Annotated in this window: 104 protein-coding genes, 1 other RNA gene, 1 pseudogene and 1 riboswitch (1 of these 107 only partly in view); of the genes and pseudogenes, 67 read left to right on the top strand and 39 right to left on the bottom strand. The window is 59.9% G+C overall.

Annotation, left to right across the window (positions count from 1 at the left end; translation table 11 throughout):
* Positions 1-540: 540 nt before the first annotated feature.
* Complete coding sequence (locus tag MHY08_RS01330; protein ID WP_239234855.1) at positions 541-1,548, bottom strand: SURF1 family protein; 1,008 nt, start codon at positions 1,546-1,548, stop codon at positions 541-543.
* 10 nt (positions 1,549-1,558) lie between these two features.
* Positions 1,559-2,050 (bottom strand): low molecular weight protein-tyrosine-phosphatase, encoded by a 492-nt coding sequence (locus MHY08_RS01325; RefSeq protein WP_239234853.1) that lies wholly within the window; start codon positions 2,048-2,050, stop codon positions 1,559-1,561.
* A gap of 95 nt (positions 2,051-2,145) precedes the next feature.
* Between MHY08_RS01325 and MHY08_RS01320 the strand changes: the two genes are divergently transcribed.
* From MHY08_RS01320 to MHY08_RS01300, 5 genes are all read left to right on the top strand, one after another.
* The gene (locus tag MHY08_RS01320; protein ID WP_204611351.1) at positions 2,146-3,285 is read left to right on the top strand and encodes a Nif3-like dinuclear metal center hexameric protein; all 1,140 of its coding nucleotides are present in this window, start codon (positions 2,146-2,148) and stop codon (positions 3,283-3,285) included.
* Positions 3,286-4,002: a zinc ribbon domain-containing protein gene (locus MHY08_RS01315; RefSeq protein ID WP_005324390.1), complete on the top strand. Its 717-nt coding sequence runs from the start codon at positions 3,286-3,288 to the stop codon at positions 4,000-4,002.
* The gene (locus tag MHY08_RS01310) at positions 4,002-5,132 is read left to right on the top strand and encodes a bifunctional RNase H/acid phosphatase (protein ID WP_204611353.1); all 1,131 of its coding nucleotides are present in this window, start codon (positions 4,002-4,004) and stop codon (positions 5,130-5,132) included. Before MHY08_RS01315 ends, MHY08_RS01310 begins: the two co-directional genes overlap by 1 nt.
* A 15-nt stretch (positions 5,133-5,147) precedes the next feature.
* Positions 5,148-5,595: RNase P RNA component class A (rnpB, locus tag MHY08_RS01305), an RNA gene on the top strand.
* Between the two features lie 25 nt (positions 5,596-5,620).
* Entirely contained in the window at positions 5,621-7,015 is a 1,395-nt protein-coding gene (locus MHY08_RS01300) for an RNB domain-containing ribonuclease (RefSeq protein WP_204611354.1), read from the top strand.
* 12 nt (positions 7,016-7,027) lie between these two features.
* Here MHY08_RS01300 and MHY08_RS01295 read toward each other — a convergent pair whose 3' ends face one another.
* Positions 7,028-8,302: a galactokinase family protein gene (locus tag MHY08_RS01295; RefSeq protein WP_239234851.1), complete on the bottom strand. Its 1,275-nt coding sequence runs from the start codon at positions 8,300-8,302 to the stop codon at positions 7,028-7,030.
* Between the two features lie 259 nt (positions 8,303-8,561).
* Here MHY08_RS01295 and MHY08_RS01290 point away from each other — a divergent pair, with 259 nt between their 5' ends.
* A complete protein-coding gene (locus MHY08_RS01290; RefSeq protein WP_049361312.1) occupies positions 8,562-8,750 on the top strand; it encodes a hypothetical protein in 189 nt (62 codons plus the stop codon).
* Between the two features lie 59 nt (positions 8,751-8,809).
* Here MHY08_RS01290 and MHY08_RS01285 read toward each other — a convergent pair whose 3' ends face one another.
* Both MHY08_RS01285 and MHY08_RS01280 read right to left on the bottom strand, forming a co-directional pair.
* Positions 8,810-10,546, bottom strand: a complete 1,737-nt coding sequence (locus MHY08_RS01285) for a CYTH and CHAD domain-containing protein (protein ID WP_239234849.1) — start codon at positions 10,544-10,546, stop codon at positions 8,810-8,812.
* 135 nt (positions 10,547-10,681) lie between these two features.
* Positions 10,682-11,740: a DUF2786 domain-containing protein gene (locus tag MHY08_RS01280; protein WP_239234847.1), complete on the bottom strand. Its 1,059-nt coding sequence runs from the start codon at positions 11,738-11,740 to the stop codon at positions 10,682-10,684.
* A gap of 192 nt (positions 11,741-11,932) precedes the next feature.
* On the opposite strand from MHY08_RS01280, the gene MHY08_RS01275 reads away from it, so the two are divergent.
* The 6 genes from MHY08_RS01275 (at position 11,933) to MHY08_RS01250 (ending at position 18,333) form a co-directional block, all read left to right on the top strand.
* Positions 11,933-13,270, top strand: a complete 1,338-nt coding sequence (locus MHY08_RS01275; protein ID WP_005324400.1) for a glutamine synthetase family protein — start codon at positions 11,933-11,935, stop codon at positions 13,268-13,270.
* A gap of 7 nt (positions 13,271-13,277) precedes the next feature.
* Positions 13,278-16,349, top strand: a complete 3,072-nt coding sequence (locus MHY08_RS01270; RefSeq protein WP_239234845.1) for a bifunctional [glutamine synthetase] adenylyltransferase/[glutamine synthetase]-adenylyl-L-tyrosine phosphorylase — start codon at positions 13,278-13,280, stop codon at positions 16,347-16,349.
* Between the two features lie 97 nt (positions 16,350-16,446).
* On the top strand, positions 16,447-16,791 hold the full coding sequence (locus MHY08_RS01265; protein WP_204611362.1) for a hypothetical protein: 345 nt from the start codon (positions 16,447-16,449) through the stop codon (positions 16,789-16,791).
* A 10-nt stretch (positions 16,792-16,801) separates the two neighbouring features.
* Positions 16,802-17,251 carry a hypothetical protein gene (locus MHY08_RS01260; protein WP_239228274.1) on the top strand — a complete coding sequence of 150 codons (450 nt, stop codon included), beginning with the start codon at positions 16,802-16,804 and terminating at the stop codon, positions 17,249-17,251.
* A 145-nt stretch (positions 17,252-17,396) separates the two neighbouring features.
* Complete coding sequence (locus tag MHY08_RS01255; protein ID WP_204611364.1) at positions 17,397-17,615, top strand: hypothetical protein; 219 nt, start codon at positions 17,397-17,399, stop codon at positions 17,613-17,615.
* 10 nt (positions 17,616-17,625) lie between these two features.
* Positions 17,626-18,333 carry an AAA family ATPase gene (locus MHY08_RS01250; RefSeq protein ID WP_239234843.1) on the top strand — a complete coding sequence of 236 codons (708 nt, stop codon included), beginning with the start codon at positions 17,626-17,628 and terminating at the stop codon, positions 18,331-18,333.
* Positions 18,334-18,347: 14 nt separating this feature from the next.
* Here MHY08_RS01250 and MHY08_RS01245 read toward each other — a convergent pair whose 3' ends face one another.
* Entirely contained in the window at positions 18,348-19,655 is a 1,308-nt protein-coding gene (locus tag MHY08_RS01245; protein WP_239234841.1) for a nitrate/nitrite transporter, read from the bottom strand.
* A gap of 39 nt (positions 19,656-19,694) precedes the next feature.
* Between MHY08_RS01245 and thrC the strand changes: the two genes are divergently transcribed.
* From thrC to MHY08_RS01225, 4 genes are read left to right on the top strand one after another with little or no spacing between them, the layout of a single operon-like run.
* Positions 19,695-21,137, top strand: coding sequence for a threonine synthase (thrC, locus tag MHY08_RS01240; RefSeq protein WP_239234839.1), 1,443 nt, complete (start codon positions 19,695-19,697; stop codon positions 21,135-21,137).
* Positions 21,138-21,140: 3 nt separating this feature from the next.
* Positions 21,141-21,287, top strand: a complete 147-nt coding sequence (locus MHY08_RS01235; protein WP_204608261.1) for a hypothetical protein — start codon at positions 21,141-21,143, stop codon at positions 21,285-21,287.
* Positions 21,265-22,098 carry a trypsin-like serine protease gene (locus MHY08_RS01230; RefSeq protein WP_204608263.1) on the top strand — a complete coding sequence of 278 codons (834 nt, stop codon included), beginning with the start codon at positions 21,265-21,267 and terminating at the stop codon, positions 22,096-22,098. Before MHY08_RS01235 ends, MHY08_RS01230 begins: the two co-directional genes overlap by 23 nt.
* Positions 22,099-22,127: 29 nt before the next feature.
* Positions 22,128-22,673: an NUDIX domain-containing protein gene (locus tag MHY08_RS01225; protein WP_005324414.1), complete on the top strand. Its 546-nt coding sequence runs from the start codon at positions 22,128-22,130 to the stop codon at positions 22,671-22,673.
* A 2-nt stretch (positions 22,674-22,675) separates the two neighbouring features.
* Here MHY08_RS01225 and MHY08_RS01220 read toward each other — a convergent pair whose 3' ends face one another.
* The 5 genes from MHY08_RS01220 to glnA form a co-directional block, all read right to left on the bottom strand.
* Positions 22,676-23,050 carry a hypothetical protein gene (locus MHY08_RS01220; protein WP_239234837.1) on the bottom strand — a complete coding sequence of 125 codons (375 nt, stop codon included), beginning with the start codon at positions 23,048-23,050 and terminating at the stop codon, positions 22,676-22,678.
* Complete coding sequence (locus MHY08_RS01215; protein WP_204608270.1) at positions 23,050-23,259, bottom strand: hypothetical protein; 210 nt, start codon at positions 23,257-23,259, stop codon at positions 23,050-23,052. The genes MHY08_RS01220 and MHY08_RS01215 overlap by 1 nt, the downstream gene beginning before the upstream one ends.
* An 18-nt stretch (positions 23,260-23,277) precedes the next feature.
* Positions 23,278-24,249, bottom strand: coding sequence for a TDT family transporter (locus tag MHY08_RS01210; RefSeq protein ID WP_301714113.1), 972 nt, complete (start codon positions 24,247-24,249; stop codon positions 23,278-23,280).
* Positions 24,250-24,421: 172 nt separating this feature from the next.
* Positions 24,422-25,327: an Abi family protein gene (locus MHY08_RS01205; RefSeq protein ID WP_239234835.1), complete on the bottom strand. Its 906-nt coding sequence runs from the start codon at positions 25,325-25,327 to the stop codon at positions 24,422-24,424.
* Positions 25,328-25,664: 337 nt separating this feature from the next.
* On the bottom strand, positions 25,665-27,098 hold the full coding sequence (gene glnA / locus MHY08_RS01200) for a type I glutamate--ammonia ligase (protein WP_239234833.1): 1,434 nt from the start codon (positions 27,096-27,098) through the stop codon (positions 25,665-25,667).
* Positions 27,099-27,216: 118 nt separating this feature from the next.
* Here glnA and MHY08_RS01195 point away from each other — a divergent pair, with 118 nt between their 5' ends.
* On the top strand, positions 27,217-27,690 hold the full coding sequence (locus tag MHY08_RS01195) for an RDD family protein (protein WP_049377713.1): 474 nt from the start codon (positions 27,217-27,219) through the stop codon (positions 27,688-27,690).
* A gap of 314 nt (positions 27,691-28,004) precedes the next feature.
* Here MHY08_RS01195 and MHY08_RS01190 read toward each other — a convergent pair whose 3' ends face one another.
* The 7 genes from MHY08_RS01190 to sucB form a co-directional block, all read right to left on the bottom strand.
* Positions 28,005-28,790 (bottom strand): DUF4191 domain-containing protein, encoded by a 786-nt coding sequence (locus MHY08_RS01190; protein WP_239234831.1) that lies wholly within the window; start codon positions 28,788-28,790, stop codon positions 28,005-28,007.
* An 81-nt stretch (positions 28,791-28,871) separates the two neighbouring features.
* Positions 28,872-29,936, bottom strand: coding sequence for a lipoyl synthase (lipA, locus tag MHY08_RS01185; protein WP_005327094.1), 1,065 nt, complete (start codon positions 29,934-29,936; stop codon positions 28,872-28,874).
* Between the two features lie 127 nt (positions 29,937-30,063).
* The gene (lipB, locus tag MHY08_RS01180; protein WP_239234829.1) at positions 30,064-30,867 is read right to left on the bottom strand and encodes a lipoyl(octanoyl) transferase LipB; all 804 of its coding nucleotides are present in this window, start codon (positions 30,865-30,867) and stop codon (positions 30,064-30,066) included.
* An 80-nt stretch (positions 30,868-30,947) separates the two neighbouring features.
* The gene (gcvH, locus tag MHY08_RS01175; protein ID WP_239228204.1) at positions 30,948-31,340 is read right to left on the bottom strand and encodes a glycine cleavage system protein GcvH; all 393 of its coding nucleotides are present in this window, start codon (positions 31,338-31,340) and stop codon (positions 30,948-30,950) included.
* A gap of 36 nt (positions 31,341-31,376) precedes the next feature.
* The gene (gene gcvT, locus MHY08_RS01170; RefSeq protein ID WP_239234827.1) at positions 31,377-32,489 is read right to left on the bottom strand and encodes a glycine cleavage system aminomethyltransferase GcvT; all 1,113 of its coding nucleotides are present in this window, start codon (positions 32,487-32,489) and stop codon (positions 31,377-31,379) included.
* Between the two features lie 2 nt (positions 32,490-32,491).
* Positions 32,492-35,335, bottom strand: coding sequence for an aminomethyl-transferring glycine dehydrogenase (gcvP, locus tag MHY08_RS01165; protein WP_239234825.1), 2,844 nt, complete (start codon positions 35,333-35,335; stop codon positions 32,492-32,494).
* A gap of 293 nt (positions 35,336-35,628) precedes the next feature.
* Complete coding sequence (gene sucB, locus MHY08_RS01160; protein ID WP_239234822.1) at positions 35,629-37,665, bottom strand: 2-oxoglutarate dehydrogenase, E2 component, dihydrolipoamide succinyltransferase; 2,037 nt, start codon at positions 37,663-37,665, stop codon at positions 35,629-35,631.
* Positions 37,666-37,790: 125 nt separating this feature from the next.
* Between sucB and MHY08_RS01155 the strand changes: the two genes are divergently transcribed.
* The gene (locus tag MHY08_RS01155) at positions 37,791-38,201 is read left to right on the top strand and encodes an oxidoreductase (RefSeq protein WP_239234820.1); all 411 of its coding nucleotides are present in this window, start codon (positions 37,791-37,793) and stop codon (positions 38,199-38,201) included.
* Here MHY08_RS01155 and thiC read toward each other — a convergent pair.
* The 3 genes from thiC to MHY08_RS01140 form a co-directional block, all read right to left on the bottom strand.
* The gene (gene thiC / locus MHY08_RS01150; RefSeq protein WP_239228199.1) at positions 38,193-39,974 is read right to left on the bottom strand and encodes a phosphomethylpyrimidine synthase ThiC; all 1,782 of its coding nucleotides are present in this window, start codon (positions 39,972-39,974) and stop codon (positions 38,193-38,195) included. The two genes, MHY08_RS01155 and thiC, sit on opposite strands and share 9 nt — an antisense overlap.
* Positions 39,973-40,083, bottom strand: a riboswitch (TPP riboswitch). It overlaps the preceding gene by 2 nt.
* A gap of 316 nt (positions 40,084-40,399) precedes the next feature.
* Entirely contained in the window at positions 40,400-40,936 is a 537-nt protein-coding gene (locus MHY08_RS01145) for an isochorismatase family protein (protein ID WP_204608295.1), read from the bottom strand.
* Between the two features lie 38 nt (positions 40,937-40,974).
* Positions 40,975-42,462: a leucyl aminopeptidase gene (locus tag MHY08_RS01140; protein WP_239228198.1), complete on the bottom strand. Its 1,488-nt coding sequence runs from the start codon at positions 42,460-42,462 to the stop codon at positions 40,975-40,977.
* 103 nt (positions 42,463-42,565) lie between these two features.
* Here MHY08_RS01140 and MHY08_RS01135 point away from each other — a divergent pair, with 103 nt between their 5' ends.
* Positions 42,566-43,663, top strand: coding sequence for a branched-chain amino acid aminotransferase (locus tag MHY08_RS01135; RefSeq protein ID WP_239228197.1), 1,098 nt, complete (start codon positions 42,566-42,568; stop codon positions 43,661-43,663).
* A gap of 7 nt (positions 43,664-43,670) precedes the next feature.
* Here the strand turns inward: MHY08_RS01135 and MHY08_RS01130 are convergent, their stop codons facing one another.
* A complete protein-coding gene (locus MHY08_RS01130; protein ID WP_239234818.1) occupies positions 43,671-44,465 on the bottom strand; it encodes a nicotinate-nucleotide--dimethylbenzimidazole phosphoribosyltransferase in 795 nt (264 codons plus the stop codon).
* A gap of 11 nt (positions 44,466-44,476) precedes the next feature.
* The gene (locus MHY08_RS01125; protein ID WP_239234816.1) at positions 44,477-45,169 is read right to left on the bottom strand and encodes a DUF3043 domain-containing protein; all 693 of its coding nucleotides are present in this window, start codon (positions 45,167-45,169) and stop codon (positions 44,477-44,479) included.
* A 141-nt stretch (positions 45,170-45,310) separates the two neighbouring features.
* Here MHY08_RS01125 and MHY08_RS01120 point away from each other — a divergent pair, with 141 nt between their 5' ends.
* Positions 45,311-45,655 (top strand): iron-sulfur cluster assembly accessory protein, encoded by a 345-nt coding sequence (locus MHY08_RS01120; RefSeq protein WP_005324455.1) that lies wholly within the window; start codon positions 45,311-45,313, stop codon positions 45,653-45,655.
* A 66-nt stretch (positions 45,656-45,721) separates the two neighbouring features.
* Here the strand turns inward: MHY08_RS01120 and asnB are convergent, their stop codons facing one another.
* Positions 45,722-47,644 carry an asparagine synthase (glutamine-hydrolyzing) gene (asnB, locus tag MHY08_RS01115; protein ID WP_239234814.1) on the bottom strand — a complete coding sequence of 641 codons (1,923 nt, stop codon included), beginning with the start codon at positions 47,642-47,644 and terminating at the stop codon, positions 45,722-45,724.
* Positions 47,645-48,034: 390 nt separating this feature from the next.
* On the opposite strand from asnB, the gene MHY08_RS01110 reads away from it, so the two are divergent.
* The 12 genes from MHY08_RS01110 to MHY08_RS01055 all read left to right on the top strand — a co-directional run bounded on the left by MHY08_RS01110 (position 48,035) and on the right by MHY08_RS01055 (position 61,236).
* Positions 48,035-49,108: a cytochrome c oxidase subunit II gene (locus tag MHY08_RS01110; RefSeq protein WP_005324460.1), complete on the top strand. Its 1,074-nt coding sequence runs from the start codon at positions 48,035-48,037 to the stop codon at positions 49,106-49,108.
* Between the two features lie 19 nt (positions 49,109-49,127).
* A complete protein-coding gene (locus MHY08_RS01105; protein WP_005328946.1) occupies positions 49,128-49,559 on the top strand; it encodes a cytochrome c oxidase subunit 4 in 432 nt (143 codons plus the stop codon).
* Positions 49,560-50,131: 572 nt separating this feature from the next.
* A complete protein-coding gene (locus MHY08_RS01100; RefSeq protein WP_179386734.1) occupies positions 50,132-50,716 on the top strand; it encodes a heme-copper oxidase subunit III in 585 nt (194 codons plus the stop codon).
* A 53-nt stretch (positions 50,717-50,769) separates the two neighbouring features.
* The gene (locus MHY08_RS01095; protein WP_005324465.1) at positions 50,770-51,657 is read left to right on the top strand and encodes a c-type cytochrome; all 888 of its coding nucleotides are present in this window, start codon (positions 50,770-50,772) and stop codon (positions 51,655-51,657) included.
* Positions 51,654-52,874: a ubiquinol-cytochrome c reductase iron-sulfur subunit gene (locus MHY08_RS01090; RefSeq protein WP_239234812.1), complete on the top strand. Its 1,221-nt coding sequence runs from the start codon at positions 51,654-51,656 to the stop codon at positions 52,872-52,874. Before MHY08_RS01095 ends, MHY08_RS01090 begins: the two co-directional genes overlap by 4 nt.
* Positions 52,874-54,496: a cytochrome bc complex cytochrome b subunit gene (locus MHY08_RS01085; protein ID WP_239234810.1), complete on the top strand. Its 1,623-nt coding sequence runs from the start codon at positions 52,874-52,876 to the stop codon at positions 54,494-54,496. The genes MHY08_RS01090 and MHY08_RS01085 overlap by 1 nt, the downstream gene beginning before the upstream one ends.
* A gap of 956 nt (positions 54,497-55,452) precedes the next feature.
* A complete protein-coding gene (locus MHY08_RS01080) occupies positions 55,453-56,082 on the top strand; it encodes a C40 family peptidase (RefSeq protein WP_204608313.1) in 630 nt (209 codons plus the stop codon).
* A 114-nt stretch (positions 56,083-56,196) separates the two neighbouring features.
* Positions 56,197-57,240 carry an NlpC/P60 family protein gene (locus tag MHY08_RS01075; protein ID WP_239234808.1) on the top strand — a complete coding sequence of 348 codons (1,044 nt, stop codon included), beginning with the start codon at positions 56,197-56,199 and terminating at the stop codon, positions 57,238-57,240.
* On the top strand, positions 57,241-58,344 hold the full coding sequence (locus MHY08_RS01070; RefSeq protein WP_239193592.1) for a glycosyltransferase family 4 protein: 1,104 nt from the start codon (positions 57,241-57,243) through the stop codon (positions 58,342-58,344).
* 38 nt (positions 58,345-58,382) lie between these two features.
* Positions 58,383-59,315, top strand: coding sequence for an ROK family protein (locus MHY08_RS01065; protein ID WP_005324472.1), 933 nt, complete (start codon positions 58,383-58,385; stop codon positions 59,313-59,315).
* A 23-nt stretch (positions 59,316-59,338) separates the two neighbouring features.
* Entirely contained in the window at positions 59,339-60,079 is a 741-nt protein-coding gene (locus tag MHY08_RS01060; protein WP_239234806.1) for a 1-acyl-sn-glycerol-3-phosphate acyltransferase, read from the top strand.
* A 65-nt stretch (positions 60,080-60,144) separates the two neighbouring features.
* The gene (locus tag MHY08_RS01055; protein WP_367620233.1) at positions 60,145-61,236 is read left to right on the top strand and encodes a hypothetical protein; all 1,092 of its coding nucleotides are present in this window, start codon (positions 60,145-60,147) and stop codon (positions 61,234-61,236) included.
* A 326-nt stretch (positions 61,237-61,562) separates the two neighbouring features.
* Here MHY08_RS01055 and MHY08_RS01050 read toward each other — a convergent pair whose 3' ends face one another.
* Positions 61,563-62,324 (bottom strand): glycosyltransferase 87 family protein, encoded by a 762-nt coding sequence (locus tag MHY08_RS01050; RefSeq protein ID WP_239234802.1) that lies wholly within the window; start codon positions 62,322-62,324, stop codon positions 61,563-61,565.
* Between the two features lie 74 nt (positions 62,325-62,398).
* Here MHY08_RS01050 and MHY08_RS01045 point away from each other — a divergent pair, with 74 nt between their 5' ends.
* Positions 62,399-62,908 carry a polyadenylate-specific 3'-exoribonuclease AS gene (locus MHY08_RS01045; RefSeq protein ID WP_239228289.1) on the top strand — a complete coding sequence of 170 codons (510 nt, stop codon included), beginning with the start codon at positions 62,399-62,401 and terminating at the stop codon, positions 62,906-62,908.
* A gap of 44 nt (positions 62,909-62,952) precedes the next feature.
* On the top strand, positions 62,953-64,341 hold the full coding sequence (locus tag MHY08_RS01040) for a class II 3-deoxy-7-phosphoheptulonate synthase (RefSeq protein ID WP_239228186.1): 1,389 nt from the start codon (positions 62,953-62,955) through the stop codon (positions 64,339-64,341).
* On the opposite strand, the gene MHY08_RS01035 is transcribed toward MHY08_RS01040, so the two are convergent.
* A complete protein-coding gene (locus MHY08_RS01035; protein ID WP_367620232.1) occupies positions 64,338-65,597 on the bottom strand; it encodes a protein kinase in 1,260 nt (419 codons plus the stop codon). The two genes, MHY08_RS01040 and MHY08_RS01035, sit on opposite strands and share 4 nt — an antisense overlap.
* Here MHY08_RS01035 and MHY08_RS11720 point away from each other — a divergent pair.
* Together MHY08_RS11720 and MHY08_RS01030 are read left to right on the top strand one after the other, a co-directional pair.
* A complete protein-coding gene (locus MHY08_RS11720) occupies positions 65,538-65,663 on the top strand; it encodes a hypothetical protein (protein ID WP_367620242.1) in 126 nt (41 codons plus the stop codon). The two genes, MHY08_RS01035 and MHY08_RS11720, sit on opposite strands and share 60 nt — an antisense overlap.
* Before the next feature lie 37 nt (positions 65,664-65,700).
* On the top strand, positions 65,701-66,105 hold the full coding sequence (locus MHY08_RS01030; protein WP_239228184.1) for an Rv2175c family DNA-binding protein: 405 nt from the start codon (positions 65,701-65,703) through the stop codon (positions 66,103-66,105).
* Here MHY08_RS01030 and MHY08_RS01025 read toward each other — a convergent pair.
* Genes MHY08_RS01025 through MHY08_RS01015 form a run of 3 tightly spaced genes read right to left on the bottom strand, consistent with a single transcriptional unit; the run spans position 66,074 to position 69,257 of the window.
* Entirely contained in the window at positions 66,074-67,564 is a 1,491-nt protein-coding gene (locus MHY08_RS01025) for an alpha-(1->6)-mannopyranosyltransferase A (RefSeq protein WP_239228183.1), read from the bottom strand. The genes MHY08_RS01030 and MHY08_RS01025 overlap by 32 nt on opposite strands.
* 8 nt (positions 67,565-67,572) lie before the next feature.
* On the bottom strand, positions 67,573-68,652 hold the full coding sequence (locus tag MHY08_RS01020) for a polyprenyl synthetase family protein (RefSeq protein ID WP_239228288.1): 1,080 nt from the start codon (positions 68,650-68,652) through the stop codon (positions 67,573-67,575).
* A gap of 50 nt (positions 68,653-68,702) precedes the next feature.
* A complete protein-coding gene (locus MHY08_RS01015; protein WP_239228182.1) occupies positions 68,703-69,257 on the bottom strand; it encodes a GNAT family N-acetyltransferase in 555 nt (184 codons plus the stop codon).
* A gap of 230 nt (positions 69,258-69,487) precedes the next feature.
* Between MHY08_RS01015 and MHY08_RS01010 the strand changes: the two genes are divergently transcribed.
* The 21 genes from MHY08_RS01010 to MHY08_RS00910 all read left to right on the top strand — a co-directional run bounded on the left by MHY08_RS01010 (position 69,488) and on the right by MHY08_RS00910 (position 91,425).
* The gene (locus tag MHY08_RS01010) at positions 69,488-69,919 is read left to right on the top strand and encodes an SAV_6107 family HEPN domain-containing protein (RefSeq protein ID WP_239228181.1); all 432 of its coding nucleotides are present in this window, start codon (positions 69,488-69,490) and stop codon (positions 69,917-69,919) included.
* A 109-nt stretch (positions 69,920-70,028) separates the two neighbouring features.
* Positions 70,029-70,427, top strand: coding sequence for a DUF3040 domain-containing protein (locus tag MHY08_RS01005; RefSeq protein WP_239228180.1), 399 nt, complete (start codon positions 70,029-70,031; stop codon positions 70,425-70,427).
* 447 nt (positions 70,428-70,874) lie between these two features.
* Entirely contained in the window at positions 70,875-71,309 is a 435-nt protein-coding gene (gene mraZ / locus MHY08_RS01000; RefSeq protein WP_005324499.1) for a division/cell wall cluster transcriptional repressor MraZ, read from the top strand.
* Positions 71,310-71,467: 158 nt separating this feature from the next.
* Complete coding sequence (gene rsmH, locus MHY08_RS00995; protein WP_239234800.1) at positions 71,468-72,508, top strand: 16S rRNA (cytosine(1402)-N(4))-methyltransferase RsmH; 1,041 nt, start codon at positions 71,468-71,470, stop codon at positions 72,506-72,508.
* Positions 72,505-73,308, top strand: coding sequence for a hypothetical protein (locus MHY08_RS00990; protein WP_239234797.1), 804 nt, complete (start codon positions 72,505-72,507; stop codon positions 73,306-73,308). The genes rsmH and MHY08_RS00990 overlap by 4 nt, the downstream gene beginning before the upstream one ends.
* 195 nt (positions 73,309-73,503) lie before the next feature.
* On the top strand, positions 73,504-75,375 hold the full coding sequence (locus tag MHY08_RS00985) for a peptidoglycan D,D-transpeptidase FtsI family protein (protein WP_370658777.1): 1,872 nt from the start codon (positions 73,504-73,506) through the stop codon (positions 75,373-75,375).
* 9 nt (positions 75,376-75,384) lie between these two features.
* Entirely contained in the window at positions 75,385-76,920 is a 1,536-nt protein-coding gene (locus MHY08_RS00980; RefSeq protein ID WP_239234795.1) for a UDP-N-acetylmuramoyl-L-alanyl-D-glutamate--2,6-diaminopimelate ligase, read from the top strand.
* Positions 76,921-76,922: 2 nt separating this feature from the next.
* Positions 76,923-78,452, top strand: coding sequence for a UDP-N-acetylmuramoyl-tripeptide--D-alanyl-D-alanine ligase (gene murF / locus MHY08_RS00975; protein WP_005328922.1), 1,530 nt, complete (start codon positions 76,923-76,925; stop codon positions 78,450-78,452).
* A gap of 30 nt (positions 78,453-78,482) precedes the next feature.
* Entirely contained in the window at positions 78,483-79,589 is a 1,107-nt protein-coding gene (mraY, locus tag MHY08_RS00970) for a phospho-N-acetylmuramoyl-pentapeptide-transferase (protein ID WP_239228176.1), read from the top strand.
* Positions 79,590-79,631: 42 nt separating this feature from the next.
* Positions 79,632-81,023 (top strand): UDP-N-acetylmuramoyl-L-alanine--D-glutamate ligase, encoded by a 1,392-nt coding sequence (murD, locus tag MHY08_RS00965; RefSeq protein WP_239228175.1) that lies wholly within the window; start codon positions 79,632-79,634, stop codon positions 81,021-81,023.
* A gap of 29 nt (positions 81,024-81,052) precedes the next feature.
* A complete protein-coding gene (locus MHY08_RS00960) occupies positions 81,053-82,453 on the top strand; it encodes an FtsW/RodA/SpoVE family cell cycle protein (RefSeq protein WP_204608355.1) in 1,401 nt (466 codons plus the stop codon).
* A gap of 23 nt (positions 82,454-82,476) precedes the next feature.
* Positions 82,477-83,577: an undecaprenyldiphospho-muramoylpentapeptide beta-N-acetylglucosaminyltransferase gene (gene murG, locus MHY08_RS00955; RefSeq protein WP_239234793.1), complete on the top strand. Its 1,101-nt coding sequence runs from the start codon at positions 82,477-82,479 to the stop codon at positions 83,575-83,577.
* Positions 83,578-85,041, top strand: a complete 1,464-nt coding sequence (gene murC / locus MHY08_RS00950) for a UDP-N-acetylmuramate--L-alanine ligase (RefSeq protein ID WP_239234791.1) — start codon at positions 83,578-83,580, stop codon at positions 85,039-85,041. It abuts the gene before it with no gap.
* Positions 85,041-85,712 carry a cell division protein FtsQ/DivIB gene (locus MHY08_RS00945; RefSeq protein WP_204608361.1) on the top strand — a complete coding sequence of 224 codons (672 nt, stop codon included), beginning with the start codon at positions 85,041-85,043 and terminating at the stop codon, positions 85,710-85,712. Before murC ends, MHY08_RS00945 begins: the two co-directional genes overlap by 1 nt.
* Before the next feature lie 312 nt (positions 85,713-86,024).
* A complete protein-coding gene (gene ftsZ, locus MHY08_RS00940; RefSeq protein WP_204608363.1) occupies positions 86,025-87,344 on the top strand; it encodes a cell division protein FtsZ in 1,320 nt (439 codons plus the stop codon).
* A gap of 24 nt (positions 87,345-87,368) precedes the next feature.
* The gene (gene pgeF, locus MHY08_RS00935) at positions 87,369-88,100 is read left to right on the top strand and encodes a peptidoglycan editing factor PgeF (RefSeq protein ID WP_239234789.1); all 732 of its coding nucleotides are present in this window, start codon (positions 87,369-87,371) and stop codon (positions 88,098-88,100) included.
* Entirely contained in the window at positions 88,100-88,798 is a 699-nt protein-coding gene (locus MHY08_RS00930) for a YggS family pyridoxal phosphate-dependent enzyme (protein ID WP_204608367.1), read from the top strand. The genes pgeF and MHY08_RS00930 overlap by 1 nt, the downstream gene beginning before the upstream one ends.
* A gap of 104 nt (positions 88,799-88,902) precedes the next feature.
* Positions 88,903-89,355: a cell division protein SepF gene (locus MHY08_RS00925; protein ID WP_239228171.1), complete on the top strand. Its 453-nt coding sequence runs from the start codon at positions 88,903-88,905 to the stop codon at positions 89,353-89,355.
* Positions 89,356-89,431: 76 nt separating this feature from the next.
* Entirely contained in the window at positions 89,432-89,725 is a 294-nt protein-coding gene (locus tag MHY08_RS00920; RefSeq protein ID WP_005324523.1) for a YggT family protein, read from the top strand.
* A 203-nt stretch (positions 89,726-89,928) separates the two neighbouring features.
* Positions 89,929-91,104 (top strand): DivIVA domain-containing protein, encoded by a 1,176-nt coding sequence (locus MHY08_RS00915; RefSeq protein WP_239234786.1) that lies wholly within the window; start codon positions 89,929-89,931, stop codon positions 91,102-91,104.
* Positions 91,105-91,203: 99 nt separating this feature from the next.
* Positions 91,204-91,425 (top strand): zinc-binding dehydrogenase, encoded by a 222-nt coding sequence (locus MHY08_RS00910; protein ID WP_200435444.1) that lies wholly within the window; start codon positions 91,204-91,206, stop codon positions 91,423-91,425.
* 75 nt (positions 91,426-91,500) lie between these two features.
* Here MHY08_RS00910 and MHY08_RS00905 read toward each other — a convergent pair whose 3' ends face one another.
* The gene (locus MHY08_RS00905) at positions 91,501-92,502 is read right to left on the bottom strand and encodes an HNH endonuclease signature motif containing protein (RefSeq protein WP_239234784.1); all 1,002 of its coding nucleotides are present in this window, start codon (positions 92,500-92,502) and stop codon (positions 91,501-91,503) included.
* Between the two features lie 288 nt (positions 92,503-92,790).
* Here MHY08_RS00905 and ileS point away from each other — a divergent pair, with 288 nt between their 5' ends.
* Entirely contained in the window at positions 92,791-95,961 is a 3,171-nt protein-coding gene (gene ileS, locus MHY08_RS00900; protein ID WP_239234781.1) for an isoleucine--tRNA ligase, read from the top strand.
* 71 nt (positions 95,962-96,032) lie between these two features.
* Here the strand turns inward: ileS and MHY08_RS00895 are convergent, their stop codons facing one another.
* The 6 genes from MHY08_RS00895 to MHY08_RS00870 form a co-directional block, all read right to left on the bottom strand.
* Complete coding sequence (locus tag MHY08_RS00895) at positions 96,033-97,265, bottom strand: MFS transporter (protein WP_239193225.1); 1,233 nt, start codon at positions 97,263-97,265, stop codon at positions 96,033-96,035.
* On the bottom strand, positions 97,262-97,906 hold the full coding sequence (locus MHY08_RS00890; protein WP_204608377.1) for a GntR family transcriptional regulator: 645 nt from the start codon (positions 97,904-97,906) through the stop codon (positions 97,262-97,264). Before MHY08_RS00890 ends, MHY08_RS00895 begins: the two co-directional genes overlap by 4 nt.
* A gap of 65 nt (positions 97,907-97,971) precedes the next feature.
* Complete coding sequence (locus MHY08_RS00885; RefSeq protein WP_239234779.1) at positions 97,972-98,595, bottom strand: metallophosphoesterase; 624 nt, start codon at positions 98,593-98,595, stop codon at positions 97,972-97,974.
* Positions 98,585-100,249, bottom strand: coding sequence for an iron ABC transporter permease (locus MHY08_RS00880; protein WP_239234777.1), 1,665 nt, complete (start codon positions 100,247-100,249; stop codon positions 98,585-98,587). The genes MHY08_RS00885 and MHY08_RS00880 overlap by 11 nt, the downstream gene beginning before the upstream one ends.
* A 3-nt stretch (positions 100,250-100,252) precedes the next feature.
* Positions 100,253-101,314 (bottom strand): ABC transporter substrate-binding protein, encoded by a 1,062-nt coding sequence (locus MHY08_RS00875; RefSeq protein ID WP_150851776.1) that lies wholly within the window; start codon positions 101,312-101,314, stop codon positions 100,253-100,255.
* A 9-nt stretch (positions 101,315-101,323) separates the two neighbouring features.
* Entirely contained in the window at positions 101,324-102,304 is a 981-nt protein-coding gene (locus tag MHY08_RS00870; protein ID WP_239234775.1) for an ABC transporter ATP-binding protein, read from the bottom strand.
* 158 nt (positions 102,305-102,462) lie between these two features.
* On the opposite strand from MHY08_RS00870, the gene MHY08_RS00865 reads away from it, so the two are divergent.
* Complete coding sequence (locus MHY08_RS00865) at positions 102,463-103,851, top strand: DNA polymerase IV (RefSeq protein ID WP_239234773.1); 1,389 nt, start codon at positions 102,463-102,465, stop codon at positions 103,849-103,851.
* Here the strand turns inward: MHY08_RS00865 and MHY08_RS00860 are convergent.
* Positions 103,848-104,741, bottom strand: a complete 894-nt coding sequence (locus MHY08_RS00860; RefSeq protein WP_239234771.1) for an asparaginase — start codon at positions 104,739-104,741, stop codon at positions 103,848-103,850. The genes MHY08_RS00865 and MHY08_RS00860 overlap by 4 nt on opposite strands.
* A gap of 108 nt (positions 104,742-104,849) precedes the next feature.
* Here MHY08_RS00860 and MHY08_RS00855 point away from each other — a divergent pair, with 108 nt between their 5' ends.
* Positions 104,850-105,500 (top strand): hypothetical protein, encoded by a 651-nt coding sequence (locus MHY08_RS00855; protein WP_049377625.1) that lies wholly within the window; start codon positions 104,850-104,852, stop codon positions 105,498-105,500.
* Here the strand turns inward: MHY08_RS00855 and MHY08_RS00850 are convergent, their stop codons facing one another.
* On the bottom strand, positions 105,501-106,442 hold the full coding sequence (locus tag MHY08_RS00850; RefSeq protein WP_005324555.1) for a hypothetical protein: 942 nt from the start codon (positions 106,440-106,442) through the stop codon (positions 105,501-105,503).
* Between the two features lie 41 nt (positions 106,443-106,483).
* Here MHY08_RS00850 and lspA point away from each other — a divergent pair, with 41 nt between their 5' ends.
* The 5 genes from lspA to MHY08_RS00825 are packed head-to-tail and all read left to right on the top strand — an operon-like array spanning position 106,484 to position 109,804.
* Complete coding sequence (gene lspA / locus MHY08_RS00845; protein WP_370658403.1) at positions 106,484-106,975, top strand: signal peptidase II; 492 nt, start codon at positions 106,484-106,486, stop codon at positions 106,973-106,975.
* Positions 106,968-107,894, top strand: coding sequence for an RluA family pseudouridine synthase (locus MHY08_RS00840; RefSeq protein WP_239234769.1), 927 nt, complete (start codon positions 106,968-106,970; stop codon positions 107,892-107,894). Before lspA ends, MHY08_RS00840 begins: the two co-directional genes overlap by 8 nt.
* The gene (locus MHY08_RS00835; RefSeq protein WP_239234767.1) at positions 107,891-108,427 is read left to right on the top strand and encodes a hypothetical protein; all 537 of its coding nucleotides are present in this window, start codon (positions 107,891-107,893) and stop codon (positions 108,425-108,427) included. Before MHY08_RS00840 ends, MHY08_RS00835 begins: the two co-directional genes overlap by 4 nt.
* 60 nt (positions 108,428-108,487) lie before the next feature.
* Positions 108,488-109,525 carry an HNH endonuclease signature motif containing protein gene (locus MHY08_RS00830; RefSeq protein WP_239234765.1) on the top strand — a complete coding sequence of 346 codons (1,038 nt, stop codon included), beginning with the start codon at positions 108,488-108,490 and terminating at the stop codon, positions 109,523-109,525.
* Positions 109,526-109,534: 9 nt separating this feature from the next.
* Entirely contained in the window at positions 109,535-109,804 is a 270-nt protein-coding gene (locus MHY08_RS00825) for a permease (protein ID WP_204608396.1), read from the top strand.
* On the opposite strand, the pseudogene rarD reads toward MHY08_RS00825, so the two are convergent.
* Positions 109,791-110,640: pseudogene (gene rarD, locus MHY08_RS00820) on the bottom strand (EamA family transporter RarD). The gene MHY08_RS00825 and the pseudogene rarD overlap by 14 nt on opposite strands.
* 45 nt (positions 110,641-110,685) lie before the next feature.
* On the opposite strand from rarD, the gene dnaE reads away from it, so the two are divergent.
* Positions 110,686-114,258 carry a DNA polymerase III subunit alpha gene (dnaE, locus tag MHY08_RS00815; protein WP_239193211.1) on the top strand — a complete coding sequence of 1,191 codons (3,573 nt, stop codon included), beginning with the start codon at positions 110,686-110,688 and terminating at the stop codon, positions 114,256-114,258.
* A gap of 72 nt (positions 114,259-114,330) precedes the next feature.
* On the top strand, positions 114,331-114,768 hold the beginning of the coding sequence (locus MHY08_RS00810; RefSeq protein ID WP_239193209.1) for a cobalamin-independent methionine synthase II family protein. 753 nt of this gene lie beyond the right edge of the window; only the first 438 of its 1,191 coding nucleotides appear in the window; it begins with the start codon at positions 114,331-114,333; the stop codon falls past the right edge of the window.

Raw genomic sequence — 114,768 nt, 5'->3', positions numbered from 1 at the left:
TAAACGAGTCTCAAGAACAGCCGGCAGACTCATGGAAGGAGCCCGAGTATCCGGCTGGAAACAAGCCATCAACCAAATGGCCGTGGCCTACCCCGACCGCTTCGACAAATACCTATAAACCCAGCCCCACACACAAACAACTTGACACGCTCGGATGATTTTTACTCATCCCCTCATCGTGAACCTAGGTGCCTAGCACACCGGCATGCCTTTGGCGGTATTTCATGGTCGAAGCTGGAATATACCTTTGGATAAGTGAAATAGTACTAATAACAGCACGCCAGACCAGCTAGCCGTACAACCTCACCAACACATCCTGTCGTTTAGGCCTAAACGACAGCTTGTGTTGTTTTGCGGCGTGTCGAGTTAAACGACATTTTGTGTTGGTGGGCTTAGGCGGCTGGCAGCGTTAAGGAGTTAAAGCCTCGATAGCCAACTTGTGGCCACGTTATGCCCCAAGAGGGGAGGGCATAACGCATTAACGTGGCTGATTCGGGGCCTGGGCGGATGTTCAAGAAATAGCCTAGGCAGGCAGAGGCCCTAGTAGCGCTCGCGGCGGCGCTTGTTCAGCTTGGCGTAGTGATCCGGCTTGGAGTCGCCGTAGCGCGAGCGATTGCGGCGGCTGGCGGCATGCGAGGAGGACGCGGCGGGAACGGCTGGGGCGGTATCGGTGGCGTCGTCAGCGGCCGCGTGGGCGTCGTGCCGGGAGGTCGCAGGGGACGGGGCTTCTACTGGCGCGGAGTCTGCAGCGGAGGCATCCTCGGGCTCGGATGGGGTTGAGGCATCGGCATCGAGAGCGGCGAGGGCCTCTTCTTCCTCGCGCAGGCGGCGGCGCTCCCGGATTTCGGACCATACGAAGTAGCCCAAGCCCAGCGGGGCCATGATGCCGAAGGCAATCCATTGGTAGCCGTAGGAGAGGTGGTTGCCGCGGTCGAGCTGCGGGATCGGCATGGGGTTGAGCACGCCGGGCTGGTCGGCGGAGAGTTGGATGTAGTCGTGGGCCAAGGGGGCGTCGATAAGCGAGGCAATCTGCTTCGTATGGATGGAGTAGACCTGCTGGTAGCCCTCTTGCTTAATGGGTGCGGACTGGTGTTCGGCCTCATCGGCGCGGATCATGCCGGTGAGAGTGGTCTCGCCCGAGGGAGCATCAGGGATATCCGGCACGGCGTTGGCCTCGCCGGCCTTGACCCAGCCGCGGTTAACTAGGATGGTCAGGCCGGAATCGGTGCGAAAGGGAACCAGGGATTGGTAGGACGGACCGGAATCGACAGGGCGCAGGCGCAGTAGCACCTCATCCTGCGGCAGGTAATGGCCGTGCAGGGTGGCGCGGGACCACTCATCGTCCTTGATGGCGCCGTTGCCATCCACGAGGGCTTCCACCGGCTGGGGGTCAGCCTCATAGGCGTGGGTGATGAGCTCGTTGCGTTCCACAATGTCATCGTCCTTGCCCAGCTGCCATGGGGCGAGGACGGTAAAAGCAAGGTAGGAAAATGCCACGACGAAAAGTAGCAGTAGAACCCAACCCGGCTTAAGGAACGTCTTTAGCATGGGGCCTAGTTTAGTCGCGGTTAGCGCGAATCCAATCCAGCAGGCCAGGCACGGCGGCCTCGATATTCTTGCGCGTGGTTTCAAAATCCGCTGCGGAACCGTAATAGGGGTCTGCCACGTCCGCGTCCTCCGGGGAGTTGGGGTCGAAGCTGCGCATCAGGCGAATCTTGTCCGGGTTGATGCCGTGCTCAATGAGGGCCGCGCGGTGGCCCTTGTCCATAGCAATGAAGAGATCAGCGTCCATGTGCTCGGTGCCCAGCTTGGCCGCGCGGTGGGAACCGCCATCGTGGCCGCCGCGGCGCAGCTCAGCAACCGCGCGCTGGTCCGCTCCTTGGCCTACATGCCAGCCGCCGAGGCCGCACGAATCCACGGTGGCAACGAGGTCAAGCATGTCCTTTTCCATTTCATCGCGCACGATGATCTCTGCCATGGGGGAGCGGCAGATATTTCCGGTGCAAACAAAAACGAGGTAAAGGCCGGAGCGGGTATCGGTCTCGGTCATGCGGAAAACCCCTTCGCGCGAATAGTACTGTGGTGCGGAAGATAGGATATAGCAGTAGTAACTATTCCATGAAACGAGCATAAAGGAGCACCTCCATGTCCGCTGTGAGCGTGGGCGATGTCCGCCGCGTACTCGATGAGGCCTACCCGCCGCACCTGGCGGAAAAGTGGGATGCCGTGGGGCTTATCTGCGGCGATCCGGCCGCGGAGGTAAAGCGGGTGGCCTTCGCTTTGGACTGCACCCAAGCGGTGGCCGAGCGCGCGGTGGAGCTCGGCGCGGACATGCTCGTGGTCCACCACCCGTTGCTTTTGCGCGGGGTGGAATCCGTAGCGGCCGATACGCCCAAGGGCAAGGTCGTACACACGCTGGTCAGCAATGGCGTTGCGCTCTTTGCGGCCCACACCAACGCGGATAAGGCGCGGCCGGGCGTCAACGACAAGCTCGCGGAGCTGGTAGGCATCAATCCCGGCCGGCCCATCGTGCCGGAGCCCCAGGGCGTGGATAAGTGGGGCGTGCACGTGCCGGTAGCCGCGGCCGAGGAGGTAAAGCGGGCGCTTTTCGACGCCGGCGCGGGCCACATCGGCGCCTACTCTCACTGCTCCTTCGATATCGCCGGCACGGGCCAATTCCAGCCGGAGGAGGGCGCTGACCCCACCGAGGGTGAGATCGGTGCGCTGCACCGCGGCGAGGAAATCCGCGTCGAGTTCGTCGCCCCGGCCGCACTTCGCTCCTCTTTGCTGAAGGCCCTGCACACCGCCCACCCTTATGAGGTGCCGGCCTATGACATCACGGAAACGGCCGGCCACCAGGACCTGGACAACGCGCTCGGCCTGGGCCGTGTGGGAGAGCTGCCGCAGGAGATGACCCTGCGCGAGTTCACCCAGCAGGTGGCTAATGCCTTGCCGGAGACCGCCTGGGGCATCCGCGCCGCCGGCGATCCGGACCAGAAGGTGCGCACGGTGGCCGTGTCTTCCGGTTCGGGAGATTCTTTCCTCTCCGCGGCCGCGAAGCTAGGCGTGGACGTGTACGTCACCTCGGATCTGCGCCACCACCCGGTGGATGAGCACCTGCGCGCCGGCGGCCCCGCCGTTATCGATACCGCCCACTGGGCCAGCGAATTTCCGTGGACCGCCCAAGCGCGCGATATCGTAGAGGATGCTTTAGAACTGGATACGGAAATTATTAGCCTGCGCACCGACCCGTGGACTATCTCTGCGCACCCAAAGGAGTCATAAGTGAAACTATCGCAAGAACTACAGCCGGTACTGCTGGAGCTGGCCAACCTGGAACGCTCGCAGGGCCATGGCGCTGAGAAGGAAATCCCGGAACAAGCCGAGTATGACAAGGCCAAGGAAGAGCACAAGCGCCTGCTAGATGCCTCCGGTTCTGCGCAGATGGCTGTCGACGACATGGAGACCGAAATCCTGCGCATCCAGGCCGATGAACGCAAGCTACGCCAGCGCGAGCGCGATGATAAGCGCCAGCTCGGCGCCGCAGTAGACCCAGAAACCCGCAAGGATCTGGAGCACGATCTCTATGCCGCCAAGTCCCGCATCGCTGACCTCATGAGCGAGCTGCAGGAGGCGCATAACGAGGTGCACGCGCTGCGGTCCAATCTGGACGTCCACGGCGCGCGCGTTTCTGATTCCGAGCGCAAGCTGGAAAAGCTGCGCCGCGCAGCCGAGGCGGCTAAGGAAGCGGCCGCCAATCAAGAGGATCCGGCCGTGCGCATCGGCGAGCTGCGCGATCAGCTGCCCGCTGGAGTGCTCAGCGAGTACGATACCCAGCGCGAGGAAAATGGCGTAGGTGCCGCCCAGTTCAAGGCCAACCGCGCCTGCGGCGGCTGCTTCATCGTCTTGCCGCCGGCCGAGCAAAACGCTGTGCGCAATGCCCCGGCCGATGAGCTGCCGCAGTGCGGCGATTGCGGCTCCTACCTGGTGCGCCTGGTCTAATGAAGGTCATCATCTACGCCGATGGCGGGTCCCGCGGCAACCCCGGGGTAGCCGGTTCCGGCACCGTTATCTATGACGGCAGTGGGCAGCGCATCCTGCGCGAAATTGTCTACGTGGTAGGCACCAAGTCCACTAATAACGTCGCTGAGTACAACGGCCTGCTGCGCGGCCTTGAAGCCGCCACCGAGATGGGCGCTACCGAGGTGGAATTCCACATGGATTCCAAGTTGGTGGTGGAACAAATCAACGGCCGCTGGAAGATCAAGCACCCTGACATGCAGAAGCTGGCCCTGCGCGCCCGCGAATACATCAACGGCTTTTCCTCTTTCAGCCTGGACTGGGTGCCCCGCGCCAAGAATAAGGTGGCAGACGCCCTGTCCAATGACGCCATGGATGCCGCGGCCGCCGGCCACCCAGAAGGCATCGTGGCCGGTGAAGAAGACGCCGAGCCAGCTCCGGCCGGGGAGCAAGACACCACCGCGCCGCACCCCACCGATTGGCTGGGGGACCGTGGACCTACCACCCGCTTTATCCTGCTTCGCCACGGGCAGACGGAGATGTCGGCCGCCAAGCAATACTCCGGCCGCGCCAATCCGGGCCTTACCGAGCTTGGCCAAAAGCAGGCGCTCGCCGCCGCCCAGGCGCTTGCCGACGCCGACTTTGACGCCATCGTCTGCTCACCCCTGCGCCGCTGCCAAGAGACCGCGGCGGCCGTGGCCAACGGCCGTGATATCGAGGTAGAGACCGTCGACGGCCTCATTGAGGTGGACTTCGGTGCGTGGGAAGGCAAGACCGCCGCCGAGGCCCACCAGCGCGATCCGGAACTTCACGAGGAGTGGCTGCACGATGCGAGCGTCGCCTGTCCGGGCGGCGAATCGCTGCAGGCGGTCAACCGCCGCGTGCGCACCACCCGCAAGGAGCTCCAAGAGCGCTTCGCAGGCAAGACCGTGCTGGTGGTGAGCCACGTCAACCCGATTAAGTCCTTCATCCGCCAAGCACTCGATGCCGGCCCAGCCACCTTTGGGCATCTCTTCCTCGACCTGGCTGCCATTTCGCAGGTGGAGTTCTGGGAAGGCGGCTCTATGGTGCACGGATTTAACGATGTGGGCCACCTGGCAGGCCTGCGCTAGAATAAGGAACGCGAATGAGCCGGCCGGGTGATCGCGTCGCTTCATACGGGCAGCCACGTGCTGCCGCGTGGGCGCCGAGGAAAGTCCGGACTCCACAGAGCACGGTGGTTGCTAACGGCAACCCGGGGAAACCCGCGGGCAAGTGCAACAGAAAGTAGACCGCCTCGTGCCTCCACTTGGTTTCGGCCAAGTTGGAGCCACAAGGTAAGGGTGAAACGGTGCGTTAAGAGCGCACCAGCACCGTCAGCGATGGCGGTGGCTGGGTAAACCCCACCGGGAGCAAGGCATCACGGCCCCGCCACGTTGCGGGGCCCGATCAGGCGTTTTAAGGCTGCTCGCTCGAGCCTGAAGGTAGCTGCTGGAACCAACTGGCAACGGTTGGTCTAGATGGATGTTCACCGCGCGGTGCTTCCCAGGGAGTGCCGCGATGAGACAGAATCCGGCTTATAGGCCGACTCATTCGCCCTACTACGTTTATGGTGGTGGGCATGAAGCTCTACGCCGCCCCGCTCGATTTCCGCGCCATTGCCACAGAATTTTCGGTAGCCACCGATTTTCCGGCCGCGGTCACTGCCCAGGCCGCCCGCGCGCAGGACCGATACGCCGACTCGCGCCGCGACGCCCGCGAAATTCCCTTCGTGACCCTGGATCCCGCCGGCTCCATGGACTTGGATCAGGCAGTCTACATCGAAGAACGCGAGGGCGGATACCGCGTCTTTTATGCCATCGCGGACGTTGCTGCTTTCATCGAGCCCGGCAGCGAGTTAGAGCGCGAATCCTTCCGCCGCGGCCAGACCATCTATCTTCCCGATGAACCCGCGCGCCTGCACCCGCCAGAGCTTTCCGAGGACCGAGCCTCGCTGTTGCCTGGCACCGATAAGCCGGCCGTGTTGTGGACCTTTGACTTGGATGGCAACGGCGAGGTGGAGTCCTTCCACGTCGAGCGCGCGCTCATTTATTCCCAGGCACGCCTGGATTATGAAGGCGCGCACGCGGACCTCGCGGCCGGCAACCTCCACCCATCCATCGCGCTGCTGCCGGTGGTCGGCCGGCTGCGCCAGGAATCTTCCCTGCGCCGCGAGGCCATTTCCTTGCGCCTGCCCTCCCAGCGCGTGGTGGAAAATGACGACGGTACCTTTGAGCTCATCATCGAGCCGCGCTATGAGGTCATGGACTATAACTCCGAAATTTCCCTGTTGGCCGGCATGTGCGCTGGGCGCCTCATGCAGGAAGCTGGTGTGGGCTTCTTGCGCACCCTGCCCGCGGCCGAGCCGGAGCATGAGCGCCAATTTCGCGCCGAGGCTCAGGCCCTAGGCTTTACGCTTGGCGACGCCCCCATTCCCCAATTCCTCCTCACCGTCGACGCCGATTCCCCGCGCGGCATGGCCGTCATGCGCGAAGCCCAAAGCCTTTTGCGCGGAGCCGACTATGCCTGGCTAGGCGAGCAAGAGGCGCAGGTGCACGCCGGTATTGGTGGCTACTATGCCCACGTTACCGCGCCGCTGCGGCGTCTTTCCGATAGGTTCGCCACGGAGGTATGCCTTGCCCTGTGCGGCGGTTATGAGGTTCCCGAGTGGGTAACAGGCAGCGCTACGGAGGTCATCGGGGCGATGCGTTCGACCTCGCAGCTCGCCTCCCAAGTGGATAAGGCCTGCCTGAACCTGACGGAGGCGACTGTGCTGCGACCTTGGCTCGGGACTAATTTTCCGGCCACCGTGGTCCGCGGGGACCCGAAGCGGGACAAGGCACGGATTTTCGTACCGGAGCCACCCGTCTTCGCCCAATGCGTGGGCGCACCGGAAACCGGCAGTGAAACCACTGTCTCACTGGTGACGGCGGATACCGATTCGCGCGAGGTTCTCTTTGCCTGGCCGGCCGACTAGCCGGCAGGGCTCCTAGCCTTCGCCGCGGGCGGCCTCGCCTGGCTGCAGCTCGACGACGAGCAGTCCGTCTTCAGCCAAGTCAGCTGCAAAATTGTGCGCGCTTTTCGCCGGAACATAAGCGATGACCGCGTTCGAGGTGCCGGCATGCGCCGATCGACCCGCAACGGCACCGCGAACCGTGACCAGCTCGGCGAGTTTTTCTGCCGAATCCAAGCCGTAGATATTTGCCAAAGAAGACTGTGACTGCAACAGGATAGGGAAGAGCTCCGCGCCGCGGTGCGAGCGCAGGCAGCGCGCAAACTTTTCTACGCGCTCAGTTTCTTCCTCATAAAAGGCCATCCACTCCGTGGCGGCGCTGATGCTCGGGCGGCCTTCCTCGCCGTAGACCTTGTGCACGGCCTTGAGCCAGTCGAGGACGCGCTGTTGGGCGTCGGGAAGCAGGCGCAGTGAATCGGTGCCAAAGGAATGGCAGGCATCATCAATAAAGCGCTGCCGCTGACGGATATCGGCGATAGCCTTTTCCTCCTGCGCGGAAAAATCTTCCGGCACCGCCACTGCGAAGGCAGCTATCTCGCGGCCTACAAGGTGCGGGGCGTGGGTGACAGAACCATCGGCGTAATCCATGATGCATACGCCCTCACCCGTGCTGCGCAGGGCTGCGCTGTGGCGGGCACGCAAAGGCGGCCGCGCACCAAAGGTAGTAACGGCCTGGGTGCATACATCCGCAACCCGGGCCCTTAGCGGTGCATCCAGGTCCGCATCGGCCCCCATGAGGGCCAGTGCTACAGCGACATCCGCGGCGGCATCTGCACCCAAACCCGCACTTTCCGGAATATCGGAGGCGATGGTGATATCCGCGCCGGCTGTCTCACGAGAGAGCAACTGGCGGTTAATCATCGTGTGGACGATGCCACCCACGCGAGCAGCCAGGCCTCCCTCCGGTGCCGGTGGAATGATTGGCTGTCCCTCTGCATCCGTGGTGGGTTGTTGCGCTGTTGCCAGCTCTGCGAGCGCTTGCAGGCTGATGGAATCATGGGCAGGCTCACCTTCTGCCGGGTGGAAATGTACGGCCACCACGCCGTCGGTGCGCGGGCTTACTGCAGCAGCGGTACGTAGCTTGTCCACGCACATGGCAACAATGCCGCCGAAGTGGTCAATGTGTTCACCAATAAGGGACCACGTTGCCGGTGCGCTAGCGGTATGCGTTGGAGCGCTGCCCGTGAACTCGGTATGTGCTTGGGCGGCGCGCTCGGCTACAAGCTCTGCAGGCGTTGACCACAGTGGCATGGGTGCTAAAGCTCCTTTTCCAGGTTCTGGGACCAGTAGTCTTCGTTGCTACTCGCACGCGGCGGTGCGCTTAAAGCAACGAACGCCCGCCACCTTTTGGTGCAGCGGCGGGGGATACGGCATGGAATCGTATAAAAGAAATGTGCTGCCCCACATTCTAGCGGGCATCCCTTAGACGGCGTGGGTAGTGTGGACACAAACCATACCAGCGGCAGTGCTCAGCCAGTGCCGCTGGCGCTACGACTGAGAGGATAGTTTTATGAGCGATGCAGACCAGAAGTGGTTCTTCGATCCGGCCACCAAGGAAGTCAGCCAAGGCAAAACCTCTGGCTGGGAAAATCGGATGGGCCCGTATGACACCCGTGAAGAAGCAGAAAACGCTATCGAGATTGCCCACGCACGCAACGATGCGGCAGATGCCGCAGACAAAGAGGATGACTGGAAGTAAATAACCTCCAGCCATCTTTTTCTACGCCGTGTTTCCCAGTAACTGTCTGGGAAGCGCGGCTACTTTAGTTTCTTACGCAGCGGCTTAAACGCCGCCTTGATGTCCTTGAAAGACTCGGCGTAATCATCTAGCGCCTTTAGCCCGATGGTGCGCTCGCGCTGATAGAGCAGACCGTAGCCAAAGGTATTTTCCCCACGATGGCGAGCGGACTCTGCCAGCTCGAGCAGCTTATCGCGCGAAGTCACCGAATCCTGGAAGTCACCGAGCACCGACTGCATCTGCTTGCAGGCCTTGTAGAGGCGCTTGGTTTTGAGGTTGGTGGCAGAACCAGCTGCTTCAGCTGCATAGCGCAGCTTCTTTGCTGCCTTGCGCATATCGTGGAAATAATCCTCACGCTCGTGCAGGGACAATTCCTGGTTATCCCAGTTCTCCACGGCCTTCTTATGGCGCTTAACCAGCTTTTTATAGGCCTTTTCAAGGTGCTGCGCCATCACGGTATCCATGTCGGCGGACTTGTCCTTGGACTTCTTTTTCTCCGGCTTGTGCTCGGACTTGTCCGCAGCAGGCGCGCTATCCTCGCTGGATTCGGTAGGGGTAGCGGCGTCCTCTTCCGCAGAGGACTGTTCCTCCGTCGCCTCCGCCTCGCTTGCTGCCGGAACGGACTCCTGCTGCTTATCGGCCGTTGGTGGGTCTGCGAGCAGGCGGTCAAGGGACTCTAGCAGTTCGAGGTAACGCTCGGAATCAAGGGCAGCGATAACGCGACGGTGCGCGCGGCGGTAGGCGGTGCCCATATCTTGTGCAATGTGCTCGCGGGTGGAGTCATCCAAGGTGTCAGAATCTTCGGATTCCAGCAGCTTCTGCCAGCGCTCTTCCACAACTTCCGCATCGCGAGCAACGCCCAAGATGCCGGCGAGCTCCTTGAGCTCGGCTTCAATTTTTTCGATTTCTGGGCCGACCACAATGCCGTGGAAGGTCTGAAGGTGGCTGCGCAGCTCGCGGGTAGCTACACGCATCTGATGCACCGAATCCCACTCATCGCGGCGCACACGTGGATCATAATCAACCAGCTTGTCGCGGTTAGCTTGCAGCGCGGTGATCACGGCGGCGGCAGGGGAGTCTGGATCCACATCCGGTGATACCAGGGCTGGAGGCAGCGGGGCGTTGGCATAAGAATCACCCAAGGCCGATTTCAGCTTGGATGGGGAAGAAGATACGCGAGCGCCGGCACCGATGAGAAGAGAGGTAGCACGGCGAATGAACTGCGTTCCTTCCTCGGTACCAGGTAGCTCACCCGCGAGCTCTACTTCCCACTCGCGCCACGACTGCTGCTGGCCACCAGGAAGGAAGGAAAAGGCGGTGACGTGGTCATCGCAGAATTCTGCTACCGGCTTATTCTCGGTATCCGCTAGGACCATCTCGGTGCGCTTGTTGTCTACCTGAGCAATTGGGGCGAGCTCATTGTGGCGGACAATGGAGCGGACCTGGTGGAGAAGCTCCTCAGGTACTTCGTAGCGGCCATCGACAGGCTCTCCCAATTCTGCGTGGATTTCGGTGCGGCCAGCCTCGCTAGGGATCTTGATATGCCAGCCATCATCATTGCCACCGGTGCGACGGCGGAGGGTGATCTTTGCGTGGGTGAGGCGGAGGTCTTCGGTGTCGTAGTAGATGGCAGAAAGCGCGTGGTGGCGCGTGTCTGCAACGTGGTCAACTCCCTCAAGGCGGGTCAGTTCAGGGAGCTGAGTGGACTCGGCTACGGAGAATTTCGCTTCAACTTCGAGAAAAGACTGTGTAGACATTCACGTACCTTTTACTTTCTAGACCTAATCAATCTCATCGGTGATCTTACCTGTAATGACCTCGTTGTGGTGCCATTATTCGCCCCCGTTCTCTAGCAGGGAACGGGAGCGAAGATGCGTATTGAACAGGGGAAATTACCGTGTAATTTCTGGAACTGAACCGAGCCCTGAGGTGTCTCCTCCTAAGTGAGATTTATCGGCAGCGGCAATGCCATCGTTGATGCCGTGCAGACTGTTCATTGATAGTGACATCTCTGTGAGATTGGGGAAGAGACGGTTGCGGGTATCGATGGCGTGATCGGTGCGTGCTTGCAATGCGGGAAGAGTTTGGGTGGCTACAGCCTCTGCATGGTGTGAGCAATACTGAGACTCACGCAGGTTTTCAGCAATTCCGTCCTCATTGGCTTGGGTGAGCAATTCACCGATGCGGGCTGCATAAGACAGACGGAAGCTGCGGCGATAAGCGGCAGTGGAATTGGTTGCGCGGGCGATTTCCGCTCCATCGCCGTTACGCATAAACCAGTCGCATTGACGGTTGAGGGAGGCAAAAAGGTCGGCGCAATGGGCGGCATCGGCAGGAGCGCCAATCACACAGGCTAGACCTTTGTCATGGATGAGGAGCGTGGTGCATCCATTGGCGTCGGAGATGGTGCTGAGCAGGGAAGCCTGGTGCTTGATGTAGGGCGGGTGTATGTGCACGCGATGAGAAATGAGATCGGGGAGCTCGGATGTAAGCAGATCTTCGATGCGATACTTCTGTTGCAGGGACTGCGCTTTAGAAATAAGAACCTCGGCCTCATCTTCAAAACTGGTGGACTCAGCCTTGCGTAGAAGGCCTAGGACCTTTGCACGAATTTTGCGTTGTTTATCGCTAAGGCCGTCTTCTCGCAAGGATTCGCCAGAGGCCAAAAGTTCAGTATCGCGCAACCTAGGCAGATGAATTAGCTCTTTAATAATGGCGCGCAGCTTATCGCGCGGAATGAAATTTTCTTCCGGCGGTGCCATTTGTAGCCAAGCCTTGCGTAAGGCAGGGGAGGTAATCCGTGCCGGCGCATGGGGGCTAGCACGGTAGATAATGGGATAGGCGTGTGGGCCTAAGACATGCTCTAAATCCGCCGGTGCCCAACCGTGTTGCGCGGCGGTGATGAGGCGTTCGATTACGTGAGCAGAAAGGTCATCGCAGTGTGAGGTCATAAAACTTAGTCCTTTAACAGGTGTACGTGTGTTCGCTTGCTTCTTCAGCAAAGCATGCGCACCAATTGGCACGTGAAGGAAAAGCCCCCGCTAGATACCCCCTAGATACTCTTGCGACCTGCGCATTTCGCCCTGGAAAAACTGTCGCATGAACTGCACATCCCTCGGGGGAGAGCCGGTAAGGTCTAAAGCATGAATAGCCAACACGAATTTGTCTTGCGCACCGTTGAGGAACGCGATATCCGCTTTATCCGCCTGTGGTTTACGGATATTCTGGGCGCCCTCAAATCCGTGGTCATGAGCCCGTCCGAGCTGGAATCGGCCTTTGAAGAAGGTGTTGGCTTTGATGGTTCTTCCGTAGAGGGCTTTTCTCGTATCTCTGAGTCTGACACCATCGCCCTGCCAGATCCCTCCACCTTCCAGATTCTGCCCTTTGATATGGATGAGCCGGACCTGCAATCGGCCCGCATGTTTTGCGATATCGCACAGCCAGACGGCCAACCCTCCATGGTGGACCCGCGCCATATCCTGCGCCGCCAGGTCACCGAGGCCGCTAACGATGGGTTTACCTGCATGGCCTCACCAGAAATCGAGTTCTATCTCCTCGAGCGCGGCCGCGAACTCACCGACTTGGTGCCCACGGACAATGGCGGTTACTTCGACCAAGCAACGCACGATACCGCCCCGCTTTTCCGCAGGAAGGCAATGCTAGCGCTGGAATCGCTGGGAATTGCCACGGAGTTTAGCCACCACGAAACCGCGCCGGGCCAGCAAGAAATTGATCTGCGCCATGCGGACGTGCTCACCATGGCCGATAACATCATGACCTTCCGGCACGTGATCAAGCAGGTGGCCACCAACTCCAACGTGCGCGCCACCTTCATGCCTAAGCCCTTCGAACATTTACCGGGCTCTGGCATGCACACCCACTTGAGCCTTTTTGAAGGCCAATCCAATGCCTTCCACGATCCGGATGATGAATTCTCTTTGTCCCAGACCGGCCGCCAGTTCATCGCCGGCATCCTGGAGCACTCCACGGAGATGTCCGCGATTGTGAATCAGTGGACCAATTCTTATAAGCGCTTGATGTTCGGCAACGAGGCGCCGGGCGCAGCCACCTGGGGAGTATCGAATCGCTCCGCGCTGGTGCGCGTTCCCACCTACCGGCTTACCAAGGAAGAATCGCGCCGGGTAGAAATCCGCTCCATTGATGCCTCGATGAACCCCTACCTGGGCTATGCGGTGCTATTGGCAGCAGGCCTGCGAGGCATCCGCGAAGGCTACGAGCTCGATGATCCGGCCGAGGACGATGTCCACCAGCTCACTCGTCGCGAGCGCCGCGCGATGGGATATAAGGATCTACCCACCAGCCTGGATCAGGCCTTGCGAGAATTTGAAAAATCCGAGTTCATGGCAGAAGTCCTGGGCGAGCACGTCTTTGAGTTCTTCCTGCGCTCCAAGTGGGATGAGTGGCATCACTATCAGAGCCAAATCACCACCTTTGAACTGCGCAATAACCTGAACTTCTAGGAGAAAAATGCGTCCTGCTGCTGTGCCTTCACCGGCCACACTAGGCCTTACCCGCCCGCATGCTGCGCAGGATATTGAGCAGCTGGGGTGGAAGAATCCGGAATCGGTGGATCTGTTGTGGACCCTCGCTGCCGTGGGCGACCCTGACCTGGCGCTCAATAACCTGATCCGCATCTATGAACAAGCCCCTGAGCTCGATGATGCCGTGCGTTCCAATGAAACCTTGCGCGTGCGCCTCTTCGCACTACTGGGGGCGTCGACCGCCTTTGGCGATCATCTCGCGGCGCACCCTGAACTGTGGCGAGAATTAGAAAAACCCCTTCCGCAGTCCGAAGAGATGCTGCAAAGCTTGCTCGGTGCCGTCGATGCCCAGCCTGCAGACTTTGCTCACGACGTGGACCGGCCCGATCCGGCGCGCGAGGACTTGAGCGCGGCGGGCACCTACCGCGCCGGCGAGGGGGAGCATAAGCAGGCGCTGCGCACGACCTACCGCACTTTGATGATGCGCATTGCCGCCTGCGATGTGGCGGGTACCTTCCATTCCCGCAAGGGCCAGACCAGGCAGCAGCCGGAGGTAGGATTCCGCCAGATTGCGGCGCTGACCACCGCGCTTGCCGACGCCGCCTTAACCGCCTCCCTTGCCTGCGCCGTGCGCACCATCTACGGCGATGAACCCTTGGACGCCCAGCTGGCAGTCATGGCGATGGGCAAGTGTGGCGCAGGCGAGCTGAACTATATCTCCGATGTGGACGTCATCTTCGTCGGCAGCGAGGCAACCCCTAGGGCCACGCGGCTAGCGGCGGAGTTTAATCGCATTGGATCCACCACCTTTTTCGAGGTGGATGCGAACCTGCGCCCCGAGGGAAAGTCGGGCGCATTGGTGCGCACTTTGGAATCACACGTGGCTTACTACAAGCGTTGGGCGGAGACGTGGGAATTCCAGGCGCTCCTTAAAGCGCGTGCTATGACGGGCTACCTCCCACTAGGCCAGGACTATTTGGACCAGATTCGCCCGATGGTGTGGACGGCGTCGCAGCGCGAGTCTTTTGTTGAGGATGTACAGGCGATGCGCCGCCGGGTGCTGGCCAATGTTCCCGCAGAGCTCAAGCACCGCGAGCTGAAGCTAGGCGTGGGCGGCCTACGCGATATCGAATTTGCGGTCCAGCTTTTGCAATTGGTCCATGGTCGCTCTGATGAGACGCTGCGCGCGCTTTCCACGGTGGAGGCGTTGGAGGCGCTGATTTCAGCGGGGTACGTCGGCCGCGAGGACGGCACCCAGCTCATTGAAGCCTATGAGTTTCTGCGCCTGCTTGAGCACCGCCTGCAATTGGAGCGCTTCCGCCGCACGCACACGCTGCCGGAAAAGGACGATGAAGAGGGGATGAAGTGGCTGGCGCGCATCGCCGGCTTTTATCCGCAGGGCACCAAGTCGGCGGCCGAGCGCATGCTGTCGCACCTGCGCCGGATTCGACTGCGGATCTCCGAGCTGCACTCGCGCCTGTTCTACCGGCCGCTGCTTAATTCCGTGGTCACCATGTCCGCCGATGAGCTCAAGCTTTCGCCGGAGGCCGCCAAGCTGCAGTTGGCCGCGTTGGGCTATAACCACCCCGACCGTGCATTTGAGCACCTGACCTCCTTGGCGGCGGGAACCTCGCGCAAGGCACGCATCCAAGCGATTTTGCTGCCAACCTTGATGGAATGGCTGGCTGATACCGCAGACCCCGATATGGGCCTGTTGAACTATCGCAAGCTCTCGGAGGCCGCGAACGATAGGTCGTGGTTCTTGCGCATGTTGCGCGATGAAGGAATTGTGGGCCAGCGGCTCATGCACATTCTGGGTACCTCGCCGTTTACCTCTGATCTGATCATTAGCGCGCCGGATTCGGTCAAGCAGCTTTCCGACGGCGCCACTGGCCCCAAACTGCTAGAAACCAAGCCCGAACAGGTTTCCAAGGCGCTGGTCAATTCCAGCAAGCGCCACGCCGACCCGGATAAAGCGGTGGCGGTGGCGCGCTCGTTGCGCCGGGTGGAGCTGGCCCGCATCGCCAGTGCGGATTTGCTGGGCTTCATGCCGGTCAAGCAGGTATGTCATGAGCTATCCACAATTTGGGATGCCGTCCTTGAGGCTGCACTTCGCGCCGAGGTGCGCGCGTGGCGCCTTGCCAACGAAGACGCAGAGCCGCCAGCGCGCATCGCCGTTATCGGCATGGGCCGCTTGGGAGGCATGGAGCTGGGCTTTGGCTCAGACGCGGATGTGCTCGTCGTAGCAGAACCCAGCGAACCGGCCGATGACTCTGGTGCGGAAGGGGAGGCCGTGAAGTGGGCCATCGGGATCGTCGATAAGCTTCGGCGCCGCCTGTCTAAGCCTTCGGGCGACCCGCCGCTGGACGTCGATTTGGGCCTGCGCCCAGAGGGCCGCTCTGGTGCGGTGGCACGCACCATCTCCTCCTATGAGCGCTACTACCGTGAGTGGGGCGAGTCTTGGGAGCTGCAGGCTTTGTTGCGCGCGGCCTTCGTGGCTGGCGATAGGGAAGTAGGCGAGCGATTTATGTCCATGGTCGATAGCTTCCGCTACCCAGAAGGCGGCGCCAGCGCATCGACCATTCGCGATATCCGGCGGATGAAGGCGCGCGTGGACAATGAGCGCCTGCCGCGCGGTGCGGACCGCAATACGCATACCAAGCTGGGGCGCGGTGCGCTCTCAGATATTGAATGGACTGTGCAGCTACTGACCATGATGCACGCTCACGAGTATGCCCAGCTGCACGATCCGTCCACGCTGCGTGTGCTCGATGCCTTAGAGGAAAACGCAATCCTGTCTGCCGAGCAGGTCTCGGACCTGCGCGAGGCCTGGCTTATGGCTACCGACGCCCGCAATGCATTGGTGCTTGTGCGCGGCAAGCGCGTGGACCAGTTGCCCGGGCCCGGCCCGCAGCTGGCCCAGGTAGCCGGTGCCGCTGGCTGGCCGCCGGAGGAGAACCAAGAGTTTCTAGAAAACTATTTGAAACTTACCCGCCATGCCCGGAAGGTTGTAGATGAGGTCTTTTGGGGCGAGGAGGAATCCTTCGAGCATTCTTAGAGTTAGCCTTGAAAGTCCCCGTTGTGCGCACCACGGCCTTACTTTTTGCACTTTTGGACTCTAAAGTGGGATGGGAATAAGAAAGGACTGGCTAGTTATGTCTTTTAAGCTGCAACTCGATGTGGACAACGCCACGGTAGGCGAATTATCCGCGCTGCTTTCTGCAGCGCGTGCTGCGGGCGTGCGCGACGGTGACGTCCTCCACCTTGACGGCACCACATTGACCATCGAGGTCTCCACGCCTCGGGAGGAAAAGCCAGTGCCGCCGCGCCCAGAATCAGCACCGCACAATTCTCGCCAGGCCCCTCGCTCGTGGGGGCGCGCCGACCGCATAGGGGAGGCCACCATCCGCTCCATCATCGACGCCCTCAATGATCGCGGCGAGAACCCTCGCGGCAATGACTACGGTTCCTTCGGCGATAGCGCTGGTTACCATGGCTAAAATCAGCGGAGTGTATCGACATAAGCTCATCTACCTGTGGGCCTTTGTAGCCGTGGCCGTCATCGTGGCCATCGCTGTCGGGGTGTGGGCCACCAATCACGATAATCCCCCCAAGGGGACGAAGACAGTGGGCGAGGCCGTGGCCGGTGGCGTGGTCCAAGAAGACATGCCCGCACAGGTCAATGGTGACATCAAGGCCGATGATTCCACCGACGCCAACCGCGTGACCTCCCTGGCGAAGGCGCTGGGCATCCCGCTCAATTCCGTCCCGCGGGATATTACCCAGACGGAAAACGGAAAATCCGATGTGCGCGTCTACCTCGAGCGCGAGCTCAACAGTGCGGTGGAGTCTGGTGACATCAGCGAATCCGATGAAAAGGCAGTCCTCGTAGCATTTGAGCGAGGCCTTGTGATGCCGGCCAGCGATGGCATCGTGGCCGAGAGCTATCCAGCAAACTAGCCCTTTATTTCCTCGCGAACTGGGCGCGAAAATTCAGGCAACCCGCAGCTAGGCGGCATGGCCTTGGCAGTAACTCTTCCTAAGGTAAAACATCACAAATTGGTAACGGGCAAGGTGCTCGGGGCCAAAGCCTCTGGAGGAGACTATGACTTTCAAGACCACGCTGTCGACCGCGGTGGGAGTACTCGCCGCCATTGCCATCCCCATCACCGGCGGGGTAGGGGTGGCTTATGCCGTCAATACCGTGCCGGCCGATAACATCGCTCAATCAGTTCCGGCCGACGATTTGGGAGACCACCTGAAAAACTTTGGCGCGGCGGCAGCGCAAGAAGACGCGCTGCGCGTACTCGATGAACTGAATTAACCTAGGGCCCATGCTGGTTGATGCTCTAAGCCTGAAGTTCAAGCCCGATGACTACCGCGCCGAGCTGCCTGTCTTCGACTACTTAGTTGATTTGGGCAGCTTCAAGCTGCGGAGTCCAGTAACCGTCTTCGTAGGTGAAAACGGCATTGGCAAATCGAGCTTGCTCGCTGGCGTGGCTAGTGATTTGGGCTGTTCACCTGCGGGCGGCCGCATGGATGACCCAGATGAAATCGTTCCTCGCAGCCCCATTCGCTGCGATACAGAGGAAGTGATCCAGCGTGCCTATTTCCTGCGCGCCGAAAAGCACGAGTACTTGATTGGACGTGGGGATTCAGCGGCCGAACGTGGTGGTCGTTCGACTCTTTCTCAGAACGTGGATTTGTCCCGCCGCTCGCACGGGCAATCCGTCTTCGACCTGCTCTATGAGCACATCAATGGCCAAGGCGTGTACATCCTTGATGAGCCAGAATCAGGGTTGTCCGTTATCCGGCAACTGGCCCTCGTAGGGGAAATTGCCCAAGCGGTTGACCGCGGCGCACAGGTCATTATTGCCACGCACTCGCCGATTCTTCTAGCTTGCCCTGGTGCGGACATTGTGGAGCTCAACGATACTGGCTTTGAACGCATCGCCTTCGACGAAGCGGAAGCCGTGGCGGCTACCCGGGAGCTTTTGGCGGACCCTGAGGGAACCGTTCGCTTTATCCTCAACCCGGAGTAAATACCCGACGGTTTCTAGGAAACCTCCACGATGGTGACAGAAGGCCCGTCTTCGCCCGCGCGACGGCGAAGGAAGTGGGTAATGACCACACCAACCATGCCAACTACCCAAACGGCTAGCACCGCAGCCGCGGCGGCAGTGAAATCTGGCATGGAGTATTCAGGGGCGTCCGAGGAGTGGTCCAACACCATGCCGAAAAGCTGCGCGCCCAACATGCCAGAGGTAAAACCGCCCATATTTCCCAAGCCCGTAGCTGTGGCCACCACAGAGCGGTCCATGCGCTCACGCACGATATCGAAGCCGTAGTTAGCCGTCGGTGTGCACAGCGCGGTAATAAAGGACACCACCAAAATCGCGACCAGACCGCTGTCGGTGCCAAAGGTAAAGAAAATCAGCCAGGTCAGTGCGTGAGCCGCGACAAACCCGAGGCTAAGCCACGGGCGGACATGCTGCGCACGGGAGGAAATCTTGCCGTGCAAGGGGCCAACGAAGACCAAAAATACCGCCAGCAAGGTGAGCACCAGGCTGGACTTGGCCTTGGACATCTCCATGCCCTGGGTCATCATAGGCATGCCCCACAGCATGACAAAGACGATGAGCGGGAGCATGCCGATGTAGTGGATGAAGTAGGCCTGCCAGGCCACCGGGGAGCGGAATACCGTTTTCAAGCGGGCCGGGATGCTGGTGGCCTGCGAGTTGGGTGGTTCCTTCTCCGTGGGAATAATCCCCAACTTCTCTGGTGAGTCTGCCACCGCCACGATGGCGGCGATGGCTACCAGGATGCCCACCGCGCCAAGGGTAACGAAGGCAGCGGTCCATCCGGCCGCACCCAGCAACCACAGGAAGGGCACCGCGGAAATGAACTGACCCATCTGCCCTAACGACGACGTCACCTGGGTGAACATGGGGGTGCGGTGCAGTGGGAACCAATAGGGCAGGATGCGCATCACGGAGAGAAAGGCCGTGGCATCGCCTGCGCCGATGAGCACGCGCGCGGCAATGGCTACGCCATAGCTGGTGGTAAATCCCAGGATGACCTGGCCAATGCCCATAATGACGGCGCCGACCACGAGGAGTAAGCGCGGGCCGAATTTATCAATCAAGATGCCGGTGGGGATTTGGGCTAGGGCATACACGCCTAGCTGCACAGAGGTAAAGACTGCGATACGGCCGGCATCGACATCGAAGCGCTCAATGGCATCTAAACCGGCCACACCAAAAGAGGTACGGCCGGTAATCGCTACGAGGTAGACCGCCATGGCGGCTACCCAAATGCTTAAAGCCTGAGTGGTAATGACTTCTCTGGGATTCGGCTGCGACATGGCTGATACCTTACGCCTTAACTACTAAGATTCTTTTGTGTGAAGTACATTTCGACCCGCGATACCGCCCGTCAGCCCGCATCTTTTACAGATATTCTCCTCGGCGGGCTTGCCCCCGATGGCGGTTTATACCTGCCTGAGAGCTACCCACAGTTAGATTCCGGCACTTTAAATTCATGGCGCAGGCTCCTAGCAGACAAAGGCTACGCGGCACTCGCGGCCGAGGTACTTAAGCTTTTCATTGACGATATTCCGGCGCAAGACATCGAGGACATCGCCGCGCGCGCCTACACCAGCCCCAAGTTCGCGGACCCGGAAATTGTCCCCGTCACAGAATTAGGCGAGGGCCTTTTCATCGGCCATCTATCTGAGGGACCTACCGCGGCTTTTAAGGACATGGCCATGCAGCTTTTGGGGGAGCTCTTTGAATACGAGCTCGCCCGCCGCGGCGAGACCCTCAATATTTTGGGCGCCACCTCAGGCGATACAGGGTCCTCTGCAGAGTATGCGATGCGCGGGCGCCACGGCATTCGCGTCTTTATGCTCACCCCGGCCGGCCGCATGACGGCCTTCCAGCAGGCACAGATGTTTGGATTGGATGACCCGAATATCTTCAACATCGCCCTAGACGGTGTCTTTGATGATTGCCAGGACGTGGTCAAGGCTGTATCTGGCGATGCCGACTTCAAGGCCGCCTACCGCATTGGCGCGGTCAATTCCATTAACTGGGCACGGCTGATGGCCCAGGTGGTCTACTACATCTCCTGCTGGCTCAAGGTCACCGAAACCGCCGATCAGAAAGTTTCCTTTAGCGTTCCCACCGGTAACTTTGGCGATATCTGTGCCGGCCACATCGCTCGCCAGATGGGCCTTCCCATTGATCGCCTCATCGTGGCAACCAATGAAAATGATGTGCTGGATGAGTTCTTCCGCACCGGAAACTACCGGCCGCGTCCAGCCGCAGAGACCATGGCAACCTCTTCGCCGTCCATGGATATCTCACGCGCCTCGAATTTTGAGCGCTTTGCGTTCGACTTGCTCGGCCGCGATGCAGCCGAAACCGCGGAACTATTCGGCACCAAGGTGAAAGAGGGCGGCTTTAGCCTCGACCACGACAAGATTGCTGCTGCCCGCGAGGACTATGGTTTCCTGTCCGGTTCCTCCAGCCATGCCGATCGCCTAGCCACCATCAAGGACGTACACGAGCGCTTTGATTACCTGGCGGATCCGCACACGGCCGACGGCATCAAGGTGGCTCGTGGCGCACAGCGCGAGGGGGTAAAGACTCCAATCGTGTGTCTGGAGACCGCGCTGCCGGTGAAGTTTGCCGAGACGATCACGGAAGCCATCGGCTCTGCCCCTGAGCCGCCCGAGCGCTTTGCCGGCATCCTCGATACTGAGCGGCACGTCAAGGACTTGCCTAATGATGCCGCGGAGGTCAAGGATTACATCACCACGTCGATTCAGAAAACGGAGGTTTAGACCATGGCCCTAGAAAATTTTGCCGGCCCGGAACACTACACCGAGTTTGATCCGGAAAAGTTCATCCGCGATCTCAAAGCCCAGGCGGAGATGGATGCGGAAGAAGAGAACAAGGACAACGCCGGGGATGCGGACGCGGAGAGCAACTAGCGTCTTTGTAGCGTGCACGGCCGCGTTCCTTGCGGCCTGCAGCCCGGTGCGGGGTGGGGAAGAGCCAAGTTTCTCCGCCCTGTCTTATAAAAACCTCATTCCCAATGAGTCTTACTCCCCGGCCGCGGCGCCGCTCGCGCCGGGCACCGCCTTGGATCTCTCCGGCGATGAACCGCGGCCGGGTGCCTACTTCAACTACCAGTCTTGTACCGCGGCATGGTCATTTACGCTTGCCGACGCCCGAACGATCGCCGTTACCGCTTCCCATTGTGGCAAACCAGGTGATAAGGTCTGGGCCGGCACCGCCGACGGCGACTTCAGCTACCCCGCTGAACCTATCGGCGAGGTCATCTACTCTGACTTTTATGCCGACGACAGCCACGACCTCGACGTGGCCTTTATTGAGATCACCGGCAGCGCTGAGTACTACGTCCCCGGGGCGGTGGACAATAGCGTCGCCACCTCCCTGGCTCACCTGCCGCATCAGGTGTGCAAGCTTGGCCGCGTGACCGATGAGACGTGCGGCACGCTTTCCCATGATGCAGAGATGGCGCAGCTGAACTCGGAGGGACTCCAGCGTGATTCGCTCGCCGCTAGGGCGCGCGTATGCAGCACCAATGGCGACTCCGGTGGTCCGGTGTATGGCGAAGTAGAAGGAAAACAAACCATCGTGGGCGTGGTTTCCGGAACGACGCAACACCTCGAAGAAGGCCACACCTGCCAAACCACGTCAACGGACATGGAGCTGTCTTTCACGCTGGCCACCGATATTCAGCTTCTAGCGAAAGAGGTCTTGGGGCCCATGGCCTAAGTGCGCCGCACTGGTCTACGCTAGGTGGCATGCCGACTCCAGATTTTATTGTTCAGCTGCGCGAAAAGATTGGACACGATCAGATCTTTGTGCCAGCCTGCAGCGCCATCATCATCCGCGATGTGCCGGCAGACGCCGCGCTGTGGGAAGTCCCCTCCGTGCTGCTAGTAAAGCGTTCCGATAACGGTACGTGGACCCCGGTGGAAGGAATCTGTGAGCCAGGCGAGGAGATCACCACCACCGCGCTGCGAGAAGTCAAAGAGGAAGTCGGTCTCGATGCCAAGGTGGAAGCGCTATTGGGCGTGGGGCAGTCCGGGCCAGTGACCTACCCCAACGGTGATGAGTGCACCTTTATGGGAACCGCGCTGCGCGTATCAGTAGCCGATGGCGCAGAGCCGGTCATTAGCGATGAAGAAAATACCGAGGCAGGGTGGTTCTCCGTGGCAAAGCTCCCCGATAGCGTCTCCCGCCGCCACCGCCTCATGATTGCCGACGCCGTAGCGCAGATGAAGCATCCCCGCGGCTTTGCCCCACGCATGGGCTGGATGAAGCGCAGCGAACGACCGGGACTGTAGGGTTAGTCTTCTGCGGCGTCGGCAAGCAGCCCGCTCAATTGCTGCGGATTCTGGGCGGCGATGAGTTCTTGTGCAATGCCATCGCGCGCATCGGCAATGTCGTCTTTGCTGCCGCAGGAAATCACGGTATCGCTGATAGTAAGCAAGAGCTTGCCGCGCCGGGCTAGGTCATAAAAGAGCGGGTAGTCTTCTTCGTCCCAGCGCCAGGCAGTGGCGTAGAAGTCCCGCGCGCCTGTGCCAAGCCACGACGTCTCCAAGAGCAGGTGGCCGCGGCGCAGGAAGATTCCGTCTCGCTGCAGGCCAGCGAGTACGTCCCTCACCGCAGGCAGGTTCGCGCGATCCCAAGCGATGAAGGTGATAGGGGAGCTATTATGCATCAGCGGCGCCGGCGACGATTACCATCTGCGCGGCCGCCGGAATAGGCGCGCACGGAATTCTCGCCGCCCTCGGGACCCAAGTCATCGATGCCCCAGGAATCTTCCGCATAGATTGCGTATTCCCTGCTCCAGTGCTCGCGCCGCGGTCGCTCCTCACGCCTGCGGCGGCGTGTGCGGCGCTTTCCTCGTTCGAAGCTGGCGTCTCGCATAGTGGCTGCGCCTCCTTGCTACCTTTTGGGCCCAGTCTTAATGAGTGGCTCTTCAGGGCCGGTTTCCTTCCTTCCCTCCCACACCCAGCTAAGGAAGCGGGTGGAGCACAGCATCCAGTGGGCGGTGAGGAGGACGGGGATGGTGAGCGCAATGGCGTCGATAAGCTCGGAGCCATTGACCAATGCCAGCTGGTGGCCGCCCATGCTTACGGTTCCCGGCGGGAACGTGCAAGACCACCACGCCGGGGAGTACGGAACCCACCGCGCCACATTGGGATAGAAGGTAAACATCGCGTAGATGGACAGCGGAATGGCGATAATAAGCGCCGTTACGCCGTAATAAATGGACACCGGGCCGGGGAAGAGAATCTGCATTGCCGTGGTGGACTGGCCCACCACGCCTAACGGGACCCAGGCGGTGGCTGATTTCGCGCCGGTGAAATCCACCTTGCCGTGCCAAGCGGCCCAATACACGCGGGCGAAGGTGGGCACCGCCGTCACCAGGGACATGAAGAAAAATACCGTACCCATCACGTGGTAGAGCGGGCCGTAATCATTAGCCAGCCAACCGGAAACGGAAGCCGAAATCATAGGGCCGACCAGCGGCAGGCCCCAGGTGAACTTCGGTTCGCCATCAAAGCGCGTGAGCTGGATAGCCCACGTAATAACCGTAACCGGGCCACCGATCCAAAAGCCCACGAGACGGAAGGTAGGGATATCCGTCAGGCCCGAAAGCGCGGCACCGAGCGCCAAGATTCCGATGAAAAACATCGACCACTCCGCCATAGTGGTGCGCTCAAAGCTAGGGTGGCGGTAGCGCAAGAAACCCGCGGTGAGAACGACAAAGATGACGCACGCGATGGCGGCAAAAATGCCGGCCAGAATCATCAATCCTTCTTCCACGAGCAGGCGCGAAACGATGGAGGTGCCCATGAGGCTGCCTCCCCACGCGGGGCCAGGGGCTGGGAGTTGGCGGAATCTATCAGTCACACCCACATGTTAATTTCTTTCGGTCGGGTTATCAGAATTTTGCTGTCGTTTTTGCTGGTGAGAACTCTCGCTAAGCGTGCATATAGGGGCGGGGGTCAATCCCACGTGAATGTGTGTCCGGGGTCGCAAGAAAAGGGCTGGAATACCATTGCGTGTTCATACAACGAGGAGGCTATGAATGATGAGGATTCGCTATACCTTGGTGGAAATCCGGATTTCGTTCGACCAGCTTCATATACTCATCCAAAAATCCAACCCGCGAATTCGTAAGGAAGAGAAAGTTATCAAGGGCTACAATTACTGCTAGTAGCGAGTTCTCGCCGTAATTTTGACCTAAAACTTTCTCAGCACGCCGCTTCGTAGCATTGGATACTGCAGGTTGGTCCAAAACGAAACTATTCCATAACCGAGCTGAGTGAGCACACTTATTTCTCACGAAAGTAAAAGAGCGCAATTGGCGCGCTAAATATTGTTTCTTTACGCCAAGAATGGAACAAGTCTTTGCGTAAACTTGGTTGTTGTCGTTTCGGAAGCTAATTGCTTTCGACAACGTACCAAAGGACAGTGCCTCGACTGCCACCCAAATTGGCACATCGTAAACCCACCTTTCAGTATCGGACCCTGAGTCCTTTTGGTATTTGTGGAGGTATGGTTCCTTAGACCGCTTGAGCTCACTGATAATTAGATCGCGAGTGGGCCTCATAGACGGATTTGGTGGGCGCCGGTACGCAGTGGGCTGAAGATACTTCTCATAAGGAGAATGGATTTCACCTTCGCTGAGAGCAAAGGCTGTCCTGGCAGCAAGCTCTGCTTCTTGGAGCCCGCGGAGAAGAAGAGAACGAAGTTCGATGTCCAACCGGTAGATTTTAACTATTTCATCCCACTGGGTGCCAGGAAAGAATTTGGCTTCGTCACCGGCTATGTCTTCTTGGAAGTACCGCATGTAGCCCGAAAAGCGGTAATAATTTTGGCGCTCAAGGAAATCTTTAGCAGATTTTTCGGAAGGAAGGATTAACCCACGGCGTTGAATTAAACTAACTTGTTCTTCAATGCTAAGGAACTTCTTCCTGCGGTTCATTGCTTCAGAATAGCAAAGCCCCCCTCTCATATTGAGCTGTTCCTATGGGAAGCTTGGAGGGGGTATCGATTGACTAAAGTATAGCTCAAAATGCGCAATTTTAGTAATCATTTGCGCAAAATTTTGTTCACGGCCCACGCATTTGGGAAACGCTTCGGTAGTCAATTAACAAGGAGTGGCCACCGCTAAGAATCAAGGGCGCTTGTCAATAGTCGGTGTAAAACCTCTGAATCCAAAGTGCACATAGATCTGCAAAGCCCCCAATCGGCACTCAGCAATTTGGGAGCCTAGGAAGGCGGAAAGCTGGTGGCGAGAGGGGGCGTCGGCAAGCGTAGCTCTAGCAGTCGTAGTACATCTCAAATTCCTGCGGGGTAGGACGCAGGCGAACAGGGTTAATCTCGTTCTCGTACTTGTAGTTGATGTAGGTCTCGATGAGATCCTCGGTGAAGACATCGCCTTCGGTGAGGAAGTCCATGTCCTCCTGCAGGGCCTTGAGGGAAGCCTCGAGGGAGGTCGGTGCCTGCGGGATGGATTCAGCCTCTGCGGGCGGCAGCTCGTAGAGGTCTTTATCAACTGGAGCGTGCGGCTCAATGCGGTTCTTTACGCCGTCGATGCCGGCCATCATCATGGCGGCAAAGCCCAAGTAAGGGTTGCCGGATGGATCCGGTGCGCGGAACTCGATGCGCTTGGCCTTCGGGTTGGAACCGGTAATCGGGATACGGATAGCGGCCGAGCGGTTGCGCTGGGAGTACACCAGGTTAATCGGGGCCTCGAAGCCCGGCACCAGGCGGTGGTAGGAGTTCAGCGTCGGGTTGGTGAACGCGAGAACGGCACCAGCGTGGTGGAGGATGCCGCCGATGTAGTAGCGGGCGATATCGGAAAGCCCTGCGTAGCCAGCCTCGTCGTGGAAGAGAGGCTTGCCGTCCTTCCACAGGGACATGTGGGCGTGCATACCGGAACCATTATCGCCGGCCAGCGGCTTGGGCATGAAAGTTGCGGTCTTGCCCCACTGTGCCGCAGTCTGCTTAATCACGTATTTGAAAGTCTGGATGTCATCGCCCGCGTGCAACATGGAGTTGAAGCGGTAGTTGATCTCATTCTGGCCGGCGCCGACCTCGTGGTGGAAGCGCTCGATTTGGAAGCCAACCTTTTGCAGGTTCTCTACCATGGCATCGCGCACCTCACCGTGCTTGTCATACGGCGCGGTGGGGAAGTAGCCGCCCTTCATGCGCGTCTTGTAGCCGGTGTTCGGGGTGCCGTCGAAGTTGGTTTCCTTATCGCGGTTCCACCAACCTTCATCGGTATCGACCTCATAGAAACCGTGGTGGGCATCGGTGGCGTAGCGTACGGAGTCAAAGAGGTAGAACTCGGCCTCAGCGCCAAAGTTGCAGGTATCGGCAATGCCGGTGGACTGCAGGTACTCTTCCGCCTTGCGCGCGATGTTGCGCGGGTCGCGGGAGAAAGGTTCAAAGGTAAATGGGTCGTGGACGAAGAATTTGATATTCAGGGTCTTGGTCGTGCGGAACGGATCGATATGCGCGGTGGCCGGATCCGGCAGCAGGGTCATATCGGACTCATCGATGGTGGTGAATCCGCGGATAGAGGAGCCGTCGAAGGCAAGGCCATTTTCGGCATCTTCTACGGTGAACTCATCTGCTGGGATGGAAAAGTGGTGCTCGGTGCCTGGGACGTCCGTAAAGCGGATATCGACGAACTTTACGTCCTCGTCCTTAATGAATTGGACGATGTCCTGCACTGTCTCGAAAGACACGTTTGTCTCCTCGTTGTTGACCGGTGAATTGTCTCTCTATAGCCTACTAGGTTCCCACCGTTGGCATCGCGATTCCCCTCGTTTCACATCTCACTTTGTGCCCGCTAGATTGGTGAGCATGGCAGATAAGCGTACGTGGCTCGACGGGCCGAATATTCCGGGCGAATACGATGACATGGAAGGCCCCGGCCGCTGGCCAGGTGAAAAGCTCGGCCTTCCGGAGTCCGGGCCGGGGTCACTGGCCCCGGTTGGCCGCCGCGCCGGCGCCGTGGCCATTGACTGGATCGTGTGCATGCTCATTGCCAACCTGATCCACATGTTCACCACGGAACTTGGGGGCGTGGCTTTCTTGGGCTACGCCCTGTGGGTCATCATGGGCATCGTGTGTGGTTGGCTCTTTGCCCGCACCCCCGGCATGCTGCTGTTGGGTATGGGCGTGGCGCGACTCGATGTCCCCGGTGCCCGCGTGGGCCTTTGGCGCGCGGCGCTGCGCACAGTGCTCACCGGTGTGCTGTTCCCAGCGGCCATGGTTGATGCGGATGGACGCGGAATGCATGACCGCGCCACCGGCACGATCGTTATTCGCTCTTAAGTTTTTCCGCTGCGCTCCCATAAGGACTGCTCTTTGTTAAGATACAGCTTTTAGATGTGGTCGATTTAGCGGCAGGAGAAGGGGCACGACTATGCGGATAAAGGTCTTAGCCATAATTGGGGTGGTCTTAATAGCAATCTCCGTCGGCGTTGGCTGGCCTTATTGGATTACGCAGGGCTTAGCTATTGTGGTCTTAGCGCTGCTTGTTACGGCCAGAATGGAAAAATAGTCTCGGCTGTTAAACACCACGGGTTTGGGATATAAAAAGTCCCTGCGGCACCATGCACGGTGCAGCAGGGATTAGCTTTAGGCGCTTATTTATTCTTCTTGCGCTGCTGGGCGCGGCGCATGCGGCGGTTCATGCCGGCCATGTTCTGCGCCTGGTGGGGCATCGGGCCCTTGGGCATACCCGGGGTGGTACCCGGCATGGAGTCCATGGCCTCGATGCGGCGGATGTTGTCGTAGGTTTGGTTCTTATTGAAGTTGCGCGGCAGCTTCATGACCTTATTGCGCAGCTTGGATACGGGAACCTCGTCCTCGCCGTTGCCTACGAAAATCTCGTAGACGGGAACGCCGCCGGCGATCTTGTCTACACGCTTCTTAAGCTGGTTCAAGGTGGGGCGTACGCGGTTCTTATTGCCCTCGCAAACGAAGATGACGCCGGCATTGCCGATGACGCGGTGGATAAGATCCTGCTGGCGGGTAGCGGCCACACCGGTCTTTACGGACCACACGATGCCCACGGTATTGCGCAGCTGCTGCTCCAGCGCCCAGCCGGCAGCGCCGGGCTGGTCTTCTACGCGCTTGTACATATCGCGCTCAAGGCGGCGGGTGAAGAGGAACATAGCGAGCAGCGCGCCGATGCCCAAACCGAGGATGAGCATGAACCACTCGCCGCTAAAAAGCATGCCAATGAGGAAGAAGAGCAAGCCCATGCCCAGGAAGGCACCCAGCATGATGGGGATAAGCGCCTTATCCTGCTTGCGCTGCATATTGAATGCTTGCCACATTTGGGACCAGGTTTGCTTACGCTGCTGGCGCTTGGCCGCGCGTTCTTGCTTCTTTGCAGCCTTTAGTGCTGCCTTGTCATCTTTCGCCATGGCTCCTACTTTAAAGGTCAACGGGCATAAATGTTAAAACGGCCCACGCGAAAAGCGCAGGCCGTTATGAAAACGTTCGGTTTAGCGGATGGTGGCCGCCGCCGAATTCGCATTAGCCGGGGTCTTGGCCATGCGGGTGGTCACTGGAGTCTCTTCCGAGGGGCCGTACTTCTCCAGCAGGGTGGAGGCCTCTTGGGCGGTGGCACCCTGGGAGGTCTCGGCCAGGTGCTTGAGGTTTTCCGGCAGCTCAAAGCCGCGCTTTTCCATGGCCTGCACGTAGAGGCGGCCGGCGCGGTAGGACGAGCGCACCAGCGGGCCGGACATGACGCCGCCGAAGCCGAGCTCCTTGGCCAGCTTGGAGTGGGCGACGAATTCCTCTGGGCGCACCCAGCGCTCAATTGGGTGGAAGCGCGGGCCGGGGCGCAGGTACTGGGTGATGGTGATGATATCGCAGCCAGCAGAGCGCAGGTCACGCAATGCTTCCTCGACCTCATCCTCGGTCTCGCCCATGCCCAAAATCAGGTTGGACTTGGTAATCAGGCCATAGTCGTGGGCCTGGCGGATAACGTCCAGGGAGCGCTCGTAGCGGAAGGCCGGGCGGATGCGCTTAAAGATGCGCGGCACGGTTTCCAGGTTGTGGGCGAAGACCTCTGGCTTGGCCTCAAAGACCTCTTCCAAAAGGTCCGGCTTGCCGGAGAAATCCGGGGTGAGGTTTTCCACGCCGGTATGGGGGTTAAGCTCGTGAATCTTGCGCACGACCTCGGCATAGAGCCAGGCGCCCTCATCCGGAAGATCGTCGCGGGTAACGCCGGTAATGGTGGTGTAGTTAAGGTCCATTTCCCGGATATTTTCGGCCACGCGGCGCGGTTCGTCGCGGTCGAGTTCTTCCGGCTTGCCGGTGGCAATATCGCAGAAGTCGCAGCGGCGGGTGCACTTATCGCCACCGATAAGGAACGTAGCCTCGCGGGATTCCCAGCACTCGTGGATATTCGGGCAGCCTGCCTCTTGGCACACGGTGTGCAGGGAAGCGCCGGCCACGCGGGACTTCATGTCCTCGTAGCCCGGGCCGGTGCGGACCTGGTTGCGAATCCAGCGTGGCTTTTGTTCGATGGGTGACTCCGCATTCTTCTTTTCAATGCGGAGCATCTTGCGTCCTTCAGGCTTTACAGTCACAAAAACTCACTTTATCGGTTGATGGTGGTGATGGCTAATAGCTCTTCTAGGTATATGTCGCCGCAGTCACATCCTATTCCGCGCCAGCCCCGAACGAGGGCTACTGCTGCGCTTGCCGACGCCTCTCCCGTGCCCTTTCATTAGCCAGCTTCGTGGGATCCGGGGCTGAGCCGAAGGTGTGGTCGGCAACGATGAGGCGGCCCGAGAGGGCGTCGTCCAGCGCTTGCAACAGCGGTTGGGTGGCATCCTCGAGGCTGACTGGGTGGCCCAGTTCTAGGGACAGGGTGGTCACGTCGGCGTCATCGATGCCACAGGCCACGATGTGGTCGTAGTACTCCAGCGTATTGCAGCAATTGAGCGCTAAGCCGTGCATGGTCACCCCGCGGGTAATGCGGATGCCCAGGGCGGCAATCTTGCGGTCGCGCTTCGGGGCAGCCGGATCCTTGGCCTGGGTGGTGGAGGGGACCCAAACCCCCGAGCGGCCGTCGATGCGCCCAGCGGTGGTCACCCCCATCTGGCGAACCGTCTGGATGGTGGCTTCCTCCAAGCGGCGGACATAGTCGACGACGTCGACAGGCTCAGCCAGCTTAATAATGGGGTAGATGACCAACTGGCCCTCGCCGTGCCAGGTGATGCGCCCGCCGCGGTCCACGGTGATAACGGGCAGGCCGTTATCGGGCATATCCTCTGGCTGGGTGCGCTTGCCGGCGGTATAGATATTGGGGTGCTCAACCACGAGCACCACGTCGCCTTGCTCGCCCTTGGCGCGGGCGGCCGCTAACTCGGCCTGGTAATCCCACGCCTCCTGGTAGTCCATCCGGCCCAAGAAACGGACCTCTAGTGGCTTATCGGAGGCGCGGATGGAGCGCTCGGCGGGGAAGAAGGGATCGCGTGGTGCAGTCATAGCCTCAAAGTTTCCTCTGGTGCGGTGGGCAAAGCAAAGCGGGAGGATGCGCGTGGCACACCCTCCCGCGTGGGACTGAATTAGTCCAGGCCGTTAGCGGATGCGTAGGCGGCGGCATCCATGAGCTCGCCGGCCTCATCTACCTCGACCTCGAAGAGCCAGCCCTCACCGAACGGGTCGTTGTTGATGACGGCGTAGTCATCGTGTACGGCCTCGTTGACAGCCTTGACGGTGCCGGTGACAGGGGAGTAGAGGTCAGAGACGGACTTGGTGGATTCCACCTCGCCACAGGACTCGCCGGCGGTGACGGTATCGCCCACCTCCGGTAGCTCAGCAAAGACAACCTCGCCCAAGCGATCGGCAGCGATGGAGGTAATGCCGATGCGCACGGTAGCGCCAGCGACGGCGTCAGCGGTGGCGTTGACCCACTCGTGGTCTTCGGAGTAGGAGAAATCTTGTGGAAGGGTAGCCATGGTGGTGTAGTCCTTTCGGGCTGGTTGAGATGATGTTTACTTATCGCGCTTGTAGAACGGCAACGCGGTTACTTCAAAAGGATAGCGCTTGCCGCGGATCTCTACTTCGACTTCGGCGCCGGGCTCGAGTTCGGCGCTGGTTTCCAGCAGCGCGATGGCAACTGGGTGTCCCAGGGTGGGGGAAGGCTGGCCGGAGGTGACGGTTCCGACCTTCTTGTCTCCCACGAATACTTCGGCGCCGGCGCGCGCGGCGCGGCGCTGCGTGGAGGTGAGGCCGGTGATCGCCACCTGCGGGCCGTCGGCGGCGCGCTGGCGGATGACCTCGGAGCCGACGAAATCGGCTTCCTTCTTGGCAAAGGCACGCGCCATGCCCGCCTCTACCGGGGTGATATCGCGAGAGAGCTCGTTGCCGTAGAGCGGCATGCCGGCCTCGAGGCGCAGGGAATCGCGGGCGGCAAGGCCGCACGGCTTGAGGTCGTATTCCTCACCGGCCTTGAGCAGTTCTTCCCACAGCTGCGGGGCATCGGAGTTATACACGATGAGCTCGAAGCCATCCTCACCGGTGTAGCCGGTGCGCGCGATAATGGCGAAGGTGCGCGCTACCTTGCCCATGGTGGCGGCGTAGTAGCCGAGGTTATATACCTCGTCCTGCTTATTGTCTTCTACCAGCGGTACGAGGATTTCTGCGGCCTTAGGGCCCTGGACGGCGATCATGGCGACGTCCTGGGACTCGTTCTTCAGAGTCACATCGAAGCCCTCGGCGCGCTTATTGAGCTCGTCCCACACGGTATCGGCGTTGCCGGCATTCGGGACGACGAGGAATTTGTCCTCTTCAAAGCGGTAGGTAATCAGGTCATCGATGATGCCGCCGTCCTCAGCGGTAATCATGGAGTACTTGGCCTTGCCCACCTTGAGGGGCTCAAAATTGGAGATGAAGGCATAGGACAAGAACTTGCTGGCGTCCGAGCCGTTGACCCAGATTTCGCCCATGTGGGAAAGATCAAAGAGGCCAGCGGTGCTGCGCACCGCGCGGTGCTCATCCAGCTCGTTCTGGTACTTCAAGGGCATGTTCCACGGGCCGAAGGCCGTGAAAGTGGCGCCGAGCTTGTCGTGCTCGGCATGAAGCGGGGAGGTGAGTAGTTCGGTCATGGTTACTCCTCAGAATCGTCGATGTCGAAAGCTTCTGGTGGTGGGCAGCTGCAGACTAGGTTGCGGTCGCCGTAGGCCTCGTCGATGCGGCGCACCGGCGGGAAGTACTTGTAGCTGTGGCGCAGGGATTTCACGGGCCACGCTGCCTTTTCGCGGCTGAAGGCGAATTCCCACGTATCGGAGCCGATGGACTCCGCGGTAAATGGTGCGTGGTGAATAACGGAGCCTTCGTAGGAAACCTCGCCGTCGATAATTTCTTGGATCTCGGCGCGAATGGTGCGCATGGCCTCAATGAAGCGGTCCAGCTCGCCCAGGTCTTCCGACTCGGTGGGCTCGACCATGAGGGTTCCGGCCACCGGGAAGGCGAGGGTCGGGGCATGGAAACCAAAGTCCACGAGGCGCTTGGCTACGTCGGCTGCGGTGACCCCGGAGGCGTCGGTAAGCGCGCGCAGATCCAGGATGCATTCGTGCGCAACCAAGCCAGCGTTGCCGGTGTAGAGCACAGGGAAGGAATCTTCCAAGGACTTGGCCAGGTAGTTCGCGCCCAAAATCGCGTGGGCGGAGGCCTGGGCCAGTCCCTGTGCCCCGGTCATAGCTAGGTACGCCCAGGAAATCGGCAGCACACCCGCCGAGCCGTACTTGGTATTGGTAATTGGCACGCCCTGACCTACCGGGGTAGCGGTGGTGGCATCCAGCTGCGGATCCGCGGCGTTGGTGGGCAGGAAGGGGATGAGGTGCTCGGCCACTGCGACCGGACCCACGCCCGGGCCGCCACCGCCATGCGGAATGGTAAAGGTCTTGTGCAGGTTGAGGTGGGAAACATCGCCGCCGAACTGGCCTGGGCGGGCCCAGCCGGTCAGCGCGTTCATATTCGCACCGTCGATGTAGACCTGGCCGCCCACCGCGTGGACCTTATCGCATACGTCGCGGACCTCGGGGTCAAAGACACCGTGGGTGGACGGGTAGGTCACCATGATGCCGGCGATGTGGTTGCCGTGCTTGGCAATCTTCTCATCCAAATCCGCCAGGTCAATAGAGCCATCCTCGGCGGTCTTGACCACAACAACGCGCAGGTTAGCCAGCGTTGCCGAAGCCGCATTGGTACCGTGCGCGGAAGCTGGGATGAGCACTACATCGCGCTCGTTATCGCCATTGGCTACGTGGTAGCGGCGGATGGCCAAAAGACCCGCCAGCTCGCCCTGGGAGCCGGCATTGGGCTGGATGGAGACCTTGGCATAACCAGTGACCTCGGCCAGCCAGCCCTCAATCTCTTCTACCAAGGCGCGCCAACCGGCGGTCGTTTCCTCTGGTGCGTAGGGGTGGATGCCTGCAAACTCCGGCCAGGAAATCGGCTCCATGGCGGCGGTGGGGTTGAGCTTCATGGTGCAGGAGCCCAGCGGAATCATGGTGCGGTCGAGCGCCAAGTCCTTATCGGCCAGCTTGCGCAGGTAGCGCAGCATCTGGGTCTCGGAATGGATGCGGTTGAAGATCTCGTGCTGGAGTGGCTCCTCGCCACGCTGCAGGTTCTCCGGCAGGGCAAAGTCGGCCTCAGCAGCTTTGGCGCCGAAGGCCTGGGCGAGCTTGGCGACGTCCTCCTTGGTCGCCGACTCACCAAAGGACACCGATACCTTGTCCTCGCCGATGGTGCGCACGAGGTAGCCCTCCTTTTGGAGGTCAGTCTTGATGGTGGCGGCGTCTACGCCGGCGACGGTCACGGTATCGAAGAAGTCCTCGGACACGAGTTGCTTTCCGGCATCCTTGACGGCCTGCGCAAAGGAGGAAGCGAGCGCGTGGACGCGCTGGGCAATGGCCGTGAGGCCTTGCGGACCGTGGTAGACGGCATACATGGAGGCGACATTGGCTAGCAGTGCCTGCGCAGTACAGATATTGGAGGTGGCGCGTTCGCGGCGAATGTGCTGCTCGCGGGTCTGCAGTGCCAAGCGGTAAGCGGGGCGACCATCCGCGTCCTTGGACACGCCCACGATGCGGCCAGGCATCTGGCGCTTGAGCTTTTCTGTGACCGCCATGTAGGCAGCGTGCGGGCCGCCGAAGAAGAGCGGAACGCCAAAGCGCTGGGAAGAACCGAGCACAATATCGGCGCCCAGCGAGCCAGGTGCCTCCAGCAGGAGCAGCGAAAGCGGGTCGGTGGCCACGGTGGCCAGAGCGCCGCGGGTGTGCAGCTCCTCGATGATGGTGGAGGGGTCAAAGATGTCGCCCTCGGTACCGGTGTAGGCGATTACTGCGCCGATGAGGTCCTCGCCCACGAGGCCTTCGCGCAGGTCTACGATTTCTACCTCGAGGTCAATCGCGCGGGCACGCTCTGCGGCGACGGTAAGCACCTGCGGGTGCAGGCGAGAATCTAGCACCACGCGGCGCCCCTTCTTGACCGCGCGGGACATAAGTCCCACGGCTTCCGCAGTGGCAGAGGCCTCATCCAGCAAGGATGCATTCGCGATGGGCAGACCGGTCAGAGACTCAATCATGGTCTGGAAGTTCAGTAGCGCTTCAAGACGACCCTGGGAGATTTCCGGCTGATACGGGGTGTAGGCGGTGTACCATCCCGCATCCTCCAACAAACCGCGGCGGATGACCGCGGGGGTGAGGGTGTCAGAAAAGCCTTGTCCATAGAAGGACTTCAGCACGGTGTTCTGGTTGGCGTACTCCCGCAAGGTAGCCTGCGCCTCATCTTCCGAGAGTGCCTCAGGAAGCTGAGGTAGTTCTGCGGCGCGGATCTTCGACGGAATGGCGGCATCGACCAGCGCGTCCACGCTGTCGTAGCCTACCTTCGCAAGCATGGTGGCCTGCTCCGCAGAATCCGGCCCTAGGTGGCGGGAGATGAATTCCATGTCAGTGAGACTCCTTAATAGGGGGACAGTGGCTGTAACCGCCCCAATTATATGTTTAACAATGGGTGAGCCGATCCCGCTTTGGAAATTTTTATGCAGCGCGTCACTGTATAGAACTGCACCCAGTGCGCTCACCATGGGCTTAGGGGCAAGTCTCCCCCAACACCTCGAATAAAAAGGGATGGATTAGTCCGGCGTTTTCGGATCCGTCACCCCCACTTGGCACCCCAGATATAGCTAAAGCCTCTTAGCCCCGCAGTGGGGCTAAGAGGCTTTAAGTGGCGATAGAACCTTTAGACTTCGAGGTCTGCCTGGAAGTCAGCGGTCTGCAGGCGGTCCTTGATGGTGGTGATGAAGCGGCCTGCGTCCGCACCGTCAACTACCTGGTGATCGTAGGTGAATGGCAGGTAGCACATCTGGCGGATGGCGATGGCGTCCTGGCCGTTCTCGTTGACAACGACTGGGCGCTTTTCGATAGCCGCGGTGCCCAGGATGCCGGCCTGTGGCGGAACCAAGATCGGGGTATCGAGCATGGCGCCCTCGGAACCGATGTTGGTCACGGTGAAGGTAGCACCGGTGAGATCGTTCGGCTTCAGCTTGTTATTGCGGGCCTTATCGGCCAGCTCTGCAATCTGCTGAGCGATCTGCGGCAGGGTCATATCCTGTGCCTTGTGGATGACCGGGGTGAGCAGGCCCTTCGGGGTGTCAACGGCGATAGCGATGTTGACGTCCGAGTGGTAGGTCATCTCCTTGGTCTCTGGGTTATAAGACGCATTGACGTTCGGGTGGGAGACCAGAGCCTCGGCGGTAGCCTTCACGATGAATGGCAGGAAGGACAGGTTGGCACCGTGCTTGTCGATGAACGCCTGCTTGTTCTTCTTGCGCATATCCCAGATAGCAGTCATGTCGACTTCCTGGACGTGGGTAAGCTGCGCGGAAATCTGCAGCGCCTCGACCATCTTGGCGGCGGTGATTTCGCGGATGCGGTTGACCTTCTGGGTGGTGCCGATGAGCTCCTGCTTGGCCGGATCCACGGACTTGGTGGACCAACGCGCGCGAGGGGAGTTATCGGACTGTGCGCCAGACTTGGCAGGTGCATCGCCTTCTCCAGCAGCGGCGAGCACGTCCTGCTTGCGGATACGGCCGCCGACGCCGGTGCCCTCAACGGTGTTGAGGTCTACGCCGTGCTTTTCAGCCAGCTTGCGTACCAGTGGGGTGACATAAGGAACGTTATCGCCATTGTTGACCTTGGCAGAGGTGTTCAGGGAGGAATCCTGCTTGGACTCCTTCTTTTCCTCAGCCTTCGGTTCTGGCTTCTTGTCTTCCTTTTCTTCGGCCTTGGGCTCTTCCTTCTTTTCTTCCTGTGGCTCTGGCTTGGCCTCGGAGGAGGATGCGGTGGCGTTTTCGTCGCCGATGCGGGCGATGACTTCGCCGACCTCGATGGTGTCGTCCTCGTCGGCGAGGATTTCTACCAGGGTGCCTGCTACTGGGGAAGGAATTTCAGTATCGACCTTGTCGGTGGAGACCTCGAGCAGCGGTTCGTCTACCTCGACGGTATCGCCAACGGACTTCAGCCACTGGGTGATGGTGCCCTCGGTGACGGATTCGCCGAGTTCTGGCATTTCCACGTCGGCTGCGTCGCCGGAGCCGCCGTTGGAGGAGTCAGCCTTCGGCTCTTCCTTCTTTTCTTCTGCTTCTTCCTCGCCCTTATCAGCGGAGGAGTCGTTGGATGCGGAGCCTGCCTCATCCTCGTCACCGATGATGGCGATGATCTCGCCAACCTCGATGGTGTCATCCTCGTCAGCCTTAATTTCAATAATGGTGCCGGCTACGGGGGAGGGGATTTCGGTATCGACCTTATCGGTGGAGACCTCGAGCAATGGTTCGTCTACCTCGACGGTATCGCCAACGGACTTCAGCCACTGGGTGATGGTGCCCTCGGTGACGGATTCGCCGAGTTCTGGCATTTCCACGTCGGCTGCGTCGCCGGAGCCGCCGTTGGAGGAGTCAGCCTTCGGCTCTTCCTTCTTTTCTTCTGCTTCTTCCTCGCCCTTATCAGCGGAGGAGTCGTTGGATGCGGAGCCTGCCTCATCCTCGTCACCGATGATGGCGATGACTTCGCCAACCTCGATGGTGTCATCCTCGTCAGCCTTAATTTCAATAATGGTGCCGGCTACGGGGGAGGGGATTTCAGTATCGACCTTATCGGTGGAGACCTCGAGCAATGGTTCGTCGACCTCGACGGTATCGCCGACGGACTTGAGCCACTGCGTGATGGTGCCTTCGGTTACGGATTCGCCCAGCTCGGGCATCTCAACGGAGTTCGCCATGAGTTATAAGACTCCTCGAAAGTTGGAAGTGTTCTATCGCTACCCGACAATCTTACAGCGTGATGCTCACCCTCGTGCAGATGTGGGGTTAGTAACTACCCTCCTTCCGGGTAAGCTAGGCAATTATGTTCAACCCTTTCCGCCGCAATAAGTCCAGATCGTCGCTGCGACCACCCCGCGGACCGGGGGAGACCGTCCGCCCGGAAGACGCGCAGGATCTGCAACAGTGGGCCGCCGGAAAGGCTTTTATAGAAGCCTTTGTGGAGCCGGAAACGGTAGTCAATGAGATGTCCGTTGTTGTTGTGGATGAAAACGGCGAGTTCATTCGCCGTCGTATCGGCGGGCCAAAGGGCATCGATGCGGTGGCCAAACTATTGAGCTGCGATATTTATGATGTAGAAGAAACCGGCTATCCGCAGCGCATGCGCGATCGCATGGAAAGGCAGCGCATCTTGCGCAAAAGGGACGAGCAAAGGCAACGCCGCGCCCGATTTGAGCGCGGCGAAAATCCCGATACAGGGCGAGAGCTAAGCTAGGTCAGCATCCTCGCGTAAATAAATTTGAGACCCGTTGCGGCGGAATTCGGCGGATTTTTCCTGCATACCTTCCTCTGGTGCTGAGCCGTGGGCTGCCGCGCGGACCTGGTCGCCCAGCGTCGGCATGCCCAGCTCGGCCATTTGCCCGCCGAACATCTCGCGGATGTCTTGGCTAATGCGCATGGAGCAGAACTTCGGCCCACACATGGAACAAAAGTGTGCGGTCTTTGCTGGCTCAGCAGGCAACGTTTCATCGTGATAGGCCTGCGCGGTCTCTGGGTCGAGGGAGAGCGCAAATTGGTCATTCCAGCGAAATTCAAAGCGGGCCTTGCTCATGGCATCGTCCCAAGCGCGGGCGCCTGGATGTCCCTTGGCAACGTCCGCTGAGTGCGCCGCAATCTTATAAGTAATGACGCCAGTTTTTACATCATCGCGGTTGGGCAGTCCCAAGTGCTCCTTCGGCGTGACATAGCACAACATGGCTGTACCACCCATTGCGATATGGGCGGCACCGATGGCGGAAGTGATGTGATCATAGCCAGGGGCGATATCGGTAACTAGAGGGCCGAGGGTATAGAAGGGGGCATCTGAAGCCCAGTCCTGTTCGAGTTCGTTGTTTTCTTGAATCATGTTGAGCGGCACGTGTCCGGGGCCTTCCACCATGACTTGGACGTCATACTCCCAGGCGCGGCGTGTAAGCTCGCCGATAGTCTTTAGCTCTGCAAATTGGGCGGCGTCGTTGGCATCGGCAAGGCTGCCGGGGCGCAGGCCGTCGCCAAGCGAAAATGCAACATCGTATTGAGCGAAAATCTCGCACAGCTCATCGAAGTGCTCGTACAGAAATGACTCTTTGTGGTGAGCAAGGCACCATCCCGCCATGATGGAGCCACCGCGGCTGACAATGCCGGTCACGCGATTGCTTGCTAGCGGTACATACGCCAAGAGCACACCGGCGTGAATGGTCATATAGTCCACACCCTGTTCGCATTGCTCGATGACGGTATCGCGGAAGATTTCCCAGGTCAGATCCTCTGCCACGCCATTTACCTTTTCCAATGCTTGGTAAATAGGCACGGTGCCAATGGGAACTGGGGAATTGCGCAGAATCCACTCGCGGGTGGTGTGGATATCGTCACCAGTGGAAAGATCCATTACGGTGTCCGCGCCCCACTGGGTAGCCCAGCGCAGTTTGGACACTTCTTCCTCGATGGAGGAGGTAACCGCGGAGTTACCAATATTGGCGTTGATTTTGGTGAGAAATTTTCGCCCAATGATCATGGGCTCAGACTCGGGGTGGTTGACATTATTAGGGATAATGGCGCGGCCGCGAGCTACCTCAGCGCGAACGAATTCTGGATCGCAATGCTCACGTAGTGCTACGAATTCCATTTCGCGGGTGATGATTCCTTGGCGGGCGTAGTGCATTTGAGTTACGCGGCGCCCGGGCTGAGCCTTAAGCGGCGGGCGCTTAGAGCCTTTCCACTCTTGGGAAGACGCCCCGCGGCGCTGTGCGGCACGTCCATCGTCAGCCAGCTCGCGGCCGCGACCGGCGTACTCTTTGGTATCTCCGCGCTCGCTAATCCACTCGCTGCGCAGGGCCGGTAGCCCCACTTCAGGTGCGCATTCTGGCCCACGCGTGCGGTAGACGCGGAAGGGCTCATTGGGGCCTTGTGGGGAATCATCCAGTTGGATTTCGGTCTCTGGAACTTCTAGACCGTCGTGGTGAATGGGGGAATAGGAATGCTTAGGGTGGTTTTCTGGGGCAGCCGTCATGGCAAGCGCTCCTCTCTTCCTTCGTAGGTATTAACCAAACAGGTTCGAACGGTCTATGCGCAGCTTTAGCGCACTCTCAGCCCGTGCTCGGGCACCCGTGGGGACGCAGATCACCCTATAACAATCGTCTCGCGTAGCGCAGAGCTTTCGCCATTTGGGTGGAGACACATTTGTCGAGGTGAGGTAGTAGGAGCCTTGGTGGCACAATTCAACAGGAAACTTTCAGGTACTTGACACCCGGATCCAATATCGGCATTCCATACTTAATTCATGCGTTTGAGAGAGCGCATGCGAGAGAGATAGAGAGAACCCCTCCCGTTTCCAGAGGGCGGCTGCTTTAGCTGATACATGGAAACACTTTGTAGAGAGACGCCTACGGCCCTCGGACCAGATTCGGTTCGAGGGCCGTAGGCGTTGTCGTGCGCTTAGCAGATGGTGGCACCGGCAGCGGCCAATTCCTGCAACGCGGTCTCGCCACGGGCATCATCAACGGGGGAGCAGTACTCACGCAGTACGCGGACGGTGAACCCTTCTCTCAAGGCGTCGGCGGCCGTGGCGCGCACGCAGTGATCGGTGGCAATGCCCACGATATCCACGGCGTCTATGTGGCGCTCGCGCAACCAGTCAGCGAGCAAGGTACCGTTCGCAGCGCCCTCGAATCCGGAATAGGCCGCGGTGTATTCACCTTTGCGGAAGTAGGCTTGCGCCGGCCCGATGGCCTCATGCATGGCCGCCCCGTGGGAGTCGGCTACGCAGTGCACTGGCCAAGAATCGACAAAATCCGGGTCCTTAGAAAAGTGAGAACCCGGATCGATGTGCCAATCCTGCGTGGCTACGACGGTTTCGTAGTCCTGTTGCAGGGAGGCGATTTTTGCAGCGACCTCATTGCCCCGCTCGGTGCCTAAGGCGCCGCCGGGGCAGAAGTCATGTTGTACGTCAACGATGATTAAAGCAGGCTTCATGCCTCTAGGATTCTAAACGCAACAAGCCTGTTGTGGTGCTACTTTAATTCAGCAATCTCGCGCAGGGCGGCAACCACCGTGCGGGTGGGCACGCCGGTGCCCATCTTCGGGGTGTATCCATAAGGGCCCGTGGTGTTGAAGGAAGGGCCAGCCACATCGATATGGGCCCATTCGATTCCCTCGCCCACGAAGTGCTGGAGGTAGGTGCCGGCGTATTCCATGCCGCCCTCACGCTTGGCGTTGATATTGCGGATATCGGCGCTGGCGGACTTCACGGATTCCTCGTGTTCCTCTAGCAAAGGCATGGCCCATGCCTTTTCGCCCACCTCGCGGCCAATCTCGGCCATGCGATCGCGGAATTCTTCCGAGCCCATCACGCCGGCGGTGCGCTCACCCAGGGCGACCATCTGGGCGCCGGTCAAGGTCGCGGTTTCGATGAGGTAATCGGGGTTGTCTTCGCTGGCGCGCGCAATGGCGTCGGCAAGCACGAGGCGGCCCTCCGCGTCAGTGTTGAGTACCTCGGAGGTAATGCCGCCGTAGTGGGTGATGACGTCACCCGGGCGGGTGGCATCGCTGCCCGGCATGTTTTCTGCCAGCGGCAGGGTAGCGGTGATGCCCACCTTCAGGTTCAGCTTTGCCGCAGCGATGATGGCGGCGGCCATTGCAGCGGAACCGCCCATGTCAGAAATCATGTCCCACATCTTGGCGCCCGGCTTCAGGGAAATTCCGCCGGTATCAAAGGTAATGCCCTTGCCTACTAGGGCGACGTGGCGCTTGGCCTTCTTCGGCTTCCAGCTCAAGCGGACCAAGCGCGGCGGGCGGGCGGATCCGCGACCGACGGCCATGATGCCGCCAAAGCCCTGCTTTTCCAGCGCCTTTTCGTCCAAGACCTCGACTTCAAGGCCGGCCTCTGCCGCTTGGGCAGAGAGGAATTCGGCATAGGTTTCTGGGTAGAGCAGGTTGGAAGGGGTATTGACGAGGTCGCGGGCGATGAGAACGGACTCGGCGGTAATCTTGGCGCTGTCGAATTCCTTTTGTGCGGACTTCTCCGCCACCACGGTGAAAGTGGTGGTCTCCGCGGCCGACTCGGAGCGCAGGCCAGAATACTTATAGCCGCCGAGGATGAGGCCTTCCACCACTGGGGTGATACCGAAATCGCCCAGGGAGGTGGCTACGGCCCCCACCTTGGTGATGGAACGCGCGGCCTGGCCGGCAGCGCGGCGCAGCGTCTCATCGTCTACTTCTTCCGCATCGCCCAAGCCAACGGCGATGATGGATGCTACACCCGCCTTAGCCGGAGCCGGCACGCGCGTGACTTCACCGGTCTTGCCAGAGGCCCCGACGGCCACCAGCGCCTCATAAGTGGAGCGCAGCGCTGCGCCCCCAAGTAATTCGGTGCCTGGCAGTTCTAGGCCGCCTTCGCCCTCGAAAGCGGCGATAAGTAGAGCTTCCGCCTTCTTAGGAACCTTCTTTCCCAGCTTTACCTGGGGAAAGTGGCCGCGTGCTGGTAGATCGGACTGTGCCATTGTCTCCTCCTTTATGGAAAGGCTTATCAATCTTCCCACCACTGTACCGCGCGGTGATGAACTTATTCCTGCCTCGCTATAGATAAAGGGGTAGATTGTGGGCATGCTTGATTACACGATTACTCGTAACGATACCCCTACGTCCGCGGAAGAATTGAGCGATATCCTCGCCAATCCCGGCTTTGGCAAGCACTTTACAGACCACATGGTCACCATTGACTGGACCGAAGAAAAGGGATGGCACGATGCTCAGGTGCGCCCGTACGGTCCGATGAGCATGGCCCCGGCCAGCAACGTATTCCATTATGGGCAGGCTATCTTTGAGGGCATCAAGGCCTACCGTCAGCCGGATGGTTCTATCGCTACTTTCCGGCCGGACCACAATGCGCAGCGCTTTATCAACTCCGCTGAGCGCCTGGCTATGCCCGAGCTTCCGCAGGAGGAGTTTATCGAGTCCCTGCGCCAATTGGTGGAAGCGGATCAGGACTGGGTACCAGAAGCCGGCGGGGAAGCAGCGCTGTACCTGCGCCCATTTATGATCTCCACCGAGGTCTCCTTGGGTGTTCACCCCGCCAATTCCTACCGCTATGTGCTCATTGCCTCCCCAGCGGGTTCCTACTTCAGCGGCGGGATCAAGCCGGTTTCGGTGTGGCTATCCACCGACTACGTGCGCGCAGCCCCTGGCGGCACCGGCGCGGCCAAGTTTGCGGGCAACTACGCAGGCTCGCTCTTGGCGCAGGCCCAGGCAGATGAAAAGGGCTGTGACCAGGTGGTCTGGTTGGACGCCATTGAGCGCCGTTACATCGAGGAGATGGGCGGAATGAACCTGATGTTTGTGTACGGCTCTGGTGATAGCGCGGAGATTGTTACACCAGAACTATCGGGATCCTTGCTGCCCGGCATTACCCGCGAATCGTTATTGCAGGTAGCGCAGGATTTGGGCTACAAGGTCACCGAGCGCCGGATTACTACCGAAGAGTGGCAGCGCGATGCCGAATCCGGCGCTATGCCAGAGGCCTTTGCTTGTGGCACTGCCGCGGTTATTACGCCGGTGGGTCACGTAATGGGAGATTCTGCGGATTTCCAGGTCAATGGGAATGAAGCGGGTGAGATCACCATGGCCCTGCGCGAGCGTCTCACCGGAATCCAGCGCGGCGCAGTGGAGGATACCCACGGTTGGCTCCATACCCTAGTGAAGTAGTCCCCGCTTAGGCGTCCGCGGCGATCTCCACTCCGGTGAGCAGCAGTGGCAGCGCCGCGAGGGCACCGAGCGTAGGTTGTGGCTCCATTCCCAGTTCCAGCAGGGGGTGGAGCCCTAGCTTTTCCAGTGCCAACTTATGCGCAGGGGCAGGGGACAGCGTGGTGGCGAAGAGCCAGTCTTTCACACCGGGATTATCGCGCTCAGCAAGAAGCGCGGCGGTGGCGGTCAAGGGGGCGTCGATAAGCAGGGGCGTACGGCGCTCCGCGGCCCGGGCAATGAACCCCACCGTGGCTGCTAGCACGGTGGACTGGCACGATTCCACCAGCTCCATGCCTTCGAGGTTGCGTGCGTGGAACATGGCGTCCCGGATAGCGCAAACCTCGCGCTTCCAGTCTTCCACGCTGCGCTGCTTGCCGACGATCACTACCGGTTCCGTTTGCGCCATAGTTGCCATTACCACGGCCGGTACTCGGGCGAGCTCTTCGCCGCCGGGAATCAGTAGGTCAGCCCCGGCATCAATTTCCGCATCCGCTGTTGCAGCTCCAAGGCTGTAGGCCTGGGAATAATCCGTCACGGTGACTACATTCAGCCCGGCCTCGGCGCGACGCGCAGCGGTCTCAGCGGCCGAAAGCGAGGTCTCTTGATCCGCGAAAATCACGGCCCGCACGCGCCGCGGCTCATGGGCAGGCGCCGCGCCTTGGCAAGCAGCCAGCCATTGAGCGGCGTCGGTCAGGCGCCCCCAAGGGGCGAGCTGTGCGTCCTGTGCGGTGCGTGCCTGCTTATCGGGCTGCGGAATGGCCATGAGTAGTCCCCTTAAACGTCAGCGCCGAGCTCCACGCGGGGGCGCGGGATGCGCCACTTGCGCGGCTGGCTGGCGCGAGAATACGCATAAAAACCAAGGCTAAAGCCGGCTTCGGTGGTGTCGGGGAACTTGGCGCGCACGGCATTATTGCAGCGACGGGCCAGAATGACGCCCTCGATGGCGAAGATAACGAGGATAACCATCGCTACCGCGTTGATGAGTGTTGCAATGCTGGGTACCGCGTAGGTCAAGAACATGACCACGATGAGCACCAGGGCCATCGGCATGACCCAGTTGCTCAGGCTGCGGCGGGCATCTACCCAATCGCGTACATAGGCGCGCACTTCACCCTGGTCGCGGGCGGGGAGGAAGCGCGGATCGCCTTCTGCCATGCGGGCCTGCTGCTCGCGGTTGGCTTGCTGGCGCTCTTGGCGCTCCTTCTTCTTATATTCCTTCCACTCGTCCTTGCTCATGGACTTCTTCATGTCCTTGCGATGCTGGTAGCGCTGCGCTTCGGACATGCCATGGGGATCGCGCTTTACGCCGCGCGCAATCTCTTGCTCTGCGCGCTTTGGCGTAGGACGACCCTTCGGTGGGGTGTAGCCCTTGCGCTGGGGCACTTCCTGAACTTCTTCCGGAGCCTTGTCTTGGACAGGAGCAGGCTCAGCGGAGGTCTTGTCATCTTTTTGCCACGGGAGTTTCACGCTCCTCACACTACAAGGTTTAGGTGTGAATAGGGGAATAGGCCCGGCCCAGATGGTGTTGTAGGTATGGGCTACCTTTTCCCACCTGAACTAACCGGGTAGGGTAGTGGCAACGAATCCAATACTTATTGAGGAGAAGTGATGACCGCTCCAGCTTCCGCAACCGGCGTCATTCTGACTGAAGCAGCAGCCGCAAAGGCAAAGGCGCTGCTTGATCAGGAGGGCCGCGACGATCTCTCCCTGCGCATTGCCGTCCAGCCTGGTGGCTGCGCTGGCCTGCGCTACCAGCTCTACTTTGATGACCGCACCTTGGATGGTGACAAGGTTGACCAGGTAGGCGGCGTAAACCTCGTTGTGGACAAGATGTCCGTTCCCTACCTGACCGGTGCCAAGATTGACTTCGCTGACACCATCGAGTCCCAGGGTTTCACCATTGATAACCCGAATGCCACCGGCTCTTGCGCTTGTGGCGATTCCTTCAACTAAAGAGAAGGAAATACAAAGAGGGTGGGTGCCACTGGCACCCACCCTCTTTGTATGTGTGGAAGGCTCTTAGAGCTTGACTGGGTAGTCGCGCTGCTCGATCTGCGGATCGATGCGCTTTTCCACAAAGATGCCGTGCCAGATCATAAAGGACAGAACGGTCCACAAGCGGCGGGAGTGATCGGAAACGCCATCTCGGTGCTCCTTGAGCATCTCGAGAACTTCCTTCTTATTGAAGATGTCCTCGGTCTGGGATTCATTGATGGTGTCTTGGGCCCAGCCATAAAGCTCATCGCCGGCCAGCCAGTGACGCATCGGTACTGGGAAACCCAGCTTCTTGCGGTGCAGAACATGCGCCGGGACGATCTGTTCCATGGCCTTGCGCAGGGCGTATTTGGTGGTGCCGTGCGAGATCTTCAGGTCATAAGGGATGGACTCGGCAACCTTGAAGACTTCCTTGTCCAAGAATGGCACGCGCAGCTCCAGCGAGTTGGCCATATTGATCTTATCGGCCTTGACCAGGATGTCACCGCGCATCCAGGTAAATAGATCCAAATGCTGCATCCGGGCAACCGGATCAAAGTCCTTGGATTGGGCGTAGATGGGGGCGGTAACCTCGCGGTGGTCCCATTCGCGCTTTGCCCACGGGATAACGCGCTGCATCTGGTCAAAGTTGAAGGAACGAGCGTTGCCGTAGTAGCGCTCTTCCATCGTCATCGAGCCGCGATTAAGCAGGGACTTGCCCTTCATGCCCTCCGGTAGAACCTGGGAGAGCTTGCCCAGTCCGCGACGAAGCGGCGACGGGATCTTCTCAAACGGCGCGAGGGATAGTGGTTCCTTGTAGATGGTGTAGCCGCCAAAGAGCTCGTCTGCGCCCTCGCCGGAAAGAACTACTTTGACATGTTTGCGGGCTTCCTGCGCCACAAAGTACAGCGGGACCAGCGAGGGGTCAGCCACCGGATTGTCCAGGTACCACATGATCTTCGGGATGGACTCGGCATATTCTTCAGGAGAAACAATCTTGACGATGTGCTCCACGCCAATAGCCTCTGCGGACTCTGCCGCGACATCGACCTCAGAATAGCCCTCGCGCTCGAAGCCGGTGGTAAAGGTTAGTAGATCTGGGTTGTGGCGCTTGGCCAGAGTGGCAATAGCGGTGGAGTCAATGCCGCCGGATAGAAAGGAACCCACGGTGACGTCGGCACGCATGTGCTTAGCGACGGAATCTTCCAGCGCCTCTGCAATGCGGTTAAATAGCTGCTGCTCTTCGCCCTGCTTTACCTGCTGCACAGGGAAGCGAGGCTTGAAGTAGCGCTCGGCGACAACGTCTTCGCCTGGACGAAGGGTAACAGTGCAGCCGGATTCAACGCGGCGAATATTCGCGTGGAGGGACTCTGGCTCCGGGACGTACTGCAGGTCGACGTAGTGCTCAATGGCGCGTCGGTCAAGGTTGAGCTCTAGACCAATCTCGTCCGCCATTTCAAGGATGCACTTCATCTCCGAAGCGAAAACGGTGCCCGCCTCGGTAGTGGCGTAATACAGCGGCTTGATGCCAAATTGGTCGCGAGCGGCAAACATCGTCTTGGTGTGGGTGTCCCAGATGACGATGCCGAACATGCCGCGCAGATGGTTGACTACGTCCTTGCCCCAGTGGTGGTAGCCCACCACGATGGGCTCGCCATCGCCCTCGGTGTGGAAGGTGTAGCCGAGGCCCTTGAGTTCCTCGCGCAGCTCCACGTAGTTGTAGATTTCGCCATTAAAGGTCATGGCGTAGCGGTCGGGCTCGTCCTCTGGGCCCCAGCGGAGGGGCTGATGGGAGTGCTCCAAGTCAATAATGGACAGGCGGTTGAAGCCGAAGGCGGCATCGCCGTCATGCCACGTGCCGGCCGCATCTGGGCCGCGGTGGCGCATGCAGGGCAGGGAACGTTCCAGCGCGTCAACGTACTTATCTACGTTGCCCGTGGCGGCGAGCATGCCAAGAAGTCCGCACATGAAAAGATTGCTCCTTATATATAAGCGTCTATTGCTAGTCACCCACTTTACGGCCAGAGGGCGTGAAACCAGAACACGCCACGGCTTAAGGAAACCTGCCGACCGCCTTGGAATTAGCTTCCCCGATAGGGGTGCGAACTTTCGGATGATGGTTCCGCCGGATCCCTGTGAATTGGCGCACACGGATTCTGTGGCTGCTGGGGGTGCGGTTGGAACATTGTGCAGGTGGGGCGGTAACCTACCTGAAGGAGAATATGAAATGAGTGCACTAGGTGCCCTTTTATGCCTTTAAACAGGCTGGGAATCTGGCAATTATCCTCTATTCTGATTGGGTAAGAGTGCTCTGTGAGTATTCGAGAAGTTTTGTGTGGACAGAAAGGCAGAACACACGTGGGACAGCGTAATAAGCGCACCTTTGCCCGCAAGGCGGGCGTAGCTGGCGCACTTGCCCTGGGTGGACTCGCTCTGGCAGGTTGTGACGTTCAGGCGCCAACTGCTGTAGAGAACCTCCTGGGATTCGGTTGGCCGAAGGGTATTACCCCTGAGGCAGAGGCCATGTACAACTTCTGGATTTGGGTCTGGGTTGCCGCATGGATCGTTGGTTTTATTATGTGGGGCCTGTTCCTCACTGCAATCTTCCGCTGGAGCGCGAAGAAGGCAAAGAAGGATGGCAAGGGCGAGTTCCCGCGCCAGATCCAGTACAACGTTCCACTGGAGATGGTTCTGACCATCGTCCCTATCCTCATCATCATGGGCCTGTTCTTCTTTACCGTTCAGACTCAGCAGAAGGTCACCGCCTTGGATAAGGATCCAAAGGTTGTCGTCGACGTCACCGCGTTCCAGTGGAACTGGAAGTTTGGTTACGCCGAGAACCATGTCAATGGTGAGAACTACGACGGCGCCGACAAGGAGCGTCAGGCTGAGGCAGAGAAGACTGCTCACGACCCTGAGGGTGTGGACAACCCGAACCCAATCCACGGCAAGTCCATGGGCGACCTTTCCTACCTGAACTACAACAAGATTGAGACCGTCGGTACCACCGAAGAGGTTCCGGTTCTGGTTCTTCCTTCCGATACTGCGATTGAGTTCCGCCTCGCTTCCGGCGACGTGTCCCACGCATTCTGGGTACCGGAGTTCTTGTTCAAGCGCGACGTCTACGCACACCCAGAGGCAAACGCTCAGGAGCGTAGCTTCCAGGTGGAAAAGATTGAGAAGCAGGGCGCATTCGTTGGCCGTTGTGCCGAGATGTGCGGTACCTACCACTCGATGATGAACTTTGAAATCCGCGTTGTCTCTCCGGAGGACTTCAATACCTACCTGAAGTTCCGAGAGGACAACCCAGAGGCCACCAACGCGGAAGCCCTGGAAGAAATCGGCCAGGACCCATATGCGGTAACCACCCACCCGTTCTCCGGCGAGCGTGACACCGCTAAGGGCGACAACTACGTAAACACCGCGGCATAAGAGATAAGGACACAACACAATGCGTGCAACATCGAAAGTCTTTTACTCAATCGCGACGTACCTTCTTGTCTCGCTGATTGTCTACATCTTCGGCGTCACCTTCGTTAAGGACGATGGCTACCTCTACGGTGCCGAGTGGGTTGGCATCGTGGGCATGTTCCTTGCCTTCCTGCTGTGCATGATGCTGGGTGCTTACCTTCACTTCACTGATGACCGCAGTGACGTCCTGCCAGAGGATTGGGAAGAGGCAGAAACTGAAGATGCCGCTGGCATCCTTGGCTTCTTCTCCCCAGGCTCCATCTGGCCGCTGGCTATGACTGGCGCCATTGGCCTTCTTGGCTTGGGAATCATCTTCCTCTACTTCTGGCTGATTGCCCTCGGCGCTGTCTGCCTCATCGCGGCCTGCACCGGCCTGTCCCTCCAGTACGGCCTGCCGAAGGAAAAGCACTAATTCCTCGATGTAAAGGAATCCCTGCCTAAAACTTCTCCGCCCTCCTAGTCACTATGGCTAGGAGGGCTTTGGCGATCCAGCGTCGTTCGCGACGCAAGAAAGTTCCCGAGAGTTTCAAAAGTTTTACCGGTGGGGGAGGAGTGGCTGATCTTGCTGCATGTTCGCGATGGCACTTCTTCTGCATTCTGGCACGTAGGAGCCGATTTTTGCGGGGGTCGTTCGAAAGTTGTAAAGCGGGGCGTTTAGGGAGCTCGTGGAGTGTGATTTATCTCTCCAGGCAACGGGGGCGGGTACACGGACTGGTGCATCGATAAGTGGAGGCGTCGGGTGGCCGGGGTGCTTCGGAATTTCAGGGTAGGGCCCGACGTGTGGTGTCACCTGCATCAATGGGACGTCGGAAAGCGGGGCGAAAAGTTCCCGTTTGGAAAAATAAAGTTTTTGACTCTGACTTGCTGGCCTTTTGCTGGACGAAGCATCAAAAAAGAATGGAGAAAGCGGGGGGAATCGAGGTGACTTCAGCGCCCGGAACGGCCATAATAGCCACTGTGACGAGCGTAGTTTCTAACCAAGGTATGACAGCACCACGTGCTGCCTCACTGAACCGACCCAATATGGTCAGTGTCGGCACTATCGTGTTCCTGTCTCAGGAATTGATGTTCTTTGCCGGACTGTTCGCGATGTGGTTTACCTCGCGAGCAAACGGTCAGGAAGGCGATTGGGCGGAGCACACCGCCCATATCAACCTGCCCATGGGTTTCCTCATTACGGCAGTGCTGATTTCTTCTTCTGTGACCTCGCAGTTCGGCGTGTTTGCCGCAGAAAGGGGTGACGTTTACAAGCTTCGACTCTGGTACACCGTAACGCTGGTACTGGGCGTTGTGTTCCTGGGCATCATGGCGTTTGAGTGGACCGAGTTGATTCACGCAGGTGTGACTGTGCAGTCCAGCGTCTTCGGTTCGGTGTTCTACATCATCACCGGCTTCCACGCTGCGCACGTGACCGCGGGTCTGATTTCTTTTGCAATCATTCTCGCGCGCGTTGCTAAGTCCAAGTTCACGCCGGCACAGGCGACCGCAGCAATGGCAGTGTCCTACTACTGGCACTTCGTTGACGTTGTGTGGATCGGCGTTTTCACCGTTATTTACTTGGTCCAGTAGCACTGGCCACAATCCCCAAACAGTCCTCCCGTGTTCGAGTTATCTAAAGGAAAATGATGGATAACAATTCGCAGTCCGTGGCAGTGGAGCAGACCACTGCGGCGGCTAAGAAGACCCGCCGTCGCCGCAAGGCGAAGCGCACCCTTGCCGGTGGCTTCGCTTTGGCGATTGGCCTGTCCGGTGCGGGCGTCTTGGCTTCTGCCTTGACCCCGGACGCACAGGTCGCCACGGCGGAAAAAGATGACCAAGCCCTCGTCCAAGAGGGTAAGGACATCTATGACACCGCTTGTATCACCTGCCACGGTGCCAATCTGCAGGGCATCGAAGGTCGCGGTCCGTCCCTCGTCGGTATCGGTGCTGGTTCCGTGTACTTCCAGGTGCACTCCGGCCGTATGCCGATGATGTCTAACGACGCCCAAGCAGAGCGCAAGGCTCCTCGCTACACCGAGCAGCAGACTCTGGCTCTTGCTGCATATGTTGCAGCCAACGGTGGCGGCGCAGACATTGTCTACAACGACGACGGAAGCGTTGCTCAGGAATCGCTGCGTGGTGCTAACTACAATGGCGAAATCCAGGCAGAAGACGTAGCGAAGGGCTCCGAGCTCTTCCGCATGAACTGCGCTTCCTGCCACAACTTCACCGGCCAGGGCGGCGCTCTGTCCTCCGGTAAGTTCGCTCCGGAGCTGGCTCCGGCAAGCGAGCAGGAGATCTACCAGGCAATGCTGACAGGTCCGCAGAACATGCCTAAGTTCTCCGACCGCCAGCTGACCGCAGATGAGAAGAAGGACATCATTGCCTACCTCAAGTCTGCAAAGGAAACTCCTTCCCCAGCAGGTTGGGACCTTGGTGGTCTCGGCCCAGTAGCGGAAGGCCTGGCAATGTGGATTATCGGTATTAGCGCCCTGTGCGCTGCCGCTATGTGGATTGGATCGCGCTCATGAGCAATGTGAAGAAGAATTACACTAACGCTGAGCTCGACAGGATGAGCAACGATGAACTCGCTGCTCTTGGTACCGAGCTCGATGACGTCACCGTTGCGTTCCGTAAGGAACGTTTCCCAGTCGAAGGTGACCCAGCTGAAAAGCGCGCTGGACGTAACGTTGCTATCTGGTTGTTCCTGTCCGTCATTGGCGGTCTCGGGTTCCTCGGCGTTTATCTGTTCTGGCCGTGGCAGTACAAGCAGCTAGGGGAGGAGGGCCATATTTGGCACACTCTCTACACCCCTCTGCTGGGTATTACTGCTGCCCTCGCAATTTGCGGCTTGGGCATCGCCATCGTTCAGTACGTAAAGAAGATTCTCCCCGAGGAGATCTCCGTTCAGCGTCGTCACGACGGTCCTTCCGAAGAGGTTGACCGCCGTACCCTGACCGCCCTTCTGAACGATTCTTGGAAGACCTCGACTCTGGGTCGCCGCAAGACCGTCCAAGGTCTGCTGGGCGGCGCCGGCGTTCTGTTCGGTCTAACCGTGATTGCTCCGCTTGGCGGCGCAATCAAGAACCCCTGGAAGGTTCGCCACAATATGAACTATGCCGGCGACGGCACCCTGTGGACTTCCGGCTGGACCCTGCACAATGAAGGCGTCAAGCTTTACCTGGCCCGCGACACCGGTACCATCGCCGAGAAGCACTCCGGTGAAACCGGTGAGCACTACAGCACCAAGGGTGTTACCCGCTTGGTTCGTGTGCGCCCGGAGGATCTGGCAGCAGGCGGCATGGAGACCGTCTTCCCGCTGGCAGAAGAAGACGTCAACGATGGCGACAAGTACGATGCCGAGCGCGATGTCTACGAGCACCACATGCATTCGATTCACGGCAACCGCAATGCGGTCATGCTGATTCGCCTGCGTCACAACGACGCCCAGAAGGCAATCGAGCGCGAAGGTCAGGAAGACTTCCACCACGGCGACTACTACGCCTACTCCAAGATCTGTACCCACATCGGTTGCCCGACCTCTCTGTATGAGGCTCAGACCAACCGAATCCTGTGCCCGTGCCACCAATCGCAGTTCGACGCTTTGCACTACGGAAAGCCGGTCTTCGGCCCGGCTGCCCGCGCATTGCCACAGCTGCCTATCACGGTGGACGACGAGGGCTACCTCGTTGCACAGGGCAACTTCATTGAGCCTGTCGGCCCGGCATTCTGGGAGCGTAAGTCATAATGAGCAATAAACTCGCCCAAATGGGCAACAACATGGATGAGCGCTATAGCGCCGCCGGCGTGCTGAGGACTCAGCTGAACAAGGTCTTTCCGACCCACTGGTCCTTCATGCTCGGTGAGATGGCGCTATACAGCTTCATCATTCTTGTACTGACCGGTATCTACCTGGCGCTGTTCTTCGACCCTTCCATCACCAAGGTCATTTACGACGGCACCTACGCACCGCTTAATGGTGTAGAAATGTCCCGCGCATACGCCACCGCGCTGGATATCTCCTTCGAAGTTCGTGGTGGCCTGTTCGTACGCCAGATGCACCACTGGGCAGCTCTGCTGTTCATGATGTCCATGGTTGCGCACATGCTGCGCATCTTCTTCACCGGTGCGTTCCGTCGTCCGCGTGAAGCAAACTGGATTATCGGTTGCGCACTTATCCTGCTGGGCATGATCGAGGGCTTCCTTGGTTACTCCCTGCCGGACGACCTGCTTTCCGGTGTTGGTCTGCGAATCATGTCCGCCATCATCCTGGGCCTGCCGATTATCGGCACCTGGCTGCACTGGGCAATCTTTAGCGGTGACTTCCCGTCTGACCTGATGCTGGATCGTTTCTACATCCTGCACGTTCTGGTTATTCCGGGCATCATCCTTGGCTTGATTGCAGCCCACCTGATTATGGTTTGGTTCCAGAAGCACACCCAGTTCCCTGGACCAGGCCGTGCAGAGAACAACGTGGTTGGTGTGCGCATTATGCCGGTCTTCGCTACTAAGGCTATCGGCATGGGCATGATGGTTGCTGGCGTACTGGCGCTGATGTCTGGTCTGCTGACCATCAACGCAATCTGGACGCTTGGACCTTATAACCCATCCCAGGTTTCTGCTGGTTCCCAGCCAGATATCTACATGCTGTGGACTGACGGTGTTGCTCGTGTCATGCCGGCATGGGAGCTCTACATCGGCAACTACACCATTCCTTCCGCGTTCTGGGTAGCCCTGCTGTGTGGCCTCATGGTCGTCCTGCTGATGGCGTACCCGTTCTTGGAGAAGAAGTTCACCGGCGACGATGCACACCACAACCTGCTGCAGCGTCCGCGCGATGTTCCTACCCGCTCCGCTATCGGCGCGGCTGCGATCGTGTTCTTCCTGCTGGTTACCCTTTCCGGTGGTAACGACCACGTGGCAAACTTCTTCCAGATTTCGCTGAACGCTATGACCTGGGTTGGTCGTATCGGCCTCATCGTGCTGCCTCCGATTGCGTACTTCATGACCTACCGCATTTGTGTTGGTCTGCAGCGCTCTGACCGCGAGGTGCTGGAGCACGGTATTGAAACCGGCGTTATCAAGCAGATGCCGAATGGTGCCTTCATCGAGGTTCACCAGCCGCTCGGCCCGGTTGATGCCGATGGACACCCGGTTCCGCTCGAGTACGCAGGTGCTCAGGTGCCGAAGCAGCTGAACCACCTCGGCCTCGCTGATTCCGAGACCCAGGGCACCTTCAGCCCTGATGACTCGGCCCTCATGCGCCGAGTACACGAAATCCACTCCGATAATCACGACGAGGAAGCGGAGATGTTCCGCCGCCTTAACGAGGCTAACCGTCGTGAGGACGAGGAAAACGGCCGCATCTAACCGCTTTTCCTGAGGACTACTCGAAACGCGCTCACAGACCCGCCCTTGCTCTTGTTGAAGGAGCAAGGGCGGGTCTTGCGTATATACAGATCGATTCCGAACGCAGTCCTCATTTTTCTGGCTGCTACGAGAGTTGTCGAAGGGGGCGTCGCGTGCCTGAGAATCTTTATGAATCTTGGAGCATCTGAAGAAGTGCTGCTGAAAGTTGTTGTGCAGTCGGTTTAGTACACGTTCTGGTGCTCGTATTGTCGGAGTTTAGTGGTTCTCTCGTGATTTACAGCCTTAGGAGCCTAGTGCGTGGGCTCAGGTAGGTGTGAATGCCGAAAGGCTATTGGCTTGAGGCACGCTGCGCTCGTCGATTGAGCGCCTTAAGGGGCGTCGGAAAGCGGTTTAGCTAGAACCACCGCAAGGAAAAGCGGCAAAGCGGGGCGCAGTTGCGATGAAAACTAGGCTCTAGGCGTGCGGTAGAGGAGTCAATTGGTGGGGAAGAAGGGGCTGCCAAAATGTCTTAGTGCTGAAAGTCACAATTTAGATTTCTCTTAATTGTTAATCGTTTTCTTAGTAAGGGTATTTCTTGGTCAGGTGTCTGCCATCCTCTGTCGTTTGTGCAGTTTGTGACCTTAAAGCATCAAGTTCTGGTGGGAACTAGCGTCGATGTGGAGGTTAAATCTCGACAAGGTCAACAGAAGGTAACGAAGCGATAACAAACGTTATTTTGGTGTCGCGAATGGACATTGCTTGTGATGATTTCGTAACCTATTCGAGACATTGAGTTACCGCCCGAAAAGGTGCTCAATCTAAACAGAAGAATTACAGCGCCGCATCTGGCCCCTCCTACTGAGGGGCCGAGTGGAGGAAATCCTAAAGGAACGGATTCCCAACGAACGCTAGTCCCCCAGGGTCAGAGCTTCCTTTACAAGGGGAGTAGGCGCGCAGGAAGATTTGGAGTTTTACTCATGGCACAGCACCGTCGTCAGGGCATGAAGAACACCCGTCGCATCGCATCTACTGCAGCACTGGCTGCAACCGCCGCCGTCGTCGCACCGGGCGTCGCACAGGCAGCAGAGGTCGTCGTACCTAATACTGACTACCGCTTTGAGGTAGCAGGTCTGGAAAACGTCCCGAACATTGACCAGGTTCCGAACATCGACCGCTACGTTCCGTCCCTGGGTAAGGTTTCTAACCAGCAGAACACCAACTACGCAGCAGCTGGCCACAAGCAGGCCGCTCCGGCACAGCAGACCGTTGGCCAGAAGGCACTGGCTGCAGCACGCTCCGTCATCGGCTCCCCGTACGTATACGGCGCCGCTGGCCCGAACGCCTTTGACTGCTCCGGTCTGACCAGCTGGGCATACGCTCAGGCTGGCAAGCAGATCCCGCGTACCTCTCAGGCACAGGCTGCCGCCGGTACCCCGGTATCCCTGGATCAGCTGCAGCCGGGTGACATCATCGCTTACTACGGTGGTGCTTCCCACGTTGGTATCTACACCGGCCACGGCACCATCATCGACGCCCTTAACTCCGGCGTCCCGGTTCAGGAGCGCGACCTGAACTACATGCCGATTCACTCCGCAGTTCGCTTCTAAGAAGCAGTGGATCTTGCCCTCCCCTTCGCGGGGAGGGCTTTGTCGTGCATTAGGGGGTAAAACCCGCTATAGTTAGTACGATTTTTAAAATTTTCTTAGTCTAAGGGTCCTTACGTGTCTAAACGAGTACTTCCTGCAGCTGCACTTGCAGCGGCTCTTGCTGTTACGTCGGTTTCTGGGATTTCGCAGGTTGTTGCGCAGGAGGCGGCTCCGCAACAGGAGAGTGCCACCGAAGATGTGGACGCCTTGGTGGAGCGCGTTGGCGAAGTCGCGCGCAAGGTTTCTGCCAAGAATGAAGAAGTAAAAGAGCTTGAGGTCAAGCTCGAGGAAAAGCAGGTTGAGGTCGCTAAATCTGAGCAGGCCGCCGCTGAGGCACAAGCGCGTGCGGACGAGGCTAAAGGCGATGTTTCCACCCAGCAGGACCGTGTCAATGGCATCGCACAGTCGCGCTACCGTGGTGATTCCCGTTCGGCAGTGTCTGGTGCCTTGGCTGCAGAAGATCCCTCCGATGCCGTAGAGCGCATGGGCTACCTCGGCGCGCTTTCCCGCAAGGCCCAGCGCACTCTTGATGCAAAGGCTAATGCCGCTTCCATGGCGGAAGAGGAAAAGCATAAGGCTGCCGACGCCGCCACCAAGGTGCGCGAGGAAAAGAAGGTGCTGGAAGAGCAGCGCGAGGAGCTTCTCAAGGAGAAGGAGGAGCTGGAAAAGCAGCAAAAGGACATCGAAAAGCAGGTGGACGCCCTCGATGAACAGCAACGCGAGGCTTGGGAAGGCCAGTTCGGCGGATCTGATAAGCCGGATATGGATTTGGGCGAGGTCGCAGACGGCGCTGCTTCCGCAGCGTTGTCGAAGCTGGGCGCTCCATATGGCTGGGGTGCGGCTGGCCCCGATCAGTTCGACTGCTCTGGATTGATGTTCTGGGCGTATCAGCAGATTGGCAAGTCCATTCCGCGTACGTCCCAAGCTCAGATTGCCGGTGGCACATCGGTACCGCTGGAAGACCTACAGCCGGGCGATATCGTGGGCTATTACCCGGGAGTAACTCACGTGGGCATGTACATCGGTAATGGTCAGGTGGTCCATGCCTCTACCTATGGCGTGCCTGTTCAGGTAGTACCGCTGAAGTCCATGCCGATTACCGGAACGGCGCGGTACTAAGTGGCCCGCGTTCTGCTGGTAACCAATGACTTCCCGCCCAAGATTGGCGGGATTCAGTCTTACCTGCGCGATTTCGTAGCGACCTTAGATCCGCGCGATGTCGTGGTCTTCGCCTCAACCCAGGAATCGCCGGCGGAATTCGATGCTGGGGTGGACTACAAGGTCATCCGCTGGCCTCGCCGCGTGATGTTGCCGACGCCCGCCACGGTGCGTCGGATGCAGGAGATCATCCGCGCAGAAAATATTGACATCGTATGGTTTGGTGCAGCCGCGCCCCTTGCTTTGATGGGCAAGGCCGCAAAGGAGGCGGGGGCGACCTGTGTGGTAGCTACGACGCACGGGCACGAAGTGGGGTGGTCAATGGTGCCCGTTGCTCGGCAGTGCCTGCGCCGCATTGGTGACAATGCTGACGTGATTACCTATATTTCTGACTACACCCTGCGTCGGTTGCGTCGACCATTTGGACCGAATCCGCGCTGGGAGCACCTGCCTTCCGGAGTGAGCGTGGAAGGCCTTTCTCCAGCCACGCCAGAGAACCGCGCAGCGGCGAAGGCAGAGTTCGGGGTTGCAGGGCCGACCATCGTCTGCATTTCACGGTTTGTCCCGCGCAAGGGTCAAGACCAGCTGCTCCGCGCTATGCCTTTAGTGCGCGAGGAATTCCCAGATGCACAGCTACTGCTCATAGGCCGCGGACGCTATCGCGCGGCCCTAGAGCAACTGGCGGAAATGTACTGCCCGGACGCAGTGATCCAAGAAGCAGAAAGCATTGAGACTGCATTGCATGCAGCGGATGTTTTTGCCATGCCGGCCCGCACTCGCGGCGGAGGGCTTGACGTCGAGGGCTTGGGAATCGTCTATTTGGAGGCGCAAGCGTGCGGCCTGCCGGTTGTCGCTGGAGACTCCGGTGGTGCACCGGAGACGGTGACGGGGGAAACGGGGGTCGTCGTCAAGGGCGGATCTGTGCCGGAACTAGCTGGAGCGTTGAAAGCTCTCTTGGCTGACCCGCAGCGTAGGCTGCGCATGGGGCAGGCGGGGCGTCGCCATGTGGAAGAGAATTGGACGTGGCGGATAATGGGGCAGCGATTGCGGCAGCTGATGTCTTGATGTGACCCTAACCCGGTTGTCGGTATATTCTGTTATGCATGCTTAAGAACAACTCCGCCGATCTGACTATCGGCTTCGACGTCGGTGGCACCAACGTGCGCGGCGGAGTGATCACTCGGGAGGGTGAGATTCTCGCGAGCCGCACGGTTCCTACTTCCATGGACGCAGAGCAGCTGGAAGCGGACATTGTGGGCATTGTCGATGAGCTGCGCGCTGACTATGAGGTGGACGCCGTTGGCCTCGCCTTGGCGGGATTTTTGGATCCTACGTGCGAGGTAGTGCGCTTCGCCCCGCACCTTCCCTGGCGGCACGCTAATGTCCGGGAATCGCTCTCGCAGAAGCTCGGTATGCACGTGCGGTTGGAGCATGATGCAAATTCCGCCGCGTGGGGTGAGTGGTGCTTTGGTGCTGGCCGCGGAGCGGAGGATTGGGTTTTCTTTGCGGTAGGAACAGGTATCGGTGCCACGCTGATGACGCATGACACCATCTACCGCGGTGCGTTTGGCACCGCCCCAGAATTTGGACACATCGTGGTAGTCCCAAATGGCCGGCAGTGCTCTTGCGGCAAGCGCGGCTGCTTGGAACGCTATGCCTCCGGTACTGCGTTGCCGGATACCTGCGCTGATCTGCGTGGAAGCTATGAAACCTCGCTGCCGGCTGAGCCCACCGGTAAGGAAATTACCCAAGCGGCGCGACGTGGAGATCCGCTTGCCGTAGCGGTAATGGAAGACTTCAGCCGGTGGCTGGGCCAGGGCCTATCCATTGTTGCTGATGTTTTGGATCCGGAGCTCATCGTGCTCGGCGGCGGCGTATCCCAAGATGCGGACCTCTACCTCGAGGGCGCTGCCCAAGCCATGGGACAGGATATTGTCGGGGCAGGGCATCGCCCCCTCGCACGTGTTGCCACCGCAGAATTAGGGTCGGCAGCGGGTATGATTGGCGTAGCCGATTTGGCCCGCAGTGGCCGTTAAAACTAACAAAGGACGACCTGGCGATGAAAAACAAGTGGTACTGGACTTTTAAGCACATCTTCTTCGGACCCGCCCTGCGAGTATGGAATCGCCCGTGGACCGAGGGCATCGAGAAAATCCCCGCTGAGGGTCCTGCGATTTTGGTGTCGAATCACCAGGCGGTTATGGATTCCTTCTTCTTTCCTTTGGTGTGTCCGCGCCAGATAACGTTTCCGGCTAAGTCGGAATACTTCACCACTCCGGGTCTTGTTGGTAGCCTGCAAAAGTGGTTCTTTACCTCGGTAGGCCAGGTCCCCATCGAGCGCGATAGCGAGGACGCTGGCGACGCCATCGTGGAAACCGCAGAAGGCATTTTGTCCCGTGGCGATCTCTTCGGTATCTATCCGGAAGGAACTCGTTCCCCAGATGGCCGCGTGTACAGGGGACGCACCGGCATGGCGCGCATCGCCATGGAGACTAATCAGCCAGTATTTCCCATCGCGATGATCAATTCGCGCAAGGCCAATCCCATTGGCTCGTGGATCCCGCGCCCGTTTAAGGTCGGCGTGCGGGTAGGTGATCCTATCTGGCCGCATGACTGGGCAAAGGAGCGCGGCATGAATCCAGCGGAGCATGACACTGTCCGTGCTTTCACGGACTTTGTGATGCATAATTTGGCCGAGTTGAGCGATCAGCCTTATGTTGACGTGTACGCCTCCGATGTGAAGGCTTCGCTCAAAGCCGGCCATGGTTACCCCGCCGGCGCTGAATACAAGGGGAGGTAATCACTATTCCCAAGGCCCGTTTAGCTTGGCCAGATACCGCTAAAGGTGTATCCATTATCGGCGTAGTGCTTTTGCACGTGACGCAGGTGGTTCCGGAAGGTGAGTCAACGTGGTTGGCTGACCTGAACATGTGGCTGGATCCTCTCCGACTGCCCTTGTTCTTCCTCGTATCCGGCTATTTCTCTTCCAAAATTTTTCGCTATTCCTTTAGCGAGTTATTTACTCGCCGCCTGTGGTTTTTCCTCGTTCCTTATACGGTGTGGATGACCGTTGAGCTGTGGACCAAGCGTACTGAACACCATTGGGCGTTTGGGGATCCCTACCTGCAGTTCACGGATCTTATTTATAACCTGCTTTTGGGCCAGACCATTGCGTGGTTTATCCACGCGCTCATCATCTTCAATATCTTTTTGTGGAGTGTGCGCAAGCTGCCCGCATGGGCGGGCATGACATTGAGCTTTACACCACTGTTGTTCATCCCGTGGCAGGATCATTACTTCTTTATAGGCAATGCGATTAAGTTTTTGCCTATTTTCGTCGGCGCAGCCTATCTGCGTGGGCCTATTACGCGATTTGCCGATGCCGCCGAAGCCCCTTTCAAACGCATCTTCCGCATGGGTTCTCTGTGGGCTTACTGGACGGCGATCGTGAGCTACTTCGCGGGAGTGTTCATCCGGAAAACGTGGAATGCCCTCGAAGGAGAAGTAACGGTGCATTGGCCGTTGCCCGGGAGCGATATCCTAGGCAGGGGGGATCTCGACCTGTTGATCCGCTTTGCGGAACAGACGCTCGAAACCCCGGCTGGCATCGTAGGGGCAGTACTCATCAGCCATATTCCGGCGGTTTCTGCGTTTGTGAAGTTTGTGGGGCGCCATACCTTGCCTATTTATTTGGCCCACCCAATCGGCATGACGGTGGGGTACGGCTTCTTCATGGCCCACCGCGATTATGCCGTTAGCTTGGCAGGACAGTGGCCGATGGAAAATACGTGGTTCTGGATAGCGATGTGCTTTTTCTATTCGGCGGCTACTTCGGTGGCACTGTGGGCGCTGGGGAAGGTCCCTATCCTCGGTTGGACATTGGTTCCGCCGCGGATTGATAAGCGCCGGTCCGCCGCAGAGCCAATGGTAGCGAGCAAAGAACCAGCAGAGCAGTAACGATGACATAGTCATTGCCCACGATGTTTTGCCACCAAGCCCAATTCAGCTCTTGGCCATTGGTGTGAGGAACGGGCCAATGTCCGCGAGCCAAAAGAGCCAGCCAGGTTAGTGCGGCGAGCTTCCACCGGCGTTGGGCTGCAAGAAGGACGCCAGCAAGTACCAGCCAAGTGAAATGGTGCGACCAGGACACCAGCGAGCAAAGTGGTGATATTGATGCAGCCAGCAGCATGAGAACGGACTGGTTTCCATGGGAGAGGCGCTCCATGACAAACCACACGCTGGCAATGACGACGAGAACGGCTATGAGCCATAGCTCTTCTGTGTTATCGGGGGCCAAGGCGGCTAAAGAAACCGCGCAGAGATTGGTTGGAGCTATAAGCCAACCCACCAATGCGGTTGGAATCGCGCAATGTCTCGCTCCAGTACTGAATCCAGCTGTGCGGATTGCAGGCAAAGGCGATTAGTCCGGCTGCGAAGAAAGCGCCGAGTGAGCTGAAAAACGCGCGCCACTCGCGGCGGACAAAGAACACAGCAAGAAATACTGCGGGGGTGAGCTTGATAGCCATGGCGATACCGGTAAGCACGCCTCGTCCGCGGCCTGGACGGAGCCAGAGGATGTCTACCACCACGAGGGCGGAGAGTAGGATATTTACCTGGCCGAAGCTAAAGGTCTCCGTAATAGGTTCGGTGAGCATGGCAGCCAGTAGTGCCCAAGCTGCCCATCCGGAGCACTTAATGGAGCGAAGGACGAGCGCTACGCAGGCCCAGAGTGCGGCAAAAGAGGCGACGGATACAAGGATGCTTGCGGCGGTAAGAGGGAGCCAGCTCAGTGGGGTAAAGAGCAACGCCGCGAACGGCGGGTAAGTAAAGGGGAGGGAGACGTCGCGATTGCTGCCTACGAGATAGTCCTTGGCGTAGAGGTCGCTGCCAAAACCAGCGCCTCCTTCGCGGTAAACGTCAAGGTCAATGTGGTAGTAGGCGGAAAAGTGTCCTGAGAAAAGCTCCGGTATATCAATGAGCCACCAAAGGGCCACGAGAGCGGAAAGGCACAAGGGTAGAGCAGTAAACCACAGAGACTTCTTCACGCCAGAAGTGTACAACCGTCGCTTTAAGGGGCCAATTTATTGCCGTGTACTAGGCGGCGCTAGGCTTGGGAGACGTGCGCTACTTCTATGACACCGAATTTATTGAGGATGGACAGACCATTGAATTGGTCTCCATCGGCATCGTCGGTGAGAATGGCAGCGAATATTACGCTGTGTCCACGGATTTTGATCCCGCCAAGGCCAATTCTTGGGTGAAAGATAATGTATTGGATAAGCTGCCGAGCCCGCGCGATCCAGTGTGGAAGCCTTTGGATACAATCCGCTCGGAGGTCCTAGAATTCCTGACGCAGAGCTCGACTCCGGTAGAGCTGTGGGCTTGGGTCGGTGCCTATGATCACGTGGTGTTGGCACAGTTGTGGGGAGATATGGCCGGTTTGCCAAAGCGCCTGCCGCGCTACACCCGCGAGCTTAAGCAGTATTGGGAGTTTGCAGGCCGCCCGGGCCTGCCCGCAGTGCCCAAGGGGAATCACGATGCGCTTGTCGACGCCCGCCATAACCTCGCCAAGTTCCGCGCCTGCGCCCAAGTGCTTCCGCTCTCTAAAGGCAATAGAATTAATATCTAGAATTTAACTAACGCGCGATAGGCTATTAGTGGTTAAATAGCAGTGTGAGTTGGACAGTAGATATTCCGCAAGGCGTTCTCCCGGACCTTCCTCCTTTGCCAGAGGGCATCGAGGAAGTCTTCAAGGACGTCATCAAGCGTGACGCAAAACAGCAGCCCAGCTGGGATACCGCCCAGGCCAATAACGTGCGCAAGATTCTCGAATCCGTACCACCCATCGTGGTTGCACCAGAGATCGAAGCGCTCAAAAAGAAGCTGGCAGACGTTGCCCTAGGCAATGCCTTTTTGCTGCAGGGCGGCGATTGTGCGGAAACTTTTGAGTCCAATACCGAGCCCCATATCCGCGGCAATGTAAAAACATTGCTGCAGATGGCCGTGGTTTTGACTTATGGTGCCTCTGTACCCGTGGTTAAGTTGGGACGAATTGCTGGCCAGTATGCTAAGCCGCGATCTTCCGATACGGATTCCAATGGCCTGCTGAATTACCGCGGTGACATCGTCAACGCCGTGGAGCCAACCGAGGAAGCACGCCGCCACGATCCGGCCCGCATGATCCGGGCGTACGCCAATTCTTCGGCGGCGATGAACCTGGTTCGCTCCTTGACCTCCTCTGGAACTGCGGATCTCTACCGCCTACACGAGTGGAACCGTGAGTTCGTAAGGAAATCCCGCGCCGGTGCCCGCTACCAGGATCTGGCCCGTGAGATCGAAAATGGCCTGAACTTTATGAATGCCTGTGGCGTGCATGATGACACCCTGCGCTCGGCCGATATTTACTGCTCGCATGAGGCCTTGCTGAAGGATTACGAACGGTCCATGCTGCGCTTAGGCCAGGACAATAACGGCGATACTAAGCTCTACGATCTCTCCGCACACCAGGTATGGATTGGTGAGCGCACCCGCGGTATCGAAGACTTCCATGTCAATTTTGCGGCGATGATCGGCAATCCTGTGGGAATCAAGCTGGGGCCGGGAGTTACTCCAGAGCAGGCCGTGGAATACGCGGAAAGGCTTGACCCGCATCGCGAGCCAGGGCGCCTGACCATGATCTCCCGTATGGGCCACGATAAGGTACGCACCGTTTTACCGGCCATTGTGAAGGCGGTAGAAGACTCCGGACACAAGGTGGTATGGCAGTCCGATCCCATGCATGGCAATACCTTTACCGCATCGAACGGTTACAAGACTCGGCACTTTGACAAGATCGTGGATGAGGTGCAGGGCTTCTTCGAAGTACACCGTGAGCTGGGCACCCATCCGGGCGGTGTACATCTCGAGTTCACCGGTGAGGATGTTACCGAGTGCCTTGGCGGCGCCGAGGACATCACCGATGTGGATCTTCCGGGTCGCTATGAGTCGGCCGTGGATCCGCGCCTGAATACGCAGCAGTCGCTGGAACTGTCCTTCCTCATTGCGGAGATGCTGCGTAACTAAATCCACAGGTTCGGTGTCGTGTCGTAGAGCGAGGACCCGAACCACCACCCGCCGATAGCTACCGCTCCAACGGCAATCGCGACCACTAGTAAGAAAAGTACTAGCGAAATTGGATTGCGGTTGGTCAGCGGACGTTCGGCGGGTTCTTCATGTGCGCTCTGCACCGGCTGTTCGGGAACGGAAGCCGGCACCGGTGTGGGCGCAGATGCGGCTGCAGGTGCAAATGGTTCGAGTGGGGGCTCGGCCGCCGAATACGGTTGTGCTTGGGGTCGAGAAAAAGATTGCGGCTCTGGCTCTGGAGCAGCCTCGGCCTGCGGCAAATCTAACTTCGTCTCGAAGCTCAGACGTTGCGGTGGGATAACTTCTGTCGGCCCGCCATCGAGCTGTTCTGTTTCGCCTTGCGGGATGGTGCGGGTGGGCTCGAAGATTTCGGTGGCACCGGTGCCAGAAAAGTCCGTGGGTGCCTGTGCAGTGCGCGCTGCGGCAGCATTCCTAGGGGCGGGAATGGAGACGTCCGGAAGATCAAGCTCTCGGCAGACATCATCGAGTGCTTCAAGAAACTCGCCGGCGTCGGCGAAGCGCTCGCGGGGATCGCGGGCGGTGGCGGTGGCCACGAGGGCGTCGACAAGCTTGGGCACCCCAGAAATCCGCGATGACGGCGCAGGGACGTCAGAATCCAACCGAGCCGTAGCATGCGCTAGGGGAGTATCGCCGGAGAAGGGAACGGTTCCGGTAAGTAGCTCGAAAAGGACGATGCCTGCCGAATAAACGTCCGAGGCAGGCGTAATCTCCTCACCCGTGACCTGCTCCGGTGCTAGATAGGACACGGTGCCCACAATCGTGTCTGAGGTGGCCTCAGCATTGGTGGCGCGCACTAACCCAAAATCGCCTACTTTTACCCGGTGGTGGGAGGTGATAAGCACATTATCGGGCTTAATATCGCGGTGGATGAGGCCAGTGGAATGCACCTCCTCCAAGCCGCGCAAAACGTTGCGCAGGGTAGAGGTGGCCGCCTGAGCTGGAAAGGGGCCTCCCTCTGCCAAAAGCTCACGAAGCGTACCACCATCGATGAGCTCCATGATGAGGTAGATGGGTTCGCCATCGGCTGAAAAATCGTGGATAGCCACTAGGTTGGGGTGCTGCAGGCGAGCCATTGCGCGGGCCTCGCGGGAAAAGCGCTTGATAAAGATTGGGTCATCGCAATAGCGCTCGTCCATGACCTTGGCCGCGACCGCCCGCCCGAGCCGCAAATCCACGCAGCGATACACGGTAGACATGCCACCGCGGGCAATGGGGCGATCGATGCGGTAACGATTCTCTAGAATGTCACCAATTTCCAACCTAGTCATGCCTTCCAGTATGGCCGATCCCACTACCCGCGTTAAAGTAGGTGGCGTGATTAACGTAGAAAAATCCCTCGATTCCTTGCTTGCAAACGAAGAACTGCTCAGCATGCAGCAGGTAGCGGAAAAGCTAGACCTGCCCATTACTCGTGCCTATGACCTGCTGCAGGACCGAAAGTTCATTGCCTGGGATTCCCCAGAAGGAAAGCGCGTTCCGCTAGCTTTCTTTAATGATAAGGGCGTCATTGCCAAGCATGTGACTGCGGCAATAACCGTGCTCACCGATGGCGGCTACAAGGACGCGGAAATCTTTAAATACCTTTTTACTGAGGACGACTCACTCCCAGGCCGGCCGATCGATGCCCTGCATGGTCATCTCGCTCGCGAGGTTATCCGTCGCGCGCAGGCTGCTGCTTTTTAGGCACTCCTTCAAAGAGCCATTGGGTTGCAAACCATGCCACCACGATCATCCCGATGACCCAGAACCAGTTATAGAGCTGGTGATTGCCATCCCCGGAAAAGGAGACGCCGATAAATAAGGCTACGCCGGTGGTGAACTTCAAAAGCCACAGTGGCGGCCGGAAGGTACCCATCAAGGTAAAGATGGAGGCGTAGTACCACGGTAAGGTCACGGCGTTGAATACGAAAGCAACTTGATACGCGGCCGCGGTGCCCATGATGGCATCGCGGTTGTTTTTGCGGCACAACCACCACACCGCCACTAGGCCAATGAACATGCATGCCATGGCGATGCTGCGCAAGACAGCCAAAATGGCGTTATAGGAGGCATCCGGCATGAAAATCTGGACGGCAGGGAAGATAACGTCGGTAGCTAAGGTAGGACCTGCGAGCGGGTTGATGACCTTGGAGTTGCCGCTAATTTGCGATAACCAACCCCAAGATGTGCCCGAAGCCCACGTGATCAGTGCTACTGCGGCGATGATTTCCGCCACCGCAGCGATGCCGGATACAGCGAAGACGAAGACCGACCGCCACACGCTTGAGCCCCGGGGCGCGTAATAGTGAAGCATCATCCACACGATAAAGGGCGCAGCGATGAGCGCTGTGGCCTTCATCGCTACGGCTGCGCCCACGAGTAAAAGTGCCGCGTGGAAGCGCCTATTCAGAGCCGCAAGTAGGCCGATGGACACAAGCCCCACCATGAGGGACTCATTATGCATACCGCCAATTAGGTGCAAGATGATAACCGGATTAGCTACGCCGAGCCAGAGTGCTACCGCCGGATCCGCACCGAGCTTGCGGGCGATCTGTGGAATTGACCAAGCGATAGCAATGAAACCGAGTAGAGAAAGAGCCTTATAGACCACGACGCCCGCGGTGACGTTATCGCCCACCAAGCTGGTGACCAATTCACCTATCCAAAGGTGAAGGGGACCATACGGGGTGGTGGTATTGCGCCAATCCTGCGATACCTCGAGGAGGAAGGGGCCGGGGTTAACGGCGGCGCCTTCGGTATATGGATCAAAGCCATCGCGGACCATAGCCCCCTGCATGAGGTAGGAATATACATCGCGTGAGGCCAAAGGGCCGGCCAACAATAGGGGAGCGACCCAGGCAATGAGGATGCGCTGGATATCGCGTAAGCCGCCCTCGGGGAGTGGGGTTTTAAGCTGTGGGCGAATGATGGTGCGCCCGGCAAGCACCCACGCTGCGGCGAGAAGGAAAATTCCCACCCAGTACAGTGCGAGACCAAGATTGCGCCCGTGTCCATAAGATAAGAATCCGATATTGAGCGCTTCTAATAGCCCCCCTCGGTTACGGGTAGCGCCGCCCGAAAAAGACGCCAGCAGCAAAACGCAAGAGGCTGATAGACCCAGCGGCAGTGCGCGCGGAATGGGAAAGGAATACGTCTTTTCCACGGCTAGACCTACTTGTGACGAGCGGTGGCTTTAATAGCCAATCGCTCTAGGGTCTCGGTCACCGCAGGATCCACCTGTGCGGCACGCAGATGTTCGAGGCCAGATTGAGTCAGCGATTCGATTCGGCGTTCAATTTCTTGTGGCGCACCCGAATCAGCAATGATTTGCGCCATGCGGTCCAATTCCTGGGGATCCGAGGTTTGTCCGATGAATTTGCGCAGGGTAGCGGCAGCTTGTGGGTCAGATTCATCCGCGCGCTGGAGTGCTAGCGCCAAAAGCTCGGTGCGTTTTCCCTCGCGCAGATCATCGCCAGCTGGCTTGCCGGTAATTTCCGGATCGCCGAAGACTCCCAGTTGATCGTCGCGTAGCTGGTAGGCAATGCCGATATCGTGACCATAACCGCGGAAGGCAGCGATAAGGTCCTCGCTAGCGCCGGCTATGGCCGCACCTAGGTGTAGTGGGCGTTCAATAGTATAAGCCGCCGTCTTGTAGCGGTTGACGGAATTGGCTAGTTCTACAGACTCGGAGCCTGCTGCTTCCAAGGAAATATCTAATAGCTGGCCGCCGATGACCTCGGTACGCATTCCGCGCCACGGACTGCGGGCGCGGCGCAGTGCAGCTGCGCTCAAACCGGAATCTTGGAACATGTCTTCCGCGTATACCAGCGCTAGATCGCCTACCAGGATTGCCACGGAGGTGCCGAAGAACTCGGGATCGCCCAAATAGTCCGACTCGCGGTGGAGCTTTTCGACGCTCCGGTGCACCGTAGGATTCCCGCGCCGGGTATTGGAGGCATCGATGATGTCATCGTGGATCAATGCGCAGGCCTGGATAAATTCTAGAGACGCCGCCGCGCGAAGCATGGCTACAGGGTCCTCTTCTCCACACCCTGCGGCAAGGTAGCCGGCCCAAGCGTACGTGGGGCGTACCCGCTTGCCACCATCAAGCACGAAGGATTCCAAAAAGCTTACGGCCTTGGTTACAGGGCTGCCAATTTCTGCCACTTGTCCTCGGCGTTGGTTAAGGAAGGCTGCGAGTTCTTCGCGCACTGCACCGGGGATCTCCGCAAGCTCAGGAATATTCTGCATAGTCACACTCCACACGATACCGGCTAGGGTGCGCAAGGAATAACAGAGGTTTACAGCGGCAGGGCGGCCCCCAAAATGGCAAATGGGCGAGTGTCCGCGGGGTAGCGGTGATTGCGGATAATGTCGAAGAATCCGGCGGATCTATACAGCCGAAAAGCCCCGTTGTCCTCATTTGGCACTTCCGGCGTTGACAGTAGGGCGTAGTGGGCCGGGGCATTCCACAACAATCCCTCCAGCAGTTGTCTGCCCAGCCCATGGCCTTGATACTGCGGTAAGACGTGGATCTCTGCTAACTCAAAATAGTTGCGCACAATATCCCACTGCTTTTCGGTGGGCCCGCCTTGTAGGCGCAGCCCGCGGCGAAGTTCGGCGTCCCACCAGTTATCCGGGGAGCCTAGAAATCCATAGGCTACTCCTACAGTGCCGTTGTCGTGAGTGGCAATCAGAGCACTGAACCCGGGCCGGATCAGGTCATTTCGCCAGCCTGCTATGCGGCTGTGCAGAATATCGGGGCGATAATTCATCGCCTCGATATAGATCTCAACCAATTGCGGGGCCAGCACAGAGAATTCTGGCGGAGTTAGGCGGCGGATTTCAAAGCTCACGGTGTCTATGACACCAGAAGTATGCGCCAAGTGGAGCAACAGGGCGGGTGTTGGGCCACCGAGAACAGAATAGGAGTTTCGAACAAAATTTGGAGAATAAGCATTTTACGGTGTCGCTCCTATTGTTACATTCGAACATCGGAACTATTATGAACTGTGAGATGTCCGGTGGCCTTCTTAATGTCAGGGGCACTTCAACGGCGTTAGTTACTTAGTTAAGGACAAGGACAATGGCACAGATTATTTCGGCAACACGTACTCGTTCTTTTGGTCGAGAGGGAGGCAAGCGGGCTCGATTCCTCTTTCAGGCGCGTGAGCTATTGGACTCGGCGCGCGGATATGCAGCACATGGGCGATTCGACCAAGCTTTAGAGGTGGCATACCAGGCGGCGCTGCGTACCGCCGGTGCGCGAGTGGCGGCTTCCGCAGTGGCGCGGCGTCGCCGTCTTCCTTCTAGTGCTTGGGAGCGCCTAGCTCTAGTAGGTGTGGAAGATAAGCGGTGGGCGGAAACTTTTAAGGCCTATTCTCGGACCCGCGCTCGAGTGGCATCGGGCCTAGATGAAGTGCCGGGTGAAAAGTTCGTTTATGGCCTTATGCAGCGCTCCGCACAATTCTTGGATGAAAGTGAGGCAGAGACAACGTTTGGTTCTTTTGCTGCGTAGTCACTGCGTGGGGGCGCTCACTACCTTTTAGGGAACATACTGATTATTCTGGGCGTTAGTATAGATAGAACTATTACCGCCTGAAGCCCAATCCCTAGTTGGAGGAACAGTGTCTCTTTCTGAGCAGGAGCAGCGAACGCTCCGTGAAATTGAGGAATCGTTGCTTGCTGACGATCCTAAATTTGGTGCTTCCGTTTCTGAGCCTACGTCGTTTGGCGGCTCTGGCGGTGCAGTAACCCTGCGGGGTGTGGCGCTCGTCGTTGTTGGCCTTTGCATGCTTATTGGTGGTGTTGCTCTAGCGCAGCAAAGCCTGTGGTTCATTGCCCTTTCCATTGCGGGATTTTTGGTCATGTTTGCCGCCGGTGTATGGATGCTGCGTGGTGATGGCTCTGGTCGCTCATCGCAGGATCGCTATTCTGGTGGACGTGCAAAGAAGTCTGCTTCCCGCAACGGGGGTGTTAGCGGGAGGCTCGAAGAAAACTTCCGTCGCCGTTTTGAGGAGCGTTAGCGCCTTTTAGCCTTAGTTGCCCCAGTCGATTCAGTAGGGATTGGCTGGGGTGTTTTCATGCCTATCCAAAATCTCCCACTTTGCCCCACTAATGGTCTTGTTGGTGGGGCATTGTGGGGTAGGCGACCCTCGTAAAGCTCAAAACGCTGGGTCAGCGCAGTATGTGGGGTTTAAGTGAGGGGGTGGCATCTTATCTTGGTGTTGCAGGTGGGGTAATAGGGGTGAATATAGAGGGTTGTCAATACCCTTTATGGGATTTCTGCCCACCGGAAAACGGTCAGCTAACTGCGGATATCAGTATCTTCTCTCGGAGACACGCCGCTTTAAGTGGGTTAGGTGGGGGAAAGTGGGGTAGAGTGGGGCGCAGCGGAGGAAAGAGGGGCTCAAGGGTCTCGATTCTGAAGTGAGAGAATCCGGAGTTTTCGAGTAAGGAAGGTGGACGCCGGGATGTTTCTCGGAACCTACACTCCGAAGCTCGATGACAAAGGACGTCTTACGCTTCCGGCAAAATTTCGCGATGAACTCGCGGGTGGCCTCATGGTCACCAAGGGGCAGGACCATTCATTGGCCGTGTACCCACGGGAGGAATTTGCGGCACGCGCACGGAAGGCTGCGGCGGTTTCTCGAACCAATCCAGAAGCACGTGCTTTCATCCGTAACTTGGCAGCAAGTGCGGACGAGCAGCGGCCGGACGGACATGGGCGCATTACGTTGTCCGCGGGGCATCGGGAATACGCAAACTTGTCCAAGGAGTGCGTTGTGGTTGGCTCTGTGGACTTTCTCGAAATTTGGGACGCAGCCGCTTGGGCTGAGTACCAGTCGCAAACTGAAGATGCTTACTCGGCAGCTGATGCCGATGACGTACTAGCGGGCTTGCTCTAAGCCTGCACAAGAGTGCGTGTAAGGACTCTGCCCGAGGCGGATGATTCTGGTGTACTTCCCCGATATCAGAAACCTGCCTCGGACAGGGCCCTATACGCACTCGCATGCTTTCCACCACTGAAAGTCTGGGAAATTGAGAAAGGGGGATGCGGGGAGACATGGCTACAGAAGGCTTGAACTATGATGTGGCTGCCAATCACGGTCACGTTCCAGTCATGCGCGAGCGCATGGCCGAGCTCCTGCGCCCCCAGGTCGAGAAAGCGGGGGACAATGCTGTACTTGTTGACGCCACCTTGGGCGCCGGCGGCCACACCCGCTACTTTCTAGATTCCTTTCCAAAGGCTCGGGTTATCGGCGTGGACCGCGATAAGCAGGCATTGCGCAATGCAACCGAGCGCCTAGCTCTCTATGGCGATCGTTTCGTGGGCGTCAATGCACGCTTTGATGAGCTGGGCAGTGCCATCGCGGAAGGTGAGGGTGACATCTTTGATTCGGCCCGCACCGCAGGTATCGCCGGCGCACTTTTTGACCTCGGTGTTTCCTCGATGCAGCTAGACCAGGCGGACCGCGGATTCGCCTATAAGACGGATGCGCCGTTGGATATGCGCATGGATCCCTCGCAGGGAATTACTGCGGCGGATGTGCTCAATACCTATTCGCACGGTGACTTGGCCCGAATCCTCAAGACCTACGGCGATGAGCGCTTCGCGGGCAAAATTGCCTCGGCCGTGCTGAAGGAGCGCGAAAAAGAGCCCTTCACCAACTCCGGCCGCTTGGTCGAGCTGCTCTATGATGCCATTCCGGCTGCTACCCGTCGCACTGGCGGCCACCCTGCCAAACGCACCTTTCAGGCGTTGCGGGTTGAGGTCAACCACGAGTTGGAGGCCATCGAGAATGTACTGCCTGTCATTACTGGAGCATTGGCTGTAGGCGGCCGCGCGGTTTTCATGAGCTATCAATCCCTAGAAGACCGCGCCGTTAAAGCGGCCTTTAAAGAACTGAGCACTTCCAAGACACCGGCAGGACTGCCGATGGATCTTCCAGGTACCGCACCGCAGTACAAAATCGTCACCCGTGGTGCGGAAAAGGCTTCCGAAGAAGAAATTGCAGAAAATTCCCGCGCCGCGTCGGTGCGGGTTCGTGCCATTGAGAGGCTCGAAGGAAAGCCGGAATTTCTACCCCCGGGAGGCCGGAAATGAGTACCATCCCACGCCGAAACCACGTAAAGACTGACAGCCGCGACAGAGAGGCCACTCGCACCATGGGCGCCAGCCGAGACTTCACCACCGGAATCGACACCGGAGCCCCGACGGCGCTGCGGGAGCGCCCAAGCACTAAGCACGCTCCGAGCCGCACTCGAGTCCCGCACCGCAGCACCAAGCGTCTGGGATCGAAACAGGTGGTCAGCTTCCGTGGCCGCCAGCTGCAGCCGCAGACCAAGAAGAGTGGCCTGTTTACTCGTCTGTCCGTTATCGCGATCACTCTGCTTATCGCCGGTGTTGTCATGGCAATGTGGCTTTCTGGTCTGTCTACCAAGCAAACCTTTGCCATCCAGCAGCTCACCGTCCAGGACTCCCAATTGGATAACCAAATTGAGACCCTGAATCGCGATGCAGAAAATCTTAGCTCTTCTGCGGATATTGCTCGTCGTGCGGATGAGATGGGCATGGCCGTTCCTAAGCAGCCGGGGATTGCGGAAGTCGGCGGTGATGGAAAGATCGTCGAAAAGCGCGAAGGCACCCCGGATACAGAAAAGCTCATTGACGTAAACGGTGAACCTATTCGTCCTGGCCAGGCCTCCAGTGACCCGAAGGATACGGAGGGCATGTCGGATTCCCTTAACGCCGTGCCGCAGGGCCAACAGCGCACTGCTCGTGGCGGCAGCAGCGATACTGAGGATCGCAATAAGGACCGCGAGGCAGGCAATACTGGCGCGGAATCAGGCAATGCGCGTCCCAACCTTCCCGCGCGTGCGCCTTACGCGAGCCGCGCCGAATAGCTAGGGAAGAATATCCGGTGAAAAAGATGATGCTCGCGCGTGGTGGCGCGGGCATTCTCACTTTTGTAGGGCACAATCAATACACGCAAGAAATTGTGGCGGAAATAGGGAAGGTGACATTGGACCGTGACTGTGCCAAGTAAGGCTAGGCGCCGCTCGCGCCGCTCCACCAGCTCTGCGGTGCCGCAAAAGAAGATGATGCGCAAACGCCTGCGTATCATCGTCTCCGTTGTGTTGGTGGCGATGGTTGTCCTTGCCGGCCGCTTGGCTTGGGTGCAGCTAGTCTGGGGGCCGGATCTATCCGCCAAGGCCGTGACCCAGCGCGAGCGTGTTTATATTGAACCCGCCCGCAGGGGAGAGATTCTGGACCGCGATGGCCAGCGCTTGGCCTACACGATGAAGTCTCGTTCCTTGACTGTCTCGCCGACGCGCCTGCGTGATGAGCTGAAGGACAAAGCCAAAATAGAGGGTCAGAATGATGGCTCGATCGAAGGCATGGATGGAAGGAAGCTCGATAGCTTCCTCAATCAAAAGATGGAGCAGACGCTCAAGGACATGTCTGAGGGAATCCCCAAGATGATTGAGGATTCCGGTGCCTCCGCTTCTAAGGTAGATAAGGAGGATATCCTTAATAAACTCAAGGCTGATACTCAGTACGAGGTATTGGTGCGCAACGTCGACCCCGATGTAGCCGTAGAGATTGCAAATAAGTACCACGGGGTGGCTGCGGACCGCCAAGACATTCGCCAGTACCCCAATGGTGCAATCGGGGAAAACGTAGTGGGCAAGGTGTCGATGGATGGCCATGGTCAGTTTGGCTTCGAGGCCGCGCGCGATACTGAATTGACGGGTATCGATGGCCAGTCCACCGAGGACGTATCCGCAGATGGCCAGGTGATCCCAGGCACTCTGCGTGACGTCGTGGATACCGTTGATGGTCGCGACGTCACCCTCACTCTGGATTTGGACCTGCAAACCTACGTTCAGCAAAAGCTGGAAAAGGCCAAGGCCAACTCTAAGGCTTCCGGTGCGGAAGCAGTGGTCCTCGATGCTGCCACCGGCCAGGTCCTTGCCATGGCCAATACCGATACCGTGGATCCCAATAAGAATGTTGAGGATCAGCTTGATGAGGGTAAGGACTTTGAAAACCGCAGCGTCTCCCACCCTTATGAGCCGGGTTCTGTAGCCAAGGTGGTTACCGCGGCTGCTGCACTGCAGGAGGGCGTGACCACCCCGGATGAGGTGCACCAGGTCCCCGGTTCCATCGATATGGCGGGCGTGACGGTCAACGATGCCTGGGAACACGGCACCGAGCCGTATACCACCACCGGCATCTTTGGTAAGTCCTCCAACGTCGGCACCTTGATGATCGCCGATAAGTTGGGCCAAGAAAAGTACGCCGAGTACCTCAAGAAGTTTGGGTTGGGCAATACCACCGGTATTGAGCTGCCGAACGAATCGGCCGGCAGCGTCCCAGATTTGGAGCAATGGTCCGGCGGCACCTTCGCTAACCTGCCTATTGGTCAGGGCCAGTCGTGGACCACCTTGCAGATGGCCAGCGTGTACCAAGCATTGGCCAATGGCGGCGAGCGTATCGAGCCGCGCATCATTGACTCGGTCAAGGGGCCGGACGGCAAGGACGAAAAGCTAGAGGAACCGGAAAAGAACCAGGTGGTGAGCCCAGAGACCGCCAAGACTACGGTGGATATGTTCCGTGCCGTCTTCCAAGACGATGATGCAGGCCTACAAAACGGTACGGCCGGCAATGCGCAGCTTAAGGGCTATCAGCTTTCCGGCAAGACCGGTACAGCCCAGAAGGTGGACCCAAATACTGGGGCATATTCGAATTCCGCCTATTGGATCACCTTTGCCGGCATTGCGCCGGCCGATGATCCGCGCTTCGTTGTTGCCGTCATGCTGGATGAGCCTAAGTCCGGCGTGGAGGACAATGGAGGCGGCGGCCAGTCGGCGGCACCTATCTTCCGCGATATCGCCTCGTGGCTACTTAATCGTGACAATATTCCAACTTCGAAACCAGCACCGCGGCTGACCCTGCGGGCACAATAGGAGCTTAGTATGACCGTTTCTTTGGACACTCTCGCCCAGCTTTCTGGTGGGCGCGTCATTGGTGATGCCTCCGTGGAAGTCTCCGCGTGCGGGCTGGATTCTTCCCGCCTGCCGGAAGGCGCGCTCTTTGCCGCCCTGCCGGGCACGCGCGTACACGGCGCGCAGTTCGCTCGCGATACCAGTGCTGGAGCTGTGCTTACCGACGCCGCCGGGCTCGACCTGCTTACCGAGGCCCAAGAGACCCGCCCCATTGTGGTGGTGGAGGATATTCGTGCCGTGCTCGGCCCCATTTCCGCCGAGATTTATGGCCACCCCACCCGTGACCTGACGGTCATCGGCGTTACCGGCACCTCCGGCAAGACCACCACCAGCTACCTGCTGGAGGCCGGCCTGCTGCACGCCGGGCACTCCGTGGGCCTTATCGGAACCACCGGTACCCGTATTAACCGCACGCCGGTTCCCACCTCGCTCACCACGCCTGAGGCACCGACCCTACAAGAGCTTTTCGCGCGCATGAAGAACGAGGGCGTTACCCACGTGGTGATGGAAGTGTCCTCGCACGCGCTGGAGCTAGGACGCGTGCGCGGAACTCGGTTTGCGGTAGGCGGGTTTACGAACCTGAGCCAGGACCACCTTGATTTTCACCCCACGATGGAGGACTACTTCCAGGCAAAGGCGAAGCTCTTCGCCGGGGAGCAGGCGGCTGAACGAGCCGTCCTCTGCATCGATGATGAGTGGGGCGAGCGCATGTGCGGCGTCGCCAAGAGCGCGGGCCACAACGTGACTACGGTTGCCACCCAGGGCGCTGCGGCCACGATCAGCGCGCGCCAAACCGCCACCGAGGCCACCGGCGCCCAGAAGGTGGCCTTGAACTATGAGGGCGCCGATTTCGCCTTCCGGCTGCCGCTGCCTGGCGAGTTCAATATCGCCAATGCTTGCTTGGCGCTCGGCATGGCCGCCGCGGTGGGAGAGGACCCGGCGGAGTTCTTGTCGGGAGTGGAAAAGGTCGCAGTCCCCGGCCGCATGGAGCGCATCGACCGCGGCCAAGACTTTGTAGCCGTAGTGGACTATGCGCATAAGCCGGCGGCCATCGCAGCGGTGCTTGACACCCTGCGCGGTCAGCTGGAGGGAACCACGGGCCGCGTCGGCATTGTTGTCGGCGCCGGCGGAGACCGCGATAGCTCTAAGCGCCCCATCATGGGCGCAGCCGCAGCCAGCCGCGCTGACCTTACCGTGGTGACCGATGACAACCCGCGTACCGAGGACCCCGCCACCATTCGCGCTGCGGTGATGGCGGGCGCACGTGACGCCGCCCCTCAGGGCGATATCCGCGAGGTAGGCTCCCGCGCCCGTGCCATCGATGAGGTCGTCGATTGGGCTGAGCCGGGCGATGCTGTCATCGTCGTGGGCAAGGGCCACGAGGTGGGACAGCTCGTGAACGGAAAGACGTTGCACTTTGATGACCGCGAGGAAATGGCCCGCGCCATCGAGGAAAAGCTGGCCGGAACCCCGCACCGCGATACCCTTGGGGATGCGAAGGAGTAGACATGATTCCACTTTCTATTGCCGATATTGCCGAAATCACCGGGGGCAGCCTCGATTGCGTGTCTGACCCAGACCAGCGCGTTACCGGGTTTATCGAATTCGATTCCCGCAAGGTAACTAAGGGCGGGCTCTTCCTCGCCCTGCCCGGGGCCCGCGTGGATGGCCATGACTATGCAGAAAAGGCCATCGAGCAGGGCGCAGTGGCGGTGCTGGCGGCGCGGCCGGTGGGGGTTCCGGCGGTCGTCGTCAAGCCCCAAGGCCGCGTTACCGGTGATGCCGCCAACGCGGATATCTATGCCCACGACGAGGACGGCTCGGCCGCCGCGGTGGTGCAGGCGCTATCCGATATCGCGCGGGAGGTCACGCGCCGCCTGACCGCCGAGCAGGGCCTAGACATCGTGGGCGTAACCGGCTCGGCCGGTAAGACCTCCACCAAGGACCTACTGGCCACGATTTTCCGCGCAGAGGGTGATACCGTCGCTCCTCCCGGCTCCTTTAATAACGAGGTCGGCCTGCCGTATACCGCTTTGCGCTGCGATGAGCACACCCGTTTCCTAGTCGCAGAAATGTCCGCCCGTGGCATCGGTCATATCCGCCACCTGACCACCATTACCGCGCCCACCGTCGGCGTGGTACTCAATGTTGGTACCGCGCACTTGGGCGAGTTTGGCTCACGGGAAAATATTGCCCAGGCCAAAGGCGAGCTCGTTGAAGCCTTGCCCTCGGCCGCTGAGGGCGGCGTCGCCGTGCTCAATGCCGATGATCCCTTCGTCGCCGGCATGGCACCGCGCACCTCAGCCAAGGTCGTCTACTACTCGGCCAATAAGCCGCCGGCTTCCGACGCCCAGTACTACGCCAGCGATATCCAGCTCGATGACGTTGCCCGCCCCTCGTTTGTGCTGCATGCGCCGGGAACGGATCCGCTTCCGGTGAAGCTGCAGGTCTTTGGCAAGCACCAGGTCTCTAACGCATTAGCAGCGGCCGCCGCGGCCATCGAATCGGGCATGGACCCGCAGGTGGTAGCTAACGCGCTTTCCGGGCACCAGAATGCCTCGGAACACCGCATGGACGTGCGTACCCGCCGCGATGGAGTAACCACCATCGATGATTCCTATAACGCCAACCCCGATTCCATGCACGCGGCCATTGCCGCGCTGGCCTATACCTCGGCCGCCCGACCGGATGCCCGCGCCATCGCCGTGCTCGGTGAGATGGGCGAGCTCGGCGGAGAAGCAGTGGCCGCCCACCGCGCATTGGGAGAGGTGCTTTCCAAGTACCACGTTGACCACCTCGTGGCCGTGGGAGACAACGATAATATGAGGGCCATGGTGGAGGCCGCACAGGCGCGGGGTATAAATACTACTATCAGCCCGGATGTTGACGCCGCTGCGGCGGCTGTCGAAGACATCATCAGGGTAGCGCCTGCCGGCATCGAAGATTGGACGGGGCGCGAGGCCAAAGATGTAGTCCTCATCAAGTCGTCGAATGCCCAGCGCCTGTGGCGCGTGGCAGAACAGCTCAATCGCCGTTAGTCCTCAGTACAAGGAGAAAGACCTCTAGCAATGACTCAGATCATTATCGCGGGCATCCTCAGCTTCCTCGTCGCGATCTTTACCACTCCCATGTTGGTGCGCTACTTTTCCGGGGTGGGCAAGGGACAAGAAATTCGCGAGGACGGGCCGCAGCTGCACCTGCGCAAGCGTGGCACCCCCACCATGGGCGGTCTCGCGATTTTGCTGGCCATCACCGTGGCCTACCTCGTGGTGGGAATTTATGCCCGCGTGACCGGTAACGGTGGTTTTAGCCCCTCCGGTCTTTTGGTCTACTTCCTCACGATGGGCCTTGGCGGTCTGGGTTTTGCCGATGACTTCATCAAGCTATTCAAAAAGCGCAACCTCGGCCTGAACAAGACCGCCAAGCTGGTAGGTCAGCTGGCCGTGGCGCTCATCTTCGGCATCTTGGCTCTGCAGTTCCCAGACGAGCACGGATTGACCCCAGCGTCTACCAACCTTTCCTTCGTTCGCGATTTTGACACCTTCGATATTGCCGTAGGCGGCGCCATCATCGGCACCATTGTTTTCTTGGTCTTTCTCTACCTACTCATTGCTGCGTGGTCCAACGCCGTGAACCTCACCGACGGACTCGACGGCTTGGCCGCAGGCACCACCGCGATGGTGATGGGCGCCTACGCACTGATTTCCTTCTGGCAGTTCCGCAACTCTTGCGCCGTATCGCCAGCGGCAGGGTGCTATGAAGTTCGCGATCCGCTCGACTTGGCCGTGCTGGCTGCAGCCGGCCTGGGCGGTTGCTTGGGCTTTTTGTGGTGGAATGCCGCACCGGCAAAGATTTTCATGGGCGATACCGGTTCGCTTGCGCTCGGTGGCCTCGTCGCCGGCCTTTCCGTGACCACCCGCACCGAGCTGCTCATGATCATCATCGGCGCCATCTTCGTGATTGAGACTGTCTCCGTCGTCATCCAGATCATCGTCTTCCGCAGCACCGGAAAGCGCTTCTTCCGCATGGCGCCCATCCACCACCACTTTGAAAATGGTGGCTGGGCGGAGACCGCCGTGGTCACCCGCTTCTGGCTGCTGAGCGCCATGGCGGCTATTGCCGGCGTATGCATCTTCTACGGCGACTGGCTGTCTGCCGTCGGCTTTGCTTCCTAAAACTCATGCCTTTTTAGCTTTATCGAGGAAAGAGGAATAGAGATGACCGAGTTGCCATCCTCGTTGCGCGGGCGAGTGCTCGTGGCCGGGGCGGGAGTATCGGGGCGCGGTTGCGTCGCTATGCTGGCAAGCCTCGGGGTGGATACCACCGTGGCAGATTCCAACGAGACCGCGCTGGCGGAATTGGCGGAGGAATTCGGTGTAGCAACCGTCTCCGTCGATTCTGCCGCCCAGGGCGAGTTTGACCTTGTGGTTACTTCGCCGGGCTGGCGTCCCGATTCGCCTTTGTTGGTTGCTTTCCAGGACGCTGGGGTAGAGGTTATCGGCGACGTGGAGCTGGCGTATCGCTTGGATCGTGCGGGCGTCTTCGGGGCGCCGCGCACCTGGCTGGTAGTTACCGGGACTAACGGCAAAACCACCACTACCGGTATGTTGGCCCAGATTATGCAGGCTGATGCCAAGCGCACCGGCAAGCGCGCACTGGCGGTGGGCAATATCGGCGTTTCGCTTTTCGACGCCCTCACGGCCATCCCTCGCGTCGACATTCTCTGCGCCGAGCTATCTTCTTTCCAGTTGCATTGGTCCAGCCACTTGCGCCCGGATGTGGGCGTGTTGCTGAACCTGGCAGATGATCACCTAGATTGGCACGGATCGTTCGATGCCTATGCCCGCGCGAAGGCCAAGGTGCTCTCCGGTGACGTCGCTGTGGTAGGCAAGGATGACGCCGAGGCGGTCCGCTACGCCGCGGATACCGCAGACCTCTTCGGCTTTACTGCCGCTGAACCCACACAGGGAGAGGTGGGCGTAAGCGCCGGCCGCCTTGTCTCGCGGCTTAACGAGCAGCGCGAGGATCTCGCGTCCGCAGAGGGCATTGAGCCCGCCGGCCTGGCAGGAGTCCTCGACGCTGCGGCCGCAGCCAGCGTCGCGCGTCTGGCAGGCGCCACCCCGGAGTCCATTGCACAGGGGCTGGCAGCGTATACCGTGGCCGGGCACCGCGGCGCTGTGGTCCATGAGCATTCCGGCATCACGTTCATCGATAATTCCAAGGCCACCAACCCGCACGCGGCGGATGCGGCGCTCAAGGGGCTCAATTCCGTGATCTGGATTGCCGGCGGGCAGTTGAAGGGCGCGGAGGTAGACGGGCTCGTCGCCAAGCACGCCGCCCACATCAAGGCCGCGGTAGTCCTGGGCGTGGATAGGGAAGAAGTTGCCTGGGCTCTCGCCGCGCACGCGCCGCATGCCCCAGTGGACGTCATCGAGACGCAGGAGCCTTTTGCAGCCATGAACGCTGCGGTGGAGGCTGCACTGCAACACGCCGACGCCGGGGATACCGTTCTTTTGGCGCCGGCTGCGGCATCGTTGGATATGTATACCGGCATGGCTCAACGCGGTGATGTATTTGCCGCGGCCGCGCGGGAGCTTACCCGCAACTAGAGCTATAGATTTAAGGATCAGGAGAACACATGACGGCCACCTCCCAGCAGCGCCCGCGCTCCAAGAGTTTTGGCGACCGCGTTCGCGAGCTGCGCGAGCGCGCCCGCCAGGAAGCCGGCCTTGATTACCAGCTGCTGCGCTTTATCATCTTCTTCCTCGTGGGCATCGGCGTGCTCATGGTCTTTTCTTCCTCCATGGCTACCTCCCTGACGGAAGACGGCGGCGTATGGAACCAGGCATTGCGCCAGTGCGTGATGGTGTTCTTGGGCCTCGTTGCCTTTTGGTTCGGCCTCAAAATTTCGCCGCATACCCTGCGCAAATGCGTGCCGTGGATTGTGGGCCTGTCCATCATTTTGCTCATCGCGGTGCTGATCCCCGGCGTGGGTACCGGCCGCGAGGAGGTAGGTTCCCAGTCCTGGATTTACTTGGGACCGTTCTCCCTGCAGCCCTCGGAGCTTGCCCGCGTCGCCGTAGGCATGTTTGGTGCGACCGTATTGGCGGATAAGGAGCACAAATCCATGAAGGTGACGGATCCCTTCATGATGTACTCCCTCATTGCCGGCGTTATGTTCTTGCTCATCGTCCTTCAGGGCGACTTCGGTATGGCTTTGTCCTTGGCCCTCGTGGTTGTCTTCACCCTGATTTTCGCGGGTGTCGACTGGCGCGTTCCGGCGACCATCGGCGTCGCAGCCGTGTGCGGTTTGCTGTTTATCTTCCTTTCTGGCGGCTTCCGGTCCAACCGCTTCCACACCTATTTCGATGCCCTCGTAGGCAATATCTCCGATACTCAAGGTACGGGTTTCCAGTCCTATCAGGGCTTTCTCTCGCTTGCCGACGGCGGCTTCTGGGGCGTTGGCATTGGCCAATCCCGTGCCAAGTGGTTCTACCTGCCCGAGGCGAAAAATGACTTTATTTTCGCCATCGTGGGTGAGGAACTCGGCTGGTGGGGCGGTGCGCTCGTCATCGTGCTATTCGCCGCACTGGGCTATGTGGGCTTGCGCACCGCGATGCGCGCACAGAACCAGTTCCAGTCCCTGCTGGCCGCAACGTTGACCATCGGTGTGGTCACCCAGGCCTTTGTGAATATTGGCTACGTCATTGGCCTGCTGCCGGTGACCGGTATTCAGCTGCCCATGATTTCTGCCGGCGGTACCGCGGCGATCATCACGATTGGCTCGATGGGCATCCTGTGCAACGTGGCGCGTCACGAACCGATGCAAATTTCCGCCATGCAGAATTTCGGCCGCCCGCTGTTCGACCGCCTTTTGTTCATCGGCGAGCCGCAGCCAGTGCCGAAGCCGAAGAAGAAGCAGCAGGGCCGTCACGCCCGCCCGCAGGAGCCGCGCTCCCGCGTGCGCGAGGAGCGCTTTGGTCGCCCCGTAACCGGAAGCGGCCGCCGCTATCCGCGCGCCGAGCGCCGCTATCGCTAGGCGGCGCTGGTAGCCTTTAGGCTATGAATTCCACGCCTATTTCCGTCGTCATCGCAGGTGGCGGCACCGCCGGACATATTGAACCCGCCCTCGCCGTGGGCGAAGCTTTGCGCGAGCGCCACGGCGCACGCATCACCGCTCTCGGTACCGAAAAGGGCCTCGAGCGCGATATCATTCCCGCCCGCGGCGTGGACCTTAGCCTGATTACCCCCGTGCCAATCCCGCGCAAGGTCAACGCGCAGCTCTTCAAGCTACCGTTCAACCTCTCCCGCGCGGTGGGGGAGGCCAAGCAGGTACTCAAGGATGTCGAAGCGGATGTCGTCTTTGGCACCGGCGGCTACGTGGCCGGGCCGGCCTATATCGCTGCGCGATCCCTCGGCATCCCCTTTTATGTTCTCGAGACCAATGCTTTGGCTGGAATGGCCAATAAGCTCGGCGTGAAGATGGGCGGCATTGGACTCAACGCCCACCCAGATTCTGGCATGCCGGGCGAGGTCGTTGGCATTCCCGTTCGCCCGAGCCTGGCGGAGGACCCGAATGGCAACCTGGCCGCAGACGCGCGTACCAAGTGGAACCTGGCCGAGCTTCCCACCATCCTTATCACCGGTGGGTCCCAAGGCGCGGCCAGCATCAACCGCGCTGTTGCGGGAGCGGTGGAGGACTTGGCGCAGGACTTCCAGCTCCTGCACGCCTATGGCAAGAAGAATGACCCGCCCGCAGAACACCCGAACTACGCCGCACTGCCGTATATCGAGGACATGGGCTCCGCCCTTGCGGTAGCTGACCTCGTCGTGTGCCGCTCCGGCGCGATGACCGTTGCCGAAGTATCCGCCGCAGGCCTGCCGGCCATCTACGTTCCGCTGCCGCACGGCAATGGCGAACAGGCGCTCAATTCCCGCGAAGTGGTCGAGGCAGGCGCCGCCATCCAGATTCCGGACGCGGAGCTGACCCCAGAGCGACTCATCTCCGAGGTGCGCGGCATTCTCGATGACCCGCAACGCCTCGAGTCGATGACGCTCGCCGCCGCCCATGCCAGCGCTGGGGACGTGGCCAATTCCATCGCAGACCGCATCGCCGCCCGCGTATCCGAGGCCGAAGACGCCGCTGGAAGGAAGGACAAGTAAATGACCGATCCCGCACACTACGATCTGCGCCGCGTCCACCTCATCGGCATTGGTGGTTCTGGCATGTCGGGGCTCGCGCGAATCCTCGCTGCTCGCGGCGGAGTGGTCACAGGTTCCGATGTCAAAGACTCCACCCCGGTTGAGGTGCTGCGCACCATGGGCGCTAAGGTCGCCATCGGCCACGCCGCAGAAAACCTGCGACTGTCTGGTGAACTGCCCACCGTCGTGGTTACTTCTTTTGCCGCCATCCCCCAAGACAACCCGGAGCTAGTGGCCGCAAAGGACAACGATATCCCGGTAATTCGCCGCTCCGATTTGCTCGCCGCGTTGATGGAGGGCCACAAGCAGGTGCTGCTGGCTGGCACCCATGGCAAAACCTCCACCACGTCGATGACCGTGAGCGCGATGCAACACGCGGGTCTTGATCCCTCCTTCGCCATCGGCGGCCAGCTCAATCGCGCGGGCACCAATGCCCACGGTGGCACCGGAGAGGCATTCGTTGCCGAGGCCGATGAATCTGATGCCTCCCTGCTGCGCTATAGCCCTGACGTCGCGGTGCTCACGACTATCGAGCCCGACCACCTCGACTTCTTCCACAGCGAGGAAGCCTATTTCCAAGTCTTCGATGACTTTGCTGACTTGGTTACCCCGGAGACCGGCTATCTCGTTGTGTGCGCTGAAGACGAGCACGCTGCCCGGGCTGGCGAGCGGGCGCTGGAGCGCGGCATCAACGTCGTGGCCTACGGCTCGCCGGAGAAGTCTTTTACCTCTACCGTGCCACTGGCGGCCGAGTTGGTCCGCGAAGAGACCACCGCGGAAGGCATGGACACCACCGTCAAAGTCAACCTTCCTGGCGTTTCTGAAACCGTGCGCTACGAGCTGCAGATCCCAGGCCACCACATGGTGCTCAATTCCATGGGCGCCTTGATCGCTGGCGTGCTCTCCGGCGGCACCCCGGCTGACATCGCCGAGGGATTGGCTGATTTTGGCGGTGTGCGCCGGCGCTTTGAGTACCGGGGGAGCGTCGACAAGCAGGGCAAACCCGTGCGGGTCTTTGATGATTATGCGCACCATCCCACCGAGGTTGCGGCAGTGCTGCGGGCCGCCCGCGCCAAGGTCGAGGCGGAAGGCCACGGCGGGCGCGTTATCGCGTGTTTCCAGCCGCACCTGTACTCGCGCACCATGGAATTCGACGCCGAGTTTGCCCAGGCACTCTCGCTTGCCGACGCCGCCGTGGTACTCGACATCTACGGCGCTCGCGAACAGCCCGTGGAGGGAATTACCTCCCGCATCATTACCGATAAGATGCCCGCTGATATGCAGGTCATCTTCGAGCCGGATTTTTCCGCCGCCGCCCGCGACGTTGTGTCGGTGGTGGAGCCAGGAGATGTGGTGCTGACCATCGGAGCTGGCTCGGTAACCATGGTGGCGGCGGAAATCCTCGATGAATTGCGGGCAAGCTAGTGCGCGTATCCGCAAAGCTCATCGCTGGGGTCATCGCCGCAATTGTCGCCGTGGCGCTCATAGCGGCCGCCGTGATGTGGACAGTTCCGGTCCTGAAGGTACGCAATTTTCAGGTGGAGGGCGTCCATCAGCTCGATTCCACACAGGTGGAGGAAGCCTCTGGGGTTCCCAAGGGCGAAAATTTGCTACGCGTTAATGCGCGCGAGGCAGCTTCCGGTGTTGCTGGATTGGACTGGGTCGATTCGGTGACAGTCTCTCGCGATTTCCCTTCGACCTTGACCATCAACGTGTCCGAGCACAAGGCTGTGGCGTTTGTAAAGCGCGATAATAAGCCCTTCCTGATCGACGACAAAGGCGAGGAGTTTACCTCCGCTGAGCCTCCCGCGGGCGCGGTTGAGGTGACGGGCTCCGTCGATAGTGGCTCGCCGCAAATCCAGGATGCCGTGCGAGCGATTGCAGCGCTTTCCGACGACGTCCGCAAACAAGTAGCAAAGCTGGAAGTGGCGGGCGAATATTCGCTGACTTTCACCACCAAAGATGACCGGCGCATCTTCTGGGGTGCCAGCGATTCTAACGATGAGGACAAGGCGCATGCTTTTGCCACAGTGTTGAAGATGGAAGGCCGCGAGTGGAATATTTCCAACCCTGAGTTAGTCACCACCCGCGGATAGGGCGACGGGTGCCCCCGCAGGTGCCTTTATCGCTCTTGTGGGCCCGTGCAGCACCGCTTAGGCGTGTGCGCTGCACGGGCTCTTTTTAGTGCCTGAACCGTGGGGCGGATGATGCGGGTGTGACTTGTAAAACCGCAGGTGAGCAACCCTAAAGTGGAACTTGAGGGTCTCGACACGCGGAAAATGTGCGTGAAAATTACACCGCTGTCGTTAAAGATGGAAAGGAACGCGATTCGCCTTCGGCGGAGCGCATTACATTCCTCGTTTAATGCACGTGCAGACTTAAAGTAGCGAAAGGTGAGACCTACTCACATGATCTCTTCCAATAACAATCTCGCGGATATCAAGGTCGTCGGCGTCGGCGGCGGCGGCGTCAACGCCGTCAACCGCATGATCGAAGAAGGCCTCAAGGGTGTTCAGTTCGTCGCCATCAACACCGACTCCCAGGCCCTCATTTTCTCCGATGCAGACACCAAGCTCGACATTGGCCGTGAGGCCACCCGTGGCCTCGGCGCCGGCGCTAACCCTGAGGTAGGAAAGACCTCCGCAGAAGACCACAAGTCCGAAATTGAAGACGCCCTCGAGGGCTCCGACATGGTCTTCGTGACTGCCGGCGAGGGTGGCGGCACCGGCACCGGTGCTGCTCCGGTCGTGGCGTCTATCGCGAAGAAAATGGGTGCGCTGACCGTCGGTGTTGTCACCCGCCCGTTCAAGTTCGAAGGCGCTCGCCGTACCCGCCAGGCCATGGCCGGCATTGAGGAGCTGCGCGAGGTCTGCGATACCCTCATCGTCATTCCGAACGATCGCCTGATGCAGCTCGGTGGGGAAGAGCTCTCCATCGTTGAGGCTTTCCGTGCTGCCGATGAGGTGCTGCACAATGGTGTGCAGGGTATTACCAACCTGATCACCATCCCGGGCATGATCAACGTCGACTTTGCGGACGTCCGCTCCGTTATGTCTGACGCTGGCTCCGCGCTGATGGGCATCGGTTCCGCCCGCGGTGATAACCGCGCCATGACCGCTGCTGAGCAAGCCATTAACTCCCCGCTGTTGGAATCCACGATGGAAGGCGCCAAGGGCGTGCTGCTGTCCATCGCCGGCGGCTCCGATCTCGGCCTGCACGAAGTAAACGCCGCCGCCTCCATGGTGGAAGAGCGCGCTGACGAAGACGTCAACCTCATCTTCGGTACCATCATCGATGACACCCTGGGCGATGAAATCCGCATCACTATCATTGCCACCGGTTTCGATGCCGAGGCCAATATGACCCAGGCCGCTGCGCAGCAGCAGCCGCAGCAGGAACAGCGCAAGCCGGGCTCCCTTTTTGACAATCGCCAGCGCGAAGCCGCAGAACCCGTCACCCCGGCACCGGCGCAGCCCGCTGCCGCTCAGCCGGTACAGGATGACTACTCTCCGCGCCACTCCTACGAGCCGCGCGCCGGCCAGGAGCGAGAGCGCTACGCCCCGCAGCGCCCCGCCGAGGAGCGTCGCCCAGAATCTAGCGGTCTGTTCACCAACTCTGACCGTTTCTCCCGCGAGGAGCGCCGCGATGACTACCGTTTGTCCCGCCCGTCGCAGCGTCGTGACGATGACGGCGACGACGATCTGGACGTGCCTTCCTTCATGCGCTAAGCGCAAAGCGCTACGCTGGTGTGCATGCCAGTAAACGAGGAACATCGCACCACACGCCCCGTCCGCATGGTTTTTACTAGCCGTGCTGGCGGGGCGTCTGCTATTCCATACGACTCCTTCAACTTGGGGCACCACGTCGGCGATGACCCCGCCGCGGTTGCCGCTAACCGCGAGCGCCTGAAGCGCGTGACCGGTCTGGACGACATCGTGTGGATGGAACAGCTGCACACCAATACCGTCACCGTCGTCGATGGTCCACAGGACGAGCCCGTGCCAGCCACAGACGCAATTGTCACCACCCAGCGACGCCTCGGGCTAGGCGTTCTCGTTGCGGATTGCACGCCGGTGCTGCTTGTCGACGTCACCGCTGGCGTCATCGCCGCCGCCCACGCCGGCCGCCTTGGTGCCCGCAACGGCATTGTGGTCAATACCGTGCGCGAAATGCAGAAGCTGGGCGCACAGCCCGAGCGCATTCAGGTGGTTATGGGGCCGGCCGCTTCCGGAAAGAACTACGAAGTACCTGAGGAAATGGCCAATGACGTCGAACGTCGCTTGCCCGGTTCCAAAACTCGAACGTCCAAGGGCACGTGGGGCATTGACGTGCGGGCAGGGCTGATTCGCCAGCTCATGGGGCTAGGCATCACCGCGATTGAATCCGACCCGCGCTGCACCATTGAAGACGAAGACTTCTTTTCCTATCGCCGCGAAGGCACCACCGGCCGCCAGGCTGGACTAATTTGGTTGGAGGCTAAGTAATGTCAGACCGAAAGGCACAGTTAGAACAAAACCTATCGGCCACCCTTGCCGAGATTGAACGGCTAGCAGCGCAGTCAGGGCGAAAACCACCGCAGCTGTTGCCGGTAACGAAGTTTCACCCAGCTGCCGATATTGCCCTGCTGGCAGAGCTAGGAATTACCGACGTCGCCGAAAACCGGGAGCAAGAAGCCCGCGCCAAGGCCGCTGAGCTGCCGCAGCTGCGTTTCCACATGATTGGCCAAATTCAGACCAAAAAAGCCAACCATGTGGCTCGTTGGGCCGCCAGCGTCCATTCGCTTGATTCCCTCAAGCTCGCCCACGCGCTGGAGCGGGGAGTTTCCTTAGCCAAGGAACGAGGCGAGCGCGAAAGCAATTTGCCGGTATTTATCCAAGTCTCCGCCGACGGCGATGGCGCTCGAGGTGGGGTAACTCCGGACGCGCTCGATGAGGTCGTGCGTGCCGTGGAAAAAGCGCAGCACCTAGAACTTGCCGGACTCATGGTGGTTCCGCCACTTGATGCCGATGCTGGCGAGGTATTCCGAAACGTCCGCGGAGAGGTAGATCGCTTATCCTCTGAGCTGAATCGACCGTTGAAATTCTCTGCTGGCATGAGCGCGGACGTGGCCGAGGCAATTGCTGCGGGCAGTGATATCGTGCGTGTCGGAACCAGTATCATGGGGCCGCGGCCAGTAGGTTAAAAATATCGCAAAAGCGCATTTCACGGCGTAAATCACATGAGTCACACTAGACACATTTTACGCGTTTAGGCTTGTACAAATTTAGGTCAGAGGGAGACCCAAAAATGTCATTCATTGATAAGACGAAGGATTTCTTCGGGCTGGGCCCGGTGGACATCGAAGAGGACGATGCCTACTACAACGAGGAGCCGCGTTACTCCGAAAATAGCTCCTCGGCCTACGCGCCTCGCCGCGCCCCGCAGTCCTACGATCCGGCCCCGGTACAGGAGGAATTCGTCCCGACCATCGTGGCTATTTCCCTGACGTCTTTCAATGACGCCGCCAAGGTAGGCGAGCCCTTCCGCGACGGCGATGCCGTTGTCTTCGAGTTGACTGACGCCGAAAAGGCCACCGCCAAGCGCTTCATCGACTTCGCTGCCGGCCTCTGCTTCGGCCTGGAGGGTCGTATGCTCAACCTCACCAAGGGCATGGACACTGAGCGCAAGGTCTTTTCCATCGTGCCTAAGTCTGCGGACATTGCAAAGCACGAACTCGAGCGTGCCGCAGGCCTGCGCTAAAGCAGCACGGTTCATGTGACCCCCGCGGGGTGCCGATTGGGCACCTGCGGGGGTTTATTCGATAGGCTCGGTCATTGTGACACAACTCGGAATTATTCTTATCCTGCTCGTGCGGATCTATACGTGGGTGCTCATCGCCCGCATCATTATTGAGATGATCCAGTCTTTCTCGCGGCAGTTCAACCCTCCACGCTGGTTTATGGTTATAGCGGAGCCCCTGTTTGTGATTACGGATCCGCCGGTCAAGGCGTTGCGGCGCCTGATCCCGCCCCTGCAAATGGGTGGCGTAGCGCTCGATGTATCGGTGCTTGTACTGTTCGTCTTGCTCTCGATACTCACAATGATCTTGCAGATGATTTTTCTGACGTAGCACCCCCGTCGCCTCGAAACCTGTGGTAAACGTTGAGACTCGGCGGGGCGTCGATTATTGTGGGCGTTTGGTTACGATAAATCGCGATAACCCGTATTATGAACCACATGTACCTTTGTGGGGAAGGTTTAGTTAGACCTGAACCGCACTCCTAAGGCCCTGGAAGCTCCGGGGTTGTACCAACCTGAAGGGGAAGAGAAGACATGCCACTGTCACCAGCTGATGTTCACAACGTCGCGTTCAGCAAGCCGCCAATTGGCAAGCGCGGCTACAACGAAGACGAGGTGGATCAGTTCCTCGACCTCGTAGAGGACGCCCTTGCCCAGCTGCAGGATGAGAACGAAGACCTGCAGGCGCAGGTTAGCGATCTGAACTCCCAGGCCAAGGCGGGTGCTGGCGCCGGTGCTGCTGGTACCGCAACTGCGGCTTCCACCCGCACCGATGAGGCTGCGCTGCGCAAGGAGATTGAGGCTAAGCTGCGCGCCGAGTACGAAACCAAGCTGGCGGACTCCAAGTCCGAGGTTTCCCGGGCCAAGGAAGAGACCAAGAAGGCACAGGAGCAGGTTAAGGCTGCCCAGGCTGAGGCTTCTAAGGCACAGGCATCTGGGTCTGCCGCTGCTTCCTCTTCCGCAGACCTGAAGGCAGCCCGCGATGAGGCGGCTCAGGCCAAGAAGGACGCCGAGGCAGCTCGCGCCGAGGCAGCCCAGGCAAAGAAGGACCTCGAGGCTTCTAAGAAGGAAAACGACGAGCTGAAGAAGTCGGCTTCCGCAGCTGGTTCCTCCAAGGCTGGTGCAGCGGCTGCGGGTATCGCAGGCGCTGGTGCGGCTCAGACCGCCGATGGCCTGGCCACCCCAGAAACCCACATGCAGGCTGCCCGCGTTCTGGGACTGGCACAGGAGATGGCAGACCGCCTGACCTCCGAGGCTCGTGCGGAGTCCGAGTCCATGCTGTCCGAGGCACGCACCGCCGCCGAGAAGCAGCTGACCGACGCCGATTCCCGCTCCAAGGCACAGCTTGCTGACGCCCAGAAGAAGTACGACGCCCAGCTGCAGGACGCAGATTCCCGCTCCAAGAAGCTGGTATCTGACGCTGAGGCTAAGGCAAAGCAGACCGAGTTTGATGCTTCCTCTCGCGCAGAGGCACAAATCCGCCAGGCAGAGGAGAAGGCTGCTTCCCTGCAGGCCGATGCCGAGCGCAAGCACACCGAGGTTATGAACACCGTCAAGCAGCAGCAGACCGCACTGGAGGCTCGTATCTCCGAGCTGCGCACCTTCGAGCGCGAGTACCGCACCCGCCTGAAGACCCTGCTGGAGTCTCAGCTGGAAGAGCTGGCTACCCGCGGCACCGCCGCACCGAACGGCGAGGCTGGCAACAACTAAGCCACCCCGTTCTTCCTAGCGCCCCCGCCACCGCGGCGGGGGCGCTATTGTTGTTTTAGACCGTCGTGCTATAGCCCGCCCCTACCGAAAGGAACCACTGTGCTCGTAGCCGCTTTAGTTCTCGCCCTCGTGGCATTCGTGGCCTTGGTCAACTTCGTTATCTCGGGAGCCGACTGGTCGTTGTATATCGTTTTTGCCGCCGCCGGCATCGGACTCGTGTGCTTCATCCTGGACTGGGCGCATAAGCATCGCGCTGATAAAGCCCAAGCAACTGAATCCCCCGAGCAGGAGGCGCTGCGCGCAGCCTTCCGCGAGGACTAACGCCGCGAGACCCCAAGCTTTCGGTTGCAGGCATGCCAATAAGGCGCACGAGGCGCCTTATTCCGCGGTCGGGCTCTAGCAATCGGGCGGTTGCCACCGAATCTGCCCGTTCGTCCGGGCAAGTCGCCCGCGCAGCGGCGGGGCGTTGGGATCGTCATCGTTGGCGCCATTGTGGTACGCGCAGGCTGTGGATAAGTTCGCGATATTGGTCAATCCACCGTGCAACCACGGCTCCAGATGGTGAATTTGGCATTCGTCGGCAGGCTTAGCGCAGCGCGGCCATGGGCATACCGGATTTTCCGCACCCGCCATCAACCGCTGCTTAGCATTGGCGAAGCGCTCCGTGCGGTACAGGTTCACCGCGCCTTCATAGGGGCTCACCAGAGTAATGAGTCCATGCTCCTTTAACGTGCGGCGCACATACTGCGCACCCGTAAGCGTTGCTCCGTTGGTCATCTGCAAGGTGATTTCCTCACCATCGCCGTTGACGATGCGCACGTAGTCTTCCAGGCGCATGATGACATTGGTTACCACCGTGCTTCGTTGCCCCGTATCACTGCCGAAGAAGGTATCTTCCACCACATCCAACGGCTTTTTATCCTGGTTTTCCACGGCCGCGTGGAGGTCAGCAATGAACGAGGACGAGCCGTCGATCGCTAGCGTCCACGGCGCATCCTTGCGGCGGATGATGCGTATACCAGGCTTTATCTTGCGCTTTTTCTTCGGAACCTTGGATTGCGCCAGCTTTTCTAGTGTCGCTGCTGTGGCCTTGGTGGTACATAGCTGTTCGCGGAGGACCCAGGCGTCGAAAAGCGTGGGCATCTTGCGCGCATACTTTTCAATGATGGATAAAGCAACGATGGAATGCCCATTGTGCTGAGCTCCTTCGATGGCACGACGACGCTTCCTTGTGAACTTGGTCGTGCCGCAGTACGCCTCTTTTAGCAATGCCAGCTCGCGGGCCGTCTTTTCAGCGGCGCCTCGCGCGCAGAGGTCGTCCTCAGACATGCCTGCGCACCCGAGGACGATGTCCATCCCGGGTGCCATGGCTGCGAGGTAAGTATCTAGCGCGTTCACGATTCACAATCTATTTCCCCGCGCAAGCCCCCACAAGGGAAAATTTTTAGCCTGTGGATAACTTCTTGTGCACTAAGATTCTGGGGCGCTATACTGTGGCCTACACGCAGTGATCCGGCCATCACCGGGGAGCAATTCAGAAGAACAGCCAGTGTGGCCCAGTAGAACTGAACGGGTGGGACCGTCAACTCCTTCACCGAAACGAAGCGGAGCCTTCGGGCTCAAGCAGGGTGGTACCGCGAGCCTTAAAGGCGCGTCCCTGCACCGTGTTAAGAGTGAAGGATAATTATGGCGAAGAAGATTTACCCCAAGGTCGACATGACCGGCGGCTCCAGCCGCTTCCCAGATATGGAAGAGGAAGTCCAGAAGTACTGGAAGCAGGATGATACCTTCCAGGCTTCGCTGGAAAAGACTAAGGACTGCCCAGAGTACATCTTTTATGATGGCCCTCCATTCGCAAATGGCTTGCCGCACTATGGCCACCTTTTGACTGGTTATGTGAAGGATATTGTCCCGCGCTACCGCACGATGGCTGGCAATTACGTACCTCGCGTATTCGGCTGGGATACCCACGGTCTGCCCGCTGAGCTGGAGGCGGAAAAGCAGCTGGGTATCACTGAAAAGGCGCAGATCGAAGACATGGGCTTGGAGAAGTTCAATGAATACTGCGCTAAGTCCGTGCTGGAGTACACCGACGAGTGGGAAGAGTACGTCAACCGCCAGGCCCGCTGGGTGGACTTTGGCAACGGCTACAAGACCATGGATATCAACTACATGGAATCGGTCATGTGGGCGTTCAAGGAGCTTTATGACAAGGGCTTGATCTACAAGGGCTTCCGAGTTCTTCCGTACTCTTGGGCGGAGCACACTTCTTTGTCCAATCAGGAGACCCGCCTGGACGATTCTTATAAGATGCGCCAGGATCCGACCCTGACGGTTACCTTCCCAGTGGAGGGCGCGCGCGAGGGAAGCGCGGCAGAAAAGACGTTGGCGGAGTACCCTGCGCTTGCCGACGCCTCTTTCCTCGCCTGGACCACCACCCCCTGGACCTTGCCTTCGAACGAGGCCTTGGCGGTTCATCCAGAGGTTACCTACGTGCTCTTTAAGGCTACGGAGGGCGATTTTGCTGGCCGTACCTTCATCATGGCGGAAAACCTGTTGGCCACCTTGGAGAAGGAACTGGGTGAGGCCGAGGTACTGGAGACGTTTACCGGCGCGCAACTCGAGGGCTTTACCTATGAGCCTATCTTCGGCTTCTTCCCGGATCTGCGCAATGCCTACCAGGTCTTGATCGCTGATTACGTCACCACAGAGGACGGCACCGGTGTGGTACACCAGGCTCCTGCGTTTGGTGAAGACGATATGAATACCACCAACCAGTACGACATCGAGCTGGTTATCCCAGTGGACGAGGACGGCAAGTTCACCTCGCAGGTTCCGCCTTATGAGGGCCAGCTGGTCTTTGACGCGAATAAGGACATCATCAAGGACTTGAAGGCTGCTGGGCGAGTGGTGCGCCACGTAACCATCGAGCACTCCTATCCGCACTCGTGGCGCTCGGGCGAGCCGCTTATCTACATGGCGCTGCCGGCCTGGTTCGTGAAGGTGACCGAGTTCCGCGATCGCATGGTGGAGCTTAACCACAAGGAGATTGAGTGGCTGCCGGAGCATATCCGGGATGGCCAATTTGGCAAGTGGCTCGAGGGCGCGCGCGACTGGAATATCTCTCGTACCCGCTACTGGGGTGCGCCTATCCCGGTGTGGATGTCCGATGATGACAACTATCCGCGCATGGATGTCTACGGCTCCTTGGATGAGCTGGAACGCGATTTCGGTGTCCGCCCGGAGTCGCTGCACCGTCCGCACATCGACGAGTTGGTGCGCCCGAACCCGGATGATCCGACCGGTAAGTCGATGATGCGCCGCGTGCCAGACGTGCTGGATTGCTGGTTTGAGTCCGGCTCGATGCCCTTTGCGCAAAAGCACTACCCATTCGAGAATAAGGAATGGTTTGAAACCCACTCGCCGTCCGACTTCATTGTGGAGTACTCCGGTCAGACGCGTGGTTGGTTCTATGTGATGCACGCGCTGTCCACCGCGCTTTTTGATCGCCCGGCGTATAAGAAGGTCGTGGCCCATGGCATCGTGCTGGGCAACGATGGCCTTAAGATGTCTAAGTCCAAGGGCAACTATCCGAACGTCAACGAGGTCTTTGACCGTGATGGCTCGGATGCCATGCGCTGGTTCCTGATGTCTTCGCCTATCCTGCGCGGAGGCAACCTCATCGTGACCGAGCAGGGCATTCGCGAGGGCGTGCGCCAGGCTATCCTGCCTATCTGGAATGCCTATACCTTCCTGCAGCTCTACGCAGAAAAGGAAGCAAAGTTCGACACCAGCTCCACGCATGTTTTGGACCGCTATATCTTGGCCAAGACCCATGACGTCGTGGCCAATGTCAACGCGGCGCTTACCGATACCGATATCGCCACGGCAACCGAAGAAGTACGCCTGTTTGCCGACGTCCTGACCAACTGGTACGTCCGTCGCTCGCGCGATCGTTTCTGGGAGGGCGAGGACGCCCATCCTGAGGCGTTTAATACCTTGTACACCGTGCTGGAGACCGTGACTCGCGTGGTGGCACCGCTGCTGCCGCACGTGGCAGAGGTTATCTACCGTGGACTGACCGGTGAGCGTTCGGTGCACCTGGCGGATTACCCGCAGGCTGCGGACTACCCGTCCGATGCAGATCTGGTGTCTGCAATGGATGCGACCCGCGCGGTCGCTTCGGCCGCGTCCTCGGTGCGCAAGTCCAATAAGCTGCGCAACCGCTTGCCGTTGCCGAAGTTGACGGTGGCCCTCAATGGGGCGCAGCGCCTGGCGGACTTTGCCGATATCATCCGCGACGAGGTCAATGTCAAGGAAGTTGAGCTTACGGACGACGTCGATTCGGTAGGCACCTTCCAGGTTGTCTGCAACGCGAAGGTCGCCGGCCCGCGCTTGGGCAAGGACGTGCAGCGCGCCATCAAGAACCTCAAGGCGGGCAACTACGAACGCCGCGGCGAAGAGGTTGTAGTGGACGGCGATATCGTGCTTGGTCCGGATGAGTACACCGAGCGCCTGCAGGCAGCGAATCCGAAGTCGACCGCGCGTATCGAAGGCCTCGACGGCCTGGTAGTACTCGATACCGAGGTGACCGAAGAGCTCGAGGCCGAAGGCTGGGCGGCGGACGTTATCCGCGGCCTGCAGGATGCCCGCAAGGCTTCTGGGTTCGAGGTCTCGGACCGCATCGCGGCCGTGCTCTCTGTCCCAGAGGAGAAGAAGGCCTGGGCGGAGCGTCACGCCGACCACATCGCCGGTGAAGTGCTCGCCACCGATTTCCAGGTGACCACCGAGGCGCTCGATGGTGCGGACGTGCACGAGGTGGTGAAGGGGGTTAACGCTACCGTCGTTAAGCAGTAGCGCCTAAGCCGCCACCTAAAAGTAATTGCCCAGCCTTAGCGGCTGGGCAATTTTTTTATGAGTGATAGGACTTAACGGACCGGGCCGGGCAGGTGAGCACGCCAGCCGAGGACGACGTTAACGAGGCAGCACAGTGCGAGCACGGCGCCAACGAGGAATAGGGTAGTAAAGCCGAGCAGCGGCGCGAGTGCGCTGAAGGCCATGGGGATGAAGAAGCCGGTATAGGACACCGAGTAGTACACGGCGGTGAGGCCGGCGAGTTCTTCGGCACGGGCGATGCGCTGGACCTCAGAGAGACCGGCTACAAGGGCGAGGCCGTAGCCTGCACCCATGACAGCGGCACCGGCGATGCCGAGCGGCAGGGAGCGAGTATGGGAGGCAACCGCGCCGAGGATGGTGCCCACAGTGATAACGCCCATGGCAACTGCGGAAGCGCGGGCGGAGCGGCTGGTATCGATAACCTTGCCGAGCATCTGGATGCCAACGCCGCAGCCCAAGGTGATAACGGTCATCAGGCCCGAGAAAGCGATGGGGGCATCGCCGGCAGACTTGGACAAAAGCTGGGGCAGGAGGGCATAGGCGGCGCCAGCGCAGCCGAAGACCCACGGTGCGACCGGCAGGACAATGCGCACGAAGCGGCGGTGTGCTGCGGAGGGAATGTGCAGCATGCGCAGCATGTCGCGGATGCTCAGGTCAAGGAAGGAGTCTTTTACCGTAGCGCCCCGCGGCGGGCGGGTTTCCGGGGTCTTCATCAGCCAGATAGCGGTGGCGACGGTGAGGAGGATGTGCAGGATATACGCCAAGTGGGTCGGCCACGGGCCCCACTGGGCCAGCACCGATGCGAGGCCGGCGCCGATGAGGAAGCCTAATGTCAGGCACATGGAGGCGTGGCGCGGGCCGGCAGCGGGATCGCCGCCTGCGCGGGTGATGAGCTCTGCCACCCACGTGGAGCCGACGGCCATGACGATGCCCAAAGCCAAGCCGCACATGATGCGGCCCACGGCAATGACGAGTGGCTCGTTCGGTGCGATGGACAGAAGGAAGGAACCGAGTAGCGATAGTGGCGCGGCAGGCAGCATCGTGGGGCGGCGGCCAATGTAGTCCGAAAGCGGGCCAGAAATCAGCAGCGCAGGCACGATGCCGAGCACATAGGCGGCCAAGAGGCCATTGACGGTGACCTGCGAGAAGTGTGACTCCTCGCGGTACATGACTAGGAGAGGGGTGAACTCATTGCCGCCCCACGCGACAGCGACCATGCTGCCAGCGACGGGAAACCATGAGTGTTTGGCAAACTTTTCGGTCATAGTTGATTCCTCGAGTTGGTTAGGTGGGTGTCCAATGCGGAAAGGTAGGCGTCGAGGTCGCCGGTGCGGAGGGCATCGGCAAGCGCGCGGTGCTGATCCACGAAGGTGCGGGCGCGGGCTACGTTGCGGCCAATGGCCGTGGCGGTAAAACGCTGCTGGCGTTCGCGCAGCTGGTGTCCCAGCCCGGCCAGCAGGGTATTGGCCCCGCCATCCATGATGATCTGGTGGAAACGCGCATCTAGGTGCGTATAGGCATGCAGGTCTGCGCCATTCAACGCAGTGTCCTGCTCCGCGATGGTCGCGTCCAGCTGATCAGCGATGTCCGCGCGCTCGGCATCAGACATTGCGCAGATCTTTTCAGCACAGTGCCTATCCACGAGCAAGCGTGCCTCATAAACCTCGCGGATTTCCTGCGGGCTGATCGGCACGATGAGCGCACCCCGCCTGGGGTAGAGCTGTAGAAAGCCTTCGACCTCTAGGCGCAGGAAAGCCTCGTGCATCGGGGTGCGGCTAATTCCCATTTCGGTAGCCAGGGAGGCCTCGGAAAGCATCTGCGAGGGCTCGAAGGAGCCGTCAATGATCTTCTCTTTGACGAAGTCATAGGCGCGCTCCGCGGCGGGCTGCATTCGTTCATTGGACATGCATCCATCTTGCATGCAAGCTTGCATGCAAGCAAGCGTGCGGTGGCACTTTGTGGGGAACGGATCTAGCTAGGCAAACGTGTGACTTGGCACGTATCGGGGTCGAAGAGTAAGCCGTAGCCCATGCCGACCCAGCCGATGAAGGGGGCGTCGGCAAGCGTGTGCGGGGAGTGGACGTGCCCGAGGATCCAGGCATCGGCCTCGCAGGCCTGTAGCTCAGCCACGGAAAGCGGCAGGCAGGTGCCTTTAGAAAACTCACCGGTGACGGAAGAATGTAGGAGGCCGAGGAGGGGCCCGTCGCAGCGGCGGGGAGGAAGCTGGAGGTGGCGCGGGTCCGGATCGGTGGCCACCGCTGCGGTTAGAACCGTGGTGTTTCCTATGCGAAAGGTATGCACCTGCGTGCCGTGGACTGTGACCTCGGGCGGGAAGTCCAGGTTGTGGTGGGTATCGTGGTTGCCAGAAATGAAGTGGACCTCGCCGAACAGTGCGGCAGCGTGGGCCATTACGGCGCGGGCCTGGGGCACGAATTCGGACGCCTCAGCGTTGCGGTCGATGATATCGCCCAAGCACACGCACGCCGTGGCTCCACTATTGGCGGCAACTTCGAGTTCTTGCAGGGCCCAGTCCAGCCCAGGGGCGCCCGGGCGGCCTAGGTGCAGATCGGCAAAGACAAAAAGGCTAGCGGGCATGTGCGGCCTTCCGGTTTTGCCACCAGGTGATAGCTACCAAGACAACGGTGGAGGTTCCGACGCCGATGAGCGTCATAGCCATGGCCTCGGCACGGTGGCCTTGATCGAATTGGTTCATAATCCACGGAGCCAAGAGGTTGACTTGGCTCGGGCGAATGAGTGAGGACATGACCAGCTCGCGGATGCCTACGAAGAAGGCGAGGAGCCAGCCAGCGAAGATGCCAGGGGCAAGCAGGGGCAGGGTGATGCGCCCAAAGGTATGCAGAGTGGAGGAGCCGGAAATTGCAGCGGCCTCGTAGACGGTAGGGGAGACGGACTCTGCTGAAGCCTTGATGTTTTGGATGGCCATGGGCAAAAAGAGCACGGTGAAGGCCATAACTAGCATGCCCATAGTGCCGTAGGGCGACCATGGCAGCCAGGGAGAGTTCCACAGCAAAATAAATCCAATGGCCAGGACAATGCCGGGTACGGTGTCGGGGGCGATGGCCAAGAAATCGCTGAATTTTGCGGTAATGGTGCTTTGGCGGCGGGTGAGCACCGTGACGAGGACGCCGAGAGCAACGGCGGTGGTCGCGCCAAGGGCGCCTAGTCCGATGGAGCGAACAAGTGCCTCTTGAGCGGTGGGCATCTGCACAACGATGGAAAAGTAATCGAAGGTCAGGTTATTAGGCGTAGGCGGGGCCGAGCGCAGAATGGTCATCGCGGCCAAGGTGATGGAAAGGTAGGGGATGACCACCGCGGCCATGAAGATTGTTGCGGTCACCACAGCGCCGAAGACGGTGCCGACCGAGCCGAGGCGGATACGTACGGGGCGGCTTACTCGGCCACCGCCGGAGAGGTCGCGGCGTGAAATCCATTGTTGGAAAGCCCAGGCGGCCACGCCGATAGCAAAGAGCACCGACGAGGAGGCAGCGGCGCTGGAAAAATCGAGGGGGTCGATGGTGACGTCTTCATAGATGGAGGAGACGAGCACCTTGTAGCCAATGGCGTTGCCAAGCGTGACTGGGGTGCCAAACTCGCCGGCGGCCTTAATGAAGATAATCAGCGCGCCGAGGGAAAAGGGGCCGATTATGTTCGGAGCGATGATGCGCACGGCTTGTTGCCAGCGGCTCGCGCCGGCTATCTGTGCCATCTCCAGCGTGGACGCCGGAATGGAATTCAGGCAGGTGCGCAGGATGAGATATAAGAAAGGGAAAAGCTCCGCGGCCATGATGAAGGCCATACCCCACACCGAGTAGATGGCATCGTGGGCGAGCTTGCCGGCGCCGTGGCCGAGTAGCATCTCGGCCACACCACCGCGGCGGGTGAAATCCATCCACGCCATCGCCGCCGCAAAGGGCGGGGTCATAAACGGGATCATGATGACGATCTCGATCCAATTGGCCCTGCTAAACCGCGTCCACGAACGGAGGAAGGCGAGCGGCGCGGCCATGAGCGTGGCAAATGCCACGACCAGCACGGACAGCAAGATGGTATTGCCAAGGATGTGCAGCATGCCCGGTTGGATAATGCTGCCTAGGGCTGAGGGCTCATCGTGGTAGCCCACGGCCGCGTTGACCAGCACGGAGGCTAGCGGCGCGGCGACGAGGACAAGCAAGATGAGAAGGACCCCGTAGATCCCAAGGCGACGTTGGGGAGTGGTGGTGGAGCTCATCGGTTACTTCAGGTAGCGCTTGGCAAAGGTTTCCTTGATGTCCTTGGACTGAGAAACCAGGCCATCGAGGTCATCGTTGAGGGTCTTAATCTCATCCAGCTTCGGGCCATTCTTTGGAGCGATGTCCTTATTGGCCGGGATCATGTTCTTGGAGGCCGAGATCTCCTGTGCCTCATCGGAGAACATGAAGTCCACGAATGCCTCTGCGGCTTCCTTGTTATCGGAGGACTTGAGGATCATGACTGGGCGCGGGGTAACCGTGGTGCCGGAGGTAGGGATAGCAACCTCGAGCGGCTCGCCCTTCTTCTGCGCGGAGTATGCGGAGTAGTCAACGCCGCCGAGGACAATGCCGCGCGAGCCGGAGGTGACCTGGTCCAGCGCTGGGCCATTGGCGCCTTGGACGATCATGCCGTTGTCAAAGAGCTTGTCAAAGAGATCCCAGGTCTTCTCCTCGCCCCACTGGTCTACCATGGCCGCGATGAGGTCGGCTGCGGTACCGGATTCGCGCGGGTCCGGCATGATGATTTGGTCCTTGTACTTTTCATCGGTGAGATCTTCCCAGTCCTTCGGGGCCTCGTCCACGACGTTGGTGTTGGTTACCAGCGCTAGGGCCGAACCATCGCGGCCGGTAAACGCCCCGCTTTCCGACGCCCACTTGGACTCAATCTTGTCCGCTCCCTCCGGCGTGTACTTTTCAAGGGCGCCGGACTTTTCCTGCTTGCTAGCTGCCGCCCAGGAGGCGAGGTAGACCACGTCAGCCTGCGGGTTGGCTTCCTCGGCCTTGAGCTTGGCGGTGATCTTGCCGGTGGTATCGGCAAAAACATTGACGTGGACGTCGGTCTTTTCTTCGAAGGCCTCCACGAGGGCGTCGGTAAGCCCCTGCGGGTTAGCCGAGTAGTAATCCACCTCGCCGGACAGGCCTTCAGGTGCCTGCCACTTTTCGGCAGAAGAGGTGGACTGGTCGGTGGCGGTATCGGCGCTGTCCTCGACGGATCCGCAACCGGTCAAGGCGAGCGCACCAGCAGCGGTGGTGGCGATGGTGGCGGTGAACTTCTTGGTAAACATGTGTGGCTCCTATGCAGAAAGAGAAGATGGATAGTTGAGGTAGACGGTCTCGCCGCGAGTGAAGCGATGCGGTGAATACGTCACCCAGGGTTCCTCCGCCCCGGGGACGTCGCAGCGCAACTCGTAGCGCCCACCGATGTAGTGAGCGCCAAGAACCTGCGCCTCGACCCGGCGCGGGGAGGCGCCGGTGTCCTCCTCCGCAGTGGTGACGGTGAGACTTTCTGGACGTACGCTGGGCAGCCGTGGGTGGCGGTTCATGGTGCCTACAAAGCCAGCGATGAAATCGGTGGCCGGCTGTTCATAAAGGGTGACCGGATCCGCGAATTGTTCGATGTGGCCTTGATTCATAACCACGACGCGATCCGACATGGCAAGTGCCTCGGCTTGGTCGTGCGTGACGTAGATGACCGTCAGCCCCAGCTCCTGTGCCAGCTGGGTGAGCTCGGCGCGGATTTGCACGCGCAGCGCGGCGTCAAGGGCGGACAGTGGCTCATCCATGAGCAGGAGGTCCGGATTCGAAACCAACGCACGGGCGATGGCGACGCGTTGCTGTTGGCCGCCGGAGAGCTGGTTTGGCCGCGCCTTAGCTTTGCTGGTGATGCCCACCATGTCCATGCAGGCGCGCACCTTCTCGGACCGCTGGCCTGCCGCCACCTTATTGCCTGGGGTTGTCAGCGGAAACTCGATGTTCTTTTCCACCGTCATGTGCGGCCACAGTGCGAGGTCCTGGAAGACCATCGACAGCCGGCGCTTGTTGACGGCCACATTGGTCCGCGGACCATAAACCTCTCTCTCACCAATGGCAATGGTGCCCGCATCAGGAGTTTCCAACCCGGCGATGCAGCGCAACAGGGTGGACTTACCGCAGCCGGAGGGACCCAGAATAGAGATGAATTCACTGCGGTTGATGCTTAGATCGGTCTCGTGGAGGCCCGTATTATCGGCGAATTCGCGCTTAACGCCGCGCAAGATGACGTGGGGTGAGTTCATAATCAGCGAAATACTTTCTTCAAGAAATAACCTCGTAAAAGATAAGGTCGTAATATTGCATGTGGGTGACGTGAAGATGGAAAGAAATAAAAGCTTTAATTAACGTCACGCAAACACCCAGGAGTGCATGAAAGGGTGCGCCTATTAGACTGGGCCGCATGCAACGCTGGGTTCTACACATCGACATGGACGCGTTTTTCGCCTCTGTCGAGCAGCTAACCCGGCCTACCCTGCAGGGGCGTCCCGTCCTGGTGGGAGGTACCAGCGGGCGCGGCGTGGTGGCTGGCGCCTCCTATGAGGCGCGCGTGTACGGTGCGCATTCGGCTATGCCGATGTACCGCGCGCAGCAGCTTGTTGGACTTCGCGCGGTGGTGGTGCAGCCGCGCCGGGCGGTGTATGCGGCGGCCTCGCGGCGCGTTTTTAACATCATCGCGCAACACGTGGAGGTCATCGAGCAGCTTTCTATCGATGAGGCCTTTATGGAACCCGCCGTCCTAGAAGGGGCGAGCGCGGAGGAGGTCAAGCGCTGGGCGGATGAGCTGCGCGCGCTCATTCGGGAGGAGACGGGCCTGCCGTGCTCCATTGGGGCGGGATCGGGCAAGCAATTTGCCAAGATTGGATCGGGTGAAGCGAAGCCTGATGGCACCTTTGTTATCCCAGCGGAGCGCCAGCTAGAAATGCTGCACCCCCTTGCGGTGAACAAGCTGTGGGGAGTCGGCCCGGTGACCGGCGCGAAGCTGAAGTCCATTGGGGTGGAGACAATTGGGCAGCTAGCGGCGATGACGCACAAGGAAGTAGAGATTTCCATCGGCAGTGTGGTGGGGCTGCAGCTGTGGCAGCTGGCCCGCGGTATCGATGACCGCGAGGTAGCGCCGCGGGCTATTTCAAAACAGATCTCGACCGAGCACACCTACCCGAAGGATCTGCAGACCGTCCCGGAGGTCGATGCAGCTATAGCCCGCGCAGCGGAAGGCGCGCATCGTCGCCTGCTCAAGGACGGGCGCGGCGCGCGCACCGTAACGGTAAAGCTGCGCATGGCGGATTTTCATATCGAATCGCGCTCGACCACCTTGCCCTACGCGACTGACGACGCCGCCGTGCTCACCGCCGCCGCCTTCAAGCTTGCTCGCTACCCCGATGAGCTGGGGCCCATCCGCCTGGTAGGGGTGAGCTATTCCGGCCTAGAGACCGCTCGCCAAGACGTGCTTTTTCCGGAGCTAGACCGCGAAATAGTGCGCCCTGCACCGGCAGACACGGACTATGAGACGGGGGTGAGCGACGACGCAGCACCGGCCGTTCCAGCGCCTACGGTGACGGTGGAGGAAGAAACCGATAACCAGTGGCACGCCACGCAGGACGTCTTCCATCCCGACTACGGCCACGGTTGGATTCAAGGCGCCGGCCACGGGGTGGTCAGCGTGCGCTTTGAAACCCGCGCCACGGGTCCCGGCCGCACCAAATCCTTCGCGGCCGACGATCCCGCGCTCGTGCCAGCAGACCCGCTCGACTCACTGGATTGGCAAGACTGGCTGACCAGCGAGGACTAGCCCTCCTGAGCAAAAAGCTCTGCCGGATCGGTACCGGTGGCCAGCGCCGCCGCGAGCAGGATTCGCGCTTGGCTCGGGCGGAACCATCCGGCGTTGATGGCGCCACGTTTGCCCAGGCTCGCGCCACCGCCGTCGCCACCGTAAGCCAGCGCCGTCGGGCCATAGGGGGTGCGGGTAGAAATGATGACGGGGAGGCCGGTGTGGAGGGCGTCGGCAAGCGCGCGGCCCATGTCCTCGCCCATGTTTCCCGAGCCCATGGCCTCCACAATGAGACCGGAGGCGGGGGAGTTTACGACGGCGTCGACCAGCAGGCGCCCCGCTCCCGGATAGGCGGGGATGATCTCGATACGCTGCGACGCCAGCGGGGCAGGATGCAAACGCGGGGTGGTGCCAGGAACGGGCAGGGACTCAAACCCGCGCAGGTCACTGGTGTGTCGCTTGCGCGCACCGCGCGCCGGGATGGTCTCACCGCCAAAGCAGAGGAAAACCCCAGGGTGCCCGCTGGCCGCTAGCTCGCGGGCAGCCCGCAGATTGGTGGGGCCGTCGGCCGCGGGGTGATCGTAGGCGCGCTGCGCGCCCGTAAGCACGATGGGTTTTGCCCCTGCGCAGAAAATCTCCAACGCCAACGCGGTTTCCTCCATGGAGTCGGTGCCATGGGTGATGATCACGCCACCGATGTCCTCGCGCGCGGTGTGCTCATTGACCACCGCAATGAGCTCATCGAGGTCCGCCAAAGTAATAGAGGACGAGTCGAGCTGGCGAAACTCCACTACCTCGGCGTCGATTTCAGCGGCAAGGTCCGCGCCGGAGATTGTGGGAACCAGGGAACCATCGGCCACGGTGGTGCACGCGATCGTGCCGCCGGTGGCGATCAAAGCAAGTCGGGTCATGCACTCAAGGTTAAAGAAATCTCCGCCCACGCGGCGGGCGCAGCCCGGAAAAGGCTGGTGCAGCTGTAAACTGATGGGAGTTTAGAACCCAGACGTGAGGAGTTAGAAGTGAAATTCCGCAAGTTTAGCGCCGCGTGCCTCGCACTGACCGCGGCCACCGCCCTGGCCGCCTGCTCTTCCGACGACGAGCAGGACGATACCGCCGCCACCAACACCGAGGCGCAGGAATCCGCCTCTTCCGACGGCGATTCCGCCGCCCCAGCGCTGCCGTCCCCGGCGGACCTCAACGCCATCTTGGCCAAGGCCACCGATCCGAACGCCTCTGAGCAGGAAAAGACCGCCACCGTGCAGGGCGGCGAGACCGCACCGGAAATCTTTGACACCATGGCACAGTCCAAGCAGGAATCCGGCGCCGAGTTCGAGGTCGTCGATCCCGTACTTCCGGGCTATGACCCGCAGTCCGTGCTGACCACCGTGAACTTCACTACCGCTGACGGCCAGCAGCAGACCGCTGACCAGGTGGAGTTCGTGTACGAAGATGGCACCTGGAAGCTCTCCAAGGCGTGGGCTTGCACCCTCATCCAAAACACCGTGCCGCCGGAGCAGGTTCCGGAGATGTGCGCGGATACCGGCGCCGGTGCCTCTGCACCCGCCCCGGCACCGGCCGAGGGCGACGCTGCCCCGGCTGAAGGCGACGCCCCGGCTGCCGGCGCCGAGCAAGCCCCAGCTGAGGCCCCCGTAGAAGCCCCGGCCGAGTAATTAGGAAAAGTTCAGCTCCGTCAGGCTCGACTGCACCACGCGCAGCTCCGAGCCGGCGGCGCCATAAATGACCTTCGTGTCGAAAGATACGTCACCGCCCACGGGCAACGGCTTGCTCAGGTCCACCGTGATGTTGCCCTTGGACTGGGTGCTGGAGTCCACAACCTTGAGCTCCTTGTCCTCCAACTCCGTGCCCTGGGCCTGGCCCTCAAAGGACAGCGCGCCTAGCGACGGCCGCTGTTCTACCTCTACGTTGAGCTTGACCTGGTCGCCCTCGATGGAAGCGACCGTATAGCGCGTGGTCTGCAGCAGGGTGGACTCGCCGGTAACGCGCGAATCCACCGTCCAGCTCGCTCCCTTGCCTACCTCCTCGGTGGGGAAAACCACGGGCAGGGCCGTCAGCTTCATAATTGCCTGTTCCACGGAGCCACGGGCTTCATCCGTGGCCTCCTGGGGTGCGGCAAGGCGCAAGGAATTCATCTGGCCGGTATTTTGGCCGCGCCAGCCAAATTGAAATCCCTCGGCCGAGGAGACGTCGGTGTCGCCAGAAGTTTCCGGCGCACCGGCCGTGACAAAGGCATTGCGGGTGGCCGGCAGCTGGTCTTCGACGTCCTCGCTAGCCTTATCTACCTTGGCCGATAGCGGCAGGGTAGTGGTGGTGGATTCGACGTCGGAAGCCTGAAACTTCTCGGCCGCTGACTTTTTGAGCAGGTCCTGCGAAAAACCCTCGGTAACGCGGTAGTTCACGTCCTGCGTGGAGTCGATATCGCGGTATTCCAGGAGCTTTTTCTCCCCAGTGCCGGGATTGTCCACGGTTACGCGTGGGGCGTCGATAGTCAGGCCCACGGGCTGTTCTACCGCGGGTCCCGGCTTTTCATAGGAACACGCCGTAAGCGCTACGGCGGCTGTGGTCAGGGCTGCAAAAACTTTGACTCGAAACACGCTTACCAAAATACCGGACGCTCCCGTTTAGAATAGAGCGGGTGAGTCAAAAACGAAGGAGCAAGACAGGACTTATCGCCGCGGTTGTCATCGCCGTGGCGCTGGTGGACCAAACCGTGAAACAAGTAATGCTCTCCATCCTTACGGAGGGCGAGCCCCTGCCGGTCATTGGGGACTGGTTCCGGTTTACCCTGCTTTTTAACCCTGGCGCCGCCTTTTCCATGGGCGGGGAGGGATCGACGTGGCTTTTTACCACCATCCAGCTGGTCTTTGTGCTCGGCGTGGCCATTGCCGCCCCGCGCATTACCCACTCCGGCCAGGCGGTGGGCCTAGCGCTCATTGCCGGTGGCGCGCTGGGTAACTTCGCCGACCGCATCTTCCGCGCCCCCGGCTTCTGGTTCGGGCACGTGGTGGACTATATTTCGGTCGGCTCTTTCGCCGTGTTCAATATTGCGGACGCGGCCATTACCTGCGGCGTGGTGCTGTTCATCATCGCCATGGTGCTGGAGGAAAGGAAGGCCGAGCATGAATAGGCAGATGCGCAGCTTCCCCATTCCTGAAGGCCTAGAAGGCATGCGTGCCGACGCCGCCCTGGCCAAGCTCCTTGGCCTGTCCCGCAGCGCCACCGCGCAGCTGTGCGCCGAAGGCAGCGTGACCATCGATTCCCAAGAGCTGGGCAAGTCCGAGCGGTTGACCTCCGGCAACGTGGTCTCCGTGCTTTTGCCGGAGCCAGAAAAGCCGTTGCTGCCGCGCGAAGAGCTGGTCGAGGGCATGGACGTGCTCTACAGCGATGCCGATATCATCTGCGTGCATAAGCCGGTGGGCGTGGCCGCACACCCCAGCGTGGGTTGGGACGGGCCGACGGTGATTGGTGGGCTGCGCGCGGTCGGTTATACCGTGGCTTCGTCCGGGCCGACCGAGCGCCAGGGTATCGTGCACCGCCTCGATGTGGGCACGTCTGGCGTGATGGTCGTGGCCTCTTCGGAGCGCGCCTATTCCGCGCTTAAGCATGCCTTTAAGTACCGCAGCGTAAAAAAGACCTACCACGCCGTGGTGCAGGGCCTGCCGGATCCCATCGAGGGCACCGTCGATGCGCCTATCGGCCGCCACCCCAAGTCGGGCTGGAAATTCGCCGTGCTTGACGACGGCAAAGCGGCCGTCACCCACTACAGCCTCATCGAGGCCTTCCGCGAGGCCAGCCTCATCGAGGTGCACCTGGAGACCGGTCGCACCCACCAGATCCGCGTGCACATGTCTGCTACCGGCCACCCGTGCGTGGGCGATCCGATGTACGGCTCGGATCCCAACCTGGCTAAGCGCCTTGGGCTCCAGCGCCAGTGGCTGCATGCGGTAAAGCTCGGCTTTACCCACCCCGGCACCGGCAAGTGGTTCGAGATTGAAGCGCCGTACCCGGCCGATCTCGAGCACGCTTTGGAGGTTCTGCGGGGATGAGGAAGGTCTACCGGCGGCGTCGGCTAGCGGCCCTGGCGGTGCTTGCGGTGCTTTTCTTGGCCGCGCTCGCCCTCTTCGGCGCCCTAGGGACCCAGGCCTCTTCGCAAGTACAAGGCGATCAGCTCGGCCCGGATGGCGAGACGCGCGCGGAGTATATTGCGCGCGTATCCGGAAGCGACATTCCGGACGCGCCTGCCTACGCCCTTGTCACCTTCGACGAGGATTTGCCACCCGTAGCCGCCGCGGCCGCCGTTGCCGCGGCCCCGCGCATGGATGCCATCCTTATCGGCTCCACCGCCCCTATCGCCGTCCCCGAACCCACCGCCGGCGAGGATCGCGCCGCCGTCATCCAGCGCGCCTTCGACCGCATCGATGCCTCCTATGGGCAGCGCCCCACCGCGGTGAGCGCCGCCGTGGTGTGGGGGTCGGGCGCCCAGCTTGCCGACGTCGCCTCCACCCCCTCCGTCGCCGCCGTCGAACCCGCGCCCGCGGACGCCGCCTGGGGCAGCTTCGCCATCCGCCCTCCCAGCTAATATCGCCCTCCTGGCCCCTGCGGCGCGCGGTGGCCGCCCAGCGCTTTTAGCATCTAGGGCATGGAACACATTCGGGCTTATATCGCGGCGCTCAACTCGGCGATGGATATCCTCGCCGAGGCCGCCGATGCCTCCGCCGCGGACCTTACCGCCGCTGGCATGCCCGATGCCACGGCTGACACTATTGCGCAGCTCGCGCAGGTCTACTTCGGGACCACCAGCTTTCGCCGCCGCCAACGCCGCGCGGTGGACGGGGCCCGCCGCAACCGGCATTCGCTGCCGACGCTGGAGGTCATCGAAAAGCATGCGCGGCGCGCGCCCACCCAAGCCCGCGCCTGGGCCCTGCGCGCCGAGCTCACCCATATCGCGTGCGATACGCGGGAGATGGAAAGGCGTGCCCGCAAGAAGCTGCGCGAGATGCGCGCGCCGCGCGAACCCAAGCCGGGGGTGCGGTTGCGCCGCCGCGCCGCCGGCAAACCCTGGACGCTGTCCATCACTGGGCCGTCCGCACTCATCGCCGAGTTGCACCAGCATGCCGGCTCGCTTGCCGACGTCGCCTCCTTCTTCCGCACCGGCGCCTCTACCTCTACCGTGCGCACTAACGTTGTGGTGCCACTGGATAAGTTGGTTGGCGTGGCCCATGGCAGTGACGATGTAGTGTTGACCATGACCAATGGCGCGCAGGTTACGGGTGCCGAATTGGCCCAGCGCGCGCTGGCCGAGGAGGGATTTGTCACCCTGCTCCACCCCGTAGAGGGCCCAGTGAACCTGTACCGCATGCGCCGTGGCGCCACCTGGAAGCAGTTCATGATGGCCGCGGCGGAAAATCCCACTTGCCCGGTCAAGGGATGTAATAAGCCTGCCGATGAGTGCCAGGTCCACCACATCTTCAGTTGGGCCGGCGGCGGGTGGACCAATGCGAAGAACCTCACCACCGCCTGCGCCTATCACAACGGCCGCAATGACGACCATCGCACCGGCCCGCCGCGCAATGGCCGCTTCGAGCGCACCGCCCGCGGCGTTCGCTGGGTTAACCCTTGGGATCCGCCCCCACCGGACCTCGTCGATACCGGGCCCACGAATACGACCACCGCGTAGACTAGACCTATGTCCTCACGCCAGCCCTTTTCGCAGTGGATGCCCAACTACAAATTTGGCTATATCGCCGCGTGGGTCGCGGTGGTGGTTTCCGGCATCGCGCTTTTAATCGGCCTTGTCACCGGCGGCACCCCGATGACGCTGGTGTTTTCCGGGATCGTATGTGCCTATGGCATCTTTCTCGTCGTGGTGATGCCGCGCTGGGCGCTGCGCGCAGAAGAAGAACAGGCGGCGCGTCGCCGCGCCCGCGCCGCCCGCGAGGAACTTAGGCGCTCCTAGCCATGCGCACTAAGTCGGCGACGTAGATAGCCACCGCCACGCCGATGATGCCGAAGCCGATCCAGCGGTGCGTCGAGAAGTGCTCGTGGGTGACAAAGAGCGCCCACAGCATCTGCATGATGGGGGTGAGGTATTGGAGCATGCCGATCGTCGATAAGCGCAGCGTCCGTGCGCCCTCCGCAAAGCAGAGAAGCGGCAGCGCGGTAATCAAGCCGGCGCTGACCAACAGCAGCGCGTGGCCGACGCCCTCGCTGGCGAAGGTGCCCTGGCCGCTTGTTTCTAGCCATAGGATGTAGCCCACCGCCAGCGGTGACATCACGAGCGCCTCCGCCGCGACCGAGACGGCCGAGGACACCCGGACCTGCTTTTTGAGCAGCCCATAAAAGCCGAAGCTGAAGGCTAACAACAGCGAAATGTACGGCGCTTGGCCGGTAAAGAACGTCAAGTACAGCACCGCGATGGCCGCAACGCCCACCGCTCCGGCCTGCCACGGGCGGAGCCGCTCTTTCAAAAACACCATGCCGAGGGCGACCGACACTAGGGGATTGATGAAATACCCCAGCGCCGCATCGGCCACGTGGTTGCTATTAATCGCCACCACGTAGGTGCCCCAATTGACCGTGATGAATACACCCGCGGCCGCAAGCCAACCCCAGGTGCGCTTGTCCATGCGCACCATTTCGCGCCACCGGCCGCTGAGGAACAAAAATCCCGTAACCAACACCGCGGTCCACAACACGCGATGCGCCAGGATCTCCAGCGGTGAAGCCGGCAGCAGGAGAGGGAAGAACGCGGGGAAATCCCCACATGATGTAGGCGGCGAGCGTGTAGAGCATCACAAAATAATAGCCCATTTTGACCGCCCCGCTATGATGAGCCGCATGGCCAAAAACTCCTCCTTCGTCCACCTGCACAACCACACCGAGTTTTCCATGCTGGACGGCATGGCCAAGGTCGATATGCTGGCAGACGAGGTGGTCCGCCAAGAAATGCCGGCCGTCGGCATGACCGACCACGGCAATATGTATGGCTCTGATGCCTTCTACCGCCGCATGACCGGCGCCGGCGTCAAGCCCATCATCGGCATCGAGGCGTATATGGCGCCCGAATCCCGCTTCAATAAAAAGCGCGTGCTGTGGGGCACGCCGGATCAAAAGCGCGACGACGTCTCCGCGTCCGGTGCCTACCTCCACCAAACGATGATCGCGGAGAATGCCACCGGCCTGCGCAACCTCTTTACCTTGTCTTCGCTGGCTTCCTACGAGGGCCAGTTGGGCAAGTGGCCGCGCATGGACGCCGAGCTCATCGCCGAGCATGCCGACGGCATCATCGCCACCACCGGTTGCCCCTCTGGCGACGTCCAGACCCGCCTGCGCCTCGGCCAGTTCAACGAGGCGCTGGAGGCTGCGGCCATGTGGCAGGACATCTACGGCAAGGACAACTTCTTTTTAGAGTTGATGGACCATGGGCTGGACATCGAAAAGCGCACGCGCGATGGCCTGCTAGAAATCGGCCGCAAGCTGGACTTGCCGCCGCTGGTGACCAATGACTGCCACTACGTGTTGGAGTCCCAGGCGCCGGCGCATGAGGCGATGCTGTGCGTGCAGACCGGCAAGACGTTCATGGACCCGGACCGCTTTAAGTTCGGCGGCACCGGCTACTACATTAAGTCGGCCGCGCAGATGCGCGAGACCTGGGACGATATGATTCCAGACGGCTGCGATAACACCCTGTGGATTGCCGAGCGCGTGCAGGACTACGGCGAGATCTGGGAAGAACACACCCACGATCGCATGCCTATTGCCGACGTCCCTGAGGGCCACACCCCAACCTCCTGGCTCACCCACGAGGTCATGGAGGGCCTGCAAAAGCGCTTCCCCGGCCAGGACGTTCCGGAAGAGTATATCGAGCGCGCCAAGTATGAGATCTCCGTTATTGAGATGAAGGGCTACCCGTCCTACTTCCTCATCGTGGCCGAGCTCATTAAGCACGCGCGCTCCGTGGGCATTCGTGTGGGGCCGGGCCGTGGCTCGGCGGCCGGTGCGCTGGTCGCCTACGCGCTGACCATTACTAATATCGATCCGCTGGAGCACGATCTCCTCTTCGAGCGATTCTTGAACCCTGAGCGCCCGTCCGCACCCGATATCGATATCGACTTCGACGACCGCCGTCGCGGCGAAATGATTACCTATGCGGCCGAGCGCTGGGGCGAGGACAAGGTGGCGCAGGTGATTACCTTCGGCACGGTGAAGACCAAACAGGCCATTAAGGACTCGGCCAAGGTGCACTTTGGCCAGCCTGGCTTCCAGATGGCCGACCGCATCAACGGCGCGCTGCCGCCGGCGATCATGGCCAAGGACATTCCGCTTAAGGGCATCACGGACCCGGACCACGAGCGCTACTCCGAGGCCGCAGAGGTCCGCCAGATGGTGGAATCCGACCCAGACGTGAAGAAGATTTATGACACGGCGCGGGGCTTGGAGGGCGTCGTCAGGCAGGCGGGCGTGCACGCCTGTGCGGTGATTATGGCTTCGGTCCGGCTCATGGACCACATTCCTATGTGGAAGCGCCCGGCCGACGGCGCTTATATCACCGGCTGGGATTACCCAGCCTGCGAGGCCATCGGCCTGCTGAAGATGGACTTTTTGGGCCTGCGCAACCTCACCGTTATCGGCGATGCGATCGAAAACATCAAGCGCAACCGCGGCGAAGAAATCCACTTGGAGCAGCTGCATGCCGACGACCCCAAGGTTTCCAAGGTCTATGACCTGCTCTCGCGCGGCGATACGCTGGGCGTCTTCCAGCTCGACTCCGGCGGCATGCAGGAGCTGCTTAAGCGCATGAAGCCGACCGGATTTAAGGATATTGTGGCCTCCCTTGCGCTCTACCGCCCAGGCCCGATGGGTGTGAACGCCCACTGGGACTACGCGGACCGCAAGAACGGCCGCAAGGAAATCACCCCAATTCACCCGGAGCTGGAAGAGCCGCTCAAGGAAATCCTGGATGAGACCTACGGCCTCATCGTCTACCAGGAGCAGATCATGCGTATCTCGCAGAAGGTCGCCAACTACACGGCCGGCGAGGCAGATGGCTTCCGTAAAGCAATGGGTAAGAAGAAGCCCGAAGTGCTGGCCCAGCAGTACGACAAGTTCTGGGGCGGCATGCAAGAAAACGGCTACTCCAAGTCCGCCATGGACGCGCTCTGGGGCACCATCGAGCCCTTCGCATCCTACGCGTTTAACAAGTCTCACGCCGCAGGCTACGGCCTGGTGTCCTTCTGGACGGCCTACCTCAAGGCCTACTACGCACCGGAGTACATGGCCGCGCTGTTGACCTCGGTGGGCGATAAAAAGGATAAGTCCGCCATCTACCTTTCGGACTGCCGCCACCTGGGCATCAAGGTGCTACCGCCGTCCGTCAACGAGTCCGAAGAGGACTTCCAGGCGGTAGGAGAGGATATCCGCTTCGGCATGGGCGCTATCCGCAATGTCGGCTCGGAAGTGGTGGAATCCATCATCAAATCTCGCCACGACAAGGGCGCGTTTACCTCGTTTAGTGATTACCTGGACAAGATCGATCTCGCCGCCTGCACTAAGCGTGTGACAGAAGCGCTGATTAAGGCCGGCGCCTTCGATGACTTGAACCACCCGCGCAAGGGCCTCATGCTCATCCACGAGGACGCGGTGGATGCGGTGCAAACCACCAAGAAGGCCGCGGATAAGGGCCAGTTCGATCTCTTCGCTGGAATCGGCGGGGGAGAAGACGACGCGGCCTCCAACGCCTTTGCCTTGGATATCCCAGAAGACAACTGGGATCGCAAACACGAACTTGCCCTCGAACGCGAAATGCTGGGCCTGTACGTTTCCGGCCACCCTCTCGATGGCTTCGAGGAGGCGCTGGCCGCGCAGACGGATACCCCGCTGACCAAGATCCTCAACGACGAGGTCCATAACGGCCAAGAGCTCATCATCGGCGGCATCATTTCGGGCGTGGATCGTCGCTTCTCTAAGCGCGATGGCTCGCCGTGGGCCATTGTCACGGTGGAGGACCACAACGGCGCGCAGGTGGAAATCCTGGTATTCAACAAGGTGTACTCGCTCGTCGCCCCGCAGATTGTGGAGGACAATATCATCCTCGCGCGCGTGAACGTGAAGGTTCGCGATGAGCGCCGCTCGCTATTCTGCTCCGATATCCGCGTGCCGGAGCTGGGCCCGGGCGGTGGCGCCGGCCTGCCGCTGCGCCTGACCATGCGCACGGATCAGTGCACCATGGAAAATATTGCCCGCCTCAAGCAGGTCCTGCTCAAAAACCAGGGCGAGTCGGATGTGTACCTCGAGCTTGTCGATGGCTCCGAGTCCACCACCATGATCCTCGGCGACCACCTGCGCGTGGAGCGATCCGGCAACCTCATGGGCGACCTCAAGGCCACCATGGGTGCGGGCATATTAGGCTGAATTTAAACTCGGCGGCGGCAGGCGCCCTCCACTAATCTAGACAGCACAGTCTATAACGATGGAGGAAACCTGATGGTGAACAAGATTCGCACCACCCACGTCGGCTCGCTGCCGCGCACCCCGGAGCTGCTGGAAGCCAACCTGCAGCGCGGGGAGCTGCCGGCCGCGGAGTTTCAGGGGATTTTGGAGGCTGCGGTAGCGGACGTCGTCAAGCGGCAGCTCGATCTCGGACTCGATATCATTAACGAGGGCGAGTACGGCCATATCACCTCTGGCGCGGTGGATTATGGCGCGTGGTGGAATTATTCGTTTAGCCGCCTGGGCGGGTTGACGATGACGGATACCGACCGCTGGGAATCGGCCGAGGTGGTGCGCTCCAAGCCGGGTGAGCCGCGGCTGACGTCGTTTATTGATCGCCGCGACCGCGCGCTGTTCTCTGAGGCCTATAATGACCCGGATTCTGGCATCTTCACCGGCCGCGCCAAGGTGGCGAACCCAGAGTTCACCGGC

The organism is Corynebacterium sp. ACRPJ (assembly GCF_022347345.1).
Taxonomy (GTDB): domain Bacteria; phylum Actinomycetota; class Actinomycetes; order Mycobacteriales; family Mycobacteriaceae; genus Corynebacterium; species Corynebacterium tuberculostearicum_D.
The sequence above is the reverse complement of the archived record's forward strand: the minus strand, read 5'-3'. Positions and strand labels throughout refer to the sequence as shown.

Excerpts from the sequence above, each read along its gene's own strand:
- MHY08_RS00875 (WP_150851776.1), bottom strand. The coding sequence starts at position 101,314 with ATGTTTACCAAGAAGTTCACCGCCACCATCGCCACCACCGCTGCTGGT.
- mraY (WP_239228176.1), top strand. The coding sequence starts at position 78,483 with ATGACTCAGATCATTATCGCGGGCATCCTCAGCTTCCTCGTCGCGATC.
- gcvH (WP_239228204.1), bottom strand. The coding sequence starts at position 31,340 with ATGGCTACCCTTCCACAAGATTTCTCCTACTCCGAAGACCACGAGTGG.
- mraZ (WP_005324499.1), top strand. The coding sequence starts at position 70,875 with ATGTTTCTCGGAACCTACACTCCGAAGCTCGATGACAAAGGACGTCTT.
- MHY08_RS01020 (WP_239228288.1), bottom strand. The coding sequence starts at position 68,652 with ATGCAGAATATTCCTGAGCTTGCGGAGATCCCCGGTGCAGTGCGCGAA.
- MHY08_RS01220 (WP_239234837.1), bottom strand. The coding sequence starts at position 23,050 with ATGCATAATAGCTCCCCTATCACCTTCATCGCTTGGGATCGCGCGAAC.
- MHY08_RS01085 (WP_239234810.1), top strand. The coding sequence starts at position 52,874 with ATGAGCAATAAACTCGCCCAAATGGGCAACAACATGGATGAGCGCTAT.
- MHY08_RS01140 (WP_239228198.1), bottom strand. The coding sequence starts at position 42,462 with ATGGCACAGTCCGATCTACCAGCACGCGGCCACTTTCCCCAGGTAAAG.
- MHY08_RS01190 (WP_239234831.1), bottom strand. The coding sequence starts at position 28,790 with ATGGCGAAAGATGACAAGGCAGCACTAAAGGCTGCAAAGAAGCAAGAA.
- MHY08_RS00885 (WP_239234779.1), bottom strand. The coding sequence starts at position 98,595 with ATGCCCGCTAGCCTTTTTGTCTTTGCCGATCTGCACCTAGGCCGCCCG.
- MHY08_RS01205 (WP_239234835.1), bottom strand. The coding sequence starts at position 25,327 with ATGAACCGCAGGAAGAAGTTCCTTAGCATTGAAGAACAAGTTAGTTTA.
- lipB (WP_239234829.1), bottom strand. The coding sequence starts at position 30,867 with ATGACTGCACCACGCGATCCCTTCTTCCCCGCCGAGCGCTCCATCCGC.
- murC (WP_239234791.1), top strand. The coding sequence starts at position 83,578 with ATGACCGATCCCGCACACTACGATCTGCGCCGCGTCCACCTCATCGGC.
- MHY08_RS01225 (WP_005324414.1), top strand. The coding sequence starts at position 22,128 with ATGCCGACTCCAGATTTTATTGTTCAGCTGCGCGAAAAGATTGGACAC.
- murF (WP_005328922.1), top strand. The coding sequence starts at position 76,923 with ATGATTCCACTTTCTATTGCCGATATTGCCGAAATCACCGGGGGCAGC.
- ileS (WP_239234781.1), top strand. The coding sequence starts at position 92,791 with ATGGCGAAGAAGATTTACCCCAAGGTCGACATGACCGGCGGCTCCAGC.
- MHY08_RS01275 (WP_005324400.1), top strand. The coding sequence starts at position 11,933 with ATGAATAGCCAACACGAATTTGTCTTGCGCACCGTTGAGGAACGCGAT.
- MHY08_RS01120 (WP_005324455.1), top strand. The coding sequence starts at position 45,311 with ATGACCGCTCCAGCTTCCGCAACCGGCGTCATTCTGACTGAAGCAGCA.
- thiC (WP_239228199.1), bottom strand. The coding sequence starts at position 39,974 with ATGACGGCTGCCCCAGAAAACCACCCTAAGCATTCCTATTCCCCCATT.
- MHY08_RS00925 (WP_239228171.1), top strand. The coding sequence starts at position 88,903 with ATGTCATTCATTGATAAGACGAAGGATTTCTTCGGGCTGGGCCCGGTG.
- MHY08_RS00830 (WP_239234765.1), top strand. The coding sequence starts at position 108,488 with ATGGAACACATTCGGGCTTATATCGCGGCGCTCAACTCGGCGATGGAT.
- MHY08_RS01300 (WP_204611354.1), top strand. The coding sequence starts at position 5,621 with ATGAAGCTCTACGCCGCCCCGCTCGATTTCCGCGCCATTGCCACAGAA.
- MHY08_RS00870 (WP_239234775.1), bottom strand. The coding sequence starts at position 102,304 with ATGAACTCACCCCACGTCATCTTGCGCGGCGTTAAGCGCGAATTCGCC.
- lipA (WP_005327094.1), bottom strand. The coding sequence starts at position 29,936 with ATGCTCCGCATTGAAAAGAAGAATGCGGAGTCACCCATCGAACAAAAG.
- MHY08_RS01280 (WP_239234847.1), bottom strand. The coding sequence starts at position 11,740 with ATGACCTCACACTGCGATGACCTTTCTGCTCACGTAATCGAACGCCTC.
- rsmH (WP_239234800.1), top strand. The coding sequence starts at position 71,468 with ATGGCTACAGAAGGCTTGAACTATGATGTGGCTGCCAATCACGGTCAC.
- MHY08_RS00835 (WP_239234767.1), top strand. The coding sequence starts at position 107,891 with ATGAGGAAGGTCTACCGGCGGCGTCGGCTAGCGGCCCTGGCGGTGCTT.
- MHY08_RS00840 (WP_239234769.1), top strand. The coding sequence starts at position 106,968 with ATGAATAGGCAGATGCGCAGCTTCCCCATTCCTGAAGGCCTAGAAGGC.
- ftsZ (WP_204608363.1), top strand. The coding sequence starts at position 86,025 with ATGATCTCTTCCAATAACAATCTCGCGGATATCAAGGTCGTCGGCGTC.
- gcvP (WP_239234825.1), bottom strand. The coding sequence starts at position 35,335 with ATGGAATTCATCTCCCGCCACCTAGGGCCGGATTCTGCGGAGCAGGCC.
- MHY08_RS01320 (WP_204611351.1), top strand. The coding sequence starts at position 2,146 with ATGTCCGCTGTGAGCGTGGGCGATGTCCGCCGCGTACTCGATGAGGCC.
- MHY08_RS01155 (WP_239234820.1), top strand. The coding sequence starts at position 37,791 with ATGTTCAACCCTTTCCGCCGCAATAAGTCCAGATCGTCGCTGCGACCA.
- MHY08_RS01145 (WP_204608295.1), bottom strand. The coding sequence starts at position 40,936 with ATGAAGCCTGCTTTAATCATCGTTGACGTACAACATGACTTCTGCCCC.
- murG (WP_239234793.1), top strand. The coding sequence starts at position 82,477 with ATGAATTCCACGCCTATTTCCGTCGTCATCGCAGGTGGCGGCACCGCC.
- MHY08_RS01090 (WP_239234812.1), top strand. The coding sequence starts at position 51,654 with ATGAGCAATGTGAAGAAGAATTACACTAACGCTGAGCTCGACAGGATG.
- dnaE (WP_239193211.1), top strand. The coding sequence starts at position 110,686 with ATGGCCAAAAACTCCTCCTTCGTCCACCTGCACAACCACACCGAGTTT.
- murD (WP_239228175.1), top strand. The coding sequence starts at position 79,632 with ATGACCGAGTTGCCATCCTCGTTGCGCGGGCGAGTGCTCGTGGCCGGG.
- MHY08_RS00895 (WP_239193225.1), bottom strand. The coding sequence starts at position 97,265 with ATGACCGAAAAGTTTGCCAAACACTCATGGTTTCCCGTCGCTGGCAGC.
- MHY08_RS01290 (WP_049361312.1), top strand. The coding sequence starts at position 8,562 with ATGAGCGATGCAGACCAGAAGTGGTTCTTCGATCCGGCCACCAAGGAA.
- MHY08_RS01285 (WP_239234849.1), bottom strand. The coding sequence starts at position 10,546 with ATGTCTACACAGTCTTTTCTCGAAGTTGAAGCGAAATTCTCCGTAGCC.
- MHY08_RS00890 (WP_204608377.1), bottom strand. The coding sequence starts at position 97,906 with ATGTCCAATGAACGAATGCAGCCCGCCGCGGAGCGCGCCTATGACTTC.
- MHY08_RS00980 (WP_239234795.1), top strand. The coding sequence starts at position 75,385 with ATGACCGTTTCTTTGGACACTCTCGCCCAGCTTTCTGGTGGGCGCGTC.
- MHY08_RS00860 (WP_239234771.1), bottom strand. The coding sequence starts at position 104,741 with ATGACCCGACTTGCTTTGATCGCCACCGGCGGCACGATCGCGTGCACC.
- MHY08_RS00985 (WP_370658777.1), top strand. The coding sequence starts at position 73,504 with ATGATGCGCAAACGCCTGCGTATCATCGTCTCCGTTGTGTTGGTGGCG.
- MHY08_RS01195 (WP_049377713.1), top strand. The coding sequence starts at position 27,217 with ATGGCAGATAAGCGTACGTGGCTCGACGGGCCGAATATTCCGGGCGAA.
- MHY08_RS01245 (WP_239234841.1), bottom strand. The coding sequence starts at position 19,655 with ATGTCGCAGCCGAATCCCAGAGAAGTCATTACCACTCAGGCTTTAAGC.
- MHY08_RS01250 (WP_239234843.1), top strand. The coding sequence starts at position 17,626 with ATGCTGGTTGATGCTCTAAGCCTGAAGTTCAAGCCCGATGACTACCGC.
- MHY08_RS00990 (WP_239234797.1), top strand. The coding sequence starts at position 72,505 with ATGAGTACCATCCCACGCCGAAACCACGTAAAGACTGACAGCCGCGAC.
- MHY08_RS01130 (WP_239234818.1), bottom strand. The coding sequence starts at position 44,465 with ATGGCCATTCCGCAGCCCGATAAGCAGGCACGCACCGCACAGGACGCA.
- MHY08_RS00880 (WP_239234777.1), bottom strand. The coding sequence starts at position 100,249 with ATGAGCTCCACCACCACTCCCCAACGTCGCCTTGGGATCTACGGGGTC.
- MHY08_RS01265 (WP_204611362.1), top strand. The coding sequence starts at position 16,447 with ATGTCTTTTAAGCTGCAACTCGATGTGGACAACGCCACGGTAGGCGAA.
- MHY08_RS01235 (WP_204608261.1), top strand. The coding sequence starts at position 21,141 with ATGGCCCTAGAAAATTTTGCCGGCCCGGAACACTACACCGAGTTTGAT.
- MHY08_RS00960 (WP_204608355.1), top strand. The coding sequence starts at position 81,053 with ATGACGGCCACCTCCCAGCAGCGCCCGCGCTCCAAGAGTTTTGGCGAC.
- MHY08_RS01295 (WP_239234851.1), bottom strand. The coding sequence starts at position 8,302 with ATGCCACTGTGGTCAACGCCTGCAGAGCTTGTAGCCGAGCGCGCCGCC.
- MHY08_RS01095 (WP_005324465.1), top strand. The coding sequence starts at position 50,770 with ATGATGGATAACAATTCGCAGTCCGTGGCAGTGGAGCAGACCACTGCG.
- MHY08_RS01010 (WP_239228181.1), top strand. The coding sequence starts at position 69,488 with ATGGCACAGATTATTTCGGCAACACGTACTCGTTCTTTTGGTCGAGAG.
- MHY08_RS00865 (WP_239234773.1), top strand. The coding sequence starts at position 102,463 with ATGCAACGCTGGGTTCTACACATCGACATGGACGCGTTTTTCGCCTCT.
- MHY08_RS00915 (WP_239234786.1), top strand. The coding sequence starts at position 89,929 with ATGCCACTGTCACCAGCTGATGTTCACAACGTCGCGTTCAGCAAGCCG.
- MHY08_RS01135 (WP_239228197.1), top strand. The coding sequence starts at position 42,566 with ATGCTTGATTACACGATTACTCGTAACGATACCCCTACGTCCGCGGAA.
- MHY08_RS01270 (WP_239234845.1), top strand. The coding sequence starts at position 13,278 with ATGCGTCCTGCTGCTGTGCCTTCACCGGCCACACTAGGCCTTACCCGC.
- asnB (WP_239234814.1), bottom strand. The coding sequence starts at position 47,644 with ATGTGCGGACTTCTTGGCATGCTCGCCGCCACGGGCAACGTAGATAAG.
- gcvT (WP_239234827.1), bottom strand. The coding sequence starts at position 32,489 with ATGACCGAACTACTCACCTCCCCGCTTCATGCCGAGCACGACAAGCTC.
- pgeF (WP_239234789.1), top strand. The coding sequence starts at position 87,369 with ATGCCAGTAAACGAGGAACATCGCACCACACGCCCCGTCCGCATGGTT.
- MHY08_RS01330 (WP_239234855.1), bottom strand. The coding sequence starts at position 1,548 with ATGCTAAAGACGTTCCTTAAGCCGGGTTGGGTTCTACTGCTACTTTTC.
- MHY08_RS01080 (WP_204608313.1), top strand. The coding sequence starts at position 55,453 with ATGGCACAGCACCGTCGTCAGGGCATGAAGAACACCCGTCGCATCGCA.
- sucB (WP_239234822.1), bottom strand. The coding sequence starts at position 37,665 with ATGGCGAACTCCGTTGAGATGCCCGAGCTGGGCGAATCCGTAACCGAA.
- MHY08_RS01255 (WP_204611364.1), top strand. The coding sequence starts at position 17,397 with ATGACTTTCAAGACCACGCTGTCGACCGCGGTGGGAGTACTCGCCGCC.
- MHY08_RS01060 (WP_239234806.1), top strand. The coding sequence starts at position 59,339 with ATGAAAAACAAGTGGTACTGGACTTTTAAGCACATCTTCTTCGGACCC.
- MHY08_RS00930 (WP_204608367.1), top strand. The coding sequence starts at position 88,100 with ATGTCAGACCGAAAGGCACAGTTAGAACAAAACCTATCGGCCACCCTT.
- MHY08_RS01100 (WP_179386734.1), top strand. The coding sequence starts at position 50,132 with ATGACAGCACCACGTGCTGCCTCACTGAACCGACCCAATATGGTCAGT.
- MHY08_RS01215 (WP_204608270.1), bottom strand. The coding sequence starts at position 23,259 with ATGCGAGACGCCAGCTTCGAACGAGGAAAGCGCCGCACACGCCGCCGC.
- MHY08_RS00825 (WP_204608396.1), top strand. The coding sequence starts at position 109,535 with ATGTCCTCACGCCAGCCCTTTTCGCAGTGGATGCCCAACTACAAATTT.
- MHY08_RS01325 (WP_239234853.1), bottom strand. The coding sequence starts at position 2,050 with ATGACCGAGACCGATACCCGCTCCGGCCTTTACCTCGTTTTTGTTTGC.
- MHY08_RS01310 (WP_204611353.1), top strand. The coding sequence starts at position 4,002 with ATGAAGGTCATCATCTACGCCGATGGCGGGTCCCGCGGCAACCCCGGG.
- MHY08_RS01105 (WP_005328946.1), top strand. The coding sequence starts at position 49,128 with ATGCGTGCAACATCGAAAGTCTTTTACTCAATCGCGACGTACCTTCTT.
- MHY08_RS01065 (WP_005324472.1), top strand. The coding sequence starts at position 58,383 with ATGCTTAAGAACAACTCCGCCGATCTGACTATCGGCTTCGACGTCGGT.
- MHY08_RS01030 (WP_239228184.1), top strand. The coding sequence starts at position 65,701 with ATGGCCGATCCCACTACCCGCGTTAAAGTAGGTGGCGTGATTAACGTA.
- MHY08_RS01230 (WP_204608263.1), top strand. The coding sequence starts at position 21,265 with ATGCGGACGCGGAGAGCAACTAGCGTCTTTGTAGCGTGCACGGCCGCG.